The sequence below is a fragment of the Paenibacillus pabuli genome, from assembly GCF_039831995.1.
Lineage (GTDB): Bacteria > Bacillota > Bacilli > Paenibacillales > Paenibacillaceae > Paenibacillus > Paenibacillus pabuli_C.
In genome coordinates this window covers 1,095,761-1,211,103 of record NZ_JBDOIO010000003.1, presented here as the reverse complement: position 1 = coordinate 1,211,103, position 115,343 = coordinate 1,095,761, and the positions used below count along the sequence as shown (strand labels likewise).

The following is a 115,343-nucleotide window of genomic DNA, read 5'->3' as shown; positions in this document are numbered from 1 at the left end:
ACAAGGACCGTAATTGGATATCTATTCTGCTATTAGTTGCAGGTTTTGGGTTGAGCTTCTGGCTGCTGTCTCTGGCCATGAAAACGCTGCCCATGGGGACGGCTTATGCTGTTTGGACAGGAATAGGTGCTTCCGGAGGAGCGATTCTTGGCATGATTTTCTATGGAGAATCCCGAAACGCATTGCGGATTTTGTTTATTGCCATGGTGCTGGGATCCGCGGTTGGGTTAAAACTGGTGAGCTGACATTGGGATTAAAAGATAATATACAGATCGCCTTTTTAATGGTATCCTTATTCGTTACGTGATAAAACAAGATACATCTAATAATATATGGACGTAATGAAGGAGACTCAATGAACTTTAAAGACTTGAATATTATTCCCCCAATCTTAGAAGGTTTGAACAAAGCGAACTATACGACCCCTACACCTATTCAGGAACAAGCGATTCCAGCCGTATTGGCAGGCAGAGACTTGCTTGGCTGTGCGCAAACAGGTACAGGGAAGACGGCGGCATTTTCGGTGCCCATCATTCAATTATTAAGCGAAAAGCCTAGTGGTCCCAGACCAGGACGCCGTATTCGTTCCTTGATTCTGAGTCCAACTAGAGAGCTGGCTATCCAGATTGCGGATAACATTAAGACGTACAGCCGATACACGGATATTCGCTGCGCTGCTATCGTTGGTGGTGTTTCACAGAAGGTGCAAGAGCGAGCGCTGAGCCAAGGTACAGATATTATTATCGCAACGCCAGGCAGATTGATGGATCTGGTTAACCAAAAACGGATTGATTTGAAATACATTGAAATTTTGGTCCTGGATGAAGCTGACCGGATGCTGGATATGGGCTTTATTCATGATGTGAAGAGAATCATCTCCAAGATGCCGAGTAAGAAACAAACCCTTTTCTTCTCAGCTACGATGCCTCCGGAAATTACAAAAATGGTCAAAACGTTACTGACTGATCCTGTGAAAGTTGAAATTACGCCAGTGTCTTCCACGGTAGACCGAATTGAACAGTCTGTGTATTTGTTGGAGAACGGTAAGAAACAACATATGTTAAATCATATTTTGCAGGATAAATCTATTGTTTCGGCATTGGTGTTTACCCGCACGAAGCGCGGTGCTGACCGTGTTACACGTGAGTTGTCGAAGGTAAATGTTACTGCTCAAGCTATTCATGGCGATAAGTCTCAAAATGATCGACAAAAAGCGCTGAACAATTTCAAAAGCGGAGTCACACGAGTGCTGGTAGCGACAGATATTGCGGCAAGAGGAATTGACGTTGAAGAGCTCTCTCATGTAATCAACTTTAACCTGCCTAATATTCCGGAAACCTATGTACATCGAATTGGTCGTACGGGTAGAGCAGGGCATAGTGGTATGGCAATCTCTTTTTGCGATAAGGAAGAAATGCCGTTCCTCAAGGATATTGAGAAGGTGATCAAGAAGAGCATTCCGGAAGTAAAAGATCATCCTTATCCGATGACGAGTGCTCCTGTGTTTGTAAAAAACAATAAGGGATCGAAGGCAGCAGCCAACAATTCCATGACCAATAAACCGGCAAAGACGAAGACGAACCCGGCGCGCAAACCCAAGTCCGAGTGGTTTACCAAGGCGGGGAAAACAAACCATAGTAATAAAACGAACGCAAGAACAACAAAGACTAGAACAAACAACAGCAAGTTGAGTAACGTTTAACAAATGATTGAATCGTAATATCAGCTCCTAGGAGTCTAACTTCATCATGGTAGACACGCCAATCGCCGAAGATCATTGCAGCAATGATTTTTGGCGATTGGCGTGAAATAGTAAACGAAAGCATTAGATACATATAAACGGTATCTAATGCTTTTTTAATGCAAAAATAGATAGAAATCAATTTGAAAGCGTTGACATAAGGGAGTGGTCTCGCTATAATTCCGGTATAAATACAACATAATTGTAACTAATGCTTGAATCATTTATTTTTATTGTAATAATTATACCCACTATGTGAAGATCGGAGAGAAACAAATGACAACGAAATCGTATATCAAAGATTATCCGAGACCGCAATTTGTTCGCAAACAATGGCTGGACTTAAACGGAGAGTGGGATTTTAGCTTTGACGACAAAGAAGAGGGTGTAAAAGAGCGTTGGTATGACCAGGCTCAATTCCCGAAAGGGCTCACCATCCAGGTTCCTTTCACATACGAAACCAAAGCAAGCGGCATTGGCGACGAAACATTTCATCCGCGGGTCTGGTATCGCAAACAGGTGACAATCCCTGCTGAGGCACAAGGCAAAAGAACGATTCTACACTTTCAAGGGGTGGATTATCACGCAAAATGCTGGGTAAACGGAACGGTTGCGGGTGAACATGAGGGAGCTTATGCTGCATTTTCCTTCGACATCACGCCATACATCCATTACGGTGCGGAGAACAGTATCATACTCGAAGTGGAAGATAGTCAGAGCTGTGCACAGCCTAGGGGAAAACAGCGCTGGGTGGATCAGAACTTTGAATGTTTCTATGTACAGAGTACCGGAATATGGAAAGGTGTCTGGATTGAATTTGTTCATGACACAAGAATCGATTCAGTCAAGATGACGCCTGATATTGACCGGCATATGATCCGTTTGGATTTTCAACTGAGCGGAATCGAAGGCAAAAACCATTTGCGTATAGAGACACAGATCGAGCTGAAAGGCCAGCATGTACAAACGGTCAGCCTGTCACCTGACAGACCATGGGCCACACTTGAGATTGATGTGCGGCACGAGGCTGGAGGTCCATGGAAGCAGCTGCTCTGGGCTCCGGGATCACCAAACCTATATGACATTGAGTTCGTTATGTATGAACATGAGCAGGAAATCGACCGTGTACAATCCTATTTCGGCATGCGAAAAATATCGATTGAGAACGGGCAAATTCAATTGAATAATGGTCCGCTCTATCAACGACTGATTTTGGATCAAGGCTATTGGCCGGAAAGCCACCTGACCGCGCCTTCAGAGGAAGCCTTGATTTTGGATATTGATCGAATAACTGAGATGGGATACAACGGTCTCCGTAAACATATGAAACTGGAAGATCCCCGCTTTTTGTATTGGTGTGATGTAAAAGGAATGCTGGTCTGGTCTGAGATGGCGTCGACGTTCGAGTTTAATGACGAGGCGGTTACCCGATTCACGAAGGAATGGCTGGAGATTGTGCCGCAACAATACAACCATCCAAGCGTAATTACCTGGGTTCCGTTCAATGAATCATGGGGAATTCCAGCCATTGCCCATGATGTTAGACAGCAGCAGTTCACGCAGACCATCTATCATCTGACCAAAACAATTGATCCTTATCGTCCGGTTGTGACAAATGATGGCTGGGAACATACCATTTCGGATATTCTTACACTTCATGATTATGTGGAGGCGGGCGAGGTGTTTGAGCAGCAATATCAGGATAAGGAACGGATCGTAAACAATCAGATCTCCTTCAATCAATGGAAGTATGCGTATGCCGAAGGACACCATTACAAGGGCCAGCCCATTATCATTAGTGAGTTTGGCGGCATAGCTTTCCAATCAGACAAGGGATGGGGATACGGTAATCAGGTGGATTCGGTTGAAGCCTTCATTGCACGTTTTCGTTCAATTACGGGTGCAATCAAAGCGGTCCCCTACATCTCGGGTTATTGTTATACTCAGCTCACGGATGTGCAGCAGGAGGTTAATGGCTTGTTAAATGAAGAGCGTGATCCGAAAGTGCCTTTGGATGTCATTCGTAAAATCAATCTAAGCTAAATTGCGGTATTGGAATTCCGAAATTAACGAAGATGTAATATGGATCATGAGGTTACGTAAGGTGTCAACCGGTTGCGAGTGCAAACAAAGAAAAGGAGCAGTAATACAGGGATGGTGTATTACTGCTCCTTTTTATCATTTCATGAAGTAGCCATTTTTCGATACTCCTTGCGAAACAGGTTGAACTTGTCTTGACTCAATTATCAATCAATGCGCTTAATTCGGCCTGAAATACTTTTTGATGATTTTGATTATAGGTCGTGAGCTGCACGGTAACAACGCCATTGCCTCGTCGTCTTGGGAGCAGTTCAATCACTTCCGCGACTACTCGCAGCTCATCATCCGGAAATACAGGCTTGATGAACAGGATATGATTCATCCCCGTACCTGCAACAACATCCTCTCCGTAAACGCCCACTTCAATCCAAAGTTTGAAGGAGATGTTCATCGTCTGCATGCCGGAAGCAATCAGGCTGCCGAATCGTCCTTTTTTGGCCTTTTCCTCATCCAAATGCATGTACTGCGGATCATATATTTTTGCAAATTCCACAATATCGGTCTTGGACAGTTTAATAGATTTGGTTTCGTAGCGTTGACCTACGACAAATTCACTGAATTTCAATGTGGGCACCTCGTTCTCTACGTATGTTTAGTTACTTATATATCATTCATCATGTCATTCAGGGCAAATTTCTGGAGAGACTCTGTGGCGGTTTGTTTATTCTTGGCATAGTCCAGATTGTAAATGCAGGAGAATAACACGTTTAACACATATTCCAGGGCAATTTGCGAAGAAATGGTGCCAATCTTGGCGAACTTCTCCTCATCGTTGGCAACCTGTATACATAAGGTACTCCATTTTGCCAACTCACTCTGGGTGGTTGCAGTTATTGTAACAAACGGAATACCTTCACGTTTGAAATGCTGTGCCGCCTTCGTGTAGCTCAACGACTTCCCGTGATACGTCAGAAACATGGCGCAGTCTCTTGAAGTTACATTAACGGTATGGTACGCCCACTCGGAGAGTTCCGTCGCAATGACAGCATACTTGTTGATTTTAATCAATTTATTTTGAAAGCTTTTGGCCCGGATCTGCGAATCGCCCAAGGCATAGATGAAGATTCGATCTGCTTGGTTCAGCAGCAGTGCCGTTTGGGTAAGCAGGCCGTCGTCCAGAATGGCGGCGTTTTTTGAGATCGTTTCTTTCATCAAATCGGCAATCTCTGCAGCCACCTGAAGAGTAGATTCACCGACACCAAATGGATAATTGGCATCAACATGGTTGGAACCATTCTGGGTACTTTGCTGGAATTCACGGGCAAGTGTGATGATAAATTCCTTGTAACCTGTGATCCCGAGTTTGCGTGTTAGACGGTTTATGGCAGAATGCGATGTATATGTAACTTGAGCAAGCTCCTGAATATTGCAGTGAAGCATGCGTTCCCGCTGACTCAAAATATAAGATGCAATGCTCTGTTCGTTAGGTGTAAAATGCTGCATTTCTGACAATTGCATCAGCAGTTTCAATCGGTTCACCCCGGATTCTATCATTCTTTTGAGTTAAAACGATGATTAATTGAACATTTTGCCCAATATTAATGTGCCATAATAACTGAACTTTGGTCAAATGTACCATAATGCATGGATAACCTTTACGCGCAGCGTTCCTCTTCTATAATGAAAGAAAAAAGCAGGAGGGACAACCATGTTAACGATCGGTTATGTTGGGAATGGCAAAAGCACAAACCGTTATCATCTTCCTTTTTCATTGAATCGGAAACACTTAAACGTAAAAACGATCTACGCCCGGAATCCGGACAAGACGGATTGGGACAAGGTGCCAGGGATTCACTATACGAATGATATCTCGACCCTGATGAAGGATGAAGAGATTCAGTTGATTGTGATCTGTACGCATACGGAATCACATTATAGTTACGCCAAAATGGCTCTCGACCATGGCAAACATGTGCTTGTCGAGAAGCCGTTCATGTTAACAAAAGAGGAAGCGGCATCCATCTTTCAATATGCCAAAGAGAAAAACCTGGTTATCCAATGTTATCAGAACAGAAGATATGATTCGGATTTTCTTACAACTCAAAAAGTCATTGAATCCGGGAAGCTTGGGGAACTTCTGGAAGTGGAGATGCACTATGATTACTATCGCCCCGAGACTCCGAATGGCACGACTCACTTCTCTCCATACAGCAGTTACTTATACGGACACGGAGTGCACACGATCGATCAAGTCATATCCTATTTCGGAAAACCGGACACGATTCGTTCTGATGTGCGCCAATTACTCGGTACTGGCAGAATGAATGATTACTTTGATCTGGACTTTTATTATTCAAATCTCAAGGTATCCGTTAAATCGAGCTTTTTCCGTTTAAAACCACGGCCGAGTTTTGTTGTATATGGTAAAAGCGGAGTGTTTGTCAAACAGACGGAGGATCGTCAGGAGGAACATCTGAAATTATTCTACCTTCCCAAGGGACATGCCGATTTTGGTGTGGATTTGCCTCAACATTATGGAACGCTGACCTATCTGGATGAAGAAGGTGAGTACCATGAAGAGAAGGTGGTCTCTGAAAAGGGAGACTATGCCCGTGTGTACGATGATCTATATGAGGCTATCATTCACGGCAAAGATAAAGTTATAAAAGACGAAGAAACGATAACGGTGATGGGAATTCTGGAAGAGGGGATTAAAGGCTTAATGTGATGAGATGACTTTCATAGGTACTGATCATATAGAAATTACAAATTAGTAACTTTTCCCTATAAAAGGAAGGTGGCGAGGGAGACATGCGCCAGATGGCGTGATAAAATGCAGTGAATGATTTTTATTATGGCGTTGTTGAATAATCAAAGAGAATGGTCTGTTGAGGAGTATTATGATGATAACCATCAAAGATGTAGCCAAGAGGGCTGGTGTGGCCAGTTCTACCGTATCCTGTGTAATTAATGGGAAAGACAATGTTAGTGAACTGACCAGGCAGAAGGTGCTTGCTGCAGCTAGCCAGCTCAATTACGTGAAGCATGGACCTGCTTCGGAATTAAAACGTAAAAATACACAAACCATCGGCGTGATGGTTCACGATATGTCCAGTCCGTATTTCTCCGATCTCGTACCAGGCATCGAATCAGCCATTAAGAGTCATGGTTACGATCTGATTGTATGCAGTTCGATGGGCGGAGAGAAATCTACGGCCAACAGATATATTCGGGAAAAAAGAATAGACGGAGCCATTGTGATCGCGCAGGATATTCCGGATAAATTGCTCAGGGAAGCTGCATCCAAGGAATTTCCAATCGTGGTTATGGATCGGGAGCTGAAGAATGAACATATCGTAAATGTACGAATGGATGATGAGCAAGGGGGCTATTTGGCAACAAAATATCTGATCGATCAAGGACATCGTACTATCGCTTACATTAATGGACCATTCAGTTCGGATTGTAATCTTCTTCGTTATGAAGGTTTTTTGAGAGCGTTGGACGAAGCCGGCATCGAAGAAAAAAGCGAGTGGAGACTAAGTGGAGAATTCTGTAAAGAGAGTGGTTATCATGCTGCCAAGATGCTGATGGAGAGTGGTCTTCCCTCGGCTGTGTTTTTTGCAAATGATGACATGGCAATCGGTGGTCTGGAAGCATTTCGGGAGTATCACATTTCAGTGCCGGAGCAAGTATCTGTCGTTGGATTCGACGATATCCATATATCACAATATGTTTCTCCCCCGCTAACAACGTTTCGACAGCCCAAGACAGATGCCGGATTGCTTGCCGGACATTTGCTCATCCAAATATTGAACGGGGAGCAGGTTAAGCCAGTATTTACCTTGGATATTCAATGTGTGGAACGTCAATCCGTCCGTTTCATCACAAGTGCATAGTCTCTCTTAAGCCGCCGATTTGGCGGTTTTTTCTTATAATTATTTATTTTCATGATCGATTCGAAAGGAATCCTGCTCCCCATGCATAATATGATTATTAGGGGTTGGAAATTGGAAAATATGGAAAGGGTGATCTGATGGGAGTTCCAACGTTTCTTGAAACAGGTCATATGACAGAAGGGTTTCCGATCCGGGTAATTCACACGGGTGAACAGTTTAATTTTGCTGCACACTGGCATGAAGAGGTTGAATTGGTCGTTGTGAATGGTGAACGCGCAAGAATTGGAGTGAACAGCCAGGTCTATGAGCTCGCGCAAGGAGACGTTCTACTGATCAAACCAGGGGATGTACACTGTTTTTTGCCAGGCACAGATCATCTAACGATAATCCTGTTTCGGCTGGAATGGTTAACGGGGAATGTGGCAGCAGATCATGAATCCCATGACCTCCGCGAACTTTTTCATAAAACAACAATGATTCCGTTGCCCATCTGTAATGAGAAGAATCTGGACCGGTATATAGAAGCCATTTCTGAGGAGGAGAAAAAGCAGCAGCCGGGATACCGATGGTTAATGGTAGCAAGGCTGTATGATCTCATAGTCCACCTGCTGCGCACCAAGGAACCAACGACGGAGGCATGTGCCTCTAAAGAGACCTGTAACGCTTCCAAAAGATTCGAATTTCTTGAATCCGTCTGTGAATATCTGGAGGAGCATTACGCTGAACCCGTCAAGCTGGATCACGTCGCTGAGCACATTAAATTCAGCAAATTTCATGTGTGCAAGCTGTTTAAGGAAAATAAGGGAGTCACCCTGATGGAGTACCTGAACCACTTTCGTATTATCAAATCGGAATGGGCATTATTGTTTAGTCAGACCTCCATTTTGGATATCGCCATCGGGCATGGATTTAACAATGTGAACTCCTATAACCGACTGTTCAAAAAATATAATGACTGCACACCGTCTGAATTCAGGAAGAAGCACCAGACCCATATCACAAAATATGAAGGATGATTCACAATATTTGAGGAGAAAGCCCTCTCCAAAATCACTATACTCGAATAAAATGTAAGCGTTTCCTTTTAATAAAGGAGGGGGCCCATGAAGAAATTTAAATTGAAGTATCTCTCGATTATTGCACTTGTAAGTGCAGTGATGATTGTGTCCGGTTGTCAGGCCAAGGGAGAGCACGCATCTAAGCAGGAAGAAATCACGGTGTGGAGTTTTACAGATGAAGCAGGTTATGCCATTGAGAAATTCGAAGAAAAGTATCCAAACATCAAGGTGAATTTCGTCAATATCCCCGGCAACTTTTACATTACCAAATTAAAATCCGCACTGCAGACCACCTCGAAAGCGCCTGATGTATTTATGATCGAAAATGCAAACATCAGAGAGCTGATTGATGTACCTTATCTGGAGAATCTGTCTTCACCTCCATATAACGCGAATGAGCTAATACCAGAGCAATACCCATTTGTGCAGGCGAATGAAAAGGACAGTGAAGGCCATATTCGCGCCATTGGGTATCAGGGTACACCGGGTGGTATCTATTATCGCAGGGATTTGGCCAAAGAATATTTAGGAACGGATGACCCCGTGAAAGTGGGCGAGCAGATCGGTACATGGGAGGAAATATTTGAGATTGGAGAGAGGGTGCAGCAGGAGAGTGGAAATAAAGTGCATGCACTGGCAAACTGGAATGCCATATCCAATTCCTATGATGGAATCCCATGGGTGAAGGATGGCAAGCTTGTCATTGATCCAACCTATATGGAGGTTCTGGACCTTGTGCGGGAAGCTCGTCAGCGTAAGGTACTAGCGGAATATGAAGAAGGAAGTGCGGGACATGCCGCATCGATGCAAAAGGGGGAAGTGATGTTCTACCCTGGAGCAACCTGGGCTCTGCAATATACCTTCAAGGCCAATGCGCCGGATACCGAAGGCTTGTGGGGGCTTGCCCCTGGTCCGTCTTCATTTAGCGCAGGGGGCACGTATATTGCGATGTACAGTCAGAGTGATAAAAAGGATGCGGCTTGGAAGTTTATTGAGTTTTATAACTTTGACCACGACTTTCTGTCCGAGCTGGCCAAGGAACAGGATTATTTTACAAGCAACATGGTCGTGAATGACCAACTGGCACCATCCGTGACTTCAGCTTATTTAGGAGGGCAAAAGCATTTCGAGTTTTTCTCCGAGGCAGCCAAACAGGTTCCAGTCTACGAGCGAACCAAGTATGACTCCATTATTAATAGCGACATTTATAAAAATGTCCTTCAGTTGTATCTCAATAATGACATTCAGACCAAGGAAGAAGCGGTGAAGCGAATCAAACGCGATGTTAAATTGAGATTTCCCGAACTGGAAGTGGAATAGCCGAGGAGAACGAACCCTTTTAATCATCCGATGACTGGAGGAACACATCATGTTTGCCAAATCTATCCGCAAAGACCATTATGGCTACTATTTTATCGCTCCATTTTTTATTATCTTCACCATTTTTGGACTCTATCCCATTCTGTATTCACTGTACATCAGTTTTACCAACTTTGATGGCATTACCACCCCTGAATTCGTTGGAATAGGAAACTATGTTGCCGTTCTGCAAGATCCGCTGTTCTATAAGACGCTGTTCAACACCTTATTTATCTGGGGGGTATCTGTCGTTCCGCAGCTTACCGTCTCTCTTGTTCTTGCTTTTATCCTGAACGATAAGCTGCTTAAGGGAAGAGACTTCTTCAGAGCCGTATATTTTTTCCCTAATATCGTTACGGCTGCATCACTTGGCTTGCTTGTCAGCCTGATCTTTGACTGGCAGTCCGGCGGACTGAATCACTTCCTGGTTCAGGTTGGGATTATCGATGACCCGATCAACTGGAAAAATGACCCGTGGTTTATGCGACTTATTGTGTCAGCCATTCTGTTCTTTCAATATTTCGGATATTCGATGGTCATCTACCTTGCAGGCCTTCAGGGAATAGACCCGGCACTACAGGAAGCGGCTCAGATGGATGGGGCGAAGAAAAAGCACATTTTCATTCATATTATCGTTCCGATGCTGCGTCCGATCATTCTGTTCCAGATGATTACATCCATCATTGGAGGCATTCAGATTTTTGACCAGCCTTTCACGCTCACGAATGGAAGTGGTGGCCCGGACCGTGCAGCCATGACAAGCATTATGTATCTCTACAATGTGGCATTCCAAAGTACACGCTTCGGTTACGGCGCAGCCATCGCTTTCTGCCTGTTTGTAATCATCATTCTCTTATCCGTTGTATCCTTCATCATGACCAGTCGGAAGAGCCGTTCATAGGGAGGGGGAAGTACCATGCAAACCGCAAAATCGATCGAACAACCGAATGCAGCGATCCAGCACTATGCCAGTACGAAGCGACTTACGTTAGGCAAAGTTATCATTTACATGCTCCTAACAGGCCTGGCTGTGATCTGCATCGTTCCGTTTTATCTGATGATAATCTACTCCACGCATAATAATGCGACCATTGCATCCACATTTACATTCCTTCCCGGACCATTCGTAGCGGATAATTACTTGAACATGGCCTCCAAAATCAACATTTGGCGCGGATTCGCGAACAGTCTCTTTATTGCCGGCACCTCAACCGTACTGTCACTGTATATCGGTTCACTAACCGCATATGGATTTGCCAAATTCAAGTTTAAGGGACGGACCTGGCTGTTCATGTTTTTGCTGGCCACGATGATGGTGCCCGGGCAGCTGGCTCTGATCGGGATGTACCGGCTGTTCAGCACATTGGGGCTATTGGACAGCTATGCGGCTATTATTTTACCAGCGGCGGCTAACGCCTTTAACGTATTTTTCATCAAACAATTTATGGAGAGCAGCATCCCGGACGAGATCATTGAATCGGCACGTGTGGACAGTGCAGGGGAGTTTCGGACATTCAATCAGATTGTGTTACCCATTCTGGGACCTGCCATTTCGGCACTCGGCATATTTACGTTCATTGGTTCCTGGAACAACTTCCTCACCCCGCTCGTGCTATTTTTCTCGTTGGATAAATATCCGCTTCCGGTACTCGTTGCTCTGGTTCAGGGTTATTATGGCATGGATTATGGGTTACTTTATCTGGGAGTTGCGATATCAATCCTGCCGATCATCATCGTATTTGCGATCTTCTCCAGGCAGATTATTGGCAGCGTGGCGTTGGGAGCTGTGAAGGGATAGGTACCTTAAACAAATCAATTAACCTCTGGGCCTAGTGCCCTTTTTTTGTGCTTTTTAAAGAATGAAATACAAGGGGGAACGGCAAGCATAATGCTCGCTTAGTTGAAATGAGTTATAATGAACAAGGGCAAGGCAACGATTTCCCAAGTCGCCATATGGCGGCTTTTTCCAGTCCTTCACCATGATTTTAAAAAAATGATTATTAATTCGAATTAATTGCGACAAAATGGAGCTATTCAGAGTAAAATAACCTATACGATGCAATCAAGACAAGGTGGTAGAAAATCATGAATTCATATCAGTTATTAAGCAAAAGCCTGTTTGACAACTTTCACAAAGACCGCATTCGATATTCCGAACCTATCCGAAATTATACGTACACGCGACTCGGCGGGGAAGCTGATATCCTGATATTTCCCGAGACCATAGATGAAATAGCTACAATTGTGAAACTGGCGGTTCAGAATGACATTCCGTTGACTATCCTGGGTTACGGTTCCAACATGATTGTCAGAGATGGCGGCATTCGGGGGATTACCGTTTCACTGCAGAATCTGAACCAGGTCACCGTGAATGGCCATACGATGACCGCACAGAGCGGTGCAGCCATTATTGATGTATCCCGTCAGGCGTTAGACGCGAGTCTTACTGGACTCGAATTTGCCTGCGGCATTCCGGGCTCGGTAGGGGGTGCACTCTACATGAATGCCGGGGCGTACGGAGGACAGATGTCCGATGTGGTTGAGTCTGCCATTGTCGTGACTGAGGCAGGCGAAATCGTCACGATGCAGAGCGAAGAGCTGCTGCTGGGTTACCGCAAAAGTGTGTTTATGGGCAAACAGGATATCATCATTGAGGTGAAGTTCAAACTGCAGCCGGGAGATCCGGCACAGATCAAGGCGAAGATGGATGAACTTACTTATGCGAGAGAGTCCAAGCAACCGCTGGAGTATGCCTCCTGCGGAAGTGTCTTTAAACGTCCTGAAGGCCATTTCGCAGGCAAATTGATTCAGGATTGCGGACTTCAGGGGACCCGAATCGGCGGTGCCGAAGTATCTCGCAAACATTCCGGCTTCATTGTGAATGTGGATAATGCCACGGCGCAGGATTACATCGATATGATTGCGCTCATTCAGGAGAAGGTGCGGAGCCAGTTCAATGTGGATTTGGAAACGGAAGTCGTCATCATTGGCGATGAATTAAATAAATAAGGACGAACGTCCACTATCTATAAGTCGCCTTCGGGCGGCTTCTTTTTTTTACACTTTTCGAAGAAGAGCATCCGAACGGAGAATGTGGGTCAGCTTAATCCATATAAATAAATATAACTGCCACGCCAGATTACAACGACGCTGTTAAGGGTAAGGGTTGTTAATTAAAGGGTATAACTCATCCATCATAGGAGGTTTAATATGAATCAATCCTTGCGTGACCGTACAGATATCGCCATCCTGGGCATGGGAACTGCACTGCCTGTACATGAAGTTGCCCAGTCCGATATTGCTGAACTCATTGCCTCATCGCTTGAAGACCAACAGGATTTGGCCCGTTTTGCCAAAAGAGTGTTCAGGTCCTGCGGTGTCGAAACACGTTATACGGTGGAACCCAGTTATCTTGGACCGCTTGAGGATTGTCGTTACCTGCCTTCGGGGTCGGGGGACCATTCACTGATTCCGTCCACGCAGGAACGAATGGATACATACAAAAGGGAGGCGGTCCCGCTAGGGATGGAGGCTGCCCAGAAGGCATTGAAGGATGCAGGCATGTCTCCTGAGCAGATTACACATATCATCACCGTCAGCTGCACAGGACAGTATCTGCCTGGTCTGGATGTTATGCTGATTCGCGATTTGGGATTATCTCCCCGCGTAAACCGGCTACCACTGATATTTCAGGGCTGTGCGGCGGGATTAAAAGCCATTCAAATGGCTCGTGATGTCGTTCAGGGGATGGCTGATGCACAGGTGCTGGTGGTATGTGTGGAACTGTGCACCCTGCATTTTCAACCGGTTAAGGAGAGGGGGGCGCTGTTTGCAGCTTCATTCTTCGGGGACGGAGCGTCTGCCTGTATTGTTGCTGCTCCTGAATCGGAGCAGCGGCATTATCTCGACCTTGGAACCGGTTATTCCGTTTTGCTTCCCGATTCTACGGAAGATATGACCTGGGAGGTAGGCAATCAAGGCTACGATCTGTACTTGTCGCCTCGCATCCCCAAACTGCTCGGTGCCCACTTGGAGAATGAGCTCTACCAATTGCTTGGAAGTGACAGTCTACCTGAACTGTGGGCCATTCATCCCGGCGGACGGGGAATCGTTGATTCGGTTCAGGAAGTTATGAACTTAAGAGCAGAACAGACGAAGTACAGCAGAGAAATTCTCAGAACCGTGGGGAACTTATCGTCCAATACGATTTTATTTGTGCTTCAAGCCATGCGTGAGGAGTTGAAAGCCCGCAATCAGTCTTCAACGGAGGGTGTGGCGATGGCGTTTGGACCTGGACTGACCGCCGAGCTCATGAGATTTACTTATGTTCCGTCATATACGCCAGCGCTCAAGGAGAAGGACCATGTCCTTCTTTAGAAACTTGTCGAGCCGTGCGAAGGAAGATGAACTGATGGATGATTTCTCCATGGGCGGGGAAGAATTGCGTGAAGCACTGCAGCACCTGCGGCGACTCAATAAAATATTTGCCGCTCCTGGCCCTACCCTTGCCGGTGTCGAGAAGTTATGGAAATTCATCGGTAGCCCTTCTAAGCTGAGCATTATGGATGTAGGGGCAGGCTCAGGAGACGTTAATCAGAAGCTGCTTCATTGGTCGAACCAAAAGGGTGTTGACCTTACGATAACGCTGGTCGATCTGACAGAGGAGGCTTGCGAGGAGGCGAGACAGCTCTTTCAAAATGAACCAAGGGTCAATGTACAGCGTGCCGATGTAATGAAATTACCGGATGCCTCGGCAGATATTGTGACAGGATCGCAGTTTGTCCATCATTTTGAAGGACAACTGCTGGTCGATATAGTTTCACATATGCTGCGTGTCTCCAGGTATGGCGTTGTTATTAACGATATTCACCGACACCCGGTATCCTATACCGCGGTATGGCTTACAACCCGGATGATCTCGCGGAATCGCTATATTCGCCATGACGGTCCACTGTCTGTTGCCAAAGGCTTCACGGCAAAGGATTGGCAGGAGTTAAAACAGCAATTGAACCATGACACCATGACATATGAATGGAAACCATTGTTTCGTTACTCCGTCGTCATACCGAATCACCAGGCAGGGTAATGATGCGGGCGTTATAGTCACTGCTTCTCTAAATTCAAATGAAAGGCAGGTGATATTTACGTGTCTGAACCACTAGATGTCGTTGTCGTAGGCGCCGGAATCGCTGGCAGTACGTGCGCCCTGCAGTTGGCGAGACAAGGTCATCGTACGCTTTTGCTGGATCGTCAGTCATTCCCCAGGCACAAAACCTGCGGTGAATTCATGTCACCAGAAACCAAAGAAATGTTGGAGTATCTGAAGATTCAGCTTCAGGAAGTGACACCCAGCACCATGGACCATGCCCAGATCATCATGCCTCAGGGCGGACAGATTGTAGCTCCCCTGCCAGGACCGGCTTATGGTATAAGTCGACATGAATTGGATCGAATTCTCCACAAGCAAGCTGAAGCTGCGGGAGCCGAAATTATGACTAAAGCGATGATCACTGGTATTAAGCTGCTTGAAGATGATCATTACGAGGTGCAGGTCAAACAAGGAAATGAACGATTAAGCTATAGAACGAAGTCTGTCATCGGCGCGTATGGAACCAAAAAGCCGCGTGGAATGACGTCACCGCCTGAATTGAGGGATGAAACCGTATATGTTGGGGTGAAATCGCACTATAGTGGCCTTCGTATGTCGGCTAGGGTAGAGCTCTATTTCTGCGAGGGAGGATACGTGGGCATTTCACCAATCGAAAATGGTATCGCGAATGTGGCAGCGTTGTTAACGCTGGATACGGTGCAGGGAAGCGGCAAGTCTGTAACCGATATACTGCAGGCGGCCTCCGAAACCAATGGCAGGCTCGCGGCAAGGCTGGCAGAAGGCGAGCCTGTTCAGGGAACGCAGGTTTCCATCGCCCCGCTCAACTTGTCCAATGTGCCTGAGCCTTGGTCCCAGTTCCCGCATATTGGAGATGCGATGCTGATGATTCCTCCCCTGTGCGGTGATGGCATGTCCATTGCGCTGCGTTCTTCCATTCTGTGTGCAGAGTGGACCCACCGTTATCTGCGGGAGGATATCGGTTTTGCGGAGTGGCAGGAAGGATATACGAAGGATGCGAGCAATGAATTTACAGAGCTGCTGAGGCGGGCACGGAGAATCCAGAAGCTGGCTTTTGCCAAAACCAACAAATACTATCCCGCGTTGGCCCGGTTATTTCCTGGTCTGGCAACATATCTGGTTAAGGCTACAAGGTTATCGGAGATGAATGCAGCTCGCGGATAATGCGAGCAATTTTGTACTAATAGTGTATTTGAATGGGGCGGCGTATGCCGACCTCTTTTTTTATGGTTTTGACGAATTTGAAACAGACCATTTTGAAAACGGACAAGTACTCGTATAATAGATAGGAATGTAGAAGTAGTAATGAGCGTCAGATTTGAAGTAGGGAGGCACTATATTAAGATGAACTATTCTTTTTCCAACCGGATTGCAGCACTGCAGCCGTCCATTATTCGAGAGATCCTGAAGGCGTCCTCGGGTCAGAACGTAATTCCATTCTCTGCGGGGAATCCCGCTCCGGAGACGTTTCCCATTGAAGCCATTCGCACATTCACGCAGTCCATTCTGGAGCAGGATCCCGTAACGGCTCTGCAATACGGGATAACCGAAGGTTATGCCCCGCTGCGCGATACATTGACAAGTCACCTGAAGACGAATTATAACACAGGCACATCATCGGACGAGCTATTTATTGTCTCGGGTGCACAGCAAGGCATTGAGCTTGCCTGCAAAGTATTCTGTAATGAGGGAGACACGATCATCTGCGAAAGCCCAAGCTTCATTGGGTCTTTGAACTCCTTTCGGGCTTCAGGTGCAAGGCTGGTTGGCATTCCCATGGAGAGCGACGGCATTGATATCGGCAAGCTGGAACATGCACTGCAAACCGAGCAGAATGTGAAATTGATCTACCTGATTCCGAGTTTCCAAAATCCGACGGGAGTAACGACAAGTCTGGAGAAACGCAAAGCCATCTATGCTCTTGCCAAACAGTATGGTGTCATGATTCTGGAAGATAATCCATACGGTGAGCTTCGATTCAGCGGAGAAGATGTGCCTACGATCAAATCCATGGACGAAGAAGGACTGGTTATCTATGTGGGCTCCTTCTCCAAAATTTTGTCTGCCGGCTTGCGCGTTGGTTTTGTGCTGGCTCCAAACGAAGTGGTACAGAAGATGGTGGTTGCCAAACAGGGAGAAGACGTACATACGGCGATGCTTCCACAGATTTTGGCATACAAGTTCATGGCTGAATACCAATACGCCGAACATATCAGCAGCATTCGTGAGATCTATCACAGAAAATCTGCCTTGATGATGAACAAGCTGAAGGAGCATATGGGGGATTCAATTACGTTCACTCAACCGGATGGAGGTCTTTTCCTCTGGTGTGATCTGCCGGCTCATATTCCGATGCTGGATTATGCCAAGTCGTCTGCTGCCAGTGGCGTAGCAGTAGTTCCGGGTACGGCCTTTCTCGTTGATGAGAGTGAACCTTGCAATGCGATCCGATTAAATTTCTCCACACCATCCGATGAACAGATTGTGAAGGGAATCGAAATTCTGGGGCAGGTTCTGAAGCAATATTCATAACAACGTCTGCAGTGCAGATTTAAGAATTCTCATATGAACTCCATTAGTTCCGGGTAGCTCCCTTTACAGCTGTCGTGGTAAGTAGCCCCTTCAACTGTGAAGGGGCTTTTTTTTAATCCAAAAACCCTACCGCACTTGACCGGTAGGGTTAGGAATAGAGCTCAAACGTTATTAGTCCGATACGAGAAAGCCGTCAAAATTCTCAGGACCGACGCGAACGGTTCCGAGCAAGTTTGTACTGATAAACGCTGAATACGTTAATTGTGGTGTGATGGGCGGGTTGAAGTCATTCGCAGAAAAAGTAATGATTTCAGGTGCGAGGACACCGCTCAGTCCATAGGTACTACTAGCCGAATAGATAATAGGGTCTGTTGCCAGCGTACCTCTCACAATGGTAATGGTCACTATGAAAAATGCCAGAGGTAACTGCACGGTAATGGTTCCTTTGAGTTGGACTCTCGGATTGACCCCTGTCCCCGCAGTAATCAGACCAATCTGGGCAAATAACGTAGGAGTATTGATCACGGGTATGGGTACAGAGATGGAGTTGGTCGACGTTGCATTGATCGAGACTCTTGCATCCAGAAACTGAGTCATTCTACATACCTCCTATCCGATAAGATAGATTAGTATATTCATAGAAGACAAGTTCGCATGGACTCATTTCATGTGAATGGCTTGATGGGATTTTTGATGAAGTTTTACATGAAAATGAAAAGTGAATTCAACCTTTGATTATTCCTTGATCACTGACGCATTCACCGCGTCTTCCATCTGATTGCTAAATTCCCGGAATAACCCGAGGCGCCAGAATGCAGCTCCTTTGAGGTTGTATCTCTTGGCTAATCCCAGCTTATCGTCAATGGAGGAGACGGTTTCGCTGTTTAAGTTAATACCGAGCAGCAGCTTATCTTTTGGAACACCTGCGTTAAGTGCTAGCTGGATGGCTTGGTCAACGAGACTGTTGGGCTCAGGGATCTGTGCTTTGGTACCCACAGGGTTATATTGATAAGCCATAATAATGAGATCATCTGCCATGGAAGCGAGCGTTTTGTAATCATAGCCTTTATATGCACTGTTTAGAGGCGGTACAGCTAGTGATATGGATATATCACGGGGCAAGGATGCCTTTAATTGTTTGACATAGTCGTTAAGCAGCTTTTGCTGCTGCTTGGCATCCAGTTTAAACCCCAATCCTTCAAAATCAAGAACAACGCCACCGAATCCATTCTCTGAAACGGCATCGGTTATACCCTGAATCGATTTTTCGCGCAGACTGCTGTCACTCAGAACTTTGGTTAGCTCACCTTGACCATCCAGTGCGTACACCATAAGGTATGGTTTAATATTCTGATCCGCAGCATCTGCCACGATGGTCTGAGGGGTTACTTCGCCTGCTGCCTCAGGGAGATAATACTCCTTTCCTTGAAGCGTGAACTGGCCATCCCGGTCGATTCGACTCCAGCCAAAAGCAACGGAGTTCATGGATGAAACCAGATCGATTTCATGAAATGCCCGCACGGCATAAAATGCTCTCAAATGCATTTCACGTTGCGGGGAGACCAGAGAAACCGTACGTGTAGCCTGATCCCAACCCACACCCACGCCGAATTGACTGCTGAACGAACTCAGCGGAATGAGTACACGTCCTTCTCGCTGAACCGGGGCGGCGGCCAGTTTCACTTTTTTGCCGTTGACGGTAGCCGTGGTGCTTCCCACTTGAAGAAGGACCTCTGTGGCTTGACCTTTAACACTGCCTACAGCTTTGACGGTTTGCGATTTGCTGTTCCATGTGATCTGGATTCCCAATGCTTCACCTACGGTACGGAAGGGGACATAAGTAACTCCTTTATCAATTCGCGGGGCAGCATCAAATTGGAGTGCTACATCATCCAACTTGACCGATATGGCAGGTGCTGCATGCACATCACCGATGTTTACCGTCGTTCCAAGCAAGGACAAGCCGATCAGGGTGGCAGCAATTGTTTTACCTATGTGTTTACGTACCATTTTTATATTCCTCCACATTCATAAAATAGTAGAAAAAAAGACGTATGAACAGTAATCTAGCATAGTGTAGTATAGCAAAATTTTCATAGAGTTCCAATTACAAGATGATGCATACTTGGGATTATTGATAATCATTTTCAATTGGACTACAATAGTGGAAAGAGTAAACCAAAATGCTGTTAGGCTGGTGGGTATACAGTTTAACTGCAATCAGGAGGAATAGTTATGTTAATTCAAACGCGCAGCATGGTGATAGAGAAAGGGCACAGTGATAAGGTACTGGAACGTTTCAATGGTCCAACTCCAGTGGTCGACATGCCTGGTCTGATTGATTTCAGTGTCATGGTCAACAAGAAGAGCAAGGAACATGAAGAAGTGATGGTAATGATTCGCTGGGAATCGGAAGAAGCGTGGAAAAACTGGGAGAAAAGCGATGCGCATATCCAAGGCCACCGCAACAAAAGAGGGCAGGAGAAACCTGCATATCTGATCAGCACAACCGTAAATATGTATGAAGTACAGACTGTGAAAACAGGCAAAGGTACGGTTCAGCAATAGGGATTAATATTCGGATCATGTTGCTATAATGAATGAAAAAGGTTACATTGAATTAATCAATTTGGAGGCATATCCATGAATCAGCGTTTCCGTATTACACGATCGATGCAAGAAGATAACGGGGAACCATCCATCACTCTCGAAGAATGCAAGGCATACTTTGCAACCCAGCCTGACTTCACGTATTCTCAGGTTTTTACCGTCAAAGGAACCGAAAGTACCATGTCTATTGACGGGGATTTCTTTATGTGGAAGCAGGATAACGTCGACATTCCTTTCCGGCTTTATTCGGGGGATTTGTACGTGGCCATTTCCAGTGAAGCTGTGGTTCCCAAGATGATTGAAGTCGCAACTGCTTTGCAAGCAGATATCGTGGAGGGATAGTACATTCTGAGCCTGGTCCTTTAGTGGATCAGGCTATTTTTGTGAGTGAATGAAATGGTGACTGCACCAAATATTGGAACTATATCAAGAATATAAGGGAAGTTTCGGCTAAGTTGATATGAAGTTGTTGCAAAATGTAATAATTTTGTTCAGAACTTAAATTTAATCTCCAATTTTTTCATTTATCTTGTTATGATCTAGAGGATAGACTTGGAAACACACATCATAAGACAAGAGGTGAAAGGGATTTATGAAGCATCGTAGTAAGTTGAGCTGGATTGTCATTTTGGTTTTGGTGTTCTCTACTCTTTTTGGTGGAATTGCGGCCGCCGAGACGTACACTGTCAAAAAAGGAGATACGTTGTGGACCATCGCCAAAACAAATGGCACAACCGTAGCAGAGATGCAAAAGCTCAATCGATTGAAAAATGTGAATGTCCTTCAAATTGGCCAAAAGTTAAAGCTTCCTGAGAAGCCGTTCACGGTGAGTGAGGTCCCTCAAAAAGATGAGGAAGCCGAATCCACTACAATTACCATTCTGGGCACCTCTGACGTGCACGGAAATCTGTGGGGCTATACTTATGAAGACAGTGCGGAAACAACGAACAACGGACTCGCTCGGATATCTACATATGTCAATGAAGTGAAGAAGACTTCCCCTAATGTGCTGTTGATTGACAATGGGGACACATATCAAGGCAATATTTTAACGGATGATATTTATCGTAAAAATACGGATGTCATTCATCCTGTTTCCAAAGCCATGAATGCCATGAAGTACGATGCCATGGTCTTCGGTAATCATGAATTCAATTTTGGACTGGATCATGTTGATCGAATTATGAAAGAATTGAACTTCCCCGTGCTTGGAGCCAACATCCAGACAGAAGATGGCGGGACGCTTGGCGATCCATACACGATAATCGATGTGGATGGCATAAAAGTAGGGATTATCGGCGTGACGACACCGAATGTGCCTCGTTGGGACGGCGATAAGGTAGACGGCCTTACTTTTGAGCATATGGGTGAAACGGTGAAGAAGGTTGCGCAGCACCTCAAAAATGAGGAAAAAGTGGATGTACTTATTGCGAGCGCGCATGCCGGCATGTTTGCTGAATTCGACGAAGATGGAGCCTCAGACTCTGCCGAAAGAATTGTAAGCATGGTGCCTGAACTTGATGCCATGCTGGTTGGTCACATGCATATCGTGGTTAACGAAAAAATCGGACAGACCGTGATCGGTGGTCCTCGTAACCTTGGTCGCGACATTGTGCGCTTCGATATTGAAGTGAAGAAAGATCAAGGAAAAAATAAAGTAACAGACCGTCAGGTTCAAGTGGTTGACATGGCTTCTTACACACCTGATCCAGCCATTCGTGACCTGGTGAAGGAAGAGCACGAAGCTACGATCCAATTCATTACGGGTGGCGGATCTGCCGGAGCGGAAGGCTCGTCTGGCGGTATCTTCGGTCAGGCAACCGAGGACTTCCAGCCTGTGGATGAAATTAAGGGGATACCGGAAGGCAAGCTTCAGGATACGGCCGTAGTTGACCTCATTAACAAGGTTCAGCTGGAAGTGAGCGGAGCGGACGTTTCGGCTGCGGCACTTTTCAAAGATACCTCCAATCTGAAAAAAGGCAATATTACGTATGCGAATATTTTCGACATTTACAAATTCGATAATGTGCTCTATACCGTTAAGGTTACAGGTAAGGAACTGAAGGCATATATGGAGTGGTCTGCTTCACACTACAATCAATGGAAAGAGGGAGACGTCTCGATCAGCTTCGATCCAGAGGTTCCGGGCTATTTGTATGATATGTTTGCTGGCGTAGACTACAAAATCGACCTGTCCAAACCTGCGGGGCAGCGAATCGTTGACGTTATGTATCAAGGTAAGCCTCTGGCCGATTCGCAAGAGCTGAAGCTTGCTGTAAACAACTATCGATACAGCAGCGCACTGAAAGCCTACAAATTGGTAGAAGCCAACCGCGATTGGGAATCACCGCGCAGCATTCGGGATTACCTGGTTGAATACATTCAAGAACATCAGGAAATTTCCCCGGAAGTGGACAATAACTGGGAGATCGTTGGAATCGATCTCGCAAGCCCTTATCGGGATGAGTTCATCCAGTTGGTGAATGAAGGCAAGATCGATGTTCCTTATGACCAATCGCTGAATGTGAACGAACTGCTCAAACAAGGGGTAATCAAGAAATAAACGGGAAGTAAACCCGCATCAACATTGCAAAACAAAGAAGTCGCCATAATGGCGGCTTCTTTATTTTTCGAGATTAGACATCTCATGAACGAAAGAGTATCCTTGTTTATATTTATGATCAGTCAAAGGAGACCGAGAGATGAAGCCGCATTCCAATGAACGTATTAAGATTCCAGCCGGATTCTGGGCAGGCTTGGAGCAATTGGGGATTGACACCCACGACGTAGCCCGTAGAGCCCAGCTGCCGCTCACCAAGATCAGTCATGCGATCGTCAATTCGGACGAATATTTTGCAATCTGGCAGGCTTATTCCGACCTCATAGGTGACACGGCTGAAGGAATCATCAAACTCGCAACCGCTTTTGAAACAGCCCACTATCCACCTAGCGTATTAGCTACTTATCATGCCCGTGACTACCGTGATGCGCTATATCGAATGGCCCGTTACAAACAGATGTGTCCTCCCGAAAGCTTGCGCATTACCGAGGAGAATAATCGATGCATTATAGAACTAGGGTGGATGAATGGAGGCCAATCTGGGCCTCCCGTCTTGGTTGGGATTACGCTGGCATTTCTGCTGGAGCTTGGACGCCGTGGAACGGGGAAGTATTTGAACGCACTAGAGGTCGAATTTTCACAACCCATGGGGGATGTGAAGGCTCTGGAGGCTTACTTCGGCTGCGATATCCGGATTGGCGCACCAAGCAATCGATTGATTTTGCGTCAAAAGGATCTGGACCTGCCTTTTATCTCGTATAACGAAGAGCTGCTTGAGATCCTGACTCCCGTGCTTGATCGCTCGCTTGATGAACAGAAGCGCGCTCAATCCATGACAGAAGCAGTCGTATGGATTCTCAAACGCAGCCTCACTGGAGGACGGCCTGATATCCAGATCGTGGCGCAGGAACTTGGCGTAAGTGATCGTACATTACAGCGAAGACTCACGGATGAGAACACCAGCTTCAAACAGCTGCTGACACAAGCCAGACATGAGCAAGCGCGAGTATACTTGGCTGACCCGTCACTTGATATCAAAGAAGTGGCCTTTCTCATTGGGTATGAAGATCAGAATTCATTTTACCGGGCATTCCGGCTATGGGAAGGGGACACACCTACGAATTGGCGCTTCAAGCAAAAAGGTTGGCGCAGCAGGCTAGTTACGAATTGATGGACCTTTTAATAGAAATAAGGACTAGGGAAAATTCAAAAAAATAGATGGTTGACTTAAAGTGCACATTAATACTTATGATGTGAAAGAACCTGCCGGACACGTGAATCAAAAGGAGGAATAAACGATATGAGCTTTACCATCAAAGAAGCGGCGGAACGGCTAGGTTGCCCGGCCCATAAAATTCGTTATTACGAAAAAGAAGGTTTGCTCCCATTTATCAAAAGGGATCAGAACGGAAACCGATTGTTTGAACAAGAGCATGTGGACTGGATGAGAGTAATGTCCTGCTTTCGAGCGACAGGCATGAAAGTATCCGTATTGAAGCAGATGGTCAACCTTGCCATGGAAGGTGCTTCAACGATACCGCTCAGAAAAGCGATGCTCATGCAATATAAAGACGAGTTGTATCAACGGCAAAACGATCTTAATCAAGCCTTAGAAGCGGTTAACCAAAAATTATCCATATATGATGACATGGAAAAAGACGAAGTGGATTCAGAAAATAAACTATTACAGGAAATGTCCAGTTTGGAACACATTTAATAGAACAGGAATGGGAGAGGAAGATTGGGATGAAACATAATAGAACATTGGGAAACAGTGATTTGGAGGTATCTTCGGTCGGACTGGGATTAATGGGGATGTCTCCTGGCATGTATGGTGAGACTAACGATGAGCTTTCAATCAAAACGATACATCGTGCTCTGGAACTTGGTGTAACGATGTTGGATACGGCAGATGTTTATGGAAATGGCCATAACGAAGAACTTCTGGGCAAGGCGCTTAAAGGCCGGCGTGCACAGGCGATAATAGCTACCAAATTTTCATATACGCCAAATTATGAGCAAATCAGTGGTCATCCGGATTATGTAAAAAAAGCAGTGGATGAAAGTTTGCACCGATTAGGCGTAGAATATATTGATCTCTATTATCAGCATCGCGTAGATCCCACTGTTCCTATTGAGGAAACGATTGGCGCAATGTCCGAATTGGTACAGGCCGGAAAAGTGCGCTGCCTTGGACTTTCGGAAGCATCTGCAGCGACTATTCGCCGAGCGCATGCGGTACATGCCATATCCGCTTTACAAAGTGAATATTCTCTCTGGAGCCGGGATATTGAAGATGAAATCCTTCCAACCGTTAGAGAATTGGGCATTACTCATGTGGCCTATAGTCCGCTAAGCCGTGGTTTTATCTCAGGTGAATTACGTACGTTTGAGGATCTGGCTGCGGATGATCTTCGCAGATATATGCCTCGTTTTCAAGGTGATAACTTTCAAAAAAATGTTGAGATCGTAGATCAAATCAAAAAAATAGCCAGCGAAAAGAATTGCACACCTTCTCAGCTCGCCATTGCCTGGACGCTGGCCAATGGGGCATTGCCAATCCCTGGAACCAAACAGATCAAATATCTGGAGGAAAATGTAGGAGCATTAGATATCCAGTTGACTCCTGAAGATCTGGTACGCATTGAAAAGGTAAGCCCCAAAAATGGGATTTATGGTACCCGGTATCTCAAGGAACAGATGACTCTACTGAATGGATAAATCAAGTAAAATCATTAGCATACGTTAGTAAAATGTCGTACAAAAAACCACTGAAAATACATTCAGTGGTTTTAGTTGTTTATGGAAAAATGATAGGTTATCGCCTATTCCTCATAAGGCAGGATGGCATAGATTTTCCAACGGTTATCATTCATTTTTTTGAGTTTATACAATCCATCCATGGAAACCGTTTCTTCCTGTTGTTCTTTACCCGAATGGATCGTTACTTTCATCTTGCCGCCTTCTGCTTCTAATACAGCCAAACGGTTAGAGCTTTCGATCACGGAAAAGTCCGGTTGGGAGAGCATCTCAACATCCATTGAAGATTCCCCATCCACTGCAGAATTTAGATCCTCCAAATACGTGAAATTGGATGAAAGCTGATATCCTGTGTAGTACGTTGCATAGGTTACGGACAACTGATCAATATTGTGCTCTGTCATGGCTTGGATCTCCGATTCCGTAGCACTGGTAGCTAGTGCCGTCAGTTCGGATGTCTCAGGCAGGTCCGTTTGCTCCAATTGTAAAGCACGTTCCAGCATGACTACAGCTTGGGCACGTGTAGCTTTTGCGAAAGGTTGAAACGTAGTCGTTGTCATTCCTGAAACAATACCAGCTTGGCTCGCTTTTGTAATGGCAGAAGCAGCGTAGTAGTTTGGAACATCCTTGAACGTTTGGGCTGTGCCCTTAAACTCAACAGTATCGGAGAACGCACGTACGACCATTACCGCAATATCGCCGCGTTTGATTGGAAGGTCAGGTCCGAATTCAGAGCTGCTTACACCTCCAACGACGCCAAGTGAACTGGCGATCCGAATGGACTCAGCGTACCATTTGCCTGCTTTTACATCACTGAAGGTTTTTCCTTGAGCTGTACTATGTAGTCCTGTAGCCTGAACAAGAATAGCTACGAATTCCGCGCGGGTGATCGGATGGTTGGGCTTAAGAGCAACCTCGCCATTGCCCAGACTATAGCCGTTAAGAAGGTCGGCGTTAACGAAATTATCGAGCGTATCGTACGCCCAGTGACCATCAATATCTGTCGGGAAATACAAATCTAGCGATTTGTACGAATCGGCAGCATGGGCTTTACTCCACGAAAAAGGGAATACCATAAGGATCATGGCGAAGAAGAAAAGGGTGATGCGGTTAAACGTTTGTCTCATCTAGGAAGTTCCTCCTGTTAATTGAAATTTGCCGTCATTCAGCATAACAGAGAAGGTGATGGATGGCTAAAGGAAATCTTTACTAACTATTTAATCTATTAAAATTGAGACTATATATCTATTTTAATTACATATATTTACTTATATTATATAAATTATAAATTATATTATAGGAGAGTGAACGATGTGAAAAAGAGTAAATTGTTTTTTGCCATGGTCATGAGCATAATGATCGCCATCTCTATACCTGGTATCGGTCAAAGTTCGAAGGCAGCGGCGGCCACAGAACGGACACCTGTCGTTTTTGTTCATGGATTAACAGGTTCTGATAGCAATTTCACTTTTATTGAGAGTTATCTGCGTGGTCAAGGATGGTCCAGTGATGAGCTGTTCGCGATTGATCTGCCTAGTAAACAGGGGAATCAGCTGCTAAATTCTGCAGCAATCAGTCAATTCGTAGATCGTGTGCTCGAGGAAACAGGTCATAATAAAGTTAACATTGTGGCTCATAGTATGGGCGGGGCTAATAGTTTATATTACATTTTGAATCGTGGTGGTTCTTCCAAAGTGGACAAACTGGTAACCTTGGGGGGGGCCAATCGTTTGACTACAACTTCAGCGCCACAGGGAGTAACGGTTACTTCAATCTACTCTACCAGTGACACGATTGTATCTCCTGCACTTTCCCGTTTGAGCGGAGCGAATAACATACAGGTTTCGCTCGTTTCCCATGTCGGTCTGCTCTTCAATTCACGGGTTAATGCCTTAATTAAAACCGCATTGAATGAATAGAACGTCTGCAACGGCTGAATGAAACATGGGTGACCCAATAGGTCACTCGTGTTTTTTTTGTATTTTACTAACGAAGAAACTTATAATAGATTGTACATTGCTGCTTCCATACATAGAAACGATGCAACCCCAAATAGACACAGAAAAGGAGCCTCACACGAATGGCGATGACTGAGAAAGAAAAGGCACATAAAGGACTTTTATATGATAATAACAACGATCCGCAATTGATAAACGAACGCCTTGAAGCGAAAGAGCTGTGCTACGACTATAACCATCTTCGTCCGCGCATGATATCCGAAAGAGAAGCCATTATGAGAAAACTTTTGGCGAAAACAGGAGAGAAGTTTTGGATTGAACAACCATTTTATTGTGACCAAGGATACAACATCGAGATTGGAGAAAACTTTTATTGTAATCATAATGCTGTGATGTTGGACGCAGCGAAAATTACCTTTGGCAGCAATGTATTCATTGCACCCAATTGCGGTTTTTACACAGCTGGCCATCCCTTGGATGCAGAACAGCGCAATCAAGGGTTGGAGATTGCCCTACCTATTACCGTAGGGAACAATGTATGGATTGGCGGAGGTGTATCTGTTCTGCCTGGCGTAACGATCGGAGACCATGCGGTGATTGGTGCGGGAAGCGTAGTGACCAAGGACATACCGGCAGGGGTCATCGCGGCGGGTAATCCATGCAGAGTCATTCGAGCGGTTACGGAAGCGGATAAGGATAAATATCCTAGAGGGTGAGCGGGGCAAGGAATTCTAGCCTTATAGAAGAGAGAGCGGGAACCAGGTCACTGGAACCCGTTTTTAGTTTGCTTGATAATGTGTTGACAGATGCCGTACCAAAGCTCCACGAAGATGAACGAAATGATCACATCATTTGAGCTTTAGAACAAAGTATTTCTTGCCGATAACCGTTATTGTTAAATGAGCAGGAGATGGCAGAAGGAAGGCGAAGGAATGGGTATACGAAACGAAAAACAAATTAGCGCTCCCAAAGGAATGGAACTTGCACCAGACAAAGAGGGAAGCTTGAAATGGAATGGATTAACGGTCATCCAGTTTTGTCTGCACACACAGGGAACGAAAGGAAGCTTTTTTCTGAAAGATCATCTGCTGCTGTTCGTCAAATCAGGTGTGTACACGGTTAAATACAGGAATGAAAGGTATACGGTGCGGAGCAATGAAATGATATTTCTGCCCAAAGCAATCAAGGTGGAGTACGTGAAGTCCGGTGAGCCCGGTTCTGAATATTTGCTGGATTATATGATGTTTTATCTGAATGGGGACATACTTAATAAGTTCGCAGATTATGCAGACTGGAAGACCATTCAATCAACTAATGATGTCGTTCCGGTATCCGTCATTCCAGTTAACGTACCAATGAGAGCATATATCGACTCACTTCAATCTTATTTTAACCAACCCGATCCGATCAGTGACGGACTGGTAGGCGTCAAGTTCATGGAGCTGCTGTTTCATCTTGCTGAAATCAACACAAACTTGCTGCAACAGTTATTACATCCCCATCCTACTGAACGGAGTCACATCGAACAAGTCGTAAAAGAGAATGTGACCAATCCCGTTTCCATTGAAGATCTGGCCTATTTGTCTGGCAGAAGCCTGTCGACGTTCAAGCGGGAATTTCGAGCGTTATACAACTCTTCTCCGTTAAAATGGATTCGTAACCGCAGACTGGATCTAGCCAGTCAGCTCTTGCTGGAGACGACAAAACCGGTTACCGATATTTGTTACGGCTGCGGGTTTGAAAATACGACTCACTTTTCCAAGGTGTTTAAAATGCGCTTTGGAGTATCACCTACCGAATATAGACGACTGAACATGAGAAAAGAATAACGGGGAGGACGAGGAAATGGAATACGTGAAACTGGGTCAGACAGGGTTGGACGTGTCTAGAATTTGCCTGGGGTGCATGGGATTTGGCGATGCCAACCGGTGGATTCATCAATGGGTATTGAACGAGGAGAACAGCAGGCCAGTCATCAAGAAGGCTCTGGAGATAGGCATTAACTTTTTTGATACAGCAAATGTCTATTCTCTGGGTGCAAGTGAAGAGATCGTTGGGCGGGCCTTGAAGGACTATGCCAAACGAGACGAGGTTGTTATTGCCACCAAAGTCCACGGCCGAATGCATGAAGGCCCGAACGGTGCCGGGTTGTCCCGTAAAGCCATCATGAGTGAAATCGATAAGAGTCTGATGCGACTTGGAACGGATTATGTGGATCTGTACCAAATCCATCGCTGGGATTACCATACCCCGATCGAAGAAACGATGGAGGCATTACATGATGTAGTCAAAGCCGGAAAAGTAAGATATCTTGGTGCTTCCGCGATGTACGCGTGGCAGTTCCAAAAGGCCTTATTTGTTGCTGAGCGCAATGGCTGGACCAAATTCGTTTCCATGCAAAATCATCTGAACTTGCTGTACCGTGAAGAAGAACGAGAGATGCTCCCCTTGTGTAAGGAAGAAGGGATTGGAGTGATTCCCTACAGCCCGCTGGCATCCGGAAGATTGACGCGTGACTGGTCGGAGACGACGCATCGTTCGGAGACAGACCAGATCCAGAAATCGAAATATGACTCGACTGCCGATACGGATCGTTTTATTGTTGAGCAGGTTGCGGAGATTGCAAGCAATCACGGCGTTCCGAGGGTCCATATTGCCCTGGCATGGCTAATGCAGAAGCAGCCCGTAACAGCACCCATTATCGGTGCAACGAAAATTTCACACCTGGAGGAAGCCACTGCAGCCTTGAATGTGAAGCTGACAGCAGACGAAATCGCATCACTGGAAGAATCCTATGTGCCGCATCCGGTTGTGGGTTTAATTCCAATTCAATAAACAGAGTAAATATGATAAGCGGATGAAGGGGCTTTCCCGATTCTCCGCTTTTTTTTGTTTTCCGTCTCCAACATGAAAAGTGGCATATTGGGAAAGGCTACCTTGAGCGGTCCAAATTATACAGAAGAGGAATGAAAAATATGAGTAAAGCATCTGAAGCCTCAACGGAGGAAAAGAAACTAAAGTGGTGGCAATTAAGCTTGTTAGGTGTAGCAGGCACGATTGGTACTGGATACTTTCTGGGCTCCAGCCTCGCGATCTCCATCGGTGGTCCTGCGGTATTGCTTGCTTACATTTTGGCTGCACTCGGTACATATGTTGTTTTTGATGCCTTGGCGAGAATGACGTCAGATCACCCAGAACAGGGATCTTTTCGTTCCTATGCCAAGAAGGCATTTGGAAGCTGGGCGGGCTTTGCCAGTGGATGGGTGTATTGGTTTTCGGAATTGCTTATTATGGGAAGTCAGTTGACGGCCTTGTCCATTTTCTCGCGTTTTTGGTTTCCGAATGTTCCTCTCTGGATATTTGCTGCCGGATTTGGGATTGTCGGTCTTTGCATCGTGTTCTTCGGAAACAAAGGGTTTGACCGGGTTGAAAATGTACTTGCCATTATTAAAATTGCAGCAATTCTTATGTTTTTGGTTCTTGCCATCGCGCTTCTCGCAGGATGGATCGGGGGCACAAAGTACGAGCACAACGTACCGCTAAACATGGCTGAAATTTTTCCGAAAGGTGGAATCGGTCTGTGGTCTGCATTTCTATTTGCATTTTATGCTTATGGGGGGATTGAGGTACTCGGCATCATGTCCTACCGTCTTCAAAAACCGGAAGAGGCACCGAAGGCAGGCAAAGTGATGCTTATCTCGCTTTCAACAGTATACGTTGTTTCGATCGGACTGGCTTTGACCATGGTGCCGCTCAGTGCCTTTAATCCCAAAGAGAGTCCCTTTGTACTGGCGCTGAGCAGTGATCATTTGGCATTTGTTCCGCATTTGTTCAATGGAGTGTTAATTGTAGCAGGTTTCTCGACCATGACGGCATCACTCTATGCGGTCACATCCATGATGCTGACTTTGGCGCAGGAAGGAGATGCCCCGCAGTTGTTCGCACGAAAATGGAAGAAGAAGTATCCATTCATGGCGCTTTCACTCATTGCCTGTGGACTTATTGCCACCATTGTCATGTCGCTGCTGCTCCCTGGAAAGGTGTATGAATATGTAACGACTGCAGCCGGATTAATGCTCATGTACAACTGGTTATTTATTTTGCTATCTTCTGGCCGACTTCTGAAAGCAGGGAAGTTCAGCGTCGTCAAACGATGGATTGGATTGGTGCTGATCGGTCTGGCTGTAACAGGTACACTGTTCCATGCACTTAGCAGACCAGGCTTCTTCATCAGCCTGCTGCTTGTCTTGCTTATTGGAATTAGCGACATCATTGTGCATAGGGTTCGTAAGAAGAAGAATAAGGAAGAGCCCTCTACCACAGATCAGGAAAAAGAAGAACCACACAACACCCTGGAAAGTCCCAGCTTCCACATTACCGGGATTCGGCTTCGCAAAAGCAAACTTAAATGAAAAAAAGAAACTGGACGGCTTTGGCTCCAAAATAACACCCGAAACCAATAAGTGAGAGTCCAGAGATGATGGATATCGCTTTTAGAACTCCTGAGGTAAGGTACTTTCGGAATAAACTCGCAGCGGCGGCCATGAATATATCCCAGATCAGGATGCCCAGAATAACGGCTCCACTGTTGATTAGCGTCTGCTCCAAGGTTGAATCGTTCACAGCCTTAGCCAGAATGGATCCATAAATGCCAAGCCAGAACATGATGGATAGGGGATTGAACAGTGACATGAGAAATCCGCTCATGAACGATTTGGATAGCACTGATTCATTCCCTCTCAACTCTGTTTGAGTTAGGTTCCCTGCATTTTTGATGCTTTCCACACCGGTATACACCAGCACAAAAAAGCCGAATAACCACAAGAAAGCCTTTACAAATGGGAGATCCAGCAAATGAATTACACCGAAATAGACGAGCAGCATGTAAATGATATCAGCGGCAATCGCACCCAACCCAACAAACCAGGCAGGCATGAATCCACCTCGAATACCCTTGTCCAACTGTGCGGCATTGATGGGACCGATCGGGGCGGATAACGAAATCCCCAGAAAAATATAACCTAGTAACATCGTGCTTCTTATGCCTCCTTTCTTGTACTCTAAGAGCTTATTCTATGAAGCACATAAGTAGGACAAAGTTTCTACTATTGCATACTTTTTTCGGATTTGATCCATATTAAACGGAAAATAAAGGAGGTGAGTTCATGCTGTTTCGGTGGATTAAAAATATATTTCAACCTCAAACTCAGAAGGGGGGAGAAGTCCAGCAGAAACAAAAACAGTATTCTGAAAAGTTGGATCCATCACTACAAAATAAACTTAGTTCTATTAAAAAAGCATTTGAATATAGTCCTGATTTTGTGGCTCGTGATTTCCCTGGATCTGCTGCAAACGGGACCTCTCTAGCCGTTTGTTACATTGAAGGTTTGACAGATTCCACCCTGTTAGTTGAGCTTATGGAGAATGTCACGCAATTTGTTAACACATCTCCACCATTTGAAGAACAACCAGCAGATGTATTAGTGAGAAAAATCTTACCTACAGGAAATATCGAAAACGTGGATTCACCGCAACAGGTCTATCAAGCCTTATTAACCGGAAATGTGGTTATTCTTATTGACGGTGTACAACAAGTTATAACAGTTCCCCTTGCTGGAGGGGAAAGAAGGGCAGTGCAGGAACCAACATCCCAGACGGTGGTTAGGGGGCCAAAGGAAGGATTTACGGAGGAAATTACCACCAATATAACCTTGATTCGGCGAAAAATTCGGACTCCTGATTTGAAGTTTCAAATGCACATTATTGGAGAGCGCACCCAAACGTCAATTGCAGTGGCCTATATTCAAGGGATCGCCAAGTCAGAAGTGGTTGAAGAAGTCATGAAGAGACTAAGTTCCATCAATACGGACAGTATACTTGAGAGTGGGTACATAGAAGAATTTATACAGGACGCACCTCTTTCGCCCTTTCCTACTTTGCTAAACACAGAACGCCCAGATACAGTAGCCGGCAGTTTGCTGGATGGACAAGTAGCCATTCTTGTTGATGGAACCCCTTTTGCCCTGATTGCTCCAGTCACCTTTTTCAACTTTTTTCAGACCACAGAAGATTACTACCAGCGTTATGATATCTCCACTTTTTTGAGAACCATTCGGTTTTTGTCTTTTTTAGTCTCTTTATTGCTGCCATCTACGTTCATTGCTTTAACTACGTTCCAGCAAGAAATGATACCCACCACATTATTAATCACTCTGGCAGCTCAGCGGGAAGGCGTCCCTTTTCCTGCGTTACTTGAAGCCTTGCTTATGGAAATTACATTTGAGGTTATTCGTGAGGCAGGTGTTCGGATGCCGCGAGCGATTGGACCGGCGATCTCTATTGTCGGTGCATTGGTTATTGGTCAAGCTGCAGTAGAAGCTGGACTGGTTTCGGGAGCGATGGTTATTGTGGTATCCTTCACGGCCATATCGAACTTTGTTATTCCATATTTCAGCATGGCGACAGCAGTCCGGTTAATGCGTTTTCCATTTATGATACTGGCAGGTACCCTTGGTTTGTTCGGCATATTGGCAGGTGCAGTGCCGCTGTTGGCTCATTTGGTGTCACTAAAGTCATTCGGAGTTGATTACTTAATGCCATTCAGTCCATTTTACAAATCGAACATGAAAGATCTCATCTTGCGGGTTCCATGGTGGGCCATGAAGACAAGACCGAGTGAAAAAGCGGATTCAAACAAAACAAGGCAAGCTCCGCATCAATATCCGGCAGGTTCAGACAATGCCATAAGCAGTATAAACGAATCTGATGCTAGCGAGTAAAGGAGTAGTTTATGTGATTCCTGTGAATAGACGACACATGTTTTTAGTGCTTATGTGGGTAACTTTACTTGGAGGTTGTGGTAATCGGACTGAAATGAACGATCTAGGCATTACATCAGCAACGGGGTTTGATAAACATAACGGAAACTGGAGGATCACCTATCAGGTTATTGTACCACCAGCGAGCAGTACAAGCGGATCCTCAGGGGGGGGCTCTCAGTCTACCGTGACCACCTTTACTTCTCAAGGAAAAACGATCAGAGAAGCTGTTGCCCAAAGCAGTGTAGAAAATCCAAAAAAATTATACTTTGCACATACCAACGTGTTAGTAATCGGGGAAAAAGCAGCAGAGCAGGGAATTTCGGAAATTCTTGACAATTACTATCGTAATATTGAACCCCGCCAAACCGTAAAGATGCTTATCGCTGATGGGGAGGCCAAAGATTATCTGAATAAAATGGTTCCACCGGAGAAGAACCCAGGTCGTGCCCTATCCGATATCTTACAACGAGATCATGAGCGGGGATCATACTATCCTCTAGTTAACCTACACGAATTTGCGATGAAAATCTCTTCTGACAGCGGAGCGGCCGGGGTACCCATCGTAACGGTCAAAGGTCAGGATCATAAAAAAATAGAAAATATAGATGTTTTTAAAGAGACTTCATCACCAGCCAAGTTAAGACTGGAGGGATTAAGCGTGTTCTCTAAGGACAAGAAAATCGGAAAGCTAAGCCAAAGTGAAAGCTTGGGGGTAGCTTGGCTAACGGATCAAGTGAAAAGGACGAACCTTAGATATGCAGGTGAAAATGGGGAAATCAACTCGTTTCTAGTTCGAAAAGCAACAGTAAAGACGAAGCCGATCAAGACGGGCTCCCGTTATACCGTTCGTGTAGATGCGAAAGTGAGCGGAGAGCTGGATGAGAGCACTTCCAAGAAAAAAATCTCGTCCACAGAAGGTATCCATGCGTTACAGCATCAGGCTGAACAGCTGATCGAAGCACAGATGATGGAAGGCTGGAAGGCAACTCAGCAACTAAAAGTGGACCTATTGGGGATTGGAAACAAAATTCATCAGCATCAACCCAAAGACTGGAAGTCACTAAAAGAATCCTGGCCAGAAGAACTAAGAAACATGGACATTAACATTAATGTGAATGTTAGCGTCAGAAGAATAGGATTACTTCAGGACTCTTTTAGCAAATTGCTTGGATCCGAATAAGGAAAAGATGTAAACTCACTCAAGGAGATGAAGAATAATGACCACAGCTAATTCTCTTCGCATATCGGAACTGGCTGTTTGTCTTTCCCTATTTGAAGTTGGAAGTACAACTTTATTTCTAATGGGTGGGGAAGCCAAACAGGATGCGTGGTTAGCCATGCTTGCAGGGGCTCTAGCCGGGTTGTTATTGTTACTTATTCATCTCGGAATTCATCATCAGGAACCTGAATTGGATTTGTTTCTATTGTTTCGTCGTTATATGGGTAAAATCATGGGAACCATACTTAACTTGATGTTTGTGGGTTATTTTGCTTATGAGGCTTCCCGAAACTTACGTGATTTAAGTGAAGTCACCGTATTGACTCTGCTAAACAGAACACCCATGTGGCTTATCACCGTGATCACGATCCTGGTCGTCTCCAATACAGTACGATACGGATACCGTGTACTGTTTCTTATGTGTATGATTTTGTTTCCTATGATGCTGCTGGGATATACCTTGATCAGCATATTGATTCCTTCAACAGGCATTTTTCATGCCGAACTGGTATTACCTGTTTTGGAGAATGGATGGAAACCCATTGTCAAAGCTGCATTTCCTGAAATCATTTCCTTTCCGTTCGGACAGGTTGTTTTATTTCTGGTTTTTTATCCATATGCTCGTAAAGGCAGGAATTTTAATAAAGTCGTGATCACTGCTTATATCGTAACTGCGCTTGCTCTAACATTTATTAATCAACTTATTATTTTTGTCCTAGGTCCTCAGATTGCTACGTATAGCGCTCTGCCGCTTCTCGAAACGGTTCAAATGATTGAATTGACTGAGGTGTTCGAGCGGATGGATGCACTATTTACTATGCTTCTATTTTTAGGGTTAGGTATTAAAATTGCCGCCTTCTTTCATGGGGCTGTTATAGGTCTCGAAAGAGTAACAGGAGTCAGTTACAAGAAGTGGGTATTTGCGGTAGGGGTCCTTCTATGTGGTTTGTCATTCTTGTCACCGACTTATACTGAACATATAGAAGTCGGTCGGGGGGTTACGTTGAATTATTCTTCTCCCGTATTTCAAATCTTCCTTCCCGTATTGTTATTTGTAGTTATCCTCTTTAAAAAAAGAATGAACAAAAAAACGACTCCGTGAAATAACAGAGTCGTTTTTGAGATGGGAAAAAATAACTTTTAGTTAGAATCCACCAATTGTAAAGCTTTATCAGACTTTTCCAAATCATGCTCAACTTGTTCGTCGATATTATATGGATGGTACATTTCGTTTTTGATCATGTAATCGGCGATTTTTTGATGGGTGTCGACTGCTGTATCGAGCTGGGCTTTTAGTACTTTCCGGACTCTTGGTGTCGCCGTTTCGGTAAGAGCAATGGCATACGTGCGTACTGCTGATTTGGCAGACAGAAGCAGATCGGTAGCAATCGCCAAATCATCCATTGGGGCAATAGCCTTAACCAGCATTTCTTTCGTTTTGGTCGTAGTCATAAGAGATGCCTCCTTATTTTAATAGGGATTTCAATTCTTCAATTGCTTTGGAAGAGTTGTCCAAATCATCTTCAATTAAGGATTTCAATTTATCGTCTTTGACAAGTTCCAGCATGGTTACGGCTTTGGTGGCACATGATGTTTTCAAAGTAAGCAGTTCATGAATTTCGAGTTTCTCGTGCAAAGCAAGTTCCTTCGTCGCCATCGTGAAACACCTCCAGATATTAGTCTATTTGATTTAGTACCCCATACAGTAAGGAAGAAACGTAGTAAGATTCATATACATAATGAATATTTTATAGAGTTAACTATTATTTATCGCTCGCTTTACCATCCAGGTCATGATGAAGTTCTGTTGCCGGAATGGCAGGTTCATAGACTTGTCCTTTAGGAACCGGATTGGAGATATACACGAAGTCTCCGGTACCATCGGGTGCGCTTCCTTTAGCCCATAAACCTTCGCTGGATTCAGTGCCTTCAGAGAGATTCCAGAACTCATAGGCTTCTGGCTGAGATTCCTGCTCGGCTTCAGGTGGGAAGGATGCTGGAACAACCACTCCGTTCTTTTCTTCCAGTTCCTGAATCGCCGCCATCCATTGATATTGATGATAACGGTCGCGTGCCAGCATTTTGCGGAACGTTGCACGAACGCCTTCATCGGTGGTCATGTGATAGAGTCTTGCGACCTGTAAACGGCCCTGACTTTCGGCATGCAGGTTGGAGCGCATGTCTGCAAGAAGGTTGCCACTTGCCACAATATATGAACCATTCCAAGGTACGCCGGTAGAGTTCGTAGGCAAGCCGCCTAGTCCGCTTACCAGCAGGTGTTGAGGGTTGATCCCTCCCATGATGGCAGCAGTAACGGGATCCTCAGCTGCTTTTTGTTGTTCCACTGGAGTGGCGCCGTCCAGCAGCTGGCTGATCAATGCGCAGAGCATTTCGACGTGGCCAATTTCCTCTGTGCCGATATCCATGAGCATATCCTTGTATTTTTCTTCGCCCCGACAATTAAATCCTTGAAATAGGTACTGCATCATAACGGTCATTTCCCCGAACTGTCCACCCAATACTTCCTGGACTTGACGAGCAAATACGGGATCCGGGCGATCTACTTTTACTTCGAATTGTAGTTCCTTCTGATGTCTAAACATTATGAATCCCTCCATTTGTATGGTTGATTAATTCTAAAGTTATATAACCTGCTCCATAGATTCTAAACAAAGGGAATAGCAAAAAGACAAAGAATGGAGAGGCAAGCTTCTCCTTCTTTGTCTTAGAGTGAAGACTAATATTTAGCAGGCGTAGAGTTAATTATGCTTGGTCAGAATCAGGTCTTTTGATTTGAAGAGGTGGAGGGACGAGCCAGCCCTTTTCTTTCGTCAACTGCAAAATACGAACACCTAGTGCCGTTTTGGTGAGGTGATACTTGGCGAATAATGCGCCGATATCTTCTCTAATGGATTGTCCCATGGCTTGACTCGCCGCGACCAGACCTAATGATGTATCTGCTGCCACTTTAGCCGCAATTTCAGGATCCGTGAATCTTGCACCAGCCGGGATATCTTCCAATTTTACAGGAGGTCTTTCCGGCAAGGTTGGGGCAGGAGCAATTCCGTTTTCAGTTAAGAGAGTATCGCATTCTTTAGCTTCAAGTTTGGCCTGATCCAACAAATCATCGAGAATTTTCTTCAAATCCTTATCACCGGCATGATTTAAGTATGCTTGATAACAGGATACTGATCCTTTGGCTACCATGGAGCATTGCCACACACTGAAAATTTCTCCGTAATGCATTGGTTCATTTTTGGGATTGCCGCTTAAAATACCCATTTGTAATTCCCCTCCAAATATGATGTCGTTTTACCGAGTTATGTTTTCCTTAATGTAATAATAATATTCTTGTTAATAACCAAACATTGGTTAGTCAAGTTTTTACATAAATTCAGGAAGAAGACAGAAACTAAGGTTGTAATTTACTTGAATGGAGGACAACCATGTTTTTTTATAGAGAAGACCTGATCAACATGATCGTTCCGGACAAGCCGGATCCGGCCGCAGCCAAAGTGTTACAGGAAACGTTGGGCGGACAATTTGGAGAAATGCGAACCATGATGCAGTTTTTCTTTCAAAGCAGCAACTTCAGAGGGAAAGCAACACAGTACAGAGATTTGCTGCGCGGTATTTTTCTCGAGGAGTTAAGCCACATTGAATTAGTGCAGCAAACGATAAACCAATTGTTGACCGGAGCAGGTGCAGAAGGAGCAGGAGATGCGGGTATCGACGGCGCTCCACTCGACGAAGCCATTAAGCACGCGAACCCACATCATTACATTATGGGTGCTCAAAGCTCATTGCCTGTAGATGCAGCTGGAAATCCGTGGCTTGGTAATTATGTGTATGATCATGGCAATCTGGTCAGCAACTTGCTGGATAACGTTGTGCTGGAATCGACGGGAGTATTACAAAAAACAAGAATCTATGAAATGAGCACGAACAAAGCGTTCCGTGAAACTTTGGGTTTCCTGATTGTTCGTGATAATGCGCATCAAAATGCCTTTGCCAAAGCGCTGGAAACGTTAGGTGTTAACTGGGGTAAAATATTCCCGATTCCGAACTACGATATCAACAAATACCCGGAATGCCAGAAGTACGTTGATCTTGGCTTCCATAATGCCCAGTTTAACTTCCGTTTGGATCATACCCGAATTGCTGAAATATATAGTGGTCAATCACCTAGTCGCAATGGTGGGGAACTTCAGGTTATCGACCCTCCACAGGGATTCCCGCTACCGTATATGCCGGAACTTCCGAATGAGCATAGCCCGGGTATATATGATTTGAACGCTTAAGAGTAGTATATACAGAGATAAAAAAGGAACCCGCAAATCGGGTTCCTTTTTTATCTTCTCTTATTGACGAGGTTGGTTTAAAAACTGCCCGAAGGATGGCGAAGGCGAACCAATTACAGGGTTGTTGTATGGTTGATCCACGAAGGATGCATGTTGAGTCGTGTTCGCCAATTGTTGGGCAAGGTTAGCGATTTGTTGTAATTGTTGGATAGCCGTTTGGTGCCCTTGAAGTGCTGTCTGGATAATATGAGCAGCTTGCTGTTCACGTTGAGCGAGTTGCTCAAGCTGTTGGGCATTGCTTTGCTCTTGTCTCAGCAGCTGTTGATACTGCATGGATGCTTGCTGTGTTTGCTGCGTGAGCTGTTGAGCCAATTGGGTAATTTGTTGGGACTGTGAAAATTGATTCAAGTGAATAGCCTCCTAAACGTCATTTGATTACTTGATGTAGTATGCAAATCGGTCTGGTGAAATATGCACTAATTACTAAGAAAAAGGCTTAATCGTTACCTGATGATTATCGGAGGTAAACAAATTACAGAACAAGAGATATAATTTGTTAATTGCTCCCAAATTAATCTTCTTATATACTAGATTTGTTCCAAATGTTTACTTTTTACTCAATCAAGGTTTAGTAGATTTAAGAGATTACACTAACATGAAGGAGGATTTCCATGCCGATTAAGCAGACTAAATTACAAACAAAGAAACGTAAATATCATCAATACGTTCGCGCCCTTTCAGGGTTAACCGCTGCCCTAATCGCCGTTAGCGGAGGGTACACCGCGATGCCTTCTCAGGCTTTGGCGGAGAAAGCGGATATTTCCATTTACAATTGGAATTCATATTCCAAATTTACAGTGCCTGAAATTAAACCTTCCTGGACAGTGAAGGTAGACAACGACTCGGATATGAATGAAAACAACGTGGGGCAACAGGCGGCTGCAGAAGACGGTAAGGTATTTGCTTTTTCAAAAAGCAAACTGGTCGCATGGGATGCAGCTACAGGCAAGCAGCTGTGGACGTATGGTAATGATCTGACACCTAGCATCGTTTATGATAACGGCATACTGTATGGCCTGTCCTCGAATCATAAGCCATATGCTGTGAATGCCAAGACAGGAAAGGCATTATGGCAATCGGGCACATCCACGTGGATAGATACACGCGAGCGTACAGAAGCGCTAATTCCTACTGCAGATACACTTTATGTAATCAAGGGAAGCACCACGTTTTCTTTTGATCGCAAGACAGGCAAGCTGCGATGGAAGGCTGATGAGGCAATGGCTGAAGGAAATGGTACCGCTTATCTTCAGGAATCGGATGGAGTTGTACTGCGAACGTTCTTCGTACAGGGCGCATTAACTTCTGTGCAGCTGAATGCTTATGATAAGAAAACCGGGAAAAAATTGTGGAGTGAATTTGGTCAGGGAGAAGCGATTCAAGTGAAGAATGGACTCGTGTACTCTGTTGATTATTACTCTCCGCTTCTAGTCGATTATCAGTCGATTCCGGATCGGAAATTACAGATAAATGCCTATAATGTTAAGAACGGTGCATTGAAAGGAACCTTAGAATTCAATTGGAAAATGCCCGGTGACCCGCCATATGAGCGCGGTCAGGGAAGTGTGTTGGCAAGTGAAGGCAATCTTTATGTTGAACAAGCCGGCCTAATTGCTGAGTACGATCTGGATACTTACAAAAATGGCGATGCTCCATCAAGGACGTTTAGTCGTCCTGGCGGGGTTAACGGAGAGCTGGTGGGCATAGTTCAGGGGCGTCTTATTTACAGAGACTCTGTTACAGATAGTGAATTAAAGGGCCTCAAGCTGGTGAATGGCAGTGCGGTTCAGTGGAATGGCGATGCTCCTGTGTCCCAGGTTAGTATATATGGCAAAGGGATGTATCGTGCGCAGCGCAATGGTACACTGCTTGGAATCAACTTGCTGACAAGTCAGCCTGTGTTTCGTGTGAAAACCGGTGCTGACTTACACGAAGCAACGTTGAAGACCGGTGGCATGATCATCATACAGGCCGAAGGCAAACTGATTGGCGTCAAACTGCCGGCCTCTCTCAAATAAGCACTGAAATAAAGAGTGGACGTGTGGTTGTAATTTTTCAATGCTTAGATGCGACACCATGTAATGTATAAGATCCATTCATGTAGAAAATAAGTGGAAGTAAGGGACGGAATGTTTCCGTCCCTTTTTTTGTTATGCAGAAACATTTTATAAGATGGGCAAATTTGGATTGACGAACAAGTAGTGCTTAGTGTATATATTATATATACACACTATACACTCAATAAACACCAATGAGGTGAATGACCATTAAAATTCTGATATCCAACGCATCGAGCGATCCAATCTATATGCAGATTTTGACCCAGATACGACAAAGTATCTTAAGTGGGGAGTTGGTTGCGGGAGATAGTCTTCCCTCGATAAGGCAGCTCGCGAAGGATCTGCAAGTTAGCGTGATTACCACCAAACGAGTCTATGAAGAGCTGGAAAAAGAGAAACTGATCGATTCCGTTGTAGGCAAAGGGTGTTTTGTCTCAGGTGCCAACCAGGATTTTATTCGGGAGCAGCGGTTGAAACGACTGGAAGAGAAAATGCTGGAGATTATTCGGGAGAGTAAGGAACTAAGCATGACTAAGCAAGATGTAATTGATCATTTCACTTTGTTGATTGAGGAGGAAACTTCACCATGAATGCGATTGAACTGCGTAATTTAACCAAGACGTATCCCTTATTTAAGGTGGATAATGTATCACTGAATGTAAAACAAGGTTATATTACTGGACTCATCGGCCCTAATGGGGCAGGGAAGAGCACCCTGATCAAAATGATTATTGGCTTGATCCGGCCAGATTCGGGGAGTATTAGGACACTGGGACATGAGATGCCCGCGCAGGAAGTGAACATTAAGCAGCGCATTGGTGTCGTATCCGATGAATGCTTTTATTATGAACATCTTTCGATTCGGGAAATGAAAAAAATGATTGCCCCCTTCTATAAGGAATGGGATGAGCAAAAATTTAACGACTATCTGGAGCAATTTGAATTGTCTCCCAAGAAGAAGATTGCTGATTTATCCAAGGGGATGAAAATCAAGTTTTCTCTTGCCATTGCTCTATCACACCATGCAGATCTACTCATTATGGATGAGCCGACATCCGGGCTTGACCCTATATTTAGAAGAGAACTTCTGGATCTGCTCTCGGATCTGATCCAGGACGAGACCAGATCCATAATTTTCTCGACCCACATCACGACAGATCTTGAGCGGATTGCTGATTATATCGCTTTCGTTAATCAGGGCAAACTCATATTTAACGAAACGAAAGACGACATTCTTGAGAAGTATACGATCGTTAAGGGAGATATGGAGCTCCTCGATGGAGATACCCGTAATCAATTTATCGGAATTCGTGAAACGGCCGTTGGTTTTGAAGCACTGGCAGATAATAAGGAAGAGGCGGAACGGTTATTTGGCAGCTTTGCCCTTTTGCAAAGACCATCTTTAGAAGATTTGATCTACTTCACGGCAAAAGGAGGACGCAAACATGCTTAACCTGCTTCGCAAAGACTTCATAGCGCTTAAAAGTTCACTGTGGACGATTGGATTATATCTCGTCGTATTTAGTTTCGCTTTTATACCCAAGAGTGAAATGTCGATGTACTTTGTCGGAATCTACACTGCATTTGGTTCGGTGATCCTGGCTACCATGATTGATATCAAAAACCATAATCATAATTTCTTGCTTACCCTTCCGGTTAGCCGCAAAAACATTGTGCAAGCCAAGTATCTATCTGCAATTCTATATACCTTATTTGGCGTGCTTGTCTCGTTCGGCATTCACTGGCTGGTTGACTTGATTTTCCCTGAGCTGAACAAGCCAAACTATTCCGTCCTGGACATGATGGTTTCCATAGGAATGGTACTGGTGCTGGTTTCCATCTATATGCCACTCTTTTATGCTCTTAGTAAAAAGGGAGCCGGAATTATCAATGCCATATTCATGGTTGCCCTCATTCTACTCGCGCAGCCTTTTGCTGTGCTTATGAGTATGGTCAGTGAGAAGGGCGTGAATGGGCAGGTTATAGCCATGATATCTATTGGCGTTATATTCATCTTCTGTGCGTCTTATATTCTAACGGTTCGTTTGTTCGCGAGAAAAGATTTATAAAAATTCTGGAAATGATATAGAAAGACCCCGCTGCCTGATTCGTCAGGTAACGGGGTTCTTCTTTATTCTGAATCTGATTTACGGACATCGATCTGGAATTGATCGGAATATGATTTGAGGTTACCTGCAAGGCCGGCGAGCTGCCCGGAGATATCCGATAGTTCGCTCGCCGATCGCTGCTGCTCCACAGCACTGGCCGTGACTTCTTCTGCCATGGCTGAAGTTTCCTCGGTTGCGGAAGCAATATAGCTCAGATGCTGTTCCACCTCTTCACGTATGGAGTGCATTTTCATCGTCCGGTTTTCCAAACGCTGAGCTAGCTCATGAACTTCGGTTGATAAGCGGCTAACCTGTCTAAACGCCTGGAGGCAATCAGCGATCTGTTCTTCCTGTTCCTTGACCGCGACCATATTCGCATCAAAATGACTGCCCATCCGGTGGATTTCTTGAACAAAAGAACTCAGAATCTCATCAATCTCTTGAATCGAACGTTCGGACTGCTGAGCGAGCTGTCCCATTTCTCCAGCAACAACGGCAAAGCCTTTACCTGCCTCCCCGGCGCGAGCTGCTTCGATTGAAGCATTCAGCGAAAGGATCTGGGTTTGTTTTAAAATGTTATGAATTTGTCCGCTAATAGAGGAAGCGAGTTCCGATTGAGTCGTCAGAGACCTGGAAATTTCCTGCTGATGCTCAACACGTTTGGCATTCTCCCGGCCCTTCTCAAGCAGAACCTCATGTTCACGTGTAACTTGTACTTGTACGGCAGAGAGCTGCTCTGAAGTATGGGTAAACTGCTGCACATATGAACCTACTTCATCCATAATTTTGCCGAGATTCTCCGAATGCTGGACGGAATGTTCTGTTTCTTCAGCCTGTTTCATGGAGCCTATGGCGATTTCTTCGATTGCTCTGGAGAGTTCTTCGGTCTGACGCTGGTTCGTCTGAGCCGTATCCGCAATATTTCTCGAGGACTGCTGCAGCGTGTTCGACCCTTGCTGTATTCCCACCAGAATGTTCGTCAATTGCGCAACCATGACGTTAATCAGATCACTGATGTCACCGAGCTGATCATTTGTCATATGTTTGGATACGACTTTAAGATTCCCGCCCGCGACCTGTTCAAGGCTCGACTTAATATCGCGTACTTGTCTGAGGATACCTCTAACCACGAATAGCATCATAAGCAGCGAAAGAATCAATACAACCACAAAAATCGGGATAACGGTCCGATAAGCATTATTCACGGATGCAGTGGAGACTTGATTCACTGCGTCAGCGGAAATATCAATGCCGAGATAGCCAACAATTGCACCTTGCGAATCCTTGATGGGTGTAAAGGAGGAGAGCAGCTGTCCCCAGGTTGGATCGTCCACAATGCCAGTAGTAACGACTTCACCTCTTAACAAGCGTTCCTGAATCTGGGGATTGAACTCCATTGCCGTCCCGTAAGGGCTATATTCCGGATCGTCCCAATTCGCTCCATCCACCGTGTAGATCCACCCATCTGAAGTTTTGTTATACATATATACATATAGGGCACCCGATTGAAGCCTGACTCTAACGAGTTCGTCTCTAAGACTTTTGTATTCATCGCTTTCCTCCGAAGCAGTAGAGGATAATGTCTTGATTAATTCCGATTCCTGGCCCAGCAGGGATGCGGTGTTTACTGCCAGCTGCTGGTTGTTATGCTGCATGGTCATTAATGATGCATTTTCACTGGAGTCAATGGTTGTCCACAAGATGAGACCGCCCATGGCCAGTAATGGCACCAGAATGATCAAATACAGTTTGAGTCTTAAATCCATCTTTTTTTTGCGAGTCTGTCTCACGTTCTGTTCCCCCTTGGAAGTAGTTAAAACAACATGGTTATTCGTATAACCCCATACTATTTATCGTAAAATGTAAGGAGGAAATGAAGACTAGTCCTAGATTTATACTTACATATGTGCAGAAATGAAGAGTGTCCAACATCGAAGGAGCCGATATAAGCCGAATTTCATCCGAAAGATCAGAATCTGCTGAGGTGAAATGGAGGCAGCACAGTACAAAAAAGACCTAATCCGGTTGGATTGGTCTTTTTTGTATTTCAGCTTTTACAAGCACAATTGCACAATTGTCATCTTCCGATCATACGGAAGAAGGTATTCATGCCATTCTTTCATTGCTCAAATGCTGTACCAGCATCTCAACGAAGCGCTTGGCGAATCTAAGATCACTTTGGATTGTAACCTGATCTTCTTCTGACGCCAGGCTCATTTTCTGCAGCATACTCATCATGGATACAAAGATAAAGTGGGCCGTGTTGAGGGGATCCGGTTCGGACCTCAGCGTACCGTCCATATATCCAGTCTGCAGGGCATCTAATAGAAAATGTTGTTCCTTCTCACGATTAATAAACAGATTGTACTGCTCTTTCAATTGTTGGCCTGAATCATACGCTTCATAATGCAGGTCGAATAATAAGACAAATTTGATATACCCCAGATGGGTAGAGGCGTAGTTCACCCAGGCTTCAAGCATGGAAGCAAGCATTTCTTTGCCGCTCATTTCCGTTGAAACAGCGTTCTTCACATATCCGGTCATACTCTCCAGAATCTCTACTTGGATCGCCAGAATCAGTTCGTCCATGGATTGAAAGTGTTTGTAAAAGGTAACCCGGCTTATTCCGGCTGCGCTGCAGACATCTTTGATATTCACATTAAGGAAGCTCTGCTTCATGCATAGTTCTTTGGCTGCTGCAATTAAAGCTTCCCGGTTTTTGCTTTTGAAATTTTGGTGCCAGTTCTCAGTCATAGGAGATAACCTGTTCTTTCACATGGTTTGTTTTTTGCAGAGTCAGGACAAGGGCGAGCCCAAGGATAAGTGCACCAACAATATAAGGAATATGAATGTGTTTGTCAAACAGCAGTCCGGCAAACAGCGGTCCAATAATATTCCCTATGCTGGAATAGGTTGTATTCAATCCTGCAGCATATCCCTGCCGGTCTCCGGCAGAATTGGCAATCAACGTACTTACCGTAGGTCTCAAGAAGGCATTGAAGGCAAAAAAGAGTGCTGATACGGCTAACAAGTATATTAGGTTGAACTTGATGATCATCAGCAACAGAGCGACTGCAGTCATCAGCAGAGATAATCGAATCAGCTTCATTTCGCCGAGCTTCTTAATAAGAAGATCCAGCAGCCAGATCTGAACAATGATACCGATCACTGCACCGACTGTGATGATAATCGAAATTTTGGTGGCATCAAATCCGTATTTCTGTTCCACAAAAAGGGCATAGACGGTCTCATAATTCATCAAACCAAATGTCATGATCAGAATAAGGAGCAGATAACGAAAATAGGGTGTGCGGAACGAGTTCAGTATCTGGTTGCGGATTGGCTCGCGTCTGACCAATGCACTGGCTGGTTTCCGTTTCTCCTTGGGAAGGGTCTCTGGCATATACAGACTAAGCAGTGTAGCTACAAGACCAAGTCCTCCGGCAAAAAAGTAAGGTGCTCTGATGCCGAATTCGGCAATTAAACCACCCAGTCCCGGACCGAGTACCATTCCAAGGTTCATGGATGCGCCTAGGTATCCCATGCCTTTGGCACGAGTTTCAGGGGTGGTGATATCTGCCACATAGGCCATGTTAGCAGGGACCATCAAACCAATACCAATGCCGCCAATAAATCGTGCGATATACAACAAGGGTAGGCTTGTGGCTAAGGCAAACAGCAGATCTGCTACAACGGTTAGAAAAAGGCCGGAGATAATCATAGATTTTCGTCCCCATCGGTCCGAAAGCTGTCCGCCTATGGGAGAGAAGATAAACTGTGCTGTCCCAAAAGCGGCAATGAGGTAACCTGCGGCTGCGCCTGCCGCATTAAATTGTTTCAGATACTCTGGCAAAATAGGAATGACCATACCTTGACCCAGTAAAGCAATAAATAAGTTTAGCATTAAAATAAAAAGTGGAAATCTGGCTGACTTCGGTAAGCCGCTCATTTAAAAGGCACCCCCTTTGGTTTACGGTATGTAAACATTTACTTTGTGTAAACCATAGTAAATTAAAAAAGGAGGATTGTAAATGAGCATTTTTCATTGAATGAAAATTAGGTGACATCCTATTTCACGCAACCTGATATGAATTTATTTACATGTAATTTACATAAACATGCAAAAATCAACATGTTCCTCTCGTATGATATAGCTGGCTAATCTAGTAATCATTAATGAAATAGCGCTAGATTCACATTATTGCCAATCGAGAGGAGAACATGATGATTAACCCATTGTACAAAAAGGTTCTAGCCATCCTGCTATCAACCGCACTGGTTATTGGATGGTTTGGGGGACTGGGCTCAGCACCAGTAGTCAAGGCAGCAGAGACCATTGAACCTCAAGCAGACATCTTGCTTAACAAAAATTCAACGTGGAAGTATTTTGATCAAGGCCTAGATTTAAAATCGGTATGGCAGGCTGTCTATGAAGACGATACATGGGCAGTAGACAAGGCTCCTTTTGGTTACAAAGACAATGGTAACGGCATATCAACGACATATTTCGGACCGCTACAGACAGAAGTGGACTATGGTGGTAACGAAGATCTGAAACACCGTACTACATATTTCCGGACAACACTGAACGTAAACCAGGATCAAATCCAAAACTATGGTCAAATTCTGGGTACCTTCGGCATTGATGATGGTGCTGTTCTATATGTGAATGGAACGGAAGTTCGCCGATTCGGCATGCCTGATGGTGAGATTAACTATTCCACCAAAGCAACATCTTCGAAGGATCTGCCGGTCATGTATGAAGATGTGGATCTGACCGAACCGCTTCAAACGCTCCTGCATGACGGGGAGAATATCATTGCAGTAGAGGTACATCAGCAAAGCGATGGAAGCTCAGATCTGTACTTTGATATGGAGCTGAGAGCGTTAACTGAGGCACCGGCAATCAATATTAGCAAAATAACGGCTACGTTCCATGGTGACGCCAAATCAAGTAAAGGGTTTACCTGGTATACACCGCTTTCTTCGACCAATAGTCATGTGCAAGTGGTCCGGAAACAGGACGGAGCTCTTGATTTCAATGCGGCACAAACGTTTAGTGGTGAAGCGAGCATCTCCAGAAACTCTCCGGGAGAAATGGTTCATAAAGCAGAAGCTACAGGACTTGAAGCAAACACTTCATACTATTATCGCGTAGGTGACGAAGCGCTGGGACTATGGAGTGAAACAGGAGAATTCAAGACGGCTCCAGAGGATGGAGCATTTACCTTTGTTGATTTAACGGATACGCAGGCGAAGGATGAGGAAGAGGCCATTTTATCGGCGGCTACGCTGTCGAAGGCATTGGCTACCGTTCCAGACGCGGAGTTTGTCGTTCACAACGGGGATGTTGTCGAGAATGGGACCTCGGAACAGGAATGGAACTGGCTTCTTAATCATTCGCAGAAGGACCTGATGAGAACGACGATTGTACCTTCTGCGGGTAATCACGAGAACAAAAACTATGCATTCTATGACCACTTTAACGTTGAGCAACCAGAGAATGCGGACACTGTCACCGGTGCGTATTACTCATATGACTACAGCAATGCACATTTTATCGTTCTGAACTCCAATGAAAATTCGGCGGAGTATGCCAACTTCTCGAACGAACAAGTCGAGTGGATGAAGCAGGATGTGGAGCAGGCCAAATCCGCTGGAGCAGAGTGGATCATCGTCAATATTCACAAAGGACCGTATACAACGTCCAACCATGCCACCGACAAGGACATTATTGGTGAGAACGGCGTAAGAAACAAAATTGCTCCACTCATGAATGAGCTTGGCATTGATCTCGTGCTTCAAGGACACGATCACATCTACGCTCGCACGAAACCAATTAAGCAGGATGGACAAGCGGAAGAAGCAGTCAAAATTACAGAATCCTTTAACGGGGAAAGCATTGAATACAACGTTAACCCGGACGGAACCATCTACATGATTCCAGGTACGGCAGGAGCCAAGGTATATTTCAAAAATACGAAACCCGAACTGGGTGATGCATATTTCAGTCTGTTTGAGAAAGCAGAAGAAAATCATGCCCGCGTGTATGGAGATACAACCAGTGCAGCAAGAGGTCAGGTGCAGAATTTCACCTCACTGACTGTTGATGGCGGCAAACTCACTGCGATCGTTTATGAAATCGATCAGAATAAATATAATGCTGCACCTTTTGTCGTAGATACATTCGGAATTACCAAGGAAACAGACTCCAATGATGAGCAAGTGAGCAAGGTTACTGTTACATTTAATGGAGATCCAACGACAAGCAAAGGATTTACCTGGTACACATCTGAACAAGTCACGGGAAGTGATCTTCAGGTCGTTGGAAAAACAGCGGACACCGCTGACTTCTCTACAGCCATTTCTTTTGAAGGGCGTTCAACCCAGTCCGTGAATTCGCCAACTGAACTTGTACACAAAGCGGAAGCAGACAACCTGAAGCCGGATACGCTTTATTACTTCAGAGTGGGTGACGCTTCCAGCAATACCTGGAGCAAGGTGGGCACGTTCCGTACAGCACCGAAGACAGGAGCCTTTACGTTTATTGACCTGGCAGATACGCAGGCGAAGGAAGAGGATGAAGCCATCCTTTCCTCCGAGACATTGGACAAAGCACTTGCTGCTATTCCGAACGCACAATTTGTGGTGCACAATGGAGATATTGTTGATAAAGGTGTGAAAGAAGAGCAATGGGACTGGCTGCTCGGCCATTCTCAATCAAGCCTCTTGAATACAACAATTGTTCCATCAGCAGGTAATCATGAAGATGAGAACTACGCTTTTATCGATCATTTTAACCTGGATGTACCGGTGAACTCAGCAACAGAGACAGGTGCTTATTATTCTTACGATTACAGTAATACACACTTTGTGGTGTTGAATTCAAATGAGGATTCAGAAGAGTATAACAATTTCTCAGCAGAACAGGTACAGTGGCTGCAGGACGATGTGAGAGAAGCTCGGAAAAACGGAGCAGATTGGATCATCGTTAATATTCATAAAGGTCCTTATACTACGTCCAATCATGCGACAGATTCGGATATTATTGGACCAAACGGGGTTCGTAACAAAATCGCTCCGCTGATGGCAAAACTGGATATCGATTTTGTGTTACAGGGTCATGATCATATTTACGCCCGTACCAAACCGATCGATGAGACCGGGAAAGCGAAAGACGCTGTGAAGATTACGGAGACATTGAACGGTAAGAAGATTGAATACGCGGTGAACCCGGATGGCACCATCTATTTGATTCCAGCAACAGCCGGACCGAAGGTGTACTATAAAAATCAGGATCCTGTTCTTGGAGATGCGTATTACAGCTTGTTTGAATTGGCAGAAGAAAATCATGCTGCAAAGTATGGACCAGATCCGAATGACGATCGTCGTCCGAAACGCGGACAGATTCAAAACTTTGTTGGCATCACCATCGACGGGAACAAGCTTACAGCCGTAACGTATGAGATTGATCAGAATATTAATGATGCAAAACCTTTTATTATTGATCAATTTGGCATGATCAAGAAGGCGAATACGGAAACGCCGAACCCAGGACCTGGTACATCCAACCCTGGATCAGGTGGCGGGTCTGGAAACAGTGGCGGGTCTGGAAGCAGCACCCCGACACCTGGAACAGGTTCGGAGACGACACAGCCAGAGACAGAGCAGGGAGGCAATCCGGATACCAGCAACCCGGGTCAATCTGGAAGCGGCAACAATGTGAATGCACCGCAGCTGAAAGATACGGAAGGGCACTGGGCGAAGTCGCTCATCGATCAAGCCCTTGCTGCAGGATTTGTACAAGGCTATGGCGATGGAACCTTCCGTCCGAATCAAAAAGTAACCCGCGCGGAGTTCATAACCATGCTGGGCAGAGCCATGAAACTGAATACAAGCAGCACGGCAACAGCCTATACCGATGCGAAGCAAATCCCGGTCTGGTCTGCTCCATACATTGTTGAAGCAGCTGCAGCAGGCATTATCAGTGGATATACGGATGGCTCATTTAAGCCGAATAAACCACTGAATCGCGCTGAAATGGTGACTATGATTGCTCGTGCAAGCAGCACACCTGAAGGTTCAACGGCTTCGCTTTCTTTTGAAGACCTTGATCAGATTCCTGCATGGGCAGCGCCTTACGTGGCTTCCATGGTTGAAGCCGGATTGATTGACGGTGTAGGCGGCAATCGATTTGCACCGTTGCAAACGGCGACGCGGGCAGAATCGGTCAAATTAATCTTAAGTCTTCTGGACCAAAACTAAAATATTCGTTGGTAGTCTACCTGGCCCTTCAAGGTTCTTTACCTGGGGGTCAGGTTTTTCTGTAAACAGACATCTTTATCTTTAAAATTCACAGATAGGTATTCCATTCTCTGATACAATGATAGACAAGTGCGGTTAACCCATAATATAGGAGTTGAAATCATGTTGCCCATCATTAACTTGCAAGGAGTCTGGAGAATGCAGCTTGACGAGAACAAGCTGGGAGTCCATGCTCCGTTTGACGACACGATAAACATGCCAAATACAACGTCCCATGCCAGAAAGGGAAAGAGAAATGAGCTGGCTGAGGTTGGAGCGCTCACAGACGAATACGCTTTCGAGGGATGGCTCTGGCTGGAGCGGGAGTTTGAGGTTCCGGAGGAATTGGAAGGAAAGTATTGCTGTCTTCATCTGGAGCGTACCCGAGTCACAACGGTCTGGATCGATGATATTCCACTTGGAACCAGAAACAGTCTCAATACGCCCCATGAGTATGTTCTTAAGGAAGGGCTCTCTGCTGGCGCACACGTGATTCGAATCAAGGTGGACAACACGAGTTACCCAACCAAAGGTGGGCATATGACCTCCAAGGATACACAGACGAACTGGAACGGCATTACCGGTAAACTGGAATTGAAATTTAGCAATGAAGCACGGTTGAATAATGTACAGATTTATCCAGATGCGACGAATAAATCGATAACGCTTTCGTTAAAATTGGATGGGGAGTTTCAGGACGCCCAAATTGCAGTGTCAGCTAAAAGTTATGCCATTTATGAGCACACTTCCGACGTGGAAGAAGGCGTACATGAAGTTGCCGAGCGGCTGTACACAGTTGATCATAACGAAATGAGTATCTCTTATGCATTAGGTGATGAAGCGCTTTTATGGAGTGACGATGCACCTCATTTATATAAGATTACCGTCACATTGCGCGAAGAGAATGGGAAAATCATCGATGATCGGGAGATCGTTATTGGGCTGCGAGATTTCAAGGCTAATGGAGACAAGTTTACAATCAATAATCGGCCAACCTTTTTGAGAGGCAAACATGATGGATTGATCTTCCCGCTAACTGGCTATGCACCAACGGACGTGAACGAATGGGTGAGAATCCTCGGTATTTCGAAATCCTACGGTATTAATCATTATCGTTTCCATACCTGCTGTCCACCTGAAGCAGCATTTGTTGCGGCTGATTTGCTGGGAATTTACATGGAACCCGAGCTGCCATTTTGGGGAACCATCACGGATGAGACCGATCCGAACCATAATCAGCAAGAGCAGGATTATTTGATTGAGGAAGGATTCGCCATTTTGCGGAACTTCGGTAATCATCCATCGTTTGTCATGATGTCACTGGGCAATGAATTGTGGGGGAGCAAGGAAAAGCTGAGTGCTATTCTAAAAGAGTACAAGGCATACGATCAGCGCCATTTATATACTCAAGGCTCCAACAATTTTCAGTTTACCCCGGTAATTCTGGAGGAAGAAGATTTCTTCAGTGGGGTACGATTCTCCCGCGACCGCTTGATCAGAGGTTCTTATGCGATGTGTGACGCTCCGCTGGGCCATGTTCAAACAGATCTTCCAGGTACATTGAAAGATTATGATGAGCACATCCGCCCTCAGCAGCACACCGGACTGCAGGATTCCGATTCGCAGGAACAGGAGATTCAAATTCAATATGGCACCGTCTCCAAAACCGTGAAAGCGGCTGCAGCGGATAAGGAACTCATTCCGCATATCCCTGTAGTCTCTCACGAGATTGGGCAGTATGCCATGTACCCGAATTTTGCGGAGATTGAGAAGTATACAGGCTCAATCAAAGCACATAACTTTGAGATCTTTCGAGAACGTTTGCAAGCCAAAGGCATGGGGCATCTTGCTGAATCGTTCTTCCATGCCTCAGGTCAGCTGGCTGTAGATTGTTACAAGGAAGAGCTGGAGGCGGCTTTCAGGTCCGAGCGGCTTGCAGGCTTTCAACTGCTGGATTTGCAGGACTTTAGCGGGCAAGGTACTGCCCTTGTTGGCATATTGGACGCGTTTATGGACTCCAAAGGTTTAATCAGTGCCGAAGAATGGCGAACCTTCTGCTCGGATGCCGTGCTAATGGCCCGCTTTGAGAAGTATAACTATGCTGCTCGTGAGACGTTCAACGCATCGGTAGAGTTAAGCTACTACCGTCAGGTCCCATTGAAAGGGGAAACCTTGAGATGGGAATTCACGCATGGAAACCGCGTCGTATCCGAAGGTGAACAGCTTATTACGGAGGATCATATGAAACCTTACCAGAAGCTTGGTAACGTCAAGATAACTCTGCCTAATGTAGAAAATATGACTCAAGTAACGTTAAAGTTGTCCATATCGAATACGGATATTTATAAATCCTATAACATCTGGATTTACCCTGAGCAAGAGGATCGCCAGTTTGCTGGCGCGCCTGTGTATAAGACGCTCACAGAAGCCGCGCTGCAGAGGTTGGAAGAGGGCGGCTCCGTTCTTCTGCTGGCTGCTCCTGATCAGGTTAGCAACGCCATTGAAGGATTATATAGTAGCGATTTCTGGTGTTATCCCATGTTCCGGTCCATCTCGGAAAGCATGAATAAACCTGTTCCGGTAGGTACCCTCGGTTTGCTCATACAGAATGAACACCCGGCTCTACAGCATTTTCCGAGCGAGATGCACTCCACTTATCCATGGTGGAATATTGTTACCCATTCGCGTTCAATTATTTTGGACGATCTCCCCGCAGATGTGCAGCCCATCGTGCAGACGATAGATAACTTTGAGCGTAATCATAAGCTTGGACTGTTATTTGAATGCAAAGTGGGCAAGGGAAAAGTGTTAGTTGGGGCACTGGATTATGATCAGCTGATGGGTCAGATTGAGGGGCGACAATTTATTCATAGTCTGATGCAATACATGGATAGTGATGATTTCCAACCTGCTCACGAGCTGACTACGAGTCAATTGAATCAATTGCTGTTTGGTTGACCATAGAATTTTAACAAAAACCGCCCTTAGGGCGGTTTTTGACTTATTGTACATATCATGTAGTTTTCCGGTTAAATTGATGACTACAATGAATTCAGAACACGAACAGCGAGCATGCATTCAAATCTATGAAAGCCTGCTCGACGTATCGTTTCACTATTATAGTGATATTGCTTTATTTGCCATGGCAACATCGTTAGCCAGAAGCTTCGGAAGATCATAAGAAGGGTAAAATCCTTGTTCAAGCATAAAATAAAAGACTTTACCATGCAGTTGAATGGCCCCGTTTAATTGTTTTTGCAATGTTTCCCGCAGCTGAGGAGTCGCTGTTTCAGTAATTCCAATGGCATAATTGCGAACGGACGTTTTGGCAAAACCGAGCAGCTGGCCTGCGTAGAAGGCAGTCATGTCCTGATCATTGCCGCTGTTTCTGTTTCCTTGGGGAGCCAGCGGATAATATTGAAGGAGCTCTTTCAAGTTTTGTTCAATGGCCATGATCGCTTCCTTATAGAGAGCTTGCAAAGCGGGGTTCTTAACGTCGTTAACCACCATTTTGAAGTGAGTTAACTGGTTGCTCTGAAATGCAGTCAATTCATGGAGCTCCATTGTCTCATGCCATGCCAGATGTTGTTGACGGTTAGCTTCATAAGTATACAACTAAAATCCCTCCTAAACAGTATGCATTAGCCTATGCAGGTCACGTGCAAAGGTTACAGACCCAATTCCATACATAAAAATTTTAAAATCGATTCTGAATATATTTGCTTAATAAAAATAATAATAAACTCCGGACTGTGCTAAGCAGCTAACATATTAGGAGGTTAAATACATGCAAATGCAAAATCATCAGAACATCGAAACAGGAACGGTTCCACCACAACTCAATCATGGCGGCCATGAGATGTTTGACGTCCACGAGGTGCTTGCTGGAGCCATCAATACGTTAAATACCTATACCATGCTGAGTCAACACGTTAAAGACCCGGAGCTTCGCGACATTTTGTTGCGTCAAAAGCAATTCATGTCTGAGGAGTACAACATTACGCTGGAATGCTTCAGAACAGGACAAGACCCATCGAAACCAACGCAAAGTTATAAGATGTCACAGGACAACGATTTCACATATGGCATGAAACCAAGCCAGCCGAAAAAGCCGATGCTGTCAGCGACCGAAATTTGTGACCAAAGCATTTCCCTGAGCATGTTGAATGCAGTCAAATCGGGAGCAGTAATGAAAACAACAGCTGCGCTCGAATCCACAAACCCGGTCGTGCGCCGTGTGCTGGCAGATTCGCTGCCAAACTGTATCGAGATGGCATATGAAATCTCCATTTACCAAAATAAAAATGGTTTCTATCAGGTGCCACAACTTCCTCAGCAGGACATGCAGCAAATGCTGAACGGTTATGCACCATCCATGATCGCATCGCAAACGGGTGGAAACTTGCCGCACTAATGATTAGAAATGTAACCCCAGAACCCCATAGAGGACATGACCATGTCTACTATGGGGTTTGTCATACACTCGTATACATAGATACTGCAGTTTTCGATCCGAAGTAACTTATAAGAAAAGGAACACCGGGCTCAGCGCCAGGTGTTCCTTTAAAGGTACAGATAATAAAGTTACATAAAGATGAGCAACAATGTGCCGGCAATAAAACAGTAATAGGAGAAATATTTCAAATTCCCTTTGGCCATAATGCCCATGAACCATCTCATTGAGAAATACGTGACTACGAGTGTCGTTATAAAGGCAATAAGATAAGGGATGGCTAACTGAGCCCGATTGGGATCATTTGCAATGTCGGATGCGCCTAAAACCAATCCCCCCAAGCTTATCGGGATATAGAGCATAAAGGAAAATCTCAGAGCTGTTTCTTGTTTCATGCCAACCGCTATGGAAGCTATTACGGTGGCTCCGGAACGGCTGATCCCCGGTATAAGGGCAACCGCTTGAGCCAGTCCAACCAGAATCGCATCTTTTGTAGATAGATCCCCATCGCGTTTACGGCCGCGCAGATTGCGAATAAGCCATAGTGCTACACCTGTAACCAATAGGGCAATTGAGACGGTATGTACGGAAGCGAAAATCTCTTCAATCCGGTCCTTGAACAGCACTGCAGCGAGCGCTGCGGGAATCGTTCCAATGATGATGTATAGCACAAACATAAATTCTGCCCTGTATTGTTGGTCACGTGTACGAAGGTATTGAACTGCGCCAACAATCAGCTTTTTGATATCTTCACGAAAGATAAAAACGATAGCTATAAGTGAGGCTGTATTTGTTAGAATTTCGAACGATAATCCGTTTTGTTTCATCCCCATCAGCCGCTGTGCAATGATTAAATGTCCGCTTGAAGAAACAGGAATGGGCTCTGTCGCACCTTGAACCACACCCAAAAACAAATACTTTAACCACAGAATAATGTCTTCCATCTTCTCCTCCTTGACGTTATTTCCAGAAAATAAACATAGGTTGTCATTCTACATGATCATAGCTTGTTCCCTTGCTGGGTTGCAAGTTTTAATATAACCAGGTTCAGAGATCACTTGAAATAATTGGTTGATTTTAAGGAAGGTCAACAGCTATACTAGACCATATCTTTTGAATTGAGGTGAAATGAATGTCTTACCGTATCGTTCGAAGTAACTAGTTTTCGGGCCGGATCAAAACGCGTACCGGCTATCAAGGGGATCGTATGCCCATTTGATCGCATGAAACTGGAAACTTTGGATGGTGCCCAGGCAATCATTTTGTTCGCAGGCCAGGACACACCAGATTCATGGAACCATCAGGACCATCTCGCGAGAGGGACTTGAATATGTCCATGACTGAAATTGTCCTGGCTTTTTTCTCATTTTGGAAGATAAAGGGGCAGGAGAGCAGTGTTAAAACAATGTTTATTTCAATTAAAATGGTGGATTTTCGTATACATTGCCTTAGGCTGGGTGATTCAGCTATTCAGCAGCCTGGGGATTTTCTTTTTCCAGAAGATATTGGATACGGCGATACAGGTAAACCGGATGGACGAGATGATCCACTTGATCATGATCTACGGAGCACTTCTTGTGGGGACGGTCGTTCTGAACTATGTGGATGAGTATCCAAGCGTATATCTGTCCAAGCGGTTGACCGAGCAATTAAAAATCATGGCACTAGACAAAATAGCAAAAATTGATTATCAGGCTTATCAAAACGTGGGAACCGGACAGATGATTAAAGTCATTGAAAACGGCGCGGAAGCAGGGAATGAGATCATTTATGGTTTTTACCTCAAAACACTGCATGAACTCCTGCCGACGATTATGTTCAGTCTGCTGTTTATCAGCTTTTACGATCCACGAATTATGATTATTATTGCCGCTGGCTATGTCGTTGTATTTGGCGTAACCAATCTGATACTTAAATTTCTATACCGAATGAAATCAACCATTCTGAACGAACAGGAGACCATCTCCAGATACTCCATACGCGGATTCATGGAACTGGTCGTATTCCGGACAAACAAACGATATGAGAAGGAAATGGCCAAACTCAGCGCATCAGCACGCCTGATGATTAACAAAAGCGCGCAGCTGCGAATGGTTCATGAAGCCTTTTTTGCAATATTCGAGGTGTTCATCACCGTTATTAAGATTGTGATGCTGTTCTTTGGGGTTAACAGCGTCATTACAGGAGACTCCTCCATTGGCGTGATTGTGGCATTGTTTCTTTTTATTGAAAAGATTTACTCACCTATCGCCATATTTAATGTGCTGTTCGTAGACTATCGGTTGAATCAAGTAACTTATAAGCGGTTTGAAGCGTTCATTCAAGCTCCGGAGGACCGCAATCTGGATCATGGTCATGAAGTGCCGGGGCTCAAGGGGAATATCGAATTTCACAACGTCTCGTTCGGTTACGGTCAATACAGTATCTTAAATGATATCTCTCTGACCATTCCCCAAGGGTCTTCCGTGGCGCTGGTTGGCATGAGTGGAGGCGGAAAATCAACGATGATCAAGCTGTTGATCGGCCTGGTGAAAAAGAACAGCGGTAAGCTGCTTGTGGATGGCGTTGATATCGATGAGTTGAAGCTGAACAGTTACTATGACCATATCTCTTATTTGTCACAGGAGACGCCAATCTTCGATGCGACCATCCGTGACAATATTTGTTTTGATCAACCGGTCTCGGATACAGTTCTCTATGAATTATTGGATAAGGTTCATCTTAAAAATACAATTCTGAAATGGCCAGAGGGATTAAACACACTTGTTGGCGAGAGAGGGGTGAAGTTGTCCGGCGGGGAACGTCAGCGGCTTGCCTTTGCCCGAATCCTATTTCAGCGAAGAAACGTGTTGATTCTGGACGAACCGGTGTCGGCTCTGGACAATATTACGGAGAAAAGCATCATGGAAACGATCCTGAAAGAGTTCAGCGGTAAAACGGTCATTATCGTCGCACATCGATTGAACTTCATCCGGCAAGTCGATCAGATCGTCGTCATGGACCAAGGAAGAATTGCCGGTTACGGGCCTTTCGATAAACTGATTCAGGACTGCGAACCATTCCGGGAGCTGTGGCAAAGAAAGGACGTCGACCAGGCTTTACACCATGTTGATTAACGTTGGTGGGTAGTTCAATTTCATATATTAACCGTAGGTAAGCAATGCTCCAAGAAAATTAGAAGAGAGATAAAAAAGGATTTCCGTCATTGAAGGAAATCCTTTTTTATTTTTATGGTTTAATCCATATCTTTGAAATGTCCATAAAACCGAAGTCGGACGTTTGCAGACCTGAAAGGCTCTGATTGAGCTGAGCCCTTTTGTTGACATGAGCCCCATGCAAAATCCAGCAGTTGCTGCGGAGTAATTCTTCAGCTTCATCCAGCAGAGTGATCCGGTCAGGTTCATCCAATTGTGTAAAACGATCTAACTTGTCATCCAGAAGGGCCATGTGGTCGGAGGACATGCAGACATTGAACTGGTTGGACAACGTTTTGAAATAGTGAATCATTCCGTATTGCCAATCTTGCTCCAAAATTTCCTCCGCCATGATCAAGTCCGCAAATGTTGTCTCCTCAGGCTGGAGATTGTCGATTGAAGCTGCTAACTCAATATGCAGCCCAATAGCAGCTCCACGTTGCTGTATCCAATGGGCAACCCGCATATCCTTATTAATGGTACAAGACAGAAGGAGGGGTTCCCCCTGATACCCGCTGCTGACCAGCAACTCGCGTGCATGATCAAGCGACGCTTCTGACCAATGTTGCTGTGCACTTTTCCACGGAAGAAAGCTGCTTGCGGGTGTGATCAGATTACCGCCCAGTTCAGCTACAAGAGCTGCAGAGTCATACACTATTCTCAGTGCTTGCCGAAAATTGGGATGATGATGGATGCCTGGCTTTTGGAAGTTAAACAGTAGATACTGGCATCCAAGTGCAGGGTAGTCAATATCTTTCGTCGCTTCTTCGTCCGGAGACATCTTCAAGCGTTCGGTTCCTTGCAGTTCATAATATCGGTCCTGGCTGCCCAAGTCCGGCACAAACCAGATATATACCTGATCGAGGAGTGGACGAAGCCCATAATAGTTGTCAAATGCACGAAGTACCAGCACCTCATTATGTTGTTCACTGATCTGGAAAGGGCCAGTACCAACCAGTTGTTTGGAACTGTCGATGTCATAGGGAAGAATCGTCATAGGAATGCAACTAAACAGGTGCAGAAAAAACCGATTGGGACGATGGAGATAAAAACGGATGCAATAATCACCGTCTAACTCGGTGTGCTCAATATCCCGGTACAGCCATAGCGTAGGGCTTTTAACCTCTTGCAGCCGCTGCCACGTTGCCTGCACATCTGCAGAAGTCATTGTACGCCCGTGATGAAACCGTACGCCCTTACGCAGATAAAAGACCCACATTTTGTGGTCCTCGCTGCATTCCCATGTATGCGCAAGACTTGGCTGAAAGGAACCGGACTGAGCATCCAAGGTAATGAGTGTATTGCAAATCTGACTAAGCAAATAAGTTTCAAATGCAGTGTAGACTGAGGCCGGGTCCAGATTGCCCAGGCGGCGTGATCGCATCATTCGGAGCGTATCCTGACCTGAGGTTGTTTCCGTATGGCTTTGAAAACCCATCTGTTGGTTTAACAAACGCAGCAGTTTCTGCCGGATCATGCCATTCGTGTCCAGAGGTTCCAGCGTACCGATGAGTTCAACGGCTTCCTTCATTTTGCCACCGTTTATTAAGTCAAGAAAATGATTTTCCATTACTTCCTCCATACTGATTAGGAGCGTCAACGTGGAACGATGTCCCCTGCCAACGCCAGGCTGCCAATGAATGAAGCCCGCAGCTTCCAGCTTGCGTAAAATGAATTTTACGTTACGTGGTGTACAGAATAGCTCGGCCGAAAGGCTTTCAATCGTTATCGCAGCAGGCTCATTCACTTTAAGGGACAGCTGTTCTGATGTGACAAGCCGAAGGTAGTGTGTGATGGATGTATCCATAGAGATGCTCCTTTATAAAGGGTGAAAGACAACAAAAAATGCTTACACTTTTCTTTCCCCCTTTGATCCATACAATTATAACTAATGAGAGGGACATGCGCAGTCCCTTTTTTAAATCATCTGGAATAGGAGACATCACTTATGAAGCATCATCTGCAACAAATACACCCTTTGGCCTGGACCATTATTATCGGCACCATGTTTGGACGTCTGGTGACATCCATGAGCATTCCGTTTTTATCCATCTATTTGACACGCGTATTGGGGGCTTCACCGACAGAGACGGGTTTAACCGTTGCGGTGAGTTCACTGGCCGGCGTATTGATCAGCTTCTACGGAGGATACATCTCGGATCGGATTGGTCGTCAAATAGTAATGCTGGTCTCCGTGTTTAGCTGGGCCGGCGTTTTTTTCATCTTTTCATCCGCACAGCACCTATGGGTGTTTTTCATTGCCAATACGTTAAATGGGTTATGCCGTGCATTTTTTGAGCCGACTTCACGTGCATTGTTGTCGGATATCACTCCTTCACAGCACAAGCTGCTCGTTTATAATCTGCGCTATGCTGCGATTAACATCGGTGTTGTATTTGGCCCGATCATAGGGCTTTACCTTGGGTCGGCTGAATCGACGTATCCGTTTGTCATTTCAGGAATGGTTTATGTTGTCTATGGTCTGGTCTTGTCATTTCAGTTTCACGTCAGACGCGGAGATCTTCCAAAACACACGGAGACTCATGCCCCGAGCTTAAGGGAAGCTTTGGCTACAACTACCAGAGATCGGGTATTCCTGCTGGTCCTCATTGGAACAACCTTTTGTGAACTCGGATTTGGGCATTTTGGTTCAACGTTAGCTCAGTATCTGACCCTGAATCCGAATATCGAGGACGGAAGCCGGATGTTCTCATACATGTTCTCCCTGAACGCCATGACGGTACTGATCGTCCAATATCCGATTGTACAAACGGCAAAAAAATATTCGCCGATTGCCTCTCTTATCGTTGGCAATATCCTTATCGCTGGAAGCTTGCTGCTGTTCGGTTGGGCAGAAGGTCTGGTGCTTTTGTTCATCAGCGTCATTCTGTTTACGATTGGGGAAGTGCTGCTTTTTACCATGATGGACCTGTTCATTGATCGGATTGCTAAACCTGAGAATAAGGGCATATATTTTGGAACCATAGGCTTTAATCATTTGGGCAGTGTGGTAGCCCCTGTTTTTGGAGGTTTGCTTCTTGGCTATTTTGGGGCAGAGAATGGGGTTTCCGTCTTTGTTCCGCTGGCACTCGCAACTGCGCTCGGTCTTCCTTTTCTTTGGAGGGCACGTCAGCATCAATTATCAAGAGAGAGTAAGAAAGTGTTTCAAACGAGTGCTCAATAAGGTAATGAAAGGTGCACCTGTTGAAAGATATAAGTACATGGTTGAGACGAAACATTTTTAATTGAAAGAGGGATTATTGTAAATGATAAACATATTCCGGATGAATCCGGTATGAAAAAACACATATTCTCCTTTCACCAAAAAATGGATGCCTAATGAAATGAAAGAAAGGACTACTGCGCTTTACAACGGTAAATAAAGAGTGAAGGCAAAGCATACTTATGTAGTAACCCCGTAAGCGTCATGATTGGAAAAGAAATCAATACTTAAAATTTAAAATGTTTATTTTCACAAAAAGAATATGACTGTATAATGAGCAATACGTCTGAAAAAATGTAACACCGAAACTTAGAAGACCGAGAAGGGGAGGACATATGAAAACAACAAAGGTCTCGTTTTTTGTACTTTCGCTAGTACTGCTCCTGGTGACCGGATTATCCGGGTGGGCAGGGGGTGCTGATGCAGAATCGGGCACCGGCAAAACCTATGTCATCGGCACAGACATTACATTTGCTCCGTTTGAATTTCAGGATGTGAATGGTGATTTTGTCGGAATTGACATGGATTTGCTCGATGCCATTGCCAAAGATCAAAATTTTAAGTATGAAATTAAAGCTCTCGGATTTAACGCTGCCGTGCAGGCACTTGAGGCAAATCAGGTCGATGGTGTTATTGCGGGAATGAGTATTACTGATGAGAGAAAACAAAAGTTTGACTTTTCTGAATCATATTTCGAATCAGGTGTGGTTATGGGCGTTAGTGCCAATAACGATACCGTTAAAAGTTACGAAGACCTCAGAGGTAAAAAAGTTGCTGTGAAAACGGGAACAGAGGGATACACTTTTGCAGAGTCTGTGGCCTCGAAGTATGGCTTCACAATTGTTCCATTTGATGATTCTTCACAAATGTATGATGATGTAAAAACCGGAAACTCTGTCGCCTGTTTTGAAGATTTTCCCGTACTTGCTTATGGAGTGAAGCAGAATAACGGCCTGAAGATTGTTACCAAAAAAGAAGAAGGAGGTTCCTATGGGTTCGCCGTAAGCAAAGGGAAGAATCAGGAACTTCTTCAAATGTTCAATGATGGACTAACAAATATTAAGGCAAACGGAGAGTATAAACGCATTACTGAGACATATGTTGGTGAAAATGCTCCAACAACTGCTGATATGGGGCGCTGGGAGTTGGTTCAGAAATCCCTACCATCCCTGATCAAAGGTCTGGGTAACACGCTCTTATACACCATAGTTTCACTATTTTTCGCCTTTATTCTAGGCTTAATCTTCGGATTTATGAAAGTGGGACAAAATAAATTCCTTCGCGGTGTAGCCACTGTATTTGTGGATATATTCCGCGGGATTCCATTGATCGTTCTTGCCTTCTTTATCTATTTCGGGATTCCGCAGGCATTGGGCTTCACCATGCCATTGTTCTTGGCAGCCATTCTGACGCTAAGTCTGAATGCAGGAGCGTACGTAACCGAAATTATTCGCGGAGGTATTCAATCGATTGATCGTGGACAGATGGAAGCTGCCCGTTCACTGGGTATTCCTTATCGCAAAGCGATGATGAAGATCGTTATCCCTCAGGCCATTCGGGTTATGATTCCTTCCTTCATTAATCAGATGGTCATTACACTGAAAGATACGTCGATCTTGTCCGTTATTGGTCTGGTGGAGTTAACGCAATCGGGTAAAATTGTCATCGCAAGAACATTCGCCTCTTTTGACATCTGGCTAACCGTTGCGATCATGTATCTGATTGTCATCATCACATTGACTAAAATCGCTGACCATCTGGAGGTGAAGGTTCGCCGTGGGTAAAATTAAGGTTGAAGGATTGAAGAAAAGTTTTGGCTCGAATCAGGTTCTGAAAGGGATCGATATGACGGTCGCCGAGGGCGAAGTGGTCTGTGTCATCGGCCCGTCCGGTTCGGGGAAAAGTACGTTTCTGCGCTGCATAAACCAATTGGAAGAGATTACTGCAGGCCGGGTTATCGTTGATGACCAGGATCTGAATGATCCGAAAACCAATATCAATAAAGCACGTGAAAATATCGGCATGGTGTTTCAGCACTTTAACTTGTTTCCACATTTCAGCGTGCTCAAAAATATCATGTTCGCACCAAGAGAGCTTGGTAAGTTGAACGAGCAGCAAGCTCGGGAAACCGCCTTGCGCTTGCTTGAGCGGGTAGGCTTGTCGGATAAAGCGGATAGCTATCCTAACAAACTTTCGGGCGGTCAAAAACAACGGGTCGCGATTGCTCGCGCGCTTGCGATGAATCCGGACGTCATGTTATTCGATGAACCGACTTCTGCGCTTGATCCCGAAATGGTTGGTGAGGTTCTGGGCGTTATGAAGGACCTCGCAAGCGAGGGAATGACCATGATGATCGTTACCCACGAGATGGGATTTGCCCGTGAAGTTGCAGATCGGGTAATCTTCATGGATGGCGGATACATCGTGGAGCAGGGTACGCCTGCCGAGATATTCGGTAATCCGAAGCATGAACGCACCATCAGCTTTTTGGAAAAAGTACTCTAATTTCCAATCCCAAAAAACCTTCAAGACTTTGTTCTTGGAGGTTTTTTGTTGTTTATAAGTCAGAAAACGGGAGGTTAATTATGGTAACCTTAGAATAATATTATGATCCTAATGAGTTGCTATCATGACAATGGGGGACGAGACAATGCAAATGAAACAACTGATCGGGATATGTTTAGTTGTGGTTATTTTTTCGATCACCGCATTTTTATCTTATGTCTATCTTAACGATAGACCTGGCGGGTTTTCAGACCAACGGATGTCCAAATTGTTGGGAATGGATGAGACTATATACATCCCTACCGGGAAGACTCCGGCAAGCGCGATTCAAAAGTTTAGATCAGAACAGTCTGCATCACATATTATCCATGAAGAGCCAGTAGAAGGCGGTATGATTTTATTTACACAAAGAGTAAGCTCGGAATCCAGTAATCTTCAGATGGAGTATGCACAAAAGAGAATATTCGGTTGGAAATGGAGATGGGGTGGAGGATACGGGATTGGGAAATCTTATCCCAAACCGTTTGCCATGGACTATATGAGTATTCCTCGCTTGAATCACATTGAGTCTCCTTTTCCTATCGTATTCGGAAATGTACTGAACCCTGCAATCAAGCGAATAACAGTTGATACGAAGGAAAATGGAAAACAGGTTTCTACGGAAGCTAAATTGGTTCAAGTCGGAGCGGAAAGTAACATATGGTTCGTATTGCTCTCCTTATCTGCCAGCACTCCATTCGAAATTAAAGCATTTAACGAAAAAGGCGTTCTGATAGCCAGCAAGGAGATTGAAGATCCGAATGACAGCGGTTCATTAACTATTGAGGATTGAAGTCAGTCTTCGTACTAAGTTATTTCTCCCTGCATAGAGAAATAACTTTTCCAGACCTAAGGTCGCCATATGTGGCGGCCTTTTTGATGATTTTATCGTACCAACCGATTCTCCAGCGAATGAACCGATCCTGCAAAAGCTTACTGTGTAAGCGATTGGTTCATGATTTGGCCGATTGCACGATTGTTGATCATGCTGCTCGCCCATATGATGTGAACAGAGGATCCTGCTCGTCATTCACACTATTAACTGCTAAAGGGGGCCCGAGATCGTATGACTGAGCTCACGGAAACACCTGCACGGCAACCCGGAGTTACAGTGGGCAAACGCGTCAAAAAAGGGTATTTGCGAAACATGAGGAAACATTGGATGCTGTATGTCATGATTCTACCCGGCATTTTGTTTTACATTATTTTTAAGTATATCCCTTTGGGAGGAAGTGTCATTGCATTTCAGAATTTTCAGATCATGAAAGGGATATGGAGCAGCCCATGGGTAGGCCTGGATAATTTTAAGTTTATTCTTACGTATCAGGACTTCTATAATGTACTTCGAAACACAGCACTGATTGCCTTTTACAAGTTAGTGGTCGGATTTCCAGCTCCCATCCTGCTTGCGCTGCTGTTTAATGAGGTACGGAAGATGCTGGCCAAACGTTTCCTGCAAAGTCTGTTCTATTTGCCGCATTTCCTTTCTTGGGTCGTTGTGGGTGGAATCGTCTTTGAAGTTCTCGCCTCGGTTGGTTTTGTAAACGCTGTCCGTGGATGGTTTGGCTTCGAGCCCATTCTGTATATGCAGCAGGAGCAATATTTCCGGCCCATTGTTGTCTTGTCTTCCATATGGAAGGAAGTAGGATGGGGGACCATTATTTATCTCGCAGCCATAAGCGGGGTTGATCCAACCCAGTATGAAGCCGCCGTCATGGACGGAGCGAATAAGTGGAAACAGGCGATTTATATTACACTTCCCGCGTTGTTCCCGACCATTCTGATTCTGTTCCTGCTTAATATTGGCAACTTCCTGGAGCTCGGCTTCGATCAGGTCTATAACCTGCTGACGCCAATGACCTATTCGGTAGGGGATATCATTGAGACATATGTATACCGCTCAGGTGTTCTGCAGGGGCAGTACAGTGTCACGACAGCTATTGGACTGTTCCAATCCGTCATCGGCTTTATCCTGCTCTGGGTCTTCAATCGATTGGCCAAAAAGACAGGGGAGGGATTGTGGTGATGAAACAAACCTTTGGTGAAAAATGCTTTCAAGCCGCCAATTATGCCTTCCTGACAGCTGCGGCCTTAACCATGATCCTGCCATTGCTTCATCTGCTCGCTGTATCCCTGAGTTCACCGGTTGCCGCCGATTCCAAGGAAGTTTTTCTGTGGCCGGTTGGCTTTACGATGGCTTCCTGGAAACATATTTTACAGAGTTCGGGTCTTTGGCAATCTTTTGGTGTAACCGTATTCATAACGGTGGCAGGGACGGCGCTGAGTATGCTCTTTTCCGTGCTGACCGCATTCCCGCTATCACGCAAGGAGTTTCTGATTCGCAAACAGGTGATGCTCGGGATTGTCATCACGATGATCTTCAATGCACCGATGATACCTTTCTTCCTGACAGTCAGAGAGCTGGGTATGATGAATTCCATATGGGCACTGATTATTCCGGGGGTCATCGGTACGTTCAACATGGTCATTCTGCGTACATTCTTCATGAACTTGCCGAAGGAACTGGATGATACTGCCCGGATCGATGGCTGCCACGATTTTCGAATCCTGTTCCAGATTTATCTGCCGCTGTCCAAACCGGTTCTTGCCACAGTCAGTCTGTTCTATGCCGTAGGTTACTGGAACACATTTCAACGGGCTGTACTCTTCGTTCGGGATCCTGATCTGTGGCCGCTTCAGATGAAGCTGCGTGCCTATTTAACCAGTCCGGAAGAACTCGCGCAGGTCAATATGTTCCTGGATGATTACGACTTCAACACCACCACATTGAAAGCAGCGACGATTCTTTTTGCAAGCGTTCCCATTATTTTGGTGTATCCTTATTTACAGAAATATTTTGTCAAAGGTTCGCTGCTTGGATCGCTGAAAGAATAATTATGACCAAGGGGATGATTCCATGAGAAGACGACTGACCCAAAAGTTTGTACCGATTGTGCTTAGTATGGCCATGCTGGTAGTCGCCGGCTGCAGTTCCAACACTAGCGATTCAGGGAGCGGTTCTGCCGAAGGGAGCTCCGGTATTCCGATCGTGAAAGTATTCAAGAGTCATATGGGTATCGGGAGCATGCCTGCAGCTGATGATCCACATGTGAAATATGTTGCTGATAAGACGGGTGTTCAATATGAGCTGATTACGACTCCTCCTGGCTCGGAACCATCGGAATATCTAAACCTGATGATCGCGTCAGATGAGCTGCCGGATATTCTCCGCCCGATCGGAGGCGTGGAACAAACGTTGATTCAACAAGGTGGAGCGCTGCCGCTGGATGATCTGCTGCCTGAATATGCTCCGCATGTCTGGGAGAGTATTCCCCAGGAAGCCTGGGATATCGTTCGTTCAGCTTCTCCCGACGGCAAAATTTATTATGTACCTAAAGTATTTCTTGTTCCGGAACGGGCACCTTTGATTCGCAAGGACTGGCTGGATAAGGTAGGGATGGAAATGCCGGCAACCGTTGATGAATATGTTGAAATGCTCAGAGCCTTCCGTGACAAGGACCCGAACGGCAATGGAAAAGCAGATGAACTGCCCACAAGCGGAAGGGAATTCGGAAGGTGGATGGACCATCTGTTTGCCATGTACGGAGTAGCCATGTGGGAAGGATATCCGGAATGGGACGAATACAACGGCAAGATCCAGTATGCCGGGACAACGGATAACATGAGAGAGGCAATCAAGTTCATCCGGATGCTGTATGAAGAAAAACTGCTCGATAATGAAACGTTTTTGAACAAAGGAGAAGTATGGCAAGCAAAAATTAACAATAACCTGGTGGGAAGCTGGTACCATTTGCCTGCAAATGTCCGCGATCGTCTGAATGCCATGTTGACACAGGCACCAGATGCCTATATCGCAGCGATGCCGCTGCCACAAGCCGAAGGCTTCGAAGCTTTCGTGACGCAGAAGAGTATGGGTGAACCGGAATGGATGATTCCGGCTGCGAAGCAGGATAATGCCCCCAATGCCTTGAAGCTGCTTGATTTCTTTTACAACCCTGAAAATGATGAATTTGTCCGTTTCGGGCTGGAAGGGGAGCAGCATGAAGTCAAAGACGGACGCAAAGTCATTCTTCCGCCTGCAGACAACAAACCGCTTGCCTTGGGCATGAAAAACTTGACGACTGCTGAGGACATGAACAAACGTATTGAAGAGACTTATCCTGAGGACCAGCAGCAGATGGTAAAAGACATGTTCGTTGTCAGCACAGCCGATGCCCGGCAAATTGCGGGTGATGGTCTTCCGGCTTCCGTGTATGAAGGCTTCCCTGATATCCAGTCACACAAGCTGTTTCAGGAAGTATTAACCAAGATCGTCATCGGAGAGCTGCCTCTGGAGGCTTATGATGAATACGTGAAGAAATGGAATGCTTCTGGAGGCGAAGTGGTCACCCAGCGGGTCCAGGAATGGTATGAGAAGGTGAAAAAGTGAAAAAAAGATATGCTATATGCGGAGTGAGCGGCAGAGCTCTGGGGCAGTTCGCCAAGCCTATACATGAGTTGTTCACTCACAATTCGGAGATCGTGGCACTGCTGGATACGGATCCCGTACGTTTCGAAGCCTATCGTGCGCGCTTTCCGGATCACTCCGAAGTTGCAGTATATGGAGCTGCTGATTTTGCTGTCATGGTGGAGGATACCAAGCCGGATTGCATTATTGTCGCCGGCAGGGATGATACTCATGTCCATTATATTACCGCTGCACTGGAGCGGGATTTGGACGTAATTACCGAAAAACCGATGGCAACGACCGGAGCGGACGCCAGACGCATACTGGATGCTGAAGCAGCGAGTCAGGGAAAAGTCATTGTTACGTTTAACTATCGATATATGCCCATTCATATGCGGATCAAGGAAATGATACAGGAAGGCAAAATTGGCCGAGTCACTTCCATTGATCTCAATTGGTATATTGATACACATCACGGTTCTAGCTATTTCAAACGCTGGAATCGTGAACGGTCTTATTCGGGTGGACTGTCCGTGCACAAAAGCACCCATCATTTTGACCTGGTTCAGTGGTGGATTAACCAAAAGCCGGTGGAAGTCTTTGCTTATGGAGCACTGAACTATTACGGTGCAGATGGCGAGTTGAATCCCGCACGTGAAGATGGGCGGCATTGCCGTACGTGTAATGTTTCGGAAGATTGTGCGTACTACTCCCGTTGGACACCGCGCAGCCGGCAGATCCGCGTTCCGGATGACCATCTGAACCTGCTAGGTTCAACCACAAATTTTCCATACACATCATACCGTCCGGATCAATGCATCTTTGATTCCACCATCAAGATTGAAGATACGTATACCGCATCTGTGAGATATAGTGGCGGGGCACTCATGAGTTATTCGGTCAATTTTTCCCTTCCTTATGAAGGCTATCGGCTGGCCGTGAACGGTACGAAAGGGCGTCTGGAAACACTTGAATATCATATGCCTGCACGTACACCTTTTCCAACTCCGGTTCAGACCATCGACTATTTTCCCCTGTTTGGTTCCAAAGAAACCATACATGTCGTACATCGGGAAGGCGGACATGGTGGAGGGGATCCGTTACTGCTGGAGGATATTTTTCTTGGAGAAGATCAACATCGTCCTTTCCGGATTCTCTCCGGGGCGGTGGATGGAGCTTACTCCGTCGCTGCAGGAGAAGCCGTCTGGCGTTCAGTCGCCGAGCACCGTCCCATATCCATAGAAGCTGTGCTTGGCGGCTGGGGAAATACGGTGTCTATGCAGAATGCGACAAGCGAGTGAACATTTAATTACATTAAATGATGGCGAAAACAGCCCAAACAGCGGGCTAGTAGGAGATCGAAATGCACGAAGAAGTCAAAATAGGCTCTAAGGCCGGGTCGCACCGGGCAGGTCGAAACTGTATAATTGCGGTATATTGCACATAAGGTGGGAGATAACTGTGACCCTTTCCTTTTTGAAGTGGTTAAAATTCAATTTCACCAATACCCAGACCCGGCTGCTGCTTATTTTGACCATCGTTGTCTTCATGATTATTATCGCAGTAGGCATGACAACGTATTATTCAGCCAAGTCAGTATTACAGCAGGAGCTCAGTGAACCGCAGCACCAGATGCTGCGCATCAGCATGAATGATATTGATGAAGTCATACGGGAAAGCGACCAGATCGCCGTGAAAATTGCGCTCAATAATCATGTGTATAAATTTCTCACGAGTGAGGTGCAGGGATCATACCGTAACGTCACGGAATTGGTTCAGTTTCTGGAAACCCTAATTAGCAGCACCCCCTTTATTAAGAGCGCTTACATCTATGATATGGAAAGGGATAGCATAGTCGCTTTTCCTCAGGGGTATAGTTCAAGCAAAGCCAATTTTCCCGATTCAGGATGGGTAGGGGTGACAGCCGAATTAGATGATCGGCCCATGCTGGTGAAGCAGCGGGAGATTGCCGCAGGCTCGGGCATTCCCTCCTCCCAGATTACACTTTATCGCAAGATTATGCTCGCGGGTGAACTGAAAGGGATCATTGCCATCAATTTTAAAGCGGATCAAATGTTCAAGCACATGCTTCTTTCTTCCGTCTCTGATCTCGATAATCATCGTTTCATTCTGGATGCTGACAATAAGCCATTGTATGATCTTGGTAATTATCCAGTTGGAGAGGAAGCGGTGGCACAGGTTCTCGCGAATCTGGAAGGAGAAAAGCTTGGCGAGTTCAAGCATGAGGGTCAATTGCTGCTCGCTTCACAGACGATGTCCCCGTATACAGGTTGGCGTTATCTTTCAATTATTTCCCAGGAAAGTTTACTGGCCAATGCCCAGAAAATTAGAAACATTGTGTTCTTGGTTTCACTATTGGCACTTGCCGCAGGAGCCGCCACGATTGCTTTTTATAACAGGGCAGCCTTTAAACCGGTGAAACGGATGAGACAACTGCTTAGCGGGTATGATCGTCAACACATCAGTCCAGAGCTGATTGATCTCGAGAAAATAACAGGACAGCTGCTGACGGATCATGCACAGCAAGCCATTAATCTCAGACAAACACTTCCTGAAGCGTCTTCCAAATTTCTGACTGATATTTATGCGGGACACATGACGGGTTATCGTGAAATCGGTGAAAAGTGGAACCGATACTTCAAGGAATGGAGTGATAGTCCGCTGACAGTTGCAATGTTGTCTATTGATGATTATCACGCCTGGTGTGAAAGGTTTAAGAAGTCGGATCAATCCCTTTTGAAATTTGCCATTGCCAATATCATTGCAGAACTGCTATCAGGGGAGTGGCGTCTCATATCTGCAGATCTCGGCAGGGACCGATTGTTAGTCTTGCTGCAGCCACTTGATCCCGGCAGAGATATGAATGCATCCACTTCGATTGGTGAAGCACTGAGGATGATTCCGAAACTGCTCAAGTTCCAGGTCTCGGCAGGCGTAAGCGAGGACCACGACGGATTCAAGGAACTTCAACAGGCGATGCAGCAAGCGGACAGCGCTTTGGGTTTCAGATTGTACCGCGGATATGAACAAGTGATTCGGTTTGAGGACATTTCTGGTTACCAAAAACCTGAACGTACAGAGGAAAATGAACTTATGTCCCAATTGACTGAAACGATCGAAGCCGGCAGCGGTGAAGAGGCCATCAGAATCATGGATAAAGCATTTAGCCGCATGAGGATCGAACGGTGGCACCCGTCCTCGGCGATATCCTTTCTCGAATCTGTAGCGGAGACGCTGGAAGGAATACGCATGAAACGGGATACTGGGGGATGCGGGTTCCGTGTTTCCGGTTTGCGGACGATGAATCAGGAGTCTGCGTGTTCACTGCTGCGCAATGAGGCAGAAGCGTTGGCAGCATGGTATGACAGCATGCAGCTCAGGAAGGATTATATCGTTTGCCAAACGATGATTGCATTCATGAATGATCACCTGGAGGACCCGGTTAGCATTCAGGACATTGCTGAGTATGCGGGTATCGGTTCCAGTTTGGCAAGTCAGCTGTTCAAGCAGGAAATGAACGACACCATTCATGGTTACTTTACGAAGCTGCGTATGGAGCGGGCTTGTGAGCTCCTGCAGGATACCGACTACCGAATATCTGAAATCGCTTCCATGGTGGGATATCAGCATGAGAATAGTTTTATTCGCGTATATCGCAAAACCAAGGATATTACACCGGGAAAATACAGGGAGATGATGCGGGCCCGCAGGGATTCCTTGTTGGAATCTTAGTCTCCCATCCGAATCAAGAGAAGGAGGAACAGCTTAAAATGAACCGTAAAACGATTGTCACTCGAAACCATCCGGTGTTGACCCAGCTTGAGCCCAGGTCTCCTTTGTCTGTCGGCAACGGTGAATTTGCCTTTAGTGCTGATTTTACCGGCCTTCAGACCTTTCCGGAGGCGTACGAAATCCCGCTTGGCACGCAGTCCAACTGGGGGTGGCATTATACCGGAGGTCATGAAGTTTTCGGTGATCAGGATATCGTCTACCAGCCGTTTGAAACATATGGACGTAAAGTGGCTTATCCCATGAAACCTGAGAATCGAGAAGATGCCTATCACTGGCTGCGGCAGAATCCACATCGACTTCAACTGGGGCGCCTGGCGTTTCGGATACTGAAAGAAGACGGACAAGAAGTTGATATGTCACATGTGAATCCAGTACGCCAGGAACTCAATCTGTGGACAGGTACACTTCACAGTGAGTTCACCGTAGATGGAGTCAAGGTCCAGGTGGAGACTGCCTGTGATCCCGAGCAGGATGGCCTAGGCATTCGTGTACATTCAGAATTAATCCGCAAGGGGCGTCTGCATTTGTTCCTTGTTTTCCCCTGTCCTGATATGACACATCGGAGCTGGTCCAAGTCCGTTTTTCCCGATTGGGAACAGGACAGCAGACACCGCACCGAGTTAATGGCGACCGATTCGGTTTCAGCTTCACTGAAACGGATATTGGATGAAGACGAATATGGAGTGAGGTGGATCTGGGACGAGGGGCGTCTGGAGCAAACCGGAGCACATGAGTTCACGCTTATTCCTGAAGCATTGCAGCAATCAGATAGCTGGTCTTGTAGTGTTGCTTTTGCTGCGTCGAACCCATCAGCTCAACCAGCAGAAGCCGTATTTCACGCAAGCTCGGAACACTGGGAGCAGTTCTGGAACAGTGGAGCAGCCATGGATCTATCCGGAAGTAAAGACCCCCGAGCGGCAGAACTGGAGCGACGGATTGTCCTGTCCCAGTTCCTGTGTGCCGTGCACAGTGGTGGCTCCATGCCGCCTCAGGAAACGGGCTATATGTATAACAGCTGGTTCGGGAAAATGCATCTGGAAATGCACTGGTGGCATGCTGCCCATTTTTCCCTATGGAATCGAGCAGATCTGCTTCGCCGGAGTATGGAGTGGTATATCACCATTTTACCCAAGGCTCGTGAACTGGCTCGTTCACAGGGATATGCTGGTGCGCGCTGGCCCAAAATGGTCGGATATAACGGTGAGCAGAGCCCGTCACCGGTAGCGCCAGGGTTGATCTGGCAGCAACCTCATCCGATGGCACTTGCCGAGATGTGTTATTTGGCCCAGCCGGACCGATCTGTACTGGAACTGTATAAGGACATCGTATTTGAAGCGGCTGATTTCATGGTTTCCTTTGCTCACTGGGATGCCGAAAGAGAAGCGTACGTACTCGGACCACCCCTGATTCCGGCTCAGGAGAATCATGCGATGGACGAAAGTCTGAATCCGCCATACGAGCTGGAATACTGGAAATTCGGCCTGGAAATTGCCGCTATGTGGGCCGAGCGGCTGGAGCGGCCTGCGAATCCGGATTGGAGAAAGGTTGCGGCTCATATGGCATGTCCAAAACATCAGAATGGATTTTATCTTGCGCACGAGAATTGTCCTGACACTTTCACTGCTAAGAACCATGATCATCCTTCCATGCTCGGTGCGCTCGGCCTGCTTCCCGGAACGCTCATCGACAACAAAATTATGAAAAATACACTTCTCAAAGTGAAAGAATGCTGGGATTGGGACTCCGCATGGGGATGGGACTTTCCGATGTGTGCCATGACTGCGGCGAGGCTGGGAGAACCTGAGCTGGCCGTCGACTTTTTATTGATGGATGCCACCAAAAACACCTATTTGCCCAATGGACACAATTACCAAAGGCCGGGATTATGGGCGTATCTGCCTGGAAATGGTGGACTGTTAACTGCAGTAGCGATGATGGCTGCCGGATGGAGCGGCGAGGAAGGCGGAAACAATCCAGGATTTCCACAGGACGGGAGCTGGTCAGTTCAATGGGAAGGTCTTCATCCCCTAACCTGATCTGATAAGGTGATCTTTTTATTAGACTCCGGGAAGTCTGGTTTGACGAGAGCAATGACTAAGGAGGGATTACGTTGGTTGAAACGTTAACAAAGGTCTCTACACAGAATCGTAGAATGTCTGCCAAAATTGCGGATACGCTGGTCTCCGAATGCCGGGATGGCAATCACCCCAAAATTGCGGGAAAATGGGGGTACGTTGCCGGGATGACGCTTCTGGCCCTGGAACGTGCTGCAGTATGGAACAGTGAACCTCGATATAGTGAATTGGTTCTCCATCATATGGATGGACTGATTGATAGCGATGGCATCATCAGGAACTACCAACTTGAGGATTACAACCTAGACATGATCAATGAAGGCAAAAATCTCTTCTCCTTGTGGAAGCAAACGGGCGAAGAGAAATACCATCAAGCGATCCTGCGGTTGGTTGCCCAACTGAAAGGGCAGCCTCGAACCAGTGAGGGCGGATTCTGGCACAAGAAAATATACCCTTTTCAGATGTGGCTCGACGGGATCTATATGTCCTCTCCGTTTCTGGCCGAATACGGCCGTGTGTTCGATCACCCTGAGAGCTTCGACGAAGTCGCGCGCCAGATCCTGCTGATTGAGCGGAAGACCCGGGATCCGCGAACCGGTCTGCTGCGCCATGCATGGGATGAGAGCAGGGAGCAGCGCTGGTGCGACAAAGACACGGGGCAATCGTTTCACATTTGGGGCAGGGCGATGGGGTGGTATGCGATGGCGGTAGTGGATGCATTGGAGCATTTCCCAATCGATCATCCTCAGCGCGGCCAGATCATGGGTATCTTTGAGAGGATGGCCTATGCGATTGCCCATGCCCAGGATCAGGAGAGCGGGCTGTGGTATCAAGTCATGGACCAGAACGGCAGGGAAGGCAACTATCTGGAAGCGTCGGCTTCGTGCATGCTGACCTATGCCCTCGCCAAGGGCCAGCGTCTGCATTATTTGGCTGAACTGGATCGGAAAGTCGTTGATCGGGCGTATGCCGCTATTCTCAAACACTTTGTCACGGAGGATGAACAAGGGGTTCACCTGCATCGCATTTGTCATGGGGCTGGACTTGGGGGCAAGAAATATCGTGACGGTTCTTATGCCTACTATATTAGCGAACAGATCGTCAGCGATGCCCAAATGGGAGTAGCACCATTCCTGCTGGCCAGTATTGAAATGGAGATGCGGGGAGCAGGGGGCGCGTGAAGAAACCCACCGGATTTCAAGCCAGCAGACCCGAAAAAAACAAAATGATTCTGAAGTATCCCGCTTCATGGTGGAAGGGGATGTGGCGGGAGGCGCTTCCTTCCGGCAATGGGATAATTGGTGCCTCTGTGCAAGGCGGTATACATCAGGAAGTGATTTTACTGCAGCATGGTGAACTATGGCATTGGGGAAGAAAGGATAAGCTGCCCGATGTCAGTCACACATTGCAGGAAACCCGGAGACTTATGGACTCGGGGGAATTATCGGAGGCCAGCTGGCATCTGACCCGTGCGGTGCAAGCAGAAGGGTATGCTTCCAGACTATCCTCCCGTTTTCCTTTGGCCGAACTGACGCTCACCATGACTTCTGATAGTGCTTTTCGCAATTATCGCAGAGAACTGGATATGGAAACGGGTGAAATCCATGTCTGCTGGGAGGGAGCGAACCGTAGGTATTCGAGAAGCCTTTTTGTCTCCCGTGCAGATGATTGTGTTGTATTCAGATTAAACGGTGAAGAACTGAGCGCGGCCAATCCGGCACAGGGTTGGGAAGCAGAAGACACACCTTTAATATCGGGAAATGTGGGTCTTCAATTTCCGCGTGGTGACCGTGAGCGGGATGATGAAGAGTTTAAGGAACTGAAAGCGTCTATCACGGTCAGAGCGGATGAAGATGAGCAGTACGTATTCTATAGCGGTAAAAATGATGACGGACAGGATTTTGGCGCAGTACTGCGTCTAATCCGTGTTGGAAGGAAGTCTGGTGCTGAGAGCATTTTGCCCAAAAGAAATTTCCATTTCCCGGGAAAGGAGAATTCCATTTCAGACAAGGCTCAGCGAAATGGCAATGGAGAACAAGCGATCCGTGCAGAACTCCCATTCGAAACGTCCAGCGATGTGCTCATTCTGGTTAAATTGTTTCATTCAGGCAAGCGGGAAGATGAATGGAGGCGACTGAAGCAGGAGCTGGCAGGGCTGGAGACTGATTACCATTCAATGCTATCCAGACATACGGAGCTACATCGGTCCCTGTTCCACTCCGCAGAGCTTGATCTGGATGATGCAGCTGATGACGGGCGCAGTAATGAAGAACTCCTGCTTGATGCCTATGAAGGCGAAGCTCCCTTGGGGCTTATTCGAAAGATGTGGGCATATGGTCGATATCTGTTCATTAGCGGAAGCTCGAAGGAAGGCAGTTTGCCTTTTGGACTTTACGGACTATGGGGCGGCGATTACCGATTAATCTGGGGTCATCATATGGCTAATGAAAATGTACAGATGATGTACTGGCATTCTGCCGTTGGCGGTTTATCCGGCATGAATCAGTCTTTGTTTCGGTATTACGATGGCTTGATGGACACCTTCAGGGATAATGCAAGTAAGCTGTATGGCTGTCGCGGGATTTACATCCCCGCTGGAACGACGCCAGGCATGGGTGTCCCGAATCAGATTGTTCCTGTAATTATGAACTGGACGGGAGCAGCCGGGTGGCTGGCCAGGCATTATTATGAGCATTTTCAGTATACAGGTGATATGCAATTTCTGCGCGAACAGGCACTGCCTTTTATGAGAGAGGCATTACTGTTTTATGAAGATTTTCTGGTATTGGGCGAAGAGGGATATTATAAGATATACCCGTCTGTTTCACCCGAGAACACACCCCAGAATTATATGCCAAAGGATGGGAAACAGCTCGCACACCCCATGCCGACAGCCATTAATGCCACCATGGACATCGCCATCATCAAGGAATTATTGCATCATACCATAGAAGCGAGTCGAATGGTCGATGCTTACACCAGCAAAATACCAGAGTGGGAAGCTATGCTTCAACGTCTGCCTGCCTATATGTTGAATGAGGAAGGGGCTGTCAAGGAATGGCTTCATCCAGCCTTTGAGGATCGGCAAGATCATCGTCATCTATCCCATCTATACCCTGTCTTTCCAGGACAGGAGGTCAGCCGGGAGGAGGAACCGTTACTATTCGAAGCCTTTGAGAAAGCGGTCCACCAGCGGAAACTTGGAGCACAGAGCGGGTGGTCCCTGGCTCATATGTCATCCATCTGTGCCCGGCTCGGCGACGGAGAAAAGGCGTTGGACAGCCTGGATATTCTCGCCCGATCCTGTGTTCTGTCCAACGGATTCACACTCCATAACGATTGGCGCAATATGGGTATCTGCCTTACGATGGATGCAGCTCCAGTTCAACTGGATGCCAATATGGGTTGGGTTAATGCGGTACAGGAAATGCTGCTTCTGGTTTCACCTGAACGGATCAAACTGCTCCCTGCACTTCCTGCACGATGGATACGGGGAGAGCTGAAGGGGTGGTGTATCCTTGGAGGAGTTCTGAACCTTGCATGGGATCGTCAAAGGGAATCATTTCAAGCTGAGTTAACCGCCAATCGACGAATGAACACGAAACTTCAGCTACCGGAATGGGTCGATATCTCTTTATGTAGGCAGCATAGCAACAAGAATTCCAATGCCAAATCCATGGAGAACGGTACATTCTTGCTTCATTTAGAAGCGGGGGGGCAGTGGTCAGTGGAGCTGGACACCGTGTAAATATAAAAACTTACGAAGTCGCCAAATGGCGGCTTTTTTTATTATGATATTAGATCATAGAATCCATAGGGGATTTAGGAAAGTTAATATTATTAATAAATATCAGGTGGTTTTATTAAGAAAATAAATAGAAATGTGATAAAAACTTTATATTGTTAACTTTATTGTCGTCTGTTATACTTTGGATCATCACAAGTTAGTTAATGTGACATAAACAATCAGCAGGAGGGGTTTTAAATGGGGAGTCGATTGAAATGGAAGGTTTTCGCTGCTTTATCCATTGGTTCACTGCTAATACCAGGTGTAAATGTAGTTAATGCTGACATTGACCAAAAGGCATACAAGCCAAAGACTCATGTTCTGAAGGCGAATTCAGAGAATATCCGGTGGGGCAATATTGGCAAGGGTGATGCAGTATTAACCGTTAACTCGGGAGATATCGTTACAGTCGACGCGATCACTCATCATTCCGGTGACGACTATGAACGAATGATCAAAGGTGACGCAGGCGTCGAAGATATTTTTCATTGGACCGAATCAGAGAAGACGGAAGCGGATCGTGGACCGGGTGTACATATCATGACAGGCCCTATCGCAGTTGAAGGTGCGGAACCGGGAGATGTACTGGAAGTGAAAATATTGGACATGAAGCTTCGTCCTAATGGTAACGGCGATTATGCTGGGAAAACGTATGGTTCCAACGTGGCAGCAAACTGGGGCTTTTTATATGGAGAGATGGAAGAAGAACCCGTAACACGTGAGGTTGTGACGATTTACGAGATGGATTCAGTAGGCGGAACGGATTACGCAAAGGCTTTATATAGTTACAGGTGGACACCTCAAACCGATCCGGACGGCAATGCACACCCTACGGTAGACTATCCTGGTGTTATCGTTGATCATAGAACGGTGGAGGAAAATCACAATGTCCTGAAAGACGTGCGAGTGCCTGTCCGTCTCCATTTCGGTACAATGAGCGTAGCACCTAAGGAAGCGGACATCGTGGATTCGGTTCCTCCTTCCTATTACGGCGGAAACATAGATGACTGGCGTGTTACCGAAGGGGCAACCATGTACTATCCCGTTTCCGTCCCTGGAGCGCTGCTGTCGATTGGTGATCCACACGCAGGGCAAGGAGATTCTGAATTAAACGGAACAGCCATTGAAACATCTGTAACCGGAGATGTTCAGATTATTCTTCATAAAAAGGATAAGCTGGACAACAAATTGAAGGCTTTGAACTTCCCGCTGCTGGAAAACGAGAACGAATGGGTAGTACATGGTTTCAGCTACGCGAATTATCTTGCCGAACTGGGCGAGAATGCCCAGAAGGAAATCTTCAACAATTCTTCCCTCGACAAGGCCATGAAAGATGCTGCGCACAAAACCAAGGCTTTTCTGATGAGAGGCATGGGATTAACAGAAGATGAGGCTTACTCTTTAATGTCGGTAACCACTGATTTTGGAGTCACACAGGTAGTCGATGGAAACTGGGGGGTTCACGCAATTGTTGATAAAAAGTTGTTTGGAGATGCGGAACAGGAAATGACATCATTACGCAGCAGCTTTGAACAGTTTGGGGCCAAGATCGAATGGGAGCCGAAAACGAAAATGGTTTCAATCCTGTATAATGGCAATAAATTGTCAGCGAAAATTGGAGAAACGAAGGCTGCATTCAATGGAGAAACCGTTAGACTGATTGCTCCTATTCAATTAAATACCCAGAAGTCAGCGGAGGTCAGCGAGTACTTCGTCGATTTCTATCAAGCCAAGCTTTCCAAGACAAACTAACCAATTTATAAAGCAATAATACCTTAATATTAACAACAAGAACCGTTGGTCTTTATGCCTGACGGTTCTTGTTTTTTTAAATATTCAATCCATCCTGATTTTTGTGTCGTTTCATCAGAATCTGCGTTTCAGCACGGACGATACCTTCCAGCGAATAGATGGACTCGTTCATGAATTGTTCCATCTCTTCAATACTCTCGACAAGGATATGTATATGGAGAATGCAGGGACCTGTCATTTCGTATAACACGGCAACTCGGTCGTTTTGTTTCAACACATCTACGATCTGATTCAAATGTGCAGGCTCCACTTCAAGCTCCAAATATGCAGATATCTTCTTACCAAGCTTTTCGGCACTAATGACAATCGAAAATTGTTCGATAATTCCTTGATTGACAAGCCGGTCTATGCGCTCTTTGACGGCAACACCAGACAATCCAACCTCTTTGGCCAAATCGGTATAGGATATCCGGCTGTTTTGAGCCAGTCTTCGTAAAATATGACTATCAATTGAATCTAGCATGGACTCACTCCTATTCGCTTCATATTGTAACAGAAAAAAAGACAGCCCGACCAGCTAGGGTACATAATCCCCGTGATTTGGAACACAATAACAAGCATAACGGGGTGATAAGCTTTTTGCGAGTGGCCATTTTCAGCTCAATATTACTTATCATGTTAACTAATAAATATATAGTCGCTTGACAATACTCACTAACAGGAGTACGATTAATTGTGTCAAATAAATGACAAAGCTCACGTCATTGCTTAAACCATATGATTATGGTTACATATAAACTGCGTAAGTTTTGTCTAAAATACAACAATTACTGGAGGAATCACCATGACTAATCTTAAAGACAAAGTAGCTATTATTACAGGCGGAGCTTCCGGAATTGGTTTGGCCACAGTAAAAGCGTTTTTGGATAAAGGGTCCAAGGTTGTCATTGCGGATTATAACGAAGAGCACGGTAAAGCTGCCGAGCAGGAATTAAAACAAACATACAATGATGATGTACTATTCATCAAAGTCAACGTTGCCGATGAAAAACAAGTTGAAAACTTGGTAGCAGAGACAGTGAAACAGTTTGGTAAACTGGATGTCATCTTCAACAATGCAGGCATTGGTGTTCAAAAGCCTTCACACGAACTGACTGACGAGGAATACAAACGTGTCATTGCAATCAACCAGGACGGCGTATTCTACGGCGCAAAATATGCGATTCGCGAAATGCTGAAAACGGGCGGAGGATCTGTAATCAGCACTTCTTCGATCCTGGGTTCCGTTGGTGAACCAACATCCATGCCTTATGCGGCTAGTAAAGGTGCGGTCAACCAAATTACGAAATCACTTGCTCTGGAGTATGCTGACCGTAACATTCGTGTGAACGCAGTTGCTCCCGGATTTGTAGAAAGTGGCATGGTAAACAAAGAATCTTTAGGTGAATTCTATGATGGCCTGGTTGCCAAACATCCACTTGGACGTCTGGGCAAACCGGAGGAAATTGCACATGCAGTCGTATTCCTGGCTGAAAATGATTTTGTTACAGGAACAACCGTCTTCGTTGACGGCGGATACCTTGCTAAATAAATATGGGTTCTAATATGAAGGAGGCTCCCTTAAAGGGAGCCTTTTTTATTTCCAGTTTTGTTTTGTTGTCATTTCAAATAGTTGCTCACATGATTTCGAAATTCCCTGGGTGTAGTTCCATACATGGCTTGAAAAACGCGATTAAATGTACGCTGGCTTTCGAAGCCTGCGCTGCTGCTCACGGTGGTTAAAGAGACATCCGTGGTTCGGATTAATTTCGCTGCATATTCAACTCGCAGCATGGAGAGATAATTGCGAAAATTCATCTGTATCTGTTTGGAAAAGATGTGAGATATATAATACTTACTTACATTGAACTCGGCAGCAAGTGTGTCCAGTGAGAGGGGTTCCGTAAAATGATTAGCCATATATTCGATAATTTTTTGTGGCATATCCAGTACGGGAGTTCGTTGTCGCTGTTCCAACTCGAGATGAGACAGCAGATGTGACAAAATAATATGGGCCCAACCAAGCTTAATAGCATAGTCATCTTCTTTTTTTACTTTTTTAAATGCATACACCGCATCTTTATGTACATATTTCTTCATAATCCATGGAGTCACAGGCTGAAGCTGAATGAAATCAGGAAATATGCCTTCAAACACTTTGGGATTGATAATAAGCAGAATCGCACTTGCAGTTTGTTGACCACTTTTAACATAGCGATGAATCATATCCGGAAAAATGACAGCTGCGTCACCTGGTTGCAATTCATAAGAAACATCGCTAATAACGACAGATTGCGTGCCGGAGAAGACGTATAAAACCTCAATTGCACTGTGCATATGCGTGGGAAAAGCAATCTGTCTGGCATTGCGGATAATTGTAAAATCATCTTTGCGAATCTCGTAAAACGGCAGCATGATTCAATCACTCCTGTGCAATATTTGGCTAATTTCGAATACGTTATGTCTAAACTCATATCATTTGCTGTGTTAAAATTCAAGTGAATATTACCAAATGGAGGGAGAAACCGGAAGTTTCAGCCCTCTTATTTGTAATCGCTTACACTTAATTTGTTCTTTTATGTTCGGGTTTTATATGCCGATGGAATCCATTTAATAACGCATTTGGGGAAGGAGAGAACGGTAAGTTGAGAAAAAGTAAAACGTTTTACAATATTTTCATTCCGGTTCTGCTCCTTAGTGTTGGAATTGTTATCGGTTTTGGAAGTTACATATACATTTCAACGACTAATTCAGTCGTGGACCGGGTTGGGGACGGCCAGCAGAGCCTCATTACACAGATCCGAAATACGTTGGAGCAGAAAATTCAAACCATTGAGTATGCATTTGCAACCTATAGCACGACTCCATCCTTTCGATCGGTCATCAACAGCCCGATGACGGAGCAGGAATTTGAAGCGTATCGGGAATTGAGGTCTCAACTGGGCTATATTGCTACCATGGGTCTTGAAGGAGTTCAGTATACGTTGGTCAGCCTGCAGCAAAAATGGAGTTTGTCCAACGGTACGGTGTCCCGACTGACTTCCGAAGAGACGGAGGAGTTACAGAATCAGTTTGCGGAGCAGGGAGGCAGCGGCTTATATTGGACAAAAACGACTGACGGTATCCGGCTGCTGCAGGGACTTCCGGTACATTCCAAGAAGAAACAAGCTGTTGCCTTATCGGATCTCTCCCTTCAGACGCTTAATCGTTCATTACTGGTTAAGCCGAATACATCCATTTATATTTTAAACAAACAAGGGGAGCCGCTGTACACAACGAAATCGGATCAAGTACCTCTGTCCAACCAGCAAATGAAACTCATCAGCGAGCGTACGGCCACACAAGCCCAGACGGGACAATTGGAACTGCCAGGCACATCGGGAGATAAAATCATCGCCCTATACGCACGATCAGATTATAACGGCTGGACGTATGTTACACTGCTTGATCCAAAAGAAGTCAGCGGGGCCTTAACACCGATCCGTATAGGTCTTATAGTGATGGGAATCGTGATCATGGCGCTGATGGTCATCATAGCCTATATCATTTCCATCTATCTCACCAAGCCTTTCCGCAAGATACAAAAGCGTTTGGCAGACGCTTCCAAGCCAATGGTCAAGGATGAAGTCGATTGGATTATTCAATCGATCGATTCAATTGTATCGGAGAAAAAAGATCTGGAACAGCTTATTCAGCTTGAGAAACCCAAGCTTGAAGCCCAATTTGTTCTTAATTTGCTGCAAAACCGTCTGACAAGAGAAGAAGTAGAGAAGAACCTGGAACGCTTTGGATATAACATCGACAGCAGAACCGCCTTCATCACGATGCTGATCCAAGTGGATCGCTGCGGTGAAGGGACGTGGTCAGATAAAGATATTCTTTTACTTACCGTGAACCAGTTGGTGCAAGAGATTATTCCGGCGACGGAACGCATGCTCCCCGTCGTATTGAATGAACGTACTCAAGCGACGTTATTGTTTTGCAGTTCTGACAAGGTAGATGAGATGCGGAACTTGATCTCGCAATATGCGAAGAATATGATCATTTCTTCCAGAGATTACTGGAATGCCTCAGTGAGCGTTGGTGTTAGTTCACCTTATGAGGATTTAATGCAGAGTCGTGAAGCATGTTCAATGAGTCTTGAAGCTTTATATCAGCGCCTGAAGCTGGGCAAGGAATCCGTCATCTTTTATGAAGATATCTCCCGAGGAAGCACTGGTCCAATGCTGCTGCGTTATCCCAAAGAGCTGGAATCACAGCTATTCGACGCAATACGGCTCGGAGACAAGGACGAGGCAACCCGAACGCTATACCCACTTCTCGCAGACATGATGAAACATAGCCAGAACCCGATGAATCTGGAAATCATTCTGATTCGGTTGGTGAACAACCTGATCCATCTGGAGCAGCTGATCGGAGCAGAAGTTTTGTTAACCCAAAGCAATGCTACGCTGTACCAAAGGCTTCTGAATACGCTAAACCCGGAGGAGATTGAACATATTCTCGTTCATGAAGTCATCTATCCAATGGTTGTTAGTATGCAGGAGAAGGCAAACCACCAGTTTCGTTCGGTTGCTGATCAGATTGCGGCTATAGTACGTACGGAATATGATCAGGAGCTTTCGCTCGAATCAATCAGCGAACGTTTGCATTATACACCCAATTATCTTAGCAGCATATTCCGCAAAGAGTATGGGATGACCTTCAGTGATTACTTGATGGGATTCCGGCTTGAGGTGGCGAGAAGATGGCTGGTTGATACAGACATGCCGATCAAGGACATTGCAGAACGTCTTGGTTATCAGAATTCGCAGAACTTTATTCGTTCGTTCCGGAAAAAAGAGCATGTCACGCCAGGCGCCTATCGAAAGATGAAGCTTGAGCTGTAAAGGTTATGGAGCTATTTCAACGTGACGATTACATTTGCAGTAATGTAAACAAACCAATCCCCTTAGGTTCTGAACCTAAGGGGATTGGTTTTATATCCAAATGCACCATCTCGATCAACCTTTCACTGAGCCAAGTAAAGCTCCTTTTGTGAAGTGTTTCTGTACAAAAGGATAAGCGATGAGCATGGGGACGGTTGCAACGACGATTACACTCATTTTAATGGTTTGAGACGGGGGTACAATATCAACCGCTGAACTATTGCCTTCCATTCCACTCGATACAATGACGATTTGACGAAGAAGTACCTGCAGCGGCCACATTTTGGATTCGTTAAGATACAGAATGGCGTTCATATAGGTATTCCAGTAGGAGACACCGTAAAAAAGAGATAGTGTGGCGATCGACGGCAGAGCAAGTGGAAGCATGATCTGCCACAATATTCGAAAATCATTGGCACCGTCAATTTTGGCGGATTCCTCCAGACTGTCCGGTAGGGCTTGAAAGAAATTTCGCATGATAATCAGGTTAAACGCGTTAATCGCTGTAGGAATAATCATGGACCAGTAGGAGTCGATCAACCCGGCTGCTTTGACGATTAAAAAGGTGGGAATCATGCCACCGCTGAACAACATGGAAAATACGACGATAAAATTGATGACGTTTCTACCCAGGAGATAACGTCTGGATAATCCGTATGCCATAAGTGCTGTAAGTGTCATGCTGACTGCGGTACCAACGAGGGTGATGAAGATGGAAACACCAAGCCCTTTGAAGATGGTTGGAGTGGACAAGATATACCGGTACGCATCGAGTGAAAAAGACGTGGGAAACAAAATGAATTTCTTCTGCACGATCTCCTGTGTTGACGCAAACGAGCTGGCAACCACATTAATGAAAGGCAAGAGGCAGGCAAGGGCAAAGAGGAGCAGAAGTGTATAGTTCACTACGTTAAATATGACGCTTCCGAGCTTTTCCTTCTTGAGTGCGGCTTTTGTCATGACGATGGGTTCCTCCTTAAGTATTGGTCTCCTCCCACCATATCAAGCGTTCTGTATAACGTATATAATCATATCCTAAGACCTTGCTGCAGCGGGTGTGAGAGGAAAGATTCGAAGAAAATTAACAGGATAATCATTAACCAAGTTAATAATCATGAGCTACAATTCAGACGGGAGAAAGCCTTACAACAAGGCATTATGGGAGGATTACGGGAAGCATGATAGCTAATGATTATGTACGGAATGAACCGTAGGGGATATGCTTGACTTCGAACACATGTTAACCGATCAAGGAGGTCAGCGAGCAGTGAAAGATTCCAATTCCTCAGTTGTTTCGTTACAAGGCAAACTGCACCGAAAAACGGGAATCGGTCATCAATTAAGAAGTGTAGCCGCCAATAAACTTCTATACCTGATGATTCTTCCGGGGTTTGTCTACTTTGTTATCTTCAAGTATTTTCCGATGGGTGGACTGATCATTTCATTCCAGGACTATCAGCCGTATCTCGGCATTAAGGATAGTCCGTGGGTCGGTTTCAAGCATTTTATTCGGCTTTTTACCGAACCAACCTTTGCCATGCTGCTCAGCAACACACTAATATTATTTGCACTTGAATTAATCATTTTTTTTCCGATTCCCATTATTCTCGCGCTGATGCTGAATGAAGTCAGGCATAAGATGTTCAAAAATTCAATTCAGACCATTGTGTATATTCCACATTTCATGTCATGGGTCATCATCGTATCCATTACCTATGTATTTCTAAGTGTGGATGGCGGGGTTGTTAACGAGATGATTGCTGCTTTTGGCGGAAATAAAATCAGCTTCCTCACCTCGCCGGAATGGCTTCGTCCCATGTACATTCTGCAAATTATCTGGAAAGAGGCCGGATGGTCCACCATCATTTATCTCGCAGCCATTACCGTGGTAGACACGCAACTTTACGAGGCAGCAGATATGGACGGCGCGAGCCGTTTACGTAAAATGTGGCATGTGACCCTGCCAGCCATTCGCCCCGTTATTATTACGTTGTTGATTCTGAAAATAGGCAGTACGCTTGAGCTTGGTTTTGAACATATGTACCTGCTTCTTAATTCACTCAATCGTGAAGTGGGAGAGATCTTTGATACGTACATCTTCACGGCCGGCTTGAAAAACGGACAATTAAGCTTCAGTACCACCGTTGGCTTGTTCAAAGGCTTGGTTGGACTGATTCTGGTGATCATAGCCAACAAGCTTGCCAAAAAGTTTGGTGAAGATGGGGTCTATTAACTCGCTTAGAATAGCTGAAATAGAAAACAACAAAACTTAAAACATGCAAAGGGGATATGCACATGAAATTCCGTTACGCTAAGTTGATAGCGCTTTCGATTTGTGGCAGTCTGCTGCTCAGTGCCTGTGGGGGGGAGAATGCAGAGCCGCAAACGAATGCAGATGGAAAGCCTATTATTAGTTGGTTGAACATTCTGCATTCTGCTTCGCCGCCAACGGATACTGTATTGAACAAAATCGAAGAATTGACGAATACGGATATTCAGTTTTCCTGGATTCCGGATGCCTCGAAGGAGGAACGGTTGAACACCTCCTTAGCCTCTGGCTCTCTGGCTGATATTGTTTCGCTAACAATCCTGGAGAATTCGTCGGTTCGAAATGCATTAAAGGCAGGCGTCTTCTGGGAAGTAAGTCCTTATCTGGACGAATTCCCGAATTTGAAAGAGATTTCCGCGGATATGAGAAATTCAGCTTCAATAGATGGCAAGCTGTATGGTATTCCGATGCAGAAACAGGTTTCCCGTAACGGAGTCATCATTCGTAAAGACTGGCTCGATAAAGTGGGATTACCCATACCCAAAACGACTGCCGAGCTGATGGAAGTCGCCAAAGCATTTACCGAGCAGGACCCAGATGGTAATGGCACCAAAGATACGACCGGTTTCATTGACCGCAGCGATCTCGTATTCGGTGCTTTCAAGACACTGGGTTCATACTTTGGAACTCCGAGCGGCTGGGCAGTCAGCGAAGATGGCAAGGTAACGCCAGAATTTGAATCTGAAGGTTACGTTAAGGCGATGGATTATATGAAGGAGCTGTACAATAACGGCTATATCAACCAGGATTTCGCAGTAACGGCCAAGAAAGATCAGCAGGAGGGCTTCGCACAGGGCAAAGCAGGAATCTATGTTGGTGCGCTGTTTGATAGTAAAAATTTGCTCAATCTGGCCAAAGGCGTGCAGGATGACATGGATTTGATCATGGTGAATGACATTACTTCAACAGGTAAAGAAAGTGATCGGGCCATCTGGTCCACGTCCAATGGTGTAGGCGGGTTGCTGGCATTCCCCAAATCGGAAGTGAAGGATGAAGCTGAGTTAAAACAGGTCTTGAAATTCATGGACGATCTGATGAGCGAAGAAATATATACATTAATGACGTATGGTATCAAGGATGTGCATTACAGTCTGGAGGGGAATGCGGCAACGATTACCGACACCAAGCTCTGGGAACAAGAAGTGCAGCCATTCTCTTCCTCACGTCCGAATGAGAATGGATACGATATTCATGATTCGGACCCATTGCGGGTGGAATCTGATCGTTTAATTCAGGAAAACACGAAATATGCAGTGCTTAACCCGATGTACTCTCTGGAATCCGCGACGTTCTCGGAGCAGGGTTCGGAACTGCAAAAAATGATCACGGATGCCACGTACAAATACATTCTCGGCAAGTTGGATTTGCAAGGATTCCAGGATGCAGTTCAGACTTGGAGAAAGTCCGGTGGTGACAAGATTATTACGGAATACGAGGCCGCGTACCAAGCTGTGCAGAACCAATAAAACCATGACCTATCGAAGGGGGAAGAGCACCATGATTGAGATTCAGTCTCCTTGCCTTTGGGCGGTGCATACCGCAGAAACCATTATGGAGCGTACGCCCAGACTGTATGAGGCAAACGGGTATCATGGAAAATGGTCTTATGATTATGGGGTCATTCTGAAGGGATTTGAGCTGCTGTGGAAAGTGACGGGCGAAAGCAAGTATGCAGCTTACATCCGGGACAACATGGATTACTTCATCCAAAGGGATGGAACGATTCGCGGATATCGTCAGGATGAACACAATATTGATCATTTGAATAACGGTAAGCTGCTGTTTGGATTATACAAAATGACTGGCGACGAAAAATACAAAGTGGCTGCCTCTCATCTGAGGGAGCAGCTTCGCAGTCACCCGCGTACGTCAGAAGGTGCGTTCTGGCATAAGCAAGTGTATCCTTATCAGATTTGGCTGGACGGATTGTACATGGGCGCTCCGTATTATCTGGAGTACATGCTTCGGTTCGAACAGGAAGACGAGCAGGATCTGGATGATGTCACAAGGCAGTTTATTCTCTGCGCACAACACAACCGTGACGGGCAAACAGGTTTGCTCTACCATGCCTGGGATGAGCAGCGCACTCAGGCTTGGAGCGACCCGAATACCGGACAATCGCCAAACTTCTGGGGCCGGTCTATGGGTTGGTTCGTCATGGCACTGGTAGATGTACTGGAACTACTTCCGGAATCCCATCAGGACCGCACAAAGCTGATTGAAATTCTGAATGATACGATGTCAGCACTGCGAAGTTTCCAGGATGCTTCTTCCGGAGTATGGTACCAGGTAATTAATGAAGGAACACGAAAAGGAAACTACCTGGAAGCCTCTGCCTCCAGCATGATTGTATATGCCATGGCCAAAGGCATTAGACAGGGGTGGTTACAGGGCGAAAGTTGGTTGAAATCCCTGGACCACGCCTATGCCGGATTAATTTCAGAATTCGTCTTGGAAACCAAAGAAGGATGGGTCAACCTGTACAAAAATTGTCAGGTTGCAGGTCTTGGAGGAGAACCGAGACGGGACGGTACCTATGCTTATTATATTAGTGAACCGATTATTACCAATGATCAAAAGGGGCTGGGAGCTTTCCTGCTGGCCTGCACCGAATATGAATATATGTTAAATCGAAAGGGATAGTTCATTTCACCTTTAGATGCCCGTATCATTTGATTGGAGCAGAACGATACGGGCATCACATACTCCTGACACCTTTTTTGTTCACAGGACATTATGGGTTATTCAATTTGATTAATTGTGATAACGCTTACATTAAATTTAGGAGGTGATTAAGTCTGCTGAAAGGTTAATCGCCTTTCAGTGCTGCGTTTGCCAATTGGAGTATACGAAACCGGAGGAGGAAGATTTTATTGAAAAGGATTGTGTCGCTCATCTTGATCGTATCGATGCTGTTCAGTGTTTTGCCGGGAATGGCTGCTGCGGAAGAAGACACAGGACATTCAGGTATGCTGCCTGCTTTTCCTGGAGCTGAGGGCGGTGGGATGTATACGACTGGCGGAAGGGGAGGTGCAGTTTACGAAGTGACTACCCTGGCTGACTCAGGACCCGGCTCCCTTCGCGAAGCCGTCAGTCAAAATGATACAACTGTCGTATTCAAAGTGGGTGGAACCATTCATCTGGAAGCTCCTCTGGTTATAACAGGTTCCAATCTTACGCTGGCTGGACAGACTGCGCCTGGAGAAGGAATCACCGTCTCCGATTATTGGACCACATTTCAGGCAGATAACATTATCGTAAGACATATGCGCTTCAGGCTTGGAGACAAACACCCAAGTGAGGATGATGTATTTGGAGGGCGATATCATAAAAATATCATCATTGATCACTGTTCATTCACCTGGTCTGTGGATGAAGTCCTCAGCATGTATGTAAACGAAAATACAACCGTGCAATGGTCGGTCATTGCCGAGAGCATGCTGATGACGACCCACCAAAAGGGCAGGCATGGGTATGCCGGCATCTGGGGCGGAAACAATACCTCATTCCATCATAATATCATCGCACATAATGTTAGCCGTAACCCAAGATTTGCCGGGGCCCCCGGATTTAACACTGAATCCTATAACAATGTCGTATATAACTGGGGATTCTTCTCTGCCTATGGCGGTGAGGAAGGCAACTACAATCTGATGAACAATTATTACAAATACGGCCCCAATACGTATCGTTCCGTACGGGATCAGCTTTTCCTTGATGTAAGTGCCAATACCCGTCTCCATGTTGACGGCAATATTGTAGACGGATATCCCGAGATTACTGCGGATAACTGGCTTGGGGTCGGGACGCTGGCGAATCCGGAATCGAAGCTTGAATCTCCGGTTGTCATGACCAACCCGTCACCAATGGATGATGCGGAAACGGCGTATGATCGTGTCCTTGCCGAAGCAGGCGCTGTCCTTCCGAGAAGAGATGCGATTGACGCAAGAATCGTTAATGATGTTAAAAACCGTTCCGGTCAGCATATCAATTCCCAAAAAGAAGTGGGAGGATATGTGGAGTTTGAAGAAGTGTTATCCACGCTGGCAGATGATGATCATGACGGAATGCCGAACGAGTGGGAGATCACTCAAGGATTGAATCCGAACGATGCCTCTGACCGAAATAAAATTCATGAATCGGGTTATACCCATCTTGAAATGTATCTGAATAGTATTGCAGGCAATGGTTCAGCGAATCCCGTAGTTTCTATTGATTCTCCTTCCAACCATGCAATTACCACGGAGGGGTCCTCCATGGAAATTGTTGCTTCAGCCTCGGATCCGGATGGCACAATCTCCAAGGTGGAATTTTATCAAAACGATATCAAGTTGGGCGAAGATGATAACGCTCCGTACTCTTTAACCTGGGACAATGTAAAGGATGGTACGCATTATCTCACGGTTCGGGCCATTGATGATACGGGCACGGCAACCCAATCCAACAATGTCTCCGTACATGTGAATAAGGAAGGCAATGTTGCACCATGGACTTCAACAGACATCGGTGAACCGGGCATTGCCGGTCATACACAGCTAGATGCAGCGGATACGGAAGTAACCGTAAAGTCATCAGGTGATATTGCGGGCACTTCGGATCATTTTCATTATGCCTACCAGACACTGGAGGGCAATGGGGAGATCATCGCACGTGTCGATCACGTGACGGCCACGGATGACGGAGCAGAAGCAGGTGTAATGATCCGCGGGAGTCTGGACGCTTCCTCGCCATTTGTCGCCCTAATGACGTCCTATGTCAAAGGCGGACAAAAAGCGGTTCAATTAACACGTGAAACCGAAGGGGCAGATGTCTCCTTTCAGGAACCAGAGACGTTTATTACGCTTCCTTACTGGGTGAAGCTGGTCAGGCTTGGTGATCAGGTAACATCTCTCGTCTCCAAAGACGGAGCAGACTGGTCCGTCGTGAATACGATAGACTTCCCTGTGAGCAGCAACGTTTACGTCGGACTTGCAGCGGATGCTTCCAAACCGGACGATGATGTAAATAAACTGAATACCTCTGTTTTCTCCGGTGCTGCTGTTCAGCAGCTGGATGCAGATTTCCCTTCGGCCCCAACCGAACTCATAGCAGAAGCAGGACCGAAATCGGTCGTATTAAACTGGAATGAGGTGAACCATGCTGCCTCGTATTCTGTTTTTCGTGCGGAAATTTCAGGTGGCCCATACACAGAACTTCAGAGCGGGATAACATCTGCTTCATATACAGATCCTGATCTGACTGTTGGGAAGACGTATTATTACGTCGTAAAAGCAGTGAATGATAAAGGAACCAGCTTCTCCTCGGAAGAAGCGCATGCCGTTCCCAAAGGGGAGCTCGAAACGATTGAATTTATTCATGATGACTACGAAGGTCTTGAGGTTAACCAAACCCCACCTGGTTACGCTGTGCTTCCTGATCCCCAGGATGCGGATCATCGGGTAGAGGTGGCGGAAGTTCCTTCAGGAACCACCGGAAATACGACGACAAAGTCATTAAAATTGTATGATAATGCCCCAGGTACAACACAATTTATACGTTCTTTTCAACCTCAGCTCGGCAGCTTTGTTTTGGAAACGGATCTCATGTCACCTTCCTGGCCTGGAACAGCATATGTACTGCAGCTGCAAAATAACGCAGGGAACCGTACACCGCTTTCGATAGAAATCCGCAAGCCGGCTGCTCCCGCTGCAGAAGATAGCTATACGCTGGTTTACAAGAGAGACGGGGTGGATCATAAACTGATGGATGCCCCTGCAAACAATCAATGGTACAACCTGAAGATCACTGCCAATGTAGCGATGCAAAAAGCGGATATCTATATCGACCATGTACGAGTAGCGGATAACATTCCGTTCCAGGCAGACGTGCTCACCGATGGAATCGGCCGTATTCTGGCCAAAACACCTGGTACAGGTAAAGGGACGATATATTATGACAATCTTCGTCTCTACGTTGAGCCTGTGGCAGCCCCTAAAGGACTTACTGCCCAGCCAGGAAACGGAATGGTTAGACTCAACTGGGACGAGGCTGAAGGAGCATCAACCTACAATATTAAACGAAGTACAGGAGAAGAGTCGGCTTACGAACCAATTGCTTCTGAAGTCGCAGGCACCAGCTTTATCGACGACTCTGTTGTAAATGGAACAACGTACCATTATGTCGTCACTGCACTGGGTGCTTCAGGAGAAAGCGGACCTTCCAACAAAGTAGAAGTAACACCTTCAGAAGATGCCGTGAAACCCGAAGCACCAGAAGAGCTGCAGGGAAAACCAAGAGATGCACAGGCTGAACTGGCATGGCAGCCCGTCGAACAGGCGAGCCATTACACGGTTAAACGTAGCGTTCAGGCAGACGGTCCATTTACTACCGTAGCAGCCAAACTGACGCAGCCTTCCTTCCGGGATGGCGGACTGGATAATGGGACCACATATTACTATGTAGTTTCGGCAACCAGCATTGGTGGTGAAGGAGCGGATTCGGCACCTGTTGCCATTACGCCGTCCAGAGCGTTGTCTACACCTGAGCCTGTCGTAAAACCGCAGCCGAATTCAATCGCGATGGAGTGGCAGCCGATTGAGGGAGCGGAAACCTATCAGATCAAGCGATCCACTGGTTCAAACGGAACGTATGAAGTCATCGCTGAAGGGCAGTCCCGAACCTCATACACAGATACAGGACTCGCGAACGGTGTGCCTTATTACTACAAAATCACTGCTGTAAGTGGAAATACGCATAGTCTCGAGTCTGCTCCCGCAGGAGCAAGACCTTCCGCTGACGACGGAACACCACCGTCTCCAACTGGGTTGCATGCAGAGCCTGAAGATGGTGCAATCAGTTTAACCTGGGAGGGTGTGCAGGGAGCAGACAGCTATGCTGTAAAACGCAGTGAATCTCCTGACGGGCCGTTCGCATCGGTTGCTGCGGAGGTGACCGAAACGTCTTATACCGATTCGGGTCTGAGCAACGGGAAGACGTACTATTATGTGGTCACGGCAAATAACGAAGCAGGAGAGGGAATGTCATCTGTTTCAGTATTTGAAACTCCTGCAGTCATTTTGACCGTTGCTTCTAATGGCAGTGGAGAATTTGAGCGAGTTCAGGATGCGATTGATGCAAGCCCTGATAATACGATCCTTCCTACCATTATCCGAATCAAAGATGGGGTCTATCGTGAAAAATTAAATGTGCCATCAAGTAAAACCCACCTTCGGATGATCGGAGAGAGCCGTGAAGGGACCATCCTGGTCTATGGAGATTCAGCTAGCACACTGGACGGGAATGGAAATCCGCTCGGTACATCGAACAGTTACAGCTTCAGGGTTCAAACGAATGACTTTACAGCCGAACATCTGACGATACAGAATGATGCGGGTGACAATGCCGGGCAAGCCGTTGCACTTTTTGCGCGTGGGGATCGCCTTGTGTTTCGAGATATCAGCCTGAAAGGCTGGCAGGATACGTTATATGTCAATGACGGCAGACAATACTATGTTGACAGTTACATCGAAGGCGATGTCGACTTCATATTTGGGAATGCCGCTGCTCTCTTTGAGAACAGCATCATCCATAGTCTGAGTAACGGGTATGTGACGGCGGCCTCCACAGCCGAAGGGAAGACAGGTTATGTTTTTCTGAATAGCCGGATTACTGCCGAACCCGGACTGACGGGCAAAGTGGCTCTTGGCAGACCGTGGCGACCAAACGCCCATGTCGCCTACATTAACAGTTATATGGATGATCATATTAGTCCGGCAGGTTGGAATAATTGGAGCAATGCTGATAATGAAAAGACCGCCCGTTTCGCTGAGTATGCCAGTTATGGACCTGGTGCCAACGCCAAAGGAAGAAGTAACTGGTCCACACAGCTGACTGCGGGAGAAGCAGAAAGATACCTTCCGGCACAGCATTTTGCGGGATCTGATGCATGGAATCCAACGTTAAACGTTTCATTGGTTCAGGCGAATCGGGATCTGGCCAGTTTATCCGTGAATGGTAAGCCTCTGTCGGGATTTAACTCGTCTCAGAAGAACTATGAGGTTGAAGTTAAAGCGGGCAGCGCGCTGCCTCTTGTTTCGGCGGAAGCTGTATCCGAGAGATCCATCGTGGAAGTGAAGCAAACTGCAGCTGTACCGGGTCAGGCCGTGGTGAAGGTTACGGGGCAAGACGGTGGCGTGAAATCCTATATCATCAACTTCCGGGCGGAAACGGTTAGAGATACCACGCCACCAGTGCTGCGGCTCCAAGTGAATAAACCCGTTCTGAAAGAAAATGCAAACAAAATGGAGACGATCCGTGTTACAGCAGATGCCACCGATCAAGGAACAGGGGTAGCCTCTGTCAAACTCATATCCATTACAAGCAGCCAACCGGATAAAGGCAAGGGACATGGAAACAAGTCACCTGATATCCAAGGAGCAGCGTACGGAACTGCCGATTTTGAATTTAAGCTTCGCGCCGAACGTACTGGAAAAGGCAAAGGTCAGGATCGTGTATATACGATTACTTATGAGGCAGCGGACCGAGCAGGGAACACTTCAAGATCATCTATTAAAGTCGTTGTAAAACGTTAATAAATGCCAAATTGATATGAAGCGGTCGGAGTAAGTTGCTTAACGGAGAAATCTCCAAAAAGAATTCAGTCGCAAAAAGGACGCCAGCATTGGCGCCCTTTTTGTGTTGTTATTGAGGAATAAGCTTTACGATAGCCTCCATATCAGAATCGTCAGCTTGTATTAGCCAATCGCCATTTTATTTACAAGGAATATACGCCCTTCCAATGGAGTAATTATTGGACGGTTGGAACATTTCTTCGCATGTCAGTTTTTATTCCTGTTGGGGCCAATGCTAGTTCGATTGGCTTTAACGTACTTAAGCTGGGCAACAATGATGACGCTAATGATAACGAGCAGGAACCATGAGCTGATTTTGCTGAAACTGACCAACTGCCAGGCATCGTGCTGATCAGGGTATTTCCAGCCATTAAAGAACGTAGCAATATTCTCGGCAGCCCAGATGAAGAAACCTACAATGACAAAAGCGAGCGATAAAGGCATGCGATACGTCTTGGTCCGTACCCGGTAGATTATCCATGTTTTCCAAAATACGATAAAGACCAGAGCCGTGAGCCACCAACGAAAATCAGGAATGAAATGGTGGGTGAAGAAGTTGAGATAGATGGCTCCTCCGAGCAGAAACGAGGGTGCAAACCCAGGCCATCCCGTCATGTCCATGCGTAATCTTCGCCAGATCTGACACATAAAGCTCGCTACACTCGCATACATGAAGCCGCTATACAGTGGCACCCCAAACACTTTGGTGAATCCGGGCTCAGGATATGACCAGGAACCCATGCTTACTTTGTAAAGTTCGAGTACCAATCCGATAATATGAAACACACATATGACTTTAATTTCATCCCGAGTTTCCAACCCGCTTCGGTACATGAGATATTGGACGCCAAGCAAAATAAGTAGAATGGCATCATAGCGATGAAAGAAAGGTACCTCGATTACGCTGGTGAGGGCCAGGGTCCCGAAGATGGCCACAGGAAAAATGCAGCTCATCGCCTGGTGATAGCCGAAATGTAATAATTGAATAAAAGCTTTCAATTCTGGGTATCTCCTTCCGCTACATTGTTCTAATTGTGATGTAAGAGGGATGCTTGCCTTCTATTCGTACATATGCAGAGCTATCGTTAATCATACAGAGTCGATTCAAAAGAAAAAAGAGAAATTAGTTGATGAATCTCTTCTTGTTTTCGTGTGGGCCTACCCGTTTCGAATTACCTAAATTGGGTTAAATCTATATACAAAAGTTGATTTATAAGAGAAAATAAGGATTTGATGTTTCATAAGCAATCAGACAAATAAGGCTAGGCTTTCACTCATGAAAAGCTGCCGAATGGGGCTTATTTGTCGTGCTGTAAACTCCAGAAGGAGAACTAAAGGAGTTCATTAGCGAAATCAACAACCTTGTCGGCCAAAATAAAGACTTGGATTTCCTTCAGCCGATTTTAACGGAAGGGCTGGATCTAAAGAGAACCACTTTCTACGATGGAAAATTTACGATCATTACGTACCTTACTCGATTACCATCAAGAATGGATCACCTAAAACGTTGGTCGTTACAGTGAATGATAGTACATAAATATGTGTACAGCGGACTGTCAAACCTGACAACAATTGTTGTCAGGTTATTGTTGTAGAAGAAAATTCATAGCTGATTTCTCAATGCGATGAACAGTAGACGCTATATGCTATGTTACAATGTATTGAATCCATGAAGTGATACATAGGGTGATAGATTAAAAAATGAATATGGAGCCAAGTATGAAAATCAAATCACTGATTTTACGAAGTTTTAAAATAATCCTTATATTCCTGATCGGTTATACCATATCGCACTTTCTAAGGGAGTGGATTAATACAATTTGTTATTCCCTGGGAGTACCTAACGAAGTGCGTATTATCGTATCCAGATTTAGTGTCATCGCATACGTAGTACCTTTCCTTATGATTAATGTGCGCAGCATGTTCTCTTCTGAAGTTCTTCGAGTAGGAAACTTTCGGGCAAGCATTTCTTTTCCCTTGATATGGCGAGGAAAAGAAGACCCGGTATGGAGATTTCTTGGCATTTTTGCAGTTGTGATGGCGATCGGGACGAGTTATTTTATCTATTCCTATGTAAGTGATTTAGATACTGACGAATTCAGGCTGCTGTTGTATTATGGACTGATATTTTCTCTCGTAAACTCCATTTTAGAGGAGTGGGTATGGAGAGGCGTCTTACTTAGCCAATATGTAAAATGGTCTGGTAACGTTTATGGATTAATGATAACGAGTCTGCTTTTTGGGATGTCCCATTATGACTTGGGTTTCTCGATTTGGGTATGTATTGCCTTTTCTATAGGTGGGTTCTTTATGGGAGGAGTTGCCATACGATCTAAGGGAATCGTTGCTTCCATTCTAATGCACATCTACATGAATATCATTTTTACGATGACGGGTATGATCTTTAGTTAAACCAGGAATCTGGATTGCAAAAAGAAGTACATCTATCTGAAATCACATGGCAATAATCTCCGGAAAATTAAGGATTTGAGAGCAATTAAGCCTCATTTAGAAAAGCTAATCAAAATTAAGAGTGAGTTCAGTGAATAAACGAGGACATGTTACTGAAGGACGCATGATATTCCATAAGTAAAAAAGAAGCAAAGATAGATTACGATACAAGTCGCCAATATGGCGGCTTTTTTCGCTTTCGACAATTTTGTTTTTTTTCCATATTTGATGTGACGTACGAATCTTTATCCTTTATAGTATAAAATAAATGCAAGATCCGAGAAGTCATTCTTAATTTGCTGGGAAACGCAGTGAAATTTACGGATGAGGGAAGTATCTCACTGGTGGCCAAATTACTCTTCACAAATGCTGGTAGGGGTCTGGCTTCAATTTACGATCAGGGATACAGGAATCGGCATACCTCAGGATAAACGCAATCAGTTGTTTATTCCAGTTCACCGTCGGAAGATCCGACTGTACGCGGGACGACAATTACATTCACTGCTGAATTTGATATGTATACGGTATAAAGAATGCAGCAAACATATTCATTTTTGGAGCACATTTTATAGGTTATATATGTTCTGTAACGTAGTCAGGAATCCACTGATTGTTTATTCTCCATGAACATATGTTAAAATGGAGAAAGTATTTATCTTTAGACCACATAAGGAGATCACTATGCAACCTATACAACCTCAAGATGTCCAAGCCAAAATCAATGGTTTCATTGATCAGGATCTATACTTACACCTCGAAATGACGACAGGTGCGTATGCGAATCATTACGATAGTACCCGTCACCCTGCCTCGGCTTTCATTTCCAATGCGGCCATTCGATACACGCAGGGATCAATCTCAGGTACGAACCCATACCGTGTAGGCTTAAAAACGACTACGGGTTGGGTTTATGCGGAAGGCCTTACACATATTGATGAAAATGAAAAGGATCGACTGATTTTGGCTGGTCATGACAGCCAAGGGAAATTGGTTGTGGCATTTCAACTTAGTCGGGAGAGTTTCTGATGAAAGCGGAGGATCGAAACAGCATGAACCATAAACCATACGAAAGTGAACGTATTTTAGTAATATATCCCCATCCGGATGACGAGGCCTTTTCCGTTGCCGGAACGCTTGCAAAATACATCGATGGCGGTGCACACGTCACCTATGCTTGTTTGACATTAGGCGAAATGGGTCGCAATATGGGCATTCCTCCTTTTGCAAACCGAGTCACCCTGCCTGCCATCCGCAAGGTGGAGTTGGAAGAGTCCGCTCAGGCGATTGGTATTCAGGACTTGAGAATGCTTGGTTTTCACGACAAGATGATCGAATTCGAGGATGCACATCTGCTCGATAGTCGTATCATGGATTTGGTAGAGGAGCTCAAACCAACCCTGGTCTTTACCTTCTATCCAGGCTATAGTGTACATCCTGACCACGATGCTACCGGTGCCGCTGTCATACGGACCATTTCCCGGATACCGGCAGAAGAGCGTCCAACCGTATATTGTGTTGCATTCTCCAAAAACCATGAGCAGGCCATCGGAAAAGCGGACACAGTTGTCGATGTAACGCAATATCTGGAACAAAAAATGGGTGCCATTCAAGCTCACCGTTCGCAATTTCAGGCTGCGGAGCTTGTCGGCAATCGCAAATTGGATGATGAAGAGATCCAGCGCAGATTCGGGAGAGAAACGTTCTGGACGTATCGTTTTGAGTAAAATGGTTTACCTACCAGCTAAAGAACAGCTTGGCCGCCTTCATGGCGGCTTTTTAGTTTTAACCGAAATGACATACGGCTGAGAAACATTAGATTGACAAAGGTTCAAATTAAGGATATTCTTCTTAAAGAATATTAATAGGCTATGCTAGTATTTCAGGGAGGGCTTAACCTGATGTCAACTCATCAAGAGAAAGATCCCATTGGTTTGTTACTATCCAGGACATACTTTGTCCACAAGAAAAGGGTTACACATTTGCTGCAGGATTACGGCATTACCCCTGAACAATTCGGTATGCTCGAACAACTGTATCAGAACGAAGGCATTACACAGAAGAAGTTATCTGAACTCCACGGTAAAGATCAAACGAGTGTCGGCAAGACTTTGGAGCGGTTGGAACATAAGGATCTTATTATTCGAAGCACCGATCCTGTTGATCGGCGAGCCATCCTGCTGCGACTTTCCGAGGAGGGGAAAGAGCTTTATTTACAGGTAGTTCCTCTGATGAATGATATGGATCAGTCATTGAGGGAATTAATTACCCCGGAAGGGGCAGATCAACTTGCCGTATTACTCAACAAAATCTATCAAGGAATCTCCAGCTGATCCGTCAGCTGACTTTTTTTGCGGAGATACATGCATAGCCTATTATATGCTAGACTATTAATTTGCACCTGGAGCTATATCCAAGAAGGAGAGAAATTCATGTCTGTTTTTTCAGTATTAAAAGATTTTTTAAAGATTCTACAAACCAAGATCGGATTGGTCTTTGCGCTGGTCGTTCCATTGCTATTCACCATTGTCTGGTTAACGGGATACAACGGAGCAACTGATCGAGTGGACCAACTTAAAATAGGCACTATTAACTCCGACGGAGCGAATGGACAGAACATTGAAAAGATCATTCAGGAAACGGTTCCTTTCAAAACAGAAAACTATTCATCTCTTAAAGAAGCGGAGCAAGTCATGAATGATGGGGATATTGGCATGATCGTTAGCATTCCAGCCCAGTTCGCTGCGAACCTGGACAAAGGTGAAGGGCAATTAACGTATTATGTCAATCAGGCAGCTTCGGAAGTTTCCAGATCCATATTGGAAGGGTCGGCTGAAGGTATATCTTCCAGCGTAGGCGCTCAGCTATCAGGAATTGTTCAAAAAGAAGTGGTCACGACAAATGTGGTTAAGTCTAACAACATCACCAATTTTGCACTCAGCATGCTGCCCATGATCCTTGGTTTTATCACATATATCGCAGTGATGACCATGAATATTCAATTGAATCTGTCGACCATGATGCTTGGCCGCAAGTATGATCGATGGAAGATTTTCTGGGCAAGACAGCTTCTGTTATTGATTGTATGTATCGTAGCTCCTCTCATTATTACAAGTGTAGCCATGTTGTTTGTCACACCTGTCGCTTCCTTCTGGGAAATGTGGGGCTTCCATATTCTCGTATACATCGCCTGTGTATGTCTGACTCAAATGTCATTTGTATTATTTGGTGGATTAGGCGCACTGTTTAACGTAGCCATGATTCCTTTCCAGCTCATGACAGCAGGCAACATTATCGCCACCGAAATGCTCACACCGTTCTATCGTCACATTGGGGATTTCCTGCCTGCATCCAACGCTGTGCGGGGATACGTCCGACTCATCTATAGTGGAGCGTCAGTATCTTCAGTCGTGATCAATCTTATCTTGATAGCACTGGTTACATGGGGAATAACATGTGCACGTGTGGCTTTGCATAGAGCACCAGCACCCGGCGCAGCAACCACTAGCGCTCATTAAACCAAGTAAACCGTACCTGTACCGATAAGAAATATTTGATTATAAGTCGCCTAACAGGCGGCTTTTTTTGCTGATGAAAGTGATAAATTCTTTTTGGGTATAATCAATTTATTCAGTTCAAATGGCACACTCCATTTAATTCTTGGGTACGATTGACAACAGTAGATTGCAAATGTAACATTTAAATAGTAACAAACTAAAATATAATAACTAACGGAGGGATTTTCCATGGCTAAAGTAAATGTAGGCGAAGAGAATGCACAACCAATTGAACTGTATTACGAAGATCATGGCGCGGGAAAACCCATCATCCTGATTCATGGATGGCCTTTGAGTGGTCGATCTTGGGAGAAGCAAGTACCTGCCCTGATCGAAGCGGGCTACCGTGTTATCACGTATGACCGTCGTGGATTTGGTCAGTCTTCACAACCTTGGGAAGGTTATGACTATGATACATTTGCTTCAGATTTACATAAATTGATTTTGCACCTTGATCTGCGCGATGCTACACTGGTCGGATTCTCCATGGGTGGTGGCGAAGTAGCACGCTATGTCGGAACATACGGTACAGAGCGGGTTTCCAAAGCGGTATTTGCAGGCGCAGTTCCTCCATATCTGTATAAGACCGAAGACAATCCTCAAGGAGGATTGGATGATGCAACGATCGAAGAATTCCAAAATGGAGTAAAAGGCGATCGTCTAGCATTCCTGGATGGCTTTACGAACAACTTTTTCGCTGCAGGAGATCGTACAGACCTCGTGAGCGAACCATTCCGTATCTATAATCGGGATATTGCAGCTTTGGCTTCTCCTAAGGGTACTTTGGATTGTATTGCTGCCTTTGCTCTTACCGATTTCCGTCAGGATCTGGAGAAATTCAACATTCCAACACTCGTTATCCATGGTGATTCGGATGCTATCGTACCCCTTGAAGTTAGTGGACAACGTACCCACGAATCTATTCCAGGCAGCCGTCTTGTAGTGGTGGAAGGTGGACCACACGGCTTTAATGCGACTCACCCTGAAGCATTTAATGCAGCATTGATTGAATTTTTGCAGGGTTAAGCTGGATTGAGTTAACGTTTGAACAAAGTACGGAATGCAAACAAGCAGGGCACCCCATGTAAAGCGGGCGTCCTGCTTTTTCGATTTACACCACGTTGATTGCATGATGTTGTTCACGAGCGATTTGGGTCGCCTGAACCATATTGCGCAAGGAAGCGACCGTTTCTTCACGTCCGCGAGTTTTCAGACCGCAATCCGGATTAATCCAGAACAGCTTGGGATCCAGCACACGCAAGGCGCGCTCAATCATGTTTGTCATTTCTTCCACGCTTGGGATACGAGGACTGTGGATATCATACACACCGAGCCCTATGCCGAGTTTGTACGTATTTAATTCGAAGCTGTGAATCAGCTCCCCATGACTTCGTGATGTTTCAATAGAGATGACATCAGCGTCCATGGCTTCGATCGAATCGATCATGTCATGGAATTCGCAATAACACATATGAGTATGAATTTGAGTTGTTTCTTGCACCGTGCATGTGGAGATGCGGAAAGCTTTGACTGCCCAGGACAGATATTCGGCTTGCTGGTCTTGCTTGAGTGGTAGGCCTTCGCGAACAGCAGGCTCATCCACCTGAATCATACCGATGCCCGCCTGTTCAAGAGCTTCCACTTCCTGTCTGAGTGCATAAGCCAGCTGATAAGCAATGTGCTCGCGCGGGATATCATCCCGAACAAAAGACCAGTTCATAATGGTGATCGGTCCGGTCAGCATTCCTTTTACCGGATGCTGGGTCTTCGACTGGGCGTATTTGGTTTCTTCGACTGTCATTTCCTGAACAAAGGCTACATCCCCGAAAATGATCGGAGGTTTTACACACCGGGAACCATAGGATTGTACCCAGCCATACTGAGTGAAGGCAAATCCTGCGAGCTTCTCACCGAAGAATTCCACCATATCTGTGCGTTCAAACTCCCCGTGCACCAGCACATCCAGTCCGATATCTTCCTGAATTTGAATCCAGGCATCAATTTGCTCCCGAATAAACTGGCCATATTGCTCGTTGCTCAACTCACTCTTGCGCCACTGTTGACGAGCTTTGCGTACTTCAGCGGATTGGGGAAAACTGCCGATCGTTGTTGTCGGAAAAAGAGGCAGCTTCCATTTCTCCTGCTGAGCAATATGACGTTTAGCGAACGGAAGGGAGCGTGCCGGCTCTTGTAAACGGAGTGCTTCAACGGCCTTCTGCACATCGACACGATTACGTTCTTGTGACTGCTTAAGAGGCAGCAGCGCCTGATCTGCGTTATGGATTTCATCCAGGATGTCAGCATCCCTAGATGTGCATGCTTTTGTCAAAAGAACAATTTCCTTCAGCTTTTCATCTGCAAAGGCAAGAGAGTTCTTAAGCGCTGGTGCGAGTTTCGTCTCCCGTTCTGTAGTGACAGGCACATGCAAAAGGCTGCAGGACGACTGCACGATTACACGCTCAGGTGTTACCCGTTCAGTCAGCTCATCAAGCAGTACCCGTTTCTCTCGAAGTGAAGCCTTCCAAATTCCGCGACCGTCAATGATTCCTGCGCCCAAAACCTTATCATCCGGGAAGCCGTATGTCTTGATGGATTGCAGATTACCGGAGAGCCCTTGTGCAAAATCCAGCCCGATTCCTTGTACTGGAAGTGCAATGATGTCGGTATAATTCTCCACGGATTCAAAGTACGTTTGCAGCAAAATCTTCAAGTTAGGAACTTCGGCTGCAAACGTTCTATAGATGTGCTGGAGAAGCTGTACGTCATCCTGGCTTAATTGGGTAACCAGAACGGGTTCGTCAATCTGAACCCAATGAACACCTTCCTTTGCAAGCTCCCGAAGTACCTGAGTATAGAGCGGAAGCAAACGGTCCAGCCAAGCTGCAGTCTCGGATTTGTCATACCCTTTGGAGAGTTTCAGAAAGGTTAACGGTCCGACGATCACCGGCTTGCCTTCAATTCCGAGCTTCTCTTTGGCTTCGCGGTAAGCAATGAGAGGTTTATTTTCGGTAAGCGCCGGAGTGATATCATTCAGTTCAGGTACGATGTAGTGATAATTGGTGTTGAACCATTTCGTCATTTCGCTGGCTGCAGCATCCTTCGTGCCTCGTGCAATGCCATAATACACGGACAAAGGAACGGCACCGCCGTCATATGTAAATCGTTTTGGAACGATACCGAACATCACGGCCGTATCAAGAATGTGATCATAATAACTGAAGTCGTTGACTGGAATGAGATCGATTCCTTGGTCACGCAGTTTGCGCAAATGGTCTAACCGGATCTCCTGTAAACGGGTCTGAAACGCGGCTTCATCCAGTTTGCCCGACCAGAAGGCTTCGAGTGCTTTTTTCCATTCCCGATCTGCGCCAATCCGCGGGTAACCCAATACACTGCTTTTTGTCATCAACATAACCCCTCTTCAAATGTGTTACAGAAAAGTTATCACAGATATGAAGTTATAATGTAATTCCATTAAATTATATCTAGCTATAGCCTGAGGCTATATCAGAAGAGATCAGATAAGTTAGAAAGGAACTGGATGTTAATTCCATATGATATGATTACATAAATGCAAGTCATCGACTGGAGATATTGGAGGGATAGGATGAACATCGATCAAGAGACCCCGGAGAATATAAGAGAACGACTACAACGAGAAGAGAAGCAAGGTCGTGCTGTTGGTACGTTTAAGGATGGATTGGACCGTGCCCAATTGGGTAATCTGGGAGAACTGGCAAGCAGTCTGGGATGGATCGGTATAGGAGTGGTTATCGTAGTGATTATAGCTGTTTTTGTATGGTTGAAATAATTCACTTATACAAAACATCTATCGATGGAACAATTGACGCTGCCATCTGCAGGTGTTATTTTATACACATCTGGAATACCAATAAAACCAATAGAGTAAAGGGGATTTGCATATGTCGTTGGTTGTACAAGCGGCTGCTGAGGACGTACGCAGTGAGGATTCAGTACTGTTGATCCGGGAATTAAGCAGTGAGCTGGGCTTGTTGTACGGAGGTGATGGAACCGCAGGATTTCAACCTTCGGACGTCGAAAAGCCTCGTGCTGCCTTTATTGTTGCCAGACTTGATGGGCATCCGGTCGGGTGCGGAGCCATCAGGCCGCTGGATGATCAATCCGTTGAGGTTAAGCGCATGTACACAAGACCCGGATATCGTCGTAAAGGCGTTGCTCAAGCCATACTGGCTGAGGCCGAGCGTCTTGCTGTGGAGTTTGGCTATACCAATCTGAAGCTTCAGACGGGTCCGCTTCAGCCAGGAGCTGCAGCACTTTATGAAAGGGTAGGCTATTACAGCATTCCGATTTTCAGTGGCGACTGGGACAGGGTTTTGGCTTTTCAGAAAGACTTGGTACATGAGCGCGTGAATTGAAAAATAACAAAGCATAAACAATGTATAAATAAAGCACCTTCAAGGCTTCCATAACCTTGTCGTTCGACAAGTAGAGTCCAAGAAAGTGCTTTATTTTGGTTTGAAGACTATTATTGAATCGAACAAACGATGTGTATATAACGAACTGAATTAGTCCAGAAAAGACACAAGAGTCAAGTTAAACTAGATTCGATCTGGCTTACTGTTTTTCTTTTGCATTCAGTTCGGCAATGAGCTTGTCACCTTCAACATCCAGGTTAGGAAGTGAGCGATCCAGCCATTTTGGCAGCCACCAGGCTTTATCTCCGAAGAGAGACATAACTGCTGGAACCAGCGCCATCCGAACAACAAATGCATCAATCAGAATGCCCAAGGCCAAGGCGAATCCAATCTGCTTAATCATAATGTCATGCGTGAAAATAAAGCCTGCAAATACGGATACCATGATAATGGCCGCTGCAACGACAACGCGGCTTGCCATCTGATAACCATTCATTACACTTTGATTACCACGATTTCCGTGCACGTAGGATTCTCTCATGGAAGAAACAAGGAAGACCTGATAGTCCATGGCCAGACCGTAGAGAATCCCTGTTACCATGATTGGAATGAAGCTGAGCAGCGGACCGCCCGTGTCAAAGTCAAACAACGCCTTCGCCCAACCCCACTGGAATACGGCAGTAGTCAGACCAAACGTGGCCAGAATACTAAGCAAGAATCCAATCGTTGCCTTGATCGGAACCAGGATAGACCGGAAGACCAGGAGCAGAATGACCAGGGACAAAATAACGATGATACCGATATACACAGGGAACACCTCAGCAAGTTTGGCAGACATATCAATATTGACCGCCGTAAGTCCGGTAACACCAAGCTTCATATCGTGATTGACTGCAATGGTAGAGTCGGGAGAACGCAATTCTTCAACCAGCTGTTTGGTTGCCGTGTCTGTTGGACCGGAATCCGGAATGAGACTCAGAATGGCCATTTTGCCGTCTTCACTGACACCTGCCGGTGTTACAACCGAGACGTGTTCGAATTGCTGCAGATCCTGGGCGATGGCACCCAATGTTTGCAGGGATACGGTTTGGGAAGCGTCAGTAGGTTCGGCAACAATGAGCAGCGGACCGTTGAATCCCTCACCAAAACCTTTCGTAATGGCATCGTAACTTTGCCGTGCGGTCGTATCCAGGTTAGCCGTAGCGCCTGAAGGCATACCCAGTTCCATTTTGGCTACCGGGATCGCAGCCGTTCCCAGAACGACAATGACAGCTACAATGACAAGCCAGCGGAATTTAACGACACCAGAGATCCAGCGATTTGCAAATCCATTTGATTTTTTGTGTGCGTGGGACTGATTTTTCTCTCTTGCTTTACGAGAGCAGATGCGCTCACCCAGGAGACCCAGCAATGCCGGGAGAAGCGTAAGGGCAATTAGTACGCTAAACAGTACGGTAACCGATGCAACGATGGCCATCATGCTCAGGAAGGTGATACCAATCACCAGCATTCCACAAAGTGCAATGATCACCGTTAATCCAGCAAAGAACACGGCACTTCCTGCAGTTCCAACAGCTCTGCTGGCCGCTTCGCGTGCATTCAGGTTCTGGTCGAAAATAAGTCTCCGCTGACGATTGACGATGAATAATGCATAGTCAATACCAACGGCAAGCCCGATCATGAGAGCGAGTACAGGCGTAAAGGATGTCATGCTGACAAAGTTGGAAACAGCAAATGCTCCACCAACACCAGCTGCAACCCCAAACAGGGCAATGACAATCGGCAAACCTGCGGCAACGACTGAACCAAGCGTCATGAACAATACAATTGCCGCAATGATCAGCCCGTAGATCTCGTTGGTTCCAATCGGGATACCCACTTCTTTCAGGGAGTCACTTGGCAAAACCGAGATATTTGTACCTTGTCCAGCTTCGCTTACTGCACTAACAACCGAATCCGTGACACCCTTAGGCAGGGAGTTTTGTTGGACCGTGAATTGGAACTGGAACAATGCAACATCTCCAGCGTTTGAGATCAACACGCCTGGTACAGGCATTCCATCAATCATCAGTGGTCCATAAGGAGGCAGGCTGCTTGGATCTGCACTTTGCTCACCTGCTCCAGCTGTACTCTGACTGGCCTGTTCCTGCATGGCTGAGGCATCGGCGCCACTGGCAGCAGCCAACTCAGCAGGGTTAATGACATAATCCAGTTTGTAAACTTCACTTACTGCCTTACTGATGGCCGCCAAATTCTCAGGCGTATCCAAACGCTCGCCTTCAGGAATATTAAATATCACACTTCCCTGGCCGCCAGAGGCTTGAGGAAGCTCTTTTTCCAATTTGTCCAAGACGTTCTGGGATGCTGTCCCTTCGAGTTTAATGTCCGAGGAAACATGCACACCATTCAAGCCGAGCGCAGTTCCAACTACGCCAAGCACCAAAATCCAACCCAAAATAAAATACCACGGCTTATCATAAGCCGTTTTCCCCAGCCTGTAGAGTAATTTAGACATTGAATTGATTTCTCTCCTTCTATCTCTAGTGATCTAATGATCTAAAATCCATCTCGCAAATACGTAAACATAGAATCTATGTACTCATCGAATGAAATAGATTCTTCCTTATCTTCTGAAGGGAGCCCGGGTAGTTGTACTTGTACACTCCCATCCAGCATAGGGATAATTGCCGCACAAACGGCGCCAGCCAGAAAGTGATTATACCCCGCCGGGTAACGGTCTCCAAATAATTCACTTAACATCAATTTAGCACCGTTTTGCAAGCGGTTCAGCAGGGTGAGCGTATGAGGCATTAAGCTTGGATAGATCTTCGACAGTTCCAAAATCTGATAAATTCGTCGAAGAACTTCTTCAGTCAATTGCATCTTAATGAACTGATACATCACCTCAAGCGGTGTTGTATCCTCAGGCAGCTGACTGATCATTTCGAAGTATTCCTCCATTCTATGAAAGTGCTCACCGGCCATGACCACGGCTTCTTCCTTACAGGAAAAATGATTGGCAAACGTTCTTCGTGAGTATCCGGCACGCTGCACAACATCCTCAACCACAAATCCGTCCATTCCATGCTCTAATGCTAGTTGGAATGCAGCTTCAGATAGGGCACTTGCAGTCGCTTCCTTTTTAATGGCACGCAAGCTTTGTTTCAAATTATCTCACCTCCAGTTCCTACAATGATTTTGCGAATGGTTCTATCATATCAATTCATTGCCCAATGTGCAATTTTACCCAAAGGGAAATTATGCTCAGAAGGTAATTAAATCGATTTGTTTAATACTTTCGGATACTTCTGATTGAAGTTGGATGTGGACTTTAAAGGAAAAATACATTATGTTAATACTTAATGAAAGTATTTTTATAAGTGTGAGGAGGTGAAATTCATTACGAATAATATGATTACAAACAACACCATGCGAGTTAAGAAAATGAACCGGGAACTGGTGCGGCAAACGTTAAAAAAGATGGGGCAAGGCACGAAATCAATGGTCGCCGAGGCAACAGGGTTAAGTGTTGCGACCTGCCGGAGCATATTGTTAGAACTACTCGAAGCCGGTGAGCTCGTAGAACTGGATCTGGAAGAATCCAGCGGGGGCAGGCCAGCTCAAGTTTATAAATTTAATGAGAACTTTTCCTATATCGTCTGTCTAATTGTAAAAGCGGGTGTCCAATGCCACTCCGTCTCGTATTCCGTAACCAACTTGTATGGGGAGATTGTGGAGGAAGGCTATCAGGAAACGGAAAAGGATCAGATGAACGAAGTAGTCATCTATGAATTGATTGAAAGACTTATCGGTAAATTCCCCTTAATCCGAGCCGTTGGAATCGGTGTTCCGGGTGCAGTTAACCAAGGCGTTGTTAATGTGTCCGATATTCCACGTCTGGTTGGTGTTCCACTGGCTGCATACATACGAGGAAAATACGAGGTCGAAGTTATAGTTGAGAATGACATGAACTTAACCGTTTACGGGCTCTATCAGAAACAGGAGTACCAGGATGAGAAGTCCATTGTTGTTGCGACCTTTATTGAAGGCTCCTTACCGGGAGCTGGAATCATGATTGATGGGCATATTCACAGAGGGAATACCCAGTTCGCCGGAGAAATCGCTTTTTTGCCACTCGGCCTCTCGTATGATGAGCAGTTCAGGTTACTCCATGATCGGGAAACGTTCCATCCGCTGGCTGCACGCGCGGTATCAAGCCTGATTGCTGTGATGAACCCGGAAACCCTTGCTTTGACTGGCACGCTGGTACAACCGGAGGATGTCGAAATGATCCGGAACGAATGCCTGAAATATATACCGGAGATGCACATGCCACAGATTAAACTTTTGGATGAACCGGATGAGAATTATAAGTATGGCTTAATGACATTGACGATGGAAAGCCTCACATATTCGCTGCAGCTTGTCGAAAAGCGGAGGTAAGTATCGGCATATGAACTAGTACAGAATCGAAAGGGATGTTATGAAACCGATGAAAACAGAAAAAGAAAAAATGCTGGCTGGAGAGCTCTATAAAGGTTGGGACCCTGAATTGACGCGTGATCGCGCATACGCCAGACGGATGACCCGCATGTTTAATCAAAGTACCGAAGCTGATGAGGAACTTAAAACAGACATTTTGAAAAAATTGCTGGGATCAACTGGGGAACATCTAAGCATGGAGCCTAACATCCGGTTCGATTATGGCTACAATATCCATGTGGGCGACCACTTCTATACCAATTTTGATTGCACCATTTTGGATGTGTGTGAGGTGAGGATTGGCAGTCACTGCTTATTCGGGCCAGGTGTTCATATCTATACGGCAACACATCCGATCGATCCTTCCGAGAGAAATGAAGGGCCCGAATATGGTAAGCCGGTAACGATCGGAGATAACGTGTGGGTGGGCGGACGAGCCATTATTAATCCTGGAGTTACTATTGGCAATAATGTTGTCATTGCGTCCGGAGCCGTGGTAACCAAGGATGTTCCGGACAACGTGGTTGTTGGAGGGAATCCAGCCAAGGTGATCAAGGAAATCGAAGTTTCGCGGTAAAATCCTATACAGTAGTGAAAGACACGAAGGAATATCGGTTAAACAACTTGTTGATATCAGATTCGTGGAAGAGAGCTAAGTCTGCAATGGGATTCTAGAAACGAACCAAAGCCGATATGGAGACTAATCCATATCGGCTTTTTGTTATTTCCTAGACAGAAAGGATAACGAATCATTATTCATCTGATGTGAGAGCTTTTTTTGCATCTGGGCAATTGATTCAATCTTGTGTTAACATGTGCACTAACTAATCATAAACATCTTTAAAAAGGGGAACCCATGTCCATTCGAATAAAAATGCTGCTGTCTTTCACGGGCATGCTCGTTATAAGTCTTCTGTTCATCCTGCTAACGGCAAGTCTGTATACTATTGCGGCAACAGGGGATTTGCAGAGTTTTCGTGATATTTACAAGGTACACTATCAGATCAACCCCTTAACCGAACAGGGAGAATCGATCTTTCAAGAGATGAAGTTTATGGCCAAAAATGAACCAGACGAGCTGCAAAACAAGGTTTTGCTGCGTGAATACGACATGAAGCTTCGAGCCGAGAAGTCCGGGCTCTATGTCAGACGCGAGAACAGCCAGATCTTCGAATCGCTGACCTTCAATCAGCCTGAACTGAAGCAGGCACTGCCTGCCTATGATCTGAACAATTATCAGATACGCAGTACTTTCAATATTGGTGAACGCTTCTATGCGTATGCAAAGTTTGATTTTCAATATACAGATGGGGAACGGGGAAGCATCTTCGTTATTCGTGAGCGGAGTCCTTTTGCCGAACTGACCCGCAAGCTGCTGCCCGTAATGTCACTCCTGCTCATCGGGGTGCTCATTATTGCAAACCTGCTGTTGTTCCGCTGGATCACTCGAAGTTTCATTAAACCGCTGAATCAGTTGCGGAACTCCGCTGAGCAAATTAAGGAAGGTAATCTGTCCTTCAAGCTCCAGCTTAATTCCAATGACGAGGTTGGTCAGCTCAGTGAAGCGTTTGAGAGCATGCGGAATCAACTGCAGCGTTCCAATGACCTCAGGCAGCAGGATGAAGTGAATCGCAAAGAGCTCATCTCCAACATCTCGCATGATCTCCGGACACCGATCACCAACATTAAAGGCTATATTGAGGGGATTCGTGATGGGGTGGCGAATACTCCGGAGAAAATGGAAACATACGTAAACATCATTCATGCCAAAGCAGTTAGCATGGATAAGTTAGTGGACGAGCTATTCCTCTATTCGAAGCTCGATTTGAATCAGGAGCCTTTCCTGTTCAAAGAGGTAGACCTCGTTGATTTCCTGGAAGACAGCATTGAAGAGCTGAGATACGATCTGGAGGATAAAGGGGTAGAACTTAATTGGGACAATCAGGCTTCCGGTCCAGTCATGGCTTCTGTAGATCTCGACAAATTAAAACGTACTGTCGTTAATGTAGTTGATAATGCACTAAAGTATATGGAAAATGAACAAAAACGATTTGGCATTACGCTTCAAGCAGATGACGAATGGATTACGATGGCTTTTAAGGATAATGGCAAAGGGATACCGGAAGAGGCGCTGCCTCACATATTCGAACGCTTCTATCGGGCTGAACAATCTCGCAATTCCTCCACGGGGGGAAGTGGACTAGGGCTGGCAATCGCCCGCCAAATTATCGATGGACACGGAGGATTCATCTGGGCAGACAGTATACCTGGAGAAGGTACAATCATTTACATTCAATTGAAACGGCTCATGCACAAGGAGGACTAGCGGCAAGTGACAAGCATATTAATTATTGAAGACGAAACAACGATTGCCGAACTGGAACGGGATTATTTTGAACTTAACGGATTTTCTGTGGAGCTCTGCCATAACGGAGAAGAGGGTTTGAAGCTGGCTCTGGAAGGAGACTACAATTTGATCATTGTTGATCTGATGCTTCCGGGGCTCGACGGTTTCGAATGCTGCAGGCGTATCCGCGAGGTGAAGGAAGTACCGATTCTTGTTGTCTCCGCAAAAAAAGAGGAGATCGATAAGATCAGGACCTTCAACTTGGGCGTCGATGATTTTATTACAAAACCGTTCAGCCCAAGCGAGTTGGTTGCAAGGGCAAAGGCTCATCTAACCCGCTACGAGAGATTGCTCGGCAAGAGCAAACCGGTCGACCAGGA

General features: G+C 45.6%; 92 protein-coding genes (2 of these 92 running past the window's edge). 68 read left to right on the top strand and 24 right to left on the bottom strand.

Annotation, left to right across the window (positions count from 1 at the left end):
* The 3 genes from ABGV42_RS07430 to ABGV42_RS07420 form a co-directional block, all read left to right on the top strand.
* Positions 1–245: the 3' portion of a DMT family transporter gene (locus ABGV42_RS07430; RefSeq protein WP_110822322.1), read on the top strand. 70 nt of this gene lie to the left of the window's left edge; only the last 245 of its 315 coding nucleotides appear in the window; its start codon lies beyond the left edge, outside the window; it ends in the stop codon at positions 243–245.
* Between the two features lie 110 nt (positions 246–355).
* Entirely contained in the window at positions 356–1,702 is a 1,347-nt protein-coding gene (locus tag ABGV42_RS07425; RefSeq protein WP_347381094.1) for a DEAD/DEAH box helicase, read from the top strand.
* Positions 1,703–2,017: 315 nt separating this feature from the next.
* Positions 2,018–3,784, top strand: a complete 1,767-nt coding sequence (locus ABGV42_RS07420; RefSeq protein WP_347381093.1) for a glycoside hydrolase family 2 protein — start codon at positions 2,018–2,020, stop codon at positions 3,782–3,784.
* Positions 3,785–3,980: 196 nt separating this feature from the next.
* Here ABGV42_RS07420 and ABGV42_RS07415 read toward each other — a convergent pair whose 3' ends face one another.
* On the bottom strand, positions 3,981–4,406 hold the full coding sequence (locus ABGV42_RS07415; protein WP_347381092.1) for a MaoC family dehydratase: 426 nt from the start codon (positions 4,404–4,406) through the stop codon (positions 3,981–3,983).
* Positions 4,407–4,441: 35 nt separating this feature from the next.
* A complete protein-coding gene (locus ABGV42_RS07410) occupies positions 4,442–5,311 on the bottom strand; it encodes a MurR/RpiR family transcriptional regulator (RefSeq protein ID WP_347381091.1) in 870 nt (289 codons plus the stop codon).
* A 178-nt stretch (positions 5,312–5,489) separates the two neighbouring features.
* Here ABGV42_RS07410 and ABGV42_RS07405 point away from each other — a divergent pair, with 178 nt between their 5' ends.
* The 11 genes from ABGV42_RS07405 (at position 5,490) to ABGV42_RS07355 (ending at position 17,757) form a co-directional block, all read left to right on the top strand.
* Positions 5,490–6,509, top strand: a complete 1,020-nt coding sequence (locus ABGV42_RS07405; protein WP_347381090.1) for a Gfo/Idh/MocA family oxidoreductase — start codon at positions 5,490–5,492, stop codon at positions 6,507–6,509.
* 175 nt (positions 6,510–6,684) lie between these two features.
* Entirely contained in the window at positions 6,685–7,680 is a 996-nt protein-coding gene (locus ABGV42_RS07400) for a LacI family DNA-binding transcriptional regulator (RefSeq protein WP_347381089.1), read from the top strand.
* 137 nt (positions 7,681–7,817) lie between these two features.
* Complete coding sequence (locus ABGV42_RS07395; RefSeq protein ID WP_347381088.1) at positions 7,818–8,696, top strand: helix-turn-helix transcriptional regulator; 879 nt, start codon at positions 7,818–7,820, stop codon at positions 8,694–8,696.
* A gap of 87 nt (positions 8,697–8,783) precedes the next feature.
* The gene (locus tag ABGV42_RS07390; protein WP_347381087.1) at positions 8,784–10,058 is read left to right on the top strand and encodes an ABC transporter substrate-binding protein; all 1,275 of its coding nucleotides are present in this window, start codon (positions 8,784–8,786) and stop codon (positions 10,056–10,058) included.
* 49 nt (positions 10,059–10,107) lie between these two features.
* On the top strand, positions 10,108–10,998 hold the full coding sequence (locus tag ABGV42_RS07385; protein WP_347381086.1) for a carbohydrate ABC transporter permease: 891 nt from the start codon (positions 10,108–10,110) through the stop codon (positions 10,996–10,998).
* Positions 10,999–11,013: 15 nt separating this feature from the next.
* Entirely contained in the window at positions 11,014–11,895 is an 882-nt protein-coding gene (locus ABGV42_RS07380) for a carbohydrate ABC transporter permease (protein ID WP_347381085.1), read from the top strand.
* A gap of 287 nt (positions 11,896–12,182) precedes the next feature.
* Positions 12,183–13,106, top strand: coding sequence for a UDP-N-acetylmuramate dehydrogenase (gene murB, locus ABGV42_RS07375; protein WP_347381084.1), 924 nt, complete (start codon positions 12,183–12,185; stop codon positions 13,104–13,106).
* Between the two features lie 201 nt (positions 13,107–13,307).
* Positions 13,308–14,474, top strand: a complete 1,167-nt coding sequence (locus ABGV42_RS07370; protein WP_347381083.1) for a type III polyketide synthase — start codon at positions 13,308–13,310, stop codon at positions 14,472–14,474.
* On the top strand, positions 14,461–15,183 hold the full coding sequence (locus tag ABGV42_RS07365; RefSeq protein ID WP_347381082.1) for a methyltransferase domain-containing protein: 723 nt from the start codon (positions 14,461–14,463) through the stop codon (positions 15,181–15,183). The genes ABGV42_RS07370 and ABGV42_RS07365 overlap by 14 nt, the downstream gene beginning before the upstream one ends.
* Positions 15,184–15,243: 60 nt before the next feature.
* On the top strand, positions 15,244–16,389 hold the full coding sequence (locus ABGV42_RS07360) for an NAD(P)/FAD-dependent oxidoreductase (RefSeq protein ID WP_347381081.1): 1,146 nt from the start codon (positions 15,244–15,246) through the stop codon (positions 16,387–16,389).
* 180 nt (positions 16,390–16,569) lie between these two features.
* On the top strand, positions 16,570–17,757 hold the full coding sequence (locus ABGV42_RS07355; protein ID WP_347381080.1) for a PLP-dependent aminotransferase family protein: 1,188 nt from the start codon (positions 16,570–16,572) through the stop codon (positions 17,755–17,757).
* 171 nt (positions 17,758–17,928) lie between these two features.
* On the opposite strand, the gene ABGV42_RS07350 is transcribed toward ABGV42_RS07355, so the two are convergent.
* Together ABGV42_RS07350 and ABGV42_RS07345 are read right to left on the bottom strand one after the other, a co-directional pair.
* Entirely contained in the window at positions 17,929–18,354 is a 426-nt protein-coding gene (locus ABGV42_RS07350) for a hypothetical protein (protein ID WP_347381079.1), read from the bottom strand.
* A gap of 138 nt (positions 18,355–18,492) precedes the next feature.
* Positions 18,493–19,767 carry a stalk domain-containing protein gene (locus ABGV42_RS07345; protein WP_347381078.1) on the bottom strand — a complete coding sequence of 425 codons (1,275 nt, stop codon included), beginning with the start codon at positions 19,765–19,767 and terminating at the stop codon, positions 18,493–18,495.
* A 225-nt stretch (positions 19,768–19,992) separates the two neighbouring features.
* Between ABGV42_RS07345 and ABGV42_RS07340 the strand changes: the two genes are divergently transcribed.
* The 6 genes from ABGV42_RS07340 (at position 19,993) to ABGV42_RS07315 (ending at position 25,648) form a co-directional block, all read left to right on the top strand.
* The gene (locus tag ABGV42_RS07340) at positions 19,993–20,325 is read left to right on the top strand and encodes an antibiotic biosynthesis monooxygenase (protein WP_193724930.1); all 333 of its coding nucleotides are present in this window, start codon (positions 19,993–19,995) and stop codon (positions 20,323–20,325) included.
* Between the two features lie 75 nt (positions 20,326–20,400).
* Complete coding sequence (locus ABGV42_RS07335) at positions 20,401–20,709, top strand: hypothetical protein (RefSeq protein ID WP_347381077.1); 309 nt, start codon at positions 20,401–20,403, stop codon at positions 20,707–20,709.
* Positions 20,710–20,959: 250 nt separating this feature from the next.
* Positions 20,960–22,930: a 5'-nucleotidase C-terminal domain-containing protein gene (locus ABGV42_RS07330; RefSeq protein WP_347381076.1), complete on the top strand. Its 1,971-nt coding sequence runs from the start codon at positions 20,960–20,962 to the stop codon at positions 22,928–22,930.
* A 139-nt stretch (positions 22,931–23,069) separates the two neighbouring features.
* Entirely contained in the window at positions 23,070–24,098 is a 1,029-nt protein-coding gene (locus ABGV42_RS07325; RefSeq protein WP_347381075.1) for an AraC family transcriptional regulator, read from the top strand.
* 129 nt (positions 24,099–24,227) lie between these two features.
* Entirely contained in the window at positions 24,228–24,644 is a 417-nt protein-coding gene (locus ABGV42_RS07320) for a MerR family transcriptional regulator (protein WP_347381074.1), read from the top strand.
* Between the two features lie 29 nt (positions 24,645–24,673).
* A complete protein-coding gene (locus ABGV42_RS07315; protein WP_347381073.1) occupies positions 24,674–25,648 on the top strand; it encodes an aldo/keto reductase in 975 nt (324 codons plus the stop codon).
* Positions 25,649–25,752: 104 nt separating this feature from the next.
* Here ABGV42_RS07315 and ABGV42_RS07310 read toward each other — a convergent pair whose 3' ends face one another.
* Positions 25,753–26,814 (bottom strand): S-layer homology domain-containing protein, encoded by a 1,062-nt coding sequence (locus ABGV42_RS07310; RefSeq protein WP_347381072.1) that lies wholly within the window; start codon positions 26,812–26,814, stop codon positions 25,753–25,755.
* 213 nt (positions 26,815–27,027) lie between these two features.
* Between ABGV42_RS07310 and ABGV42_RS07305 the strand changes: the two genes are divergently transcribed.
* From ABGV42_RS07305 to ABGV42_RS07285, 5 genes are all read left to right on the top strand, one after another.
* Positions 27,028–27,606, top strand: a complete 579-nt coding sequence (locus ABGV42_RS07305; RefSeq protein ID WP_347383169.1) for an esterase/lipase family protein — start codon at positions 27,028–27,030, stop codon at positions 27,604–27,606.
* A gap of 167 nt (positions 27,607–27,773) precedes the next feature.
* Positions 27,774–28,361, top strand: coding sequence for a sugar O-acetyltransferase (locus ABGV42_RS07300; protein ID WP_347383168.1), 588 nt, complete (start codon positions 27,774–27,776; stop codon positions 28,359–28,361).
* A 216-nt stretch (positions 28,362–28,577) separates the two neighbouring features.
* Complete coding sequence (locus ABGV42_RS07295; RefSeq protein WP_347381071.1) at positions 28,578–29,474, top strand: AraC family transcriptional regulator; 897 nt, start codon at positions 28,578–28,580, stop codon at positions 29,472–29,474.
* A gap of 16 nt (positions 29,475–29,490) precedes the next feature.
* On the top strand, positions 29,491–30,480 hold the full coding sequence (locus tag ABGV42_RS07290) for an aldo/keto reductase (protein ID WP_347381070.1): 990 nt from the start codon (positions 29,491–29,493) through the stop codon (positions 30,478–30,480).
* Positions 30,481–30,620: 140 nt separating this feature from the next.
* Positions 30,621–32,057: an amino acid permease gene (locus ABGV42_RS07285; protein WP_347381069.1), complete on the top strand. Its 1,437-nt coding sequence runs from the start codon at positions 30,621–30,623 to the stop codon at positions 32,055–32,057.
* Here the strand turns inward: ABGV42_RS07285 and ABGV42_RS07280 are convergent.
* Positions 32,050–32,676: a LysE family transporter gene (locus ABGV42_RS07280; RefSeq protein ID WP_347381068.1), complete on the bottom strand. Its 627-nt coding sequence runs from the start codon at positions 32,674–32,676 to the stop codon at positions 32,050–32,052. The two genes, ABGV42_RS07285 and ABGV42_RS07280, sit on opposite strands and share 8 nt — an antisense overlap.
* A 134-nt stretch (positions 32,677–32,810) precedes the next feature.
* Here ABGV42_RS07280 and ABGV42_RS07275 point away from each other — a divergent pair, with 134 nt between their 5' ends.
* From ABGV42_RS07275 to ABGV42_RS07265, 3 genes are read left to right on the top strand one after another with little or no spacing between them, the layout of a single operon-like run.
* Positions 32,811–34,424, top strand: a complete 1,614-nt coding sequence (locus tag ABGV42_RS07275) for a spore germination protein (RefSeq protein ID WP_347381067.1) — start codon at positions 32,811–32,813, stop codon at positions 34,422–34,424.
* A gap of 13 nt (positions 34,425–34,437) precedes the next feature.
* On the top strand, positions 34,438–35,646 hold the full coding sequence (locus ABGV42_RS07270; protein WP_347381066.1) for a Ger(x)C family spore germination protein: 1,209 nt from the start codon (positions 34,438–34,440) through the stop codon (positions 35,644–35,646).
* 37 nt (positions 35,647–35,683) lie between these two features.
* Entirely contained in the window at positions 35,684–36,787 is a 1,104-nt protein-coding gene (locus ABGV42_RS07265; protein ID WP_347381065.1) for a GerAB/ArcD/ProY family transporter, read from the top strand.
* Positions 36,788–36,825: 38 nt separating this feature from the next.
* Here the strand turns inward: ABGV42_RS07265 and ABGV42_RS07260 are convergent, their stop codons facing one another.
* The 4 genes from ABGV42_RS07260 to ABGV42_RS07245 all read right to left on the bottom strand — a co-directional run bounded on the left by ABGV42_RS07260 (position 36,826) and on the right by ABGV42_RS07245 (position 38,967).
* A complete protein-coding gene (locus tag ABGV42_RS07260; RefSeq protein ID WP_347381064.1) occupies positions 36,826–37,137 on the bottom strand; it encodes a spore coat protein in 312 nt (103 codons plus the stop codon).
* 13 nt (positions 37,138–37,150) lie between these two features.
* Positions 37,151–37,342: a spore coat protein gene (locus tag ABGV42_RS07255; protein ID WP_347381063.1), complete on the bottom strand. Its 192-nt coding sequence runs from the start codon at positions 37,340–37,342 to the stop codon at positions 37,151–37,153.
* A 106-nt stretch (positions 37,343–37,448) separates the two neighbouring features.
* Positions 37,449–38,288, bottom strand: a complete 840-nt coding sequence (locus ABGV42_RS07250; RefSeq protein WP_347381062.1) for a manganese catalase family protein — start codon at positions 38,286–38,288, stop codon at positions 37,449–37,451.
* A gap of 160 nt (positions 38,289–38,448) precedes the next feature.
* Positions 38,449–38,967, bottom strand: coding sequence for a DUF3231 family protein (locus ABGV42_RS07245; protein WP_347381061.1), 519 nt, complete (start codon positions 38,965–38,967; stop codon positions 38,449–38,451).
* A 164-nt stretch (positions 38,968–39,131) separates the two neighbouring features.
* Here ABGV42_RS07245 and ABGV42_RS07240 point away from each other — a divergent pair, with 164 nt between their 5' ends.
* A complete protein-coding gene (locus ABGV42_RS07240) occupies positions 39,132–39,986 on the top strand; it encodes a manganese catalase family protein (RefSeq protein ID WP_347381060.1) in 855 nt (284 codons plus the stop codon).
* A 60-nt stretch (positions 39,987–40,046) separates the two neighbouring features.
* Here ABGV42_RS07240 and ABGV42_RS07235 read toward each other — a convergent pair whose 3' ends face one another.
* Positions 40,047–40,394 (bottom strand): AMP-dependent synthetase and ligase, encoded by a 348-nt coding sequence (locus tag ABGV42_RS07235; RefSeq protein WP_347381059.1) that lies wholly within the window; start codon positions 40,392–40,394, stop codon positions 40,047–40,049.
* A gap of 263 nt (positions 40,395–40,657) precedes the next feature.
* Between ABGV42_RS07235 and ABGV42_RS07230 the strand changes: the two genes are divergently transcribed.
* From ABGV42_RS07230 to ABGV42_RS07215, 4 genes are all read left to right on the top strand, one after another.
* Positions 40,658–42,064 carry a PQQ-binding-like beta-propeller repeat protein gene (locus ABGV42_RS07230; protein ID WP_347381058.1) on the top strand — a complete coding sequence of 469 codons (1,407 nt, stop codon included), beginning with the start codon at positions 40,658–40,660 and terminating at the stop codon, positions 42,062–42,064.
* 248 nt (positions 42,065–42,312) lie between these two features.
* Positions 42,313–42,696 carry a GntR family transcriptional regulator gene (locus ABGV42_RS07225; protein WP_347383167.1) on the top strand — a complete coding sequence of 128 codons (384 nt, stop codon included), beginning with the start codon at positions 42,313–42,315 and terminating at the stop codon, positions 42,694–42,696.
* Entirely contained in the window at positions 42,693–43,559 is an 867-nt protein-coding gene (locus ABGV42_RS07220; protein ID WP_347381057.1) for an ABC transporter ATP-binding protein, read from the top strand. The genes ABGV42_RS07225 and ABGV42_RS07220 overlap by 4 nt, the downstream gene beginning before the upstream one ends.
* Positions 43,552–44,175, top strand: coding sequence for an ABC-2 transporter permease (locus ABGV42_RS07215; protein ID WP_347381056.1), 624 nt, complete (start codon positions 43,552–43,554; stop codon positions 44,173–44,175). Before ABGV42_RS07220 ends, ABGV42_RS07215 begins: the two co-directional genes overlap by 8 nt.
* 62 nt (positions 44,176–44,237) lie before the next feature.
* Here ABGV42_RS07215 and ABGV42_RS07210 read toward each other — a convergent pair whose 3' ends face one another.
* From ABGV42_RS07210 to ABGV42_RS07200, 3 genes are all read right to left on the bottom strand, one after another.
* The gene (locus ABGV42_RS07210) at positions 44,238–46,004 is read right to left on the bottom strand and encodes a methyl-accepting chemotaxis protein (RefSeq protein ID WP_347381055.1); all 1,767 of its coding nucleotides are present in this window, start codon (positions 46,002–46,004) and stop codon (positions 44,238–44,240) included.
* A 316-nt stretch (positions 46,005–46,320) separates the two neighbouring features.
* Positions 46,321–46,968: a TetR/AcrR family transcriptional regulator gene (locus tag ABGV42_RS07205; protein ID WP_347381054.1), complete on the bottom strand. Its 648-nt coding sequence runs from the start codon at positions 46,966–46,968 to the stop codon at positions 46,321–46,323.
* Positions 46,961–48,163: an MFS transporter gene (locus ABGV42_RS07200; protein ID WP_347381053.1), complete on the bottom strand. Its 1,203-nt coding sequence runs from the start codon at positions 48,161–48,163 to the stop codon at positions 46,961–46,963. The genes ABGV42_RS07205 and ABGV42_RS07200 overlap by 8 nt, the downstream gene beginning before the upstream one ends.
* A gap of 272 nt (positions 48,164–48,435) precedes the next feature.
* Here ABGV42_RS07200 and ABGV42_RS07195 point away from each other — a divergent pair, with 272 nt between their 5' ends.
* Positions 48,436–52,479 carry an S-layer homology domain-containing protein gene (locus ABGV42_RS07195; protein WP_347381052.1) on the top strand — a complete coding sequence of 1,348 codons (4,044 nt, stop codon included), beginning with the start codon at positions 48,436–48,438 and terminating at the stop codon, positions 52,477–52,479.
* A 162-nt stretch (positions 52,480–52,641) separates the two neighbouring features.
* Positions 52,642–55,476: a glycoside hydrolase family 2 TIM barrel-domain containing protein gene (locus tag ABGV42_RS07190; RefSeq protein WP_347381051.1), complete on the top strand. Its 2,835-nt coding sequence runs from the start codon at positions 52,642–52,644 to the stop codon at positions 55,474–55,476.
* 159 nt (positions 55,477–55,635) lie between these two features.
* On the opposite strand, the gene ABGV42_RS07185 is transcribed toward ABGV42_RS07190, so the two are convergent.
* Positions 55,636–56,082: a spore coat protein gene (locus ABGV42_RS07185; protein ID WP_347383166.1), complete on the bottom strand. Its 447-nt coding sequence runs from the start codon at positions 56,080–56,082 to the stop codon at positions 55,636–55,638.
* Positions 56,083–56,305: 223 nt separating this feature from the next.
* Between ABGV42_RS07185 and ABGV42_RS07180 the strand changes: the two genes are divergently transcribed.
* Positions 56,306–56,932: a spore coat protein gene (locus ABGV42_RS07180; protein WP_347381050.1), complete on the top strand. Its 627-nt coding sequence runs from the start codon at positions 56,306–56,308 to the stop codon at positions 56,930–56,932.
* Between the two features lie 170 nt (positions 56,933–57,102).
* Here ABGV42_RS07180 and ABGV42_RS07175 read toward each other — a convergent pair whose 3' ends face one another.
* Entirely contained in the window at positions 57,103–57,915 is an 813-nt protein-coding gene (locus tag ABGV42_RS07175; protein ID WP_347381049.1) for an undecaprenyl-diphosphate phosphatase, read from the bottom strand.
* A 450-nt stretch (positions 57,916–58,365) separates the two neighbouring features.
* Here ABGV42_RS07175 and ABGV42_RS07170 point away from each other — a divergent pair, with 450 nt between their 5' ends.
* Positions 58,366–60,087 (top strand): ABC transporter ATP-binding protein, encoded by a 1,722-nt coding sequence (locus tag ABGV42_RS07170; RefSeq protein WP_347381048.1) that lies wholly within the window; start codon positions 58,366–58,368, stop codon positions 60,085–60,087.
* Between the two features lie 112 nt (positions 60,088–60,199).
* Here ABGV42_RS07170 and ABGV42_RS07165 read toward each other — a convergent pair whose 3' ends face one another.
* Positions 60,200–61,972, bottom strand: coding sequence for an ABC transporter substrate-binding protein (locus ABGV42_RS07165; RefSeq protein WP_347381047.1), 1,773 nt, complete (start codon positions 61,970–61,972; stop codon positions 60,200–60,202).
* Between the two features lie 141 nt (positions 61,973–62,113).
* On the opposite strand from ABGV42_RS07165, the gene ABGV42_RS07160 reads away from it, so the two are divergent.
* The 13 genes from ABGV42_RS07160 to ABGV42_RS07100 all read left to right on the top strand — a co-directional run bounded on the left by ABGV42_RS07160 (position 62,114) and on the right by ABGV42_RS07100 (position 81,827).
* Entirely contained in the window at positions 62,114–63,349 is a 1,236-nt protein-coding gene (locus tag ABGV42_RS07160; RefSeq protein ID WP_347381046.1) for an MDR family MFS transporter, read from the top strand.
* A gap of 374 nt (positions 63,350–63,723) precedes the next feature.
* Positions 63,724–65,172, top strand: a complete 1,449-nt coding sequence (locus ABGV42_RS07155; protein WP_347381045.1) for an amino acid ABC transporter substrate-binding protein/permease — start codon at positions 63,724–63,726, stop codon at positions 65,170–65,172.
* Positions 65,165–65,893, top strand: coding sequence for an amino acid ABC transporter ATP-binding protein (locus ABGV42_RS07150; protein WP_110822281.1), 729 nt, complete (start codon positions 65,165–65,167; stop codon positions 65,891–65,893). The genes ABGV42_RS07155 and ABGV42_RS07150 overlap by 8 nt, the downstream gene beginning before the upstream one ends.
* A 145-nt stretch (positions 65,894–66,038) precedes the next feature.
* Complete coding sequence (locus tag ABGV42_RS07145) at positions 66,039–66,725, top strand: hypothetical protein (protein WP_347381044.1); 687 nt, start codon at positions 66,039–66,041, stop codon at positions 66,723–66,725.
* 273 nt (positions 66,726–66,998) lie between these two features.
* Positions 66,999–67,958, top strand: coding sequence for an ABC transporter permease (locus tag ABGV42_RS07140; RefSeq protein WP_431523604.1), 960 nt, complete (start codon positions 66,999–67,001; stop codon positions 67,956–67,958).
* The gene (locus tag ABGV42_RS07135; RefSeq protein WP_347383164.1) at positions 67,958–68,827 is read left to right on the top strand and encodes a carbohydrate ABC transporter permease; all 870 of its coding nucleotides are present in this window, start codon (positions 67,958–67,960) and stop codon (positions 68,825–68,827) included. Before ABGV42_RS07140 ends, ABGV42_RS07135 begins: the two co-directional genes overlap by 1 nt.
* Before the next feature lie 22 nt (positions 68,828–68,849).
* A complete protein-coding gene (locus ABGV42_RS07130) occupies positions 68,850–70,382 on the top strand; it encodes an extracellular solute-binding protein (RefSeq protein WP_347381043.1) in 1,533 nt (510 codons plus the stop codon).
* Positions 70,379–71,701 (top strand): Gfo/Idh/MocA family protein, encoded by a 1,323-nt coding sequence (locus ABGV42_RS07125; protein WP_347381042.1) that lies wholly within the window; start codon positions 70,379–70,381, stop codon positions 71,699–71,701. The genes ABGV42_RS07130 and ABGV42_RS07125 overlap by 4 nt, the downstream gene beginning before the upstream one ends.
* 160 nt (positions 71,702–71,861) lie before the next feature.
* Positions 71,862–74,153 carry a helix-turn-helix domain-containing protein gene (locus ABGV42_RS07120; protein WP_347381041.1) on the top strand — a complete coding sequence of 764 codons (2,292 nt, stop codon included), beginning with the start codon at positions 71,862–71,864 and terminating at the stop codon, positions 74,151–74,153.
* Between the two features lie 38 nt (positions 74,154–74,191).
* Complete coding sequence (locus ABGV42_RS07115) at positions 74,192–76,249, top strand: glycoside hydrolase family 65 (protein ID WP_347381040.1); 2,058 nt, start codon at positions 74,192–74,194, stop codon at positions 76,247–76,249.
* Positions 76,250–76,365: 116 nt separating this feature from the next.
* Positions 76,366–77,469: a glycoside hydrolase family 88/105 protein gene (locus tag ABGV42_RS07110; protein WP_347383163.1), complete on the top strand. Its 1,104-nt coding sequence runs from the start codon at positions 76,366–76,368 to the stop codon at positions 77,467–77,469.
* Positions 77,466–80,036: a glycosyl hydrolase family 95 catalytic domain-containing protein gene (locus ABGV42_RS07105; RefSeq protein ID WP_347381039.1), complete on the top strand. Its 2,571-nt coding sequence runs from the start codon at positions 77,466–77,468 to the stop codon at positions 80,034–80,036. Before ABGV42_RS07110 ends, ABGV42_RS07105 begins: the two co-directional genes overlap by 4 nt.
* Positions 80,037–80,273: 237 nt before the next feature.
* Positions 80,274–81,827, top strand: a complete 1,554-nt coding sequence (locus ABGV42_RS07100) for an acetamidase/formamidase family protein (RefSeq protein ID WP_347381038.1) — start codon at positions 80,274–80,276, stop codon at positions 81,825–81,827.
* A 76-nt stretch (positions 81,828–81,903) separates the two neighbouring features.
* Here ABGV42_RS07100 and ABGV42_RS07095 read toward each other — a convergent pair whose 3' ends face one another.
* On the bottom strand, positions 81,904–82,350 hold the full coding sequence (locus ABGV42_RS07095) for an Lrp/AsnC family transcriptional regulator (RefSeq protein WP_347381037.1): 447 nt from the start codon (positions 82,348–82,350) through the stop codon (positions 81,904–81,906).
* Between the two features lie 321 nt (positions 82,351–82,671).
* On the opposite strand from ABGV42_RS07095, the gene ABGV42_RS07090 reads away from it, so the two are divergent.
* Positions 82,672–83,418, top strand: coding sequence for an SDR family NAD(P)-dependent oxidoreductase (locus ABGV42_RS07090; protein ID WP_347381036.1), 747 nt, complete (start codon positions 82,672–82,674; stop codon positions 83,416–83,418).
* A 68-nt stretch (positions 83,419–83,486) separates the two neighbouring features.
* Here ABGV42_RS07090 and ABGV42_RS07085 read toward each other — a convergent pair whose 3' ends face one another.
* Positions 83,487–84,281, bottom strand: coding sequence for an AraC family transcriptional regulator (locus tag ABGV42_RS07085; protein WP_347381035.1), 795 nt, complete (start codon positions 84,279–84,281; stop codon positions 83,487–83,489).
* A gap of 230 nt (positions 84,282–84,511) precedes the next feature.
* Here ABGV42_RS07085 and ABGV42_RS07080 point away from each other — a divergent pair, with 230 nt between their 5' ends.
* A complete protein-coding gene (locus tag ABGV42_RS07080) occupies positions 84,512–86,755 on the top strand; it encodes an AraC family transcriptional regulator (RefSeq protein WP_347381034.1) in 2,244 nt (747 codons plus the stop codon).
* A 114-nt stretch (positions 86,756–86,869) separates the two neighbouring features.
* On the opposite strand, the gene ABGV42_RS07075 is transcribed toward ABGV42_RS07080, so the two are convergent.
* On the bottom strand, positions 86,870–87,754 hold the full coding sequence (locus ABGV42_RS07075) for a carbohydrate ABC transporter permease (protein WP_347381033.1): 885 nt from the start codon (positions 87,752–87,754) through the stop codon (positions 86,870–86,872).
* A gap of 415 nt (positions 87,755–88,169) precedes the next feature.
* On the opposite strand from ABGV42_RS07075, the gene ABGV42_RS07070 reads away from it, so the two are divergent.
* The 4 genes from ABGV42_RS07070 (at position 88,170) to ABGV42_RS07055 (ending at position 97,693) form a co-directional block, all read left to right on the top strand.
* Positions 88,170–89,027 carry an ABC transporter permease gene (locus tag ABGV42_RS07070; protein ID WP_347383162.1) on the top strand — a complete coding sequence of 286 codons (858 nt, stop codon included), beginning with the start codon at positions 88,170–88,172 and terminating at the stop codon, positions 89,025–89,027.
* A 62-nt stretch (positions 89,028–89,089) separates the two neighbouring features.
* A complete protein-coding gene (locus ABGV42_RS07065; RefSeq protein WP_347381032.1) occupies positions 89,090–90,589 on the top strand; it encodes an extracellular solute-binding protein in 1,500 nt (499 codons plus the stop codon).
* Positions 90,590–90,620: 31 nt separating this feature from the next.
* Positions 90,621–91,766: a glycoside hydrolase family 88/105 protein gene (locus tag ABGV42_RS07060; RefSeq protein WP_347381031.1), complete on the top strand. Its 1,146-nt coding sequence runs from the start codon at positions 90,621–90,623 to the stop codon at positions 91,764–91,766.
* A 230-nt stretch (positions 91,767–91,996) separates the two neighbouring features.
* Positions 91,997–97,693, top strand: a complete 5,697-nt coding sequence (locus ABGV42_RS07055) for a pectinesterase family protein (protein WP_347381030.1) — start codon at positions 91,997–91,999, stop codon at positions 97,691–97,693.
* Positions 97,694–97,939: 246 nt separating this feature from the next.
* Here the strand turns inward: ABGV42_RS07055 and ABGV42_RS07050 are convergent, their stop codons facing one another.
* A complete protein-coding gene (locus ABGV42_RS07050; protein ID WP_347381029.1) occupies positions 97,940–98,731 on the bottom strand; it encodes a DUF817 domain-containing protein in 792 nt (263 codons plus the stop codon).
* An 849-nt stretch (positions 98,732–99,580) separates the two neighbouring features.
* Here ABGV42_RS07050 and ABGV42_RS07045 point away from each other — a divergent pair.
* The 6 genes from ABGV42_RS07045 to ABGV42_RS07020 all read left to right on the top strand — a co-directional run bounded on the left by ABGV42_RS07045 (position 99,581) and on the right by ABGV42_RS07020 (position 104,763).
* Entirely contained in the window at positions 99,581–100,144 is a 564-nt protein-coding gene (locus tag ABGV42_RS07045) for a CPBP family intramembrane glutamic endopeptidase (RefSeq protein WP_347381028.1), read from the top strand.
* 720 nt (positions 100,145–100,864) lie between these two features.
* Positions 100,865–101,209 carry a YojF family protein gene (locus ABGV42_RS07040; protein WP_347381027.1) on the top strand — a complete coding sequence of 115 codons (345 nt, stop codon included), beginning with the start codon at positions 100,865–100,867 and terminating at the stop codon, positions 101,207–101,209.
* A 23-nt stretch (positions 101,210–101,232) separates the two neighbouring features.
* Positions 101,233–101,907 (top strand): bacillithiol biosynthesis deacetylase BshB2, encoded by a 675-nt coding sequence (bshB2, locus tag ABGV42_RS07035; RefSeq protein ID WP_347381026.1) that lies wholly within the window; start codon positions 101,233–101,235, stop codon positions 101,905–101,907.
* Positions 101,908–102,081: 174 nt separating this feature from the next.
* Positions 102,082–102,513 carry a MarR family winged helix-turn-helix transcriptional regulator gene (locus ABGV42_RS07030; protein ID WP_347381025.1) on the top strand — a complete coding sequence of 144 codons (432 nt, stop codon included), beginning with the start codon at positions 102,082–102,084 and terminating at the stop codon, positions 102,511–102,513.
* A gap of 99 nt (positions 102,514–102,612) precedes the next feature.
* A complete protein-coding gene (locus ABGV42_RS07025; protein ID WP_347381024.1) occupies positions 102,613–103,698 on the top strand; it encodes a YhgE/Pip domain-containing protein in 1,086 nt (361 codons plus the stop codon).
* A gap of 228 nt (positions 103,699–103,926) precedes the next feature.
* Complete coding sequence (locus tag ABGV42_RS07020; protein ID WP_347381023.1) at positions 103,927–104,763, top strand: alpha/beta fold hydrolase; 837 nt, start codon at positions 103,927–103,929, stop codon at positions 104,761–104,763.
* A gap of 85 nt (positions 104,764–104,848) precedes the next feature.
* Here the strand turns inward: ABGV42_RS07020 and metE are convergent, their stop codons facing one another.
* Positions 104,849–107,143, bottom strand: a complete 2,295-nt coding sequence (metE, locus tag ABGV42_RS07015; protein ID WP_347381022.1) for a 5-methyltetrahydropteroyltriglutamate--homocysteine S-methyltransferase — start codon at positions 107,141–107,143, stop codon at positions 104,849–104,851.
* Between the two features lie 201 nt (positions 107,144–107,344).
* Between metE and ABGV42_RS07010 the strand changes: the two genes are divergently transcribed.
* Both ABGV42_RS07010 and ABGV42_RS07005 read left to right on the top strand, forming a co-directional pair.
* Positions 107,345–107,548 (top strand): DUF6366 family protein, encoded by a 204-nt coding sequence (locus tag ABGV42_RS07010; protein ID WP_347381021.1) that lies wholly within the window; start codon positions 107,345–107,347, stop codon positions 107,546–107,548.
* Between the two features lie 112 nt (positions 107,549–107,660).
* On the top strand, positions 107,661–108,134 hold the full coding sequence (locus tag ABGV42_RS07005; protein WP_347381020.1) for a GNAT family N-acetyltransferase: 474 nt from the start codon (positions 107,661–107,663) through the stop codon (positions 108,132–108,134).
* A gap of 199 nt (positions 108,135–108,333) precedes the next feature.
* On the opposite strand, the gene ABGV42_RS07000 is transcribed toward ABGV42_RS07005, so the two are convergent.
* Positions 108,334–110,649 (bottom strand): MMPL family transporter, encoded by a 2,316-nt coding sequence (locus ABGV42_RS07000; RefSeq protein ID WP_347381019.1) that lies wholly within the window; start codon positions 110,647–110,649, stop codon positions 108,334–108,336.
* A 41-nt stretch (positions 110,650–110,690) separates the two neighbouring features.
* Positions 110,691–111,302: a TetR/AcrR family transcriptional regulator gene (locus tag ABGV42_RS06995; RefSeq protein ID WP_347381018.1), complete on the bottom strand. Its 612-nt coding sequence runs from the start codon at positions 111,300–111,302 to the stop codon at positions 110,691–110,693.
* A 222-nt stretch (positions 111,303–111,524) separates the two neighbouring features.
* Between ABGV42_RS06995 and ABGV42_RS06990 the strand changes: the two genes are divergently transcribed.
* From ABGV42_RS06990 to ABGV42_RS06975, 4 genes are all read left to right on the top strand, one after another.
* Positions 111,525–112,577 (top strand): ROK family protein, encoded by a 1,053-nt coding sequence (locus ABGV42_RS06990; RefSeq protein WP_347381017.1) that lies wholly within the window; start codon positions 111,525–111,527, stop codon positions 112,575–112,577.
* A gap of 49 nt (positions 112,578–112,626) precedes the next feature.
* Positions 112,627–113,193, top strand: a complete 567-nt coding sequence (locus ABGV42_RS06985; RefSeq protein WP_347381016.1) for a sugar O-acetyltransferase — start codon at positions 112,627–112,629, stop codon at positions 113,191–113,193.
* Positions 113,194–113,472: 279 nt separating this feature from the next.
* Entirely contained in the window at positions 113,473–114,942 is a 1,470-nt protein-coding gene (locus ABGV42_RS06980) for a sensor histidine kinase (RefSeq protein ID WP_347381015.1), read from the top strand.
* 6 nt (positions 114,943–114,948) lie between these two features.
* A protein-coding gene (locus tag ABGV42_RS06975; protein ID WP_347381014.1) for a response regulator transcription factor crosses the window boundary here: on the top strand, positions 114,949–115,343 show its 5' portion. Its footprint extends 298 nt past the window's final position; the window shows 395 of its 693 coding nt (coding positions 1–395); the start codon lies at positions 114,949–114,951; the stop codon falls past the right edge of the window.

Bases quoted from the DNA above. Each gene is read 5' to 3' on its own strand.
- ABGV42_RS07425 (WP_347381094.1), top strand. From the start codon at position 356: ATGAACTTTAAAGACTTGAATATTATTCCCCCAATCTTAGAAGGTTTG.
- ABGV42_RS07420 (WP_347381093.1), top strand. From the start codon at position 2,018: ATGACAACGAAATCGTATATCAAAGATTATCCGAGACCGCAATTTGTT.
- ABGV42_RS07405 (WP_347381090.1), top strand. From the start codon at position 5,490: ATGTTAACGATCGGTTATGTTGGGAATGGCAAAAGCACAAACCGTTAT.
- ABGV42_RS07400 (WP_347381089.1), top strand. From the start codon at position 6,685: ATGATAACCATCAAAGATGTAGCCAAGAGGGCTGGTGTGGCCAGTTCT.
- ABGV42_RS07395 (WP_347381088.1), top strand. From the start codon at position 7,818: ATGGGAGTTCCAACGTTTCTTGAAACAGGTCATATGACAGAAGGGTTT.
- ABGV42_RS07390 (WP_347381087.1), top strand. From the start codon at position 8,784: ATGAAGAAATTTAAATTGAAGTATCTCTCGATTATTGCACTTGTAAGT.
- ABGV42_RS07385 (WP_347381086.1), top strand. From the start codon at position 10,108: ATGTTTGCCAAATCTATCCGCAAAGACCATTATGGCTACTATTTTATC.
- ABGV42_RS07380 (WP_347381085.1), top strand. From the start codon at position 11,014: ATGCAAACCGCAAAATCGATCGAACAACCGAATGCAGCGATCCAGCAC.
- murB (WP_347381084.1), top strand. From the start codon at position 12,183: ATGAATTCATATCAGTTATTAAGCAAAAGCCTGTTTGACAACTTTCAC.
- ABGV42_RS07370 (WP_347381083.1), top strand. From the start codon at position 13,308: ATGAATCAATCCTTGCGTGACCGTACAGATATCGCCATCCTGGGCATG.
- ABGV42_RS07365 (WP_347381082.1), top strand. From the start codon at position 14,461: ATGTCCTTCTTTAGAAACTTGTCGAGCCGTGCGAAGGAAGATGAACTG.
- ABGV42_RS07355 (WP_347381080.1), top strand. From the start codon at position 16,570: ATGAACTATTCTTTTTCCAACCGGATTGCAGCACTGCAGCCGTCCATT.
- ABGV42_RS07350 (WP_347381079.1), bottom strand. From the start codon at position 18,354: ATGACTCAGTTTCTGGATGCAAGAGTCTCGATCAATGCAACGTCGACC.
- ABGV42_RS07345 (WP_347381078.1), bottom strand. From the start codon at position 19,767: ATGGTACGTAAACACATAGGTAAAACAATTGCTGCCACCCTGATCGGC.
- ABGV42_RS07340 (WP_193724930.1), top strand. From the start codon at position 19,993: ATGTTAATTCAAACGCGCAGCATGGTGATAGAGAAAGGGCACAGTGAT.
- ABGV42_RS07335 (WP_347381077.1), top strand. From the start codon at position 20,401: ATGAATCAGCGTTTCCGTATTACACGATCGATGCAAGAAGATAACGGG.
- ABGV42_RS07330 (WP_347381076.1), top strand. From the start codon at position 20,960: ATGAAGCATCGTAGTAAGTTGAGCTGGATTGTCATTTTGGTTTTGGTG.
- ABGV42_RS07325 (WP_347381075.1), top strand. From the start codon at position 23,070: ATGAAGCCGCATTCCAATGAACGTATTAAGATTCCAGCCGGATTCTGG.
- ABGV42_RS07320 (WP_347381074.1), top strand. From the start codon at position 24,228: ATGAGCTTTACCATCAAAGAAGCGGCGGAACGGCTAGGTTGCCCGGCC.
- ABGV42_RS07315 (WP_347381073.1), top strand. From the start codon at position 24,674: ATGAAACATAATAGAACATTGGGAAACAGTGATTTGGAGGTATCTTCG.
- ABGV42_RS07310 (WP_347381072.1), bottom strand. From the start codon at position 26,814: ATGAGACAAACGTTTAACCGCATCACCCTTTTCTTCTTCGCCATGATC.
- ABGV42_RS07305 (WP_347383169.1), top strand. From the start codon at position 27,028: ATGGTCATGAGCATAATGATCGCCATCTCTATACCTGGTATCGGTCAA.
- ABGV42_RS07300 (WP_347383168.1), top strand. From the start codon at position 27,774: ATGACTGAGAAAGAAAAGGCACATAAAGGACTTTTATATGATAATAAC.
- ABGV42_RS07295 (WP_347381071.1), top strand. From the start codon at position 28,578: ATGGGTATACGAAACGAAAAACAAATTAGCGCTCCCAAAGGAATGGAA.
- ABGV42_RS07290 (WP_347381070.1), top strand. From the start codon at position 29,491: ATGGAATACGTGAAACTGGGTCAGACAGGGTTGGACGTGTCTAGAATT.
- ABGV42_RS07285 (WP_347381069.1), top strand. From the start codon at position 30,621: ATGAGTAAAGCATCTGAAGCCTCAACGGAGGAAAAGAAACTAAAGTGG.
- ABGV42_RS07280 (WP_347381068.1), bottom strand. From the start codon at position 32,676: ATGTTACTAGGTTATATTTTTCTGGGGATTTCGTTATCCGCCCCGATC.
- ABGV42_RS07275 (WP_347381067.1), top strand. From the start codon at position 32,811: ATGCTGTTTCGGTGGATTAAAAATATATTTCAACCTCAAACTCAGAAG.
- ABGV42_RS07265 (WP_347381065.1), top strand. From the start codon at position 35,684: ATGACCACAGCTAATTCTCTTCGCATATCGGAACTGGCTGTTTGTCTT.
- ABGV42_RS07260 (WP_347381064.1), bottom strand. From the start codon at position 37,137: ATGACTACGACCAAAACGAAAGAAATGCTGGTTAAGGCTATTGCCCCA.
- ABGV42_RS07255 (WP_347381063.1), bottom strand. From the start codon at position 37,342: ATGGCGACGAAGGAACTTGCTTTGCACGAGAAACTCGAAATTCATGAA.
- ABGV42_RS07250 (WP_347381062.1), bottom strand. From the start codon at position 38,288: ATGTTTAGACATCAGAAGGAACTACAATTCGAAGTAAAAGTAGATCGC.
- ABGV42_RS07245 (WP_347381061.1), bottom strand. From the start codon at position 38,967: ATGGGTATTTTAAGCGGCAATCCCAAAAATGAACCAATGCATTACGGA.
- ABGV42_RS07240 (WP_347381060.1), top strand. From the start codon at position 39,132: ATGTTTTTTTATAGAGAAGACCTGATCAACATGATCGTTCCGGACAAG.
- ABGV42_RS07230 (WP_347381058.1), top strand. From the start codon at position 40,658: ATGCCGATTAAGCAGACTAAATTACAAACAAAGAAACGTAAATATCAT.
- ABGV42_RS07220 (WP_347381057.1), top strand. From the start codon at position 42,693: ATGAATGCGATTGAACTGCGTAATTTAACCAAGACGTATCCCTTATTT.
- ABGV42_RS07215 (WP_347381056.1), top strand. From the start codon at position 43,552: ATGCTTAACCTGCTTCGCAAAGACTTCATAGCGCTTAAAAGTTCACTG.
- ABGV42_RS07205 (WP_347381054.1), bottom strand. From the start codon at position 46,968: ATGACTGAGAACTGGCACCAAAATTTCAAAAGCAAAAACCGGGAAGCT.
- ABGV42_RS07200 (WP_347381053.1), bottom strand. From the start codon at position 48,163: ATGAGCGGCTTACCGAAGTCAGCCAGATTTCCACTTTTTATTTTAATG.
- ABGV42_RS07195 (WP_347381052.1), top strand. From the start codon at position 48,436: ATGATGATTAACCCATTGTACAAAAAGGTTCTAGCCATCCTGCTATCA.
- ABGV42_RS07190 (WP_347381051.1), top strand. From the start codon at position 52,642: ATGTTGCCCATCATTAACTTGCAAGGAGTCTGGAGAATGCAGCTTGAC.
- ABGV42_RS07185 (WP_347383166.1), bottom strand. From the start codon at position 56,082: ATGGAGCTCCATGAATTGACTGCATTTCAGAGCAACCAGTTAACTCAC.
- ABGV42_RS07180 (WP_347381050.1), top strand. From the start codon at position 56,306: ATGCAAATGCAAAATCATCAGAACATCGAAACAGGAACGGTTCCACCA.
- ABGV42_RS07175 (WP_347381049.1), bottom strand. From the start codon at position 57,915: ATGGAAGACATTATTCTGTGGTTAAAGTATTTGTTTTTGGGTGTGGTT.
- ABGV42_RS07165 (WP_347381047.1), bottom strand. From the start codon at position 61,972: ATGGATACATCCATCACACACTACCTTCGGCTTGTCACATCAGAACAG.
- ABGV42_RS07160 (WP_347381046.1), top strand. From the start codon at position 62,114: ATGAAGCATCATCTGCAACAAATACACCCTTTGGCCTGGACCATTATT.
- ABGV42_RS07155 (WP_347381045.1), top strand. From the start codon at position 63,724: ATGAAAACAACAAAGGTCTCGTTTTTTGTACTTTCGCTAGTACTGCTC.
- ABGV42_RS07145 (WP_347381044.1), top strand. From the start codon at position 66,039: ATGCAAATGAAACAACTGATCGGGATATGTTTAGTTGTGGTTATTTTT.
- ABGV42_RS07140 (WP_431523604.1), top strand. From the start codon at position 66,999: ATGACTGAGCTCACGGAAACACCTGCACGGCAACCCGGAGTTACAGTG.
- ABGV42_RS07135 (WP_347383164.1), top strand. From the start codon at position 67,958: ATGAAACAAACCTTTGGTGAAAAATGCTTTCAAGCCGCCAATTATGCC.
- ABGV42_RS07130 (WP_347381043.1), top strand. From the start codon at position 68,850: ATGAGAAGACGACTGACCCAAAAGTTTGTACCGATTGTGCTTAGTATG.
- ABGV42_RS07115 (WP_347381040.1), top strand. From the start codon at position 74,192: ATGAACCGTAAAACGATTGTCACTCGAAACCATCCGGTGTTGACCCAG.
- ABGV42_RS07110 (WP_347383163.1), top strand. From the start codon at position 76,366: ATGTCTGCCAAAATTGCGGATACGCTGGTCTCCGAATGCCGGGATGGC.
- ABGV42_RS07100 (WP_347381038.1), top strand. From the start codon at position 80,274: ATGGGGAGTCGATTGAAATGGAAGGTTTTCGCTGCTTTATCCATTGGT.
- ABGV42_RS07095 (WP_347381037.1), bottom strand. From the start codon at position 82,350: ATGCTAGATTCAATTGATAGTCATATTTTACGAAGACTGGCTCAAAAC.
- ABGV42_RS07090 (WP_347381036.1), top strand. From the start codon at position 82,672: ATGACTAATCTTAAAGACAAAGTAGCTATTATTACAGGCGGAGCTTCC.
- ABGV42_RS07085 (WP_347381035.1), bottom strand. From the start codon at position 84,281: ATGCTGCCGTTTTACGAGATTCGCAAAGATGATTTTACAATTATCCGC.
- ABGV42_RS07075 (WP_347381033.1), bottom strand. From the start codon at position 87,754: ATGACAAAAGCCGCACTCAAGAAGGAAAAGCTCGGAAGCGTCATATTT.
- ABGV42_RS07070 (WP_347383162.1), top strand. From the start codon at position 88,170: ATGATTCTTCCGGGGTTTGTCTACTTTGTTATCTTCAAGTATTTTCCG.
- ABGV42_RS07065 (WP_347381032.1), top strand. From the start codon at position 89,090: ATGAAATTCCGTTACGCTAAGTTGATAGCGCTTTCGATTTGTGGCAGT.
- ABGV42_RS07060 (WP_347381031.1), top strand. From the start codon at position 90,621: ATGATTGAGATTCAGTCTCCTTGCCTTTGGGCGGTGCATACCGCAGAA.
- ABGV42_RS07040 (WP_347381027.1), top strand. From the start codon at position 100,865: ATGCAACCTATACAACCTCAAGATGTCCAAGCCAAAATCAATGGTTTC.
- bshB2 (WP_347381026.1), top strand. From the start codon at position 101,233: ATGAACCATAAACCATACGAAAGTGAACGTATTTTAGTAATATATCCC.
- ABGV42_RS07030 (WP_347381025.1), top strand. From the start codon at position 102,082: ATGTCAACTCATCAAGAGAAAGATCCCATTGGTTTGTTACTATCCAGG.
- ABGV42_RS07025 (WP_347381024.1), top strand. From the start codon at position 102,613: ATGTCTGTTTTTTCAGTATTAAAAGATTTTTTAAAGATTCTACAAACC.
- ABGV42_RS07020 (WP_347381023.1), top strand. From the start codon at position 103,927: ATGGCTAAAGTAAATGTAGGCGAAGAGAATGCACAACCAATTGAACTG.
- metE (WP_347381022.1), bottom strand. From the start codon at position 107,143: ATGACAAAAAGCAGTGTATTGGGTTACCCGCGGATTGGCGCAGATCGG.
- ABGV42_RS07010 (WP_347381021.1), top strand. From the start codon at position 107,345: ATGAACATCGATCAAGAGACCCCGGAGAATATAAGAGAACGACTACAA.
- ABGV42_RS07005 (WP_347381020.1), top strand. From the start codon at position 107,661: ATGTCGTTGGTTGTACAAGCGGCTGCTGAGGACGTACGCAGTGAGGAT.
- ABGV42_RS07000 (WP_347381019.1), bottom strand. From the start codon at position 110,649: ATGTCTAAATTACTCTACAGGCTGGGGAAAACGGCTTATGATAAGCCG.
- ABGV42_RS06985 (WP_347381016.1), top strand. From the start codon at position 112,627: ATGAAAACAGAAAAAGAAAAAATGCTGGCTGGAGAGCTCTATAAAGGT.
- ABGV42_RS06980 (WP_347381015.1), top strand. From the start codon at position 113,473: ATGTCCATTCGAATAAAAATGCTGCTGTCTTTCACGGGCATGCTCGTT.